Here is a 112015-nt window from a genome sequence, read left to right on the forward strand (position 1 = left end):
AGGTCCGGATCGATCTTGCGCGCCGCTTCCACCACGGCGATGCCGTTCATGCCCGGCATCATCAGGTCGACCAGCAGCAGGTCGAACGATTCGACGGCCAGCAAGGACAGCGCCGCCTCGCCCGAAGCGAGCCCCGTCGTGTCATACGCCTGGCCGCGCAAGGTGTCGCACAGCGCGCGCACATGCGCCAGTTCGTCATCGACGATCAGTATCCGCGGCGGCATTGATGAGCTGTTCATGCATTCTCCTGGCGGCATGGCATTGCGGGCCGGAAATTTTCCCCGCACCATGCGTTCCGAGCATAGCACTTGAAAATTACCAAAAATACACGCATTGTCACGCGCGCCAGGAAGGTGTCAGCTCATCACGGGCAGCCCCCGCAGCAGCTTGTCGAGGGTCAGCGGATAGTCGCGCACGCGCACCCCCGTCGCGTTGTAGACGGCATTGGCGATGGCGGCCGCCACGCCGCAGATGCCCAGCTCGCCCACGCCCTTGGCTTTCATGGGCGAAGACGTGGGGTCCGTTTCTTCGAGGAAGATGACGTCCTGGTGCGGAATGTCGGCGTGCACGGGCACTTCGTAGCTGGCCAGGTCGTGGTTGACGAAGAAGCCGCGGCGCTGGTCGACCACCAGTTCTTCCATCAGGGCCGCGCCCACGCCCATGGTCATGGCGCCGATCACCTGGCTGCGCGCCGCTTTCGGGTTCAAAATGCGCCCGGCCGCGCACACGGCCAGCATGCGGCGCACGCGCACTTCGCCCGTGTCGCCGTCCACGCCCACTTCGACGAAATGGGCGCCGAACGTCGATTGCTGGAATTTTTTATCGAGGTCGCCGTATTCCATATGGTCTTCCGCGACGACGTCGCCATGGTAGGCGGCGGCAGCGAGCGGCACGCTGCGCTCGCCCTGGCTCACTTGCCCATCGGAAAAGCGCGCCTCTTTCTCATCGAAGCCCAGCTTGACGGCGATGGCCTGGCGCAGGCGCACGCAGGCCGCGTAGACGCCAGCCGTCGAGCTGTTGCCGCCCCATTGCCCGCCCGAACCGGCCGAGACGGGAAAATCCGAGTCGCCCAGGCGCACGACCACCTTGTTCAAGGTCACGCCCAGCATTTCCGCCGCCGTCTGCGCGATGATGGTGTAGCTGCCCGTGCCGATATCCGTCATGTCCGTTTCCACCGTGATCACGCCATTGCCATCGAGGCGCACACGGGCGGCGGACTGCATGACGAGGTTGTTGCGGAAGGCGGCTGCCACGCCCATGCCCACCAGCCAGCGGCCGTCGCGCCGCGTGCCCGGCTGCGCCGCTCTCTCCTTCCAGCCGAATTCCACGGCGCCCGTGCGCAGGCAATCGATCAAACGGCGCTGGGAGAATGGACGGCTCGGTTTTTCCGGGTCCACTTTCGTATCGTTCAGGATGCGAAAGACGATGGGGTCCATTTTCAGCTTGTCCGCCATCTCGTCCATGGCGATTTCCAGCGCCATCATCCCCGGCGCCTCGCCCGGCGCGCGCATGGCATTGCCTTCCGGCAAGTCGAGCACGGCCAGGCGCATGGCCGTAATGCGGTTCGGTCCCGCATACAGCAGCCGCGTCTGCATCACGGCCGTTTCCGGCTGCCCCCCTTTCAAGTCGCCGGACCACGATTCATGGCCGATGGCCGTGATCTTGCCGTCGCGCGTGGCGCCGATGCGCAGGCGCTGGATAGTGGCGGGCCGGTGCGTCGTGTTGTTGATCATCAAGGGCCGCGCCAGGGCGACCTTGACGGGACGCTGGGCCGCGCGCGCGCCCAGGACTGCCAGCAAGGCTTCCGCGCGCACGAACAGCTTGCCGCCGAAGCCGCCGCCGATATACGGCGAAACGATGCGCACTTTATCCTTCGGTATGCCAAGCGTACGGGCCAGGTCGCCGCGGCCCCAGTCCACCATCTGGTTCGCCGTCCAGACCGTCACCCTGTCGCCTTCCCAGGCGGCAATCGAGGCGTGCGGCTCCATCATGGCGTGCGACTGGTCGGGCGTCGTGTAGCTGGCGTCCAGGCGCACGGGAGCATGGGCATAGGCGCCGGCGAAGTTGCCCGTCTTGCTGTCGGGCTTGCCATCTTTCGGCTTGGCGGCGCCGCCCTTGGCCCTGGCCAAGTCGAACACGCCCGTTTGCTCGACATACTTGACGTCAAGCAACTGTGCGGCCGAGCGGGCTTGCTCGAAGGTTTCCGCCACCACCAGCGCGATGGCCTGGTGGTAATGTTCAATGTCCGGCCCGCCCAGCAGCTTTGCCGTGTTCATCTTGCCTTTCCCCAGCTTGCCAGCTGATTCGGCCGTCACCACGGCCAGCACGCCCGGCGCGCGCCGCGCGGCGCTCGTGTCGATCGAGGCAATGCGCCCCTTGGCGATGGCCGCGCCGACGACATGGCCGTAGGCCGCATGCGGCGCGGCCTTGTTCTGTTCATATGCATACGGCGCCGTGCCCGTGGTTTTCAGGGGGCCGTCGATGCGGTCCGTGGGGCGGCCCACGATTTTCAGCTGGTCGATGGGATTGGTGGTCGCAGGTGTCGAAAATTTCATGGCGCTAGCCTTTCTTCGCTTGTGCTTGCGCCAGCACCGAGGCAATCGTGCGCTGCGCCAGGGTCACCTTGAAGCCGTTGTCGTCAGTGGGATGCGCGCCGGCCAGCAGGCGTTCGCTCACGGCGGCGGCCCCCTCGGGCATCGCCTGCTCGGCGGCGGCCACGCGCCACGGCTGCGGCGCGACGCCGCCCAGGGCCAGCCTGCCCGTGCCGTTGGGCAAGATGATGGCTGCCACGGACACGAGCGCGAACGCGTACGAGGCGCGGTCGCGCACCTTGCGGTAGACGTGCGTGCCGCCAACGGGCGGGGGCAAGGTGACGCTGGTGATCAGTTCACCGGGCTGCAGCACGGTTTCCACGTGCGGCGTGTTGCCCGGCAAGCGGTAAAAGTCGGCGATGGGGATGCTGCACGTGCTGCCATCGGCCCGCACCGTATCGATGCCGGCGTCGAGCACGCGCATGGCCACGGCCATGTCGCTCGGGTGCGTGGCGATGCAGGCATCGCTGCCGCCCAGAATCGCCAGCGGCCGGCTGAAACCGACTATGGCCGAGCAGCCGCTGCCCGGCACGCGCTTGTTGCAGGCCTGGTTCGTGTCATAAAAATACGGGCAGCGCGTGCGCTGCAGCAGGTTGCCTGCTGTCGTCGCCTTGTTGCGCAATTGCGCCGAGGCGCCGGCCAGCAAGGCGCGCGACAGCACGCCATAATCGCGCCGCACGGTGGCGTGCGCGGCCAGCGCCGTGTTGCGCACGAGGGCGCCGATGCGCAGGCCGCCATCCTTTGTTGCTTCCACCGTATCCAGCGCGAGTCCATTGACGTCGATCAAGTGTGCCGGCGTCTCGATTTCCAGCTTCATCAGGTCGAGCAGATTCGTGCCGCCCGCGATAAAGCGGGCGCCCGGCGTGTTCGCGGCGGCCGCCGCCGCTTCGGCCGGTGAAGTGGCCTTCTGGTAGCTGAATACCCTCATGCCGGCCTCCCCGCCACCTCGGTGATGGCCTCGATGATGTTGGAGTAGGCGCCGCAGCGGCAGATGTTGCCACTCATGCGCTCGCGCAATTCCTCGGGCGTCACTGAGGGGGCCGCGTTCAAGTCCGCGCTGACGTGACTGGGGATACCCTGGCGTATTTCTCCCAGCGCGGCGACGGCCGAGCATATCTGCCCCGGGGTGCAATAGCCGCACTGGTAGCCGTCGTGCGCGATGAAGGCAGCCTGCATCGGATGCAATTTCTCCGGCGTGCCCAGCCCCTCGATGGTGGTGACCTTGGCGCCATCATGCATCAAGGCAAGCGTCAGACAGGCATTGATGCGCTGGCCGTCGAGCATGACGGTGCAGGCGCCGCACTGGCCGTGGTCGCATCCCTTCTTCGTGCCCGTCAGTTGCAGGTGTTCGCGCAAGGCGTCGAGCAAGGTGGTGCGCGTGTCGAGTTCCAGGCTGTGGCGCCGGCCGTTGACGTCGAGGCTGACTTTCATCAGCACGGGTGGCGGAGAAACACGGGCCTGGGCGGCCGTATTCACCGCCCCCGCCGCGCCTGCCACACTGGGCACGGCGGCGGCCGTGGCCGACAGCGCGCCGGCGATCAGCAAGCCGCGCCTGCCGGCATTGATGTAATGGGATTCCGTCATCTTGCGCTTCCTCCTGGCTGTGGACTGGCTGGGTGGGCGCATGCAGGCCCGAAGCAGCAGTCTGACGGCCCGATTCTTACGCGTCTGTACGCAAACGAACGTTCAGCCTGAGGCCGCGCCGGGTCGTGCCGACGCCGCCCTGCGCCGCGTAGCCCGTGTGGCGGGCGCAATGGTCGAGCGCCTGGCGCAAGGCCGTATCGACATTACGCAAGGACATGCCGTGCCGTTCAGCCACTTCCTGGCGGGTCAGCTCGTCCACGCGCAGCGCTTCGAGCACTTGCCGGTGGCGCCGCGGCAGCAAATCGACAGCCAGCGCCAGCCGGCGCACGTCGGCCTGCAGCTCGGCCAGGCGTTCCGGCCCGGCCGCCGTATCGGCAAGGAAATCGACGAGGCCGGCGCCGCCCCCATCACCGTCGTCCGCATACAGCCAGGCGCGGTTGCGGCGCAGGCTGTCCATGGCCGCATTGCACGCGACGCGGAACACATAGGCGACGGGGCTGTGCGCCAGCGCAGCTCCGTCCGCGTCCCCGGCCGCCAGCGCGCCCAGGCGCAGCCAGGCGTCGTGCAGGCTGTCGCTGGCCAGTTCGGCGCAGCCCAGGTGGCGCGCCAGGCGCCGGTGCAGGGCCGCGTAATTACCCTCCAGCACCGCCTGCAGCTGGCTGCCCTGTCCTGGCGCCACGTCGTTCGCCGCCTGCTGCCGGGGGCGGATGGCCGGGCGGTACCAAGCCATGCCCGTCATGCGCAAGGGCAAGGCAGCCGTCATACTCACCAGGCCGGCCATCATGGCGACAACCTGCTGCGCTCTTGCGCCGTCAGCTGGCGCGTGGCCGATTCCGGCAGCGGGCCCAGGCCCAGCACGCGCACGGCGCTGCGCGGGTTGTAGTCGGCCGCCTCGATGCGCGCGCCATCCTGCGGCGCCGCTTGCGCGCTGTCCGGCGGCGCGTCATTGCCAAAACCCAGCACGCGCACCGTGAACACCGATGGCTGCGCCGAACGGGTGGCGGCGCGCTCGCGCTGCACCACGTCCTGGGCGGCGGCCGTGGCCTGCGTGGCGGCCGCGCTGGCGTTCGTCATGGCGGCCACGTTGACGGACGCCACCGTGGGCATGCCCTTGGACTCCCCCTTGACCTGGATGTTCGCCGCGTTCATCACGGTCAGCGCGGCCAGGTTGACGTTGCCCGACACGCGGATGCCCGCCTCGCCCGCGTCGATGGTGCCCAGCGGGGCCAGCAGGTCCACGTCGCCGGCCGGCACTTCGGCAATCGGCGCCAGGGTGGCGATGCCGGCGCCCGTGCTCGGCACGTCGGACGACAGGGTCACGTTGCCCCAGTTGTCATACACGCGCTTGGGCGGCGTATAGACGATGGTCGACTTCGAGCCGCGCCCCGCGTTGATGTCGCCTTGCGACGACCAGCCGAGGATGTCGCCGCCGAACGTCGTCATGATGCGGCTCTGGCCCAGCAGGATGCTGCCGTGCGAGAACAGGCCGATATTGCCGCCGCCCTTGGTGATGACGCCCGACGTCGACGGCGGCGCCTCGCCTTCGATGCCCAGCACCTGCTTGCCGCCCGGCGTCAGCATCTGGATGTCGCCGCCGAAGTTCGTATGCACGTAGCCGCTGCGGGGGAAGTAATCCCAGCGCTGCTCGCCGTCGTTGCGCTTGGCGTACAGGCCGCGGTACATGATGATGTCGCCCGCATAGGAAATCGCCTTGCCAGTCGCGTCCACGGCTGGCGACAGGCCCGCGATGGCGTTGCGGCTGCGCAGGAAGCTGCCGTAGCGCGCGCTGTCCGCATCGTTGAACTCGCGCCCGCCCGCCTTCAGTTCCGCGAAATACACGTTGCGGGCAAACACGCGCTGCTGCGGCTCGGGCAAAGCGAGGAAGTAGGCCAGCGCTTCGGCGGCCGTGCCCTTGAAGCCGTAGCGCTCACCGAGCCAGGTCGCCAGTTCGCCGTCGTACGCTTTCACCACCTTGCCGGCCTGGTCGGCCAGCGGCACGCCCGTCTTCGCCACGTTCGCCGGGTCAAGATAGGGCTTGACGAAGCGCAGGTAGTCGAGGCCAGCCGCGCCCACGCCAGCCTGCATGGCGATGCCGGCGCCCGGGCGCTTGTCTCCCGCGACGACGGGGCCGAGGCTGACGACGCTGCCCTTGTCCTGCATCAATATATTGCGCCCGGCGCTGATGTCGAGCGTGCCGGGGCCGGCCACGTTGAAGGAACTGCCGAGGATATCGCGTCCGGCCGACACCACCGACACGTCGAACGCGTTGTTGTGCACGAACAGGTTGCTGTAATTGCGGAACATCATGTCGCCACCGCCCGTGCCGTCGATGGCTTCCAGCAGCGCCGTGCCGCTGCCGACGATATCGCGGCCCGCCTTCATCCAGACCGGTTGCGCCCCCTCGTACCAGGTGATGCCCGCGTGCTTGGCGTCGTAGAACGCAACCATGCGGCCGCTATTGACGCCGATCAGATCGCCCTTCACGGCATAGATACGCGCCACTTGCGTGCCGCTGTTGGCCGGACCGGCGGCGGAATCGGGCCCGAAGGCGAACAGCGGAAAGTTCCACTGCGACGATGGCACGCCCGAGCCCGAAACATTGCCGCCCGCCGACGTCAGGCTGCCAGGCCTGAGATTCCAGGCTTCGAAGGCCGGCTTGAACGGCGTGGCCATGCTGTCGGCGGCCGCGCCGGACTGGCTGACGGCATAGCCGCCCGCATAGATGGAATCGCCGGCCAGCCACTCCAGCTGGGCGTAGCCCGACGGCGCCAGCAGCAAAGGATCGGCATACGCGGTCGCACCACCCCAGTCCGAGATGGTCTTGCCATAGTACAAGCTGCCATTCGCGGCCGCGGCCCGCACGATGGACGGGTAGACGACGGCCAGGTCGGTGGCCGTGCCGATCGGCGCCGTCAGCGGCGTCATGTTGCCGCCGGCGGAGAACAGGTCGAGCGCCGTGCGCGGCGTCCACAGGCTGAACCAGCTGTAGCCGGCGCCCGGCTCGCCCGACGCGCTGATGAACGGCGCGGCGTTGAACATCGGCACGCGGCCGGGGTCGGCCACGTCCTGCAGCACCTGGTCGCCCAGGGTTGCCACGCTGACGGTGGCGTCGCCGGGCACCAGAGTCATGCCGCCCTGCGGCGTGGCGCGCGTGGCATGGAAGGCGTCGAAGGCACGCGTTTCCAGCGGCACGTGGTCGGTCGAGCGCGTGCCGTACTGCAGCGCGACCTTGCCCAGCTGGGCAGCGGCCACGTCCACGTGGCCGCGCAAATCGACCAGCGCGCCATTCAAGTGGCCGCCACCGGACTGGCTGGCAGGGTTGAGGGCGCCGCCCACGCGCAGGTCCAGGTCGCCGCCGCCCGTCAGTTGCAGGCTGCCATCGGCCAGCACGCGGCCCGTGCTGCCCACGGCCAGCAGCAAGCCCTGCGAGCGCGGATTGATGTTGATGTCATACACGGTGGCAACCTTGGGCGCCAGCACACCCGCATCGCCCGCCACATCGGCGCGCACGTTGCCGCCACCCAGGGTGCCGAAGCCCGTAAAGCCCAGCATGGTATCGGCCAGGGTATCGCGGCCCACGTAGCTGCCGAAATTGATCCACCACGCCGTCGGCTGGGCCGGACCGCCCGTAGCCACACCGCCGCTGCCCTGGCGCCACAGCCAGTTGCCCACCGCCACCGAATCGCCCGGACCATCCTTGCTGACGGGGCGCCCGTTGGTGGCGGCGGACGCGCCGACCAGCGAGCCGCTCAGGTCGCCCGCCACCCGCAGCAGCAGATTGCCGCCCTGGTCCGGATACCATGCCCGGTAAATACTGTCGGCGCCGCCATCGACCAGGCGTTCATGCGCACCATCGGGATTGGCCAGCACCTTGCCGTCCAGATTGCGCGCGCGCGCCAGGTTGTACGGGTCGCCGGCCGTGGTCGCCATGGACGACATGCCGGCCGTGTACACGCCGTACAGGCTATCCACGCGCAAGTCGCCGCCGCTGACGAGGTCCAGGTCGCCCGTGCCCGTGCGCAGCACGCTGTGGCGCAGGCTGGACGCCTTGTTGTCGAAGGTAGGGTTGGAGGTGCCGCACCAGGTGGGGTTTTCCTCGCACATGGTGGGCCAGCCCAGGCCGGCCAGGTCGACCACGTCGCCCGCCTTCACGCTCGGGTCGGCGAATTCTTCGGCGCCGGCCTTGGTCCACACATAGGCCAGCTTCAGCACGCACATGCTGGCGTCGCCAGCGCAGAACTCCGCCACGGTCTGGCCGAACTGGCTGATGAATTCCTCGGTGATCGGTTCGCCCGCCACGATGCCGACGATGCCCTCGCGCTCGCCCAGCTCCTGCGCCGCCTGCGTCCAGTGCTGCACGCCCTTCGGCGGGATCATGACGCCATACATGCCGTAATGGCTGTCCGCCAGGCGCAAGGTGCCGTGCGACGGATGCGCCTGCACGCTGCGCGTGTCGGCCGCGTCCAGGTCGGCGCCGGCCACCAGGCGCATGCCCCATGATTGCGAACCTTCGGCCAGCATGGGCGCGATGGCCCACAACTTGCCCTGGCTGCCCGCCACTTCCGGGCGCAGCTCGATGGCAGCCACGCCGGGCAACAGCTTGACGTCGGTGCCGTTCGGGATCAGCGCGCCGACGGGCAGCGCCACCTTGCCACTGAGCGTGACCACGTTGAGCTCACCCAGCAAGCCCGGCAAGGCAACGCCTTTCGGCCACGTCATGGCGCGCACCTTGACCATTTGCGCGATCACGCTGCCCGCGTCAAGCCGCATGCCGGCAGTAAAGGTCTGTTCCGTGGCCAGCAAGGTACCCGCCGCGTGGACGATATTGCCGGCGCTGTCGCGCACGGCAGCGGCCAGTACCGTACCGGCCGGCACGGTGAGCTTCTGGTTCAGGACCACATCCACGGGCAGGCGCGTGTTGGCGCGGAAACTCAGGGCCTTGACGGGCACGTCGTAATTGAGCGTGACGCCGCCCGGGAAGATGGTGCCGTCGGCCAGGGTCACGCCCTTGCCCGGCACGATGACGTCGCTGCCGTTGATGTCTCGCCCAGGCAGCAACAGCCAGCCCTTGTCGTCCTGCGTGGACGGCGGCGGCGCGAAGCCGTCATTGATGCTGCCATAGATATTCAAATCGCCGCCAGCGCGCAGCAGCAGGCTGCCCACCTCGCCCGAGCCGCGCGCATTCGTCACTTGAAAACGCGGATTGAGGCTGGCGTAGCGCATGCCGGACAAATCCAGGTCGCCCTGCACCACGAGGTCGCCGTCTGGCGTCTTGCTGACGATATCGACGCCGGGACGCAAGTGCAGCGCCTCGGCATACGCGGCCGTGTTCAAGCCCGCCAGCTTGCCATTGCGCAAGTTCGTGTTGGCCAGCGCCGCATCGATAAAGGCCGTGCTGTCCGCATGCTTGCTGTCGAGGTATGCCTGGTTGACCACCTGGTATGGGCGGCCGGTGGCCGACAGGTCTTGCACGGGCTGCCCGTTGGCGCCAGGCACCGTGGCGTAGGCCGCATCGTCGTAGCGCTGCATGGCGTTGACGGCGATCGATTTCGCGCCGCGCACGGTAAAACCGCCACCGGCACGGACGCCGATGTCGCCAAAGGTGGCGGCGTCGACATCCTTGCTTGTACCGCCGCTGCCCAGGCGCGGCGCCGTCAATTCCACCGTGCCGCGCGCGGCGCCGTCGTGTTCTCCCTTGCCCTTCCCAAGCACGGCCGCCGTGCCGTGGCGCACGTCGATCTGCGCGCCGCCGGCCAGGTCCAGCAAGCCTTCGCCGCCGTTCAGTTCCACCATGGCCCGGTTCGGGCTGTCGATGATCTTGCCATAGCTGTCGACGCGCAGAACGGTGCCATGCGCGTCGAGCACGGCGTTGTTGGCCAGGGTGACGCCATGTTTGCCGGCCAGGCGGATGCTGCCCACGCGCTCGCCGCTGGCATCGATCACGCCGGCCACCGTCAGGCGGCCATTGTCGACGGCCACCTGCACGTCGCCCGCCTTGAGCTCATTGCCGATGGTCAAGTCGCCCTGTTTCAGCTGGAAGCTGCGCGCGCCCGTCACGCCGCCCTCGTTCAGGCGCGTGTTGAGCGCGGCGAACTGGCCGTCCAGGGTGCCGCCTACGCCCAGGGTGCGCGCGCGCACATCCACGCTGCCCAACTTGTACGGCACCACGGTGCCGCCCGCGTCGTAGCTGCCGCTGGCGCCGCCCAATATCTTGCCTTGCAGCTCCACCATGCCGGCCGCGCCGTCGAGGGCCACGGCCTTCAGGCTGCCGGCGCGGTTGTTCTCGGCCGACAGGTCGATCACGCTGCCGTTCGCTGCGCGGATATCGCCGGCGCGGCTGTCCAGGACCACGTCACCGCCCCAGCTGTATTTATCCACGTCGAAGAAGGTGCTCTTGCGGCCCGCCATGTCGATGCGCGCAGCGTCGGCCACGGTGATGTCGTGCTGCGCGCTGATCGTGAGCTTGCCGCTGGGCAGCACCACGGCCGTGGCCACGTTCACGCTGTCGCCGTTCAAGGCCAGCTGGGCGCCCAGCGCAGCGTTAGTTTTGGCGAAAGGGGCTGGCGCGCCCGCCGGCGCCGTCACGGCCAGCGCGCCGCCGGCCGTATAGCTGTGCGACGAACCGGCGTCGCCCGTCAGCAGCGGCGTGACGATGTTCAGATTGCCGCCGCTGTACTGGAAACCCTTGCCCGCCTCATACGCGCCCTGCGCCTGGTGGACGGACAGGCTGCCCTTGTGGTTGGCCGTGACCTGGCCCGACGCTTTCAGGTTGACGGTGCCAAAACCCAGCGCCAGGCGGTCGAAGGTGGCGACGCCGGCCGGCTGCGTGAACGGGCCGAAACCGAAATCGATGCGTTCCGCTTCCAGATTCAAGGTGCCGCTGCCCGTGCCGGCGCCATGCGCGATCACATTGCCGGGCGCCGACAGGGCGCCGCCCCAGATCAGGTTGGCCGTGCGGATGGTGGCCACCGTGCCGGCATCGCCCTGGCCGTACATGGCCGGCGTGGTCAGCACCAGGCGCTCCAGGTTCGATTTTCCGCTCGTCTTGTCGTAGGTGTCGAGCACCACGTCGCCATAGAAATTGACGCTGTCGGCCGCGTTCAGCATCAGCGCCTGCAGCGCTGGCGCGCCCGTGCTGGTGTCGCCGCGCAGCAGGCGGTCCAGCAGGCCCTGGTTCAGGGTCAGTCCAGCGGGACGCGTGCCGCCGGACTGGGCCGCCGCCAGCGCCTCGTTCGAACCGATATTGATGGCGCCCACGGCCAGGCTCAGGTTGCGCGTGCCGTAGCGGGCCGTGTCGTCGAGCTGGAAGCTGCCGCTGGTCGCCAGCAGCAAGGTGCCTTCCGAATACAGGCTGGCCGTGCCGGCGCAAGCGGCGGCGCACATGCCGATGCGGATGCCGCCGCGCGTCGTGCCGCTGACGGGCGCCACATTGAGCAAGCCGTTCGACGCGGCCAGCATGTGCACGTCCGGGCGGCTCTGGTAGATGAAGCCATCATTGGCGTCGTACGCGGCCTTGCCGCGGCCCAGGGTGTTGATGCCGGCGCCGGCCGCGATATCGATCACGCCATTGCCCAATTGCACGTTGCTCGGATCCTGGGCGACCAGGAACACTTCGGGCGCCGACAGGACGGCGCCGGCGCGCAGATAGATGGCGCGCGCCGACTGGACGCCGAAGTTCACGTAATTGCCGCCCTGGCCATATTCCACCGTGGGCGAATTGCCCACCACGATGCGGGCCGCGCCGATATTGTTCAGGCTTGAAGCCCGTATGCTGACCTGTTTTGCGCCGCCGCTGGCTGGCGCGCCGTCGGCGAGAATTTCAATTTCGCCAGTCGAGCTATCGTTCGACATCAGCACCACGGTGCCGCCATAGCCGCCCTCGGCCGCCGCGAATTTGCCGGCACCCTGGAACTGGAACGTCTCGAGGCCGCCGCCGGGCGCCATGGTCAGCTTGAGCGTTTTCGCATCGGACGGCAGCATCGCGCGGGGAATGCCGCGCGTTTGCGCATCGGCCAGGGCAAACGCGGCATAGCCCATTTCGTTGTACTGGGAATACGTGCGCAAGACTTTGGCCGGCGTGAGTATCAGCTGGCTGGCCAGCGGCGCGCGGATGTCCGTGCCGGCGATCGACAGGGTACCGGGCGCGGCCCAGGAACCGTTGCGCAGCTGCTGCGCCAGCGAGCCGGCGCCGCCCTGGCCCGCCAGGCCGTTCAGCTCCACGCGGAAGGCGCCCGGCAGCAAGGCGTAGGTCGACGGCATCAGGGTATAGGTGCCGGCCGCCAGGCCCGGCACGCCGCTGCCTATCGTCACCTGCCGGCCAATGACGGCATCGGCGGCGCCCGAAGGCCCTTGCGGCGCCTGCACACCAGGCACGATGGCGTACACGGGATTCGTCGCCAGGCCAGGCAAGACAAAACCGCCGTTCGCCCCCACCTGCACCAGCGGGTGAGTGCGCGCATCGGTGGAACCGCCGCGGCCCGCGATGAAGCCGGCGCCCGTCAGTTCGCCGCCGCCGGACAGGTCGAGCAGCGCGCCCGGCTGCACGTTCACGGCCACGCCGGCCATTTCCACGCCGACGCGCAAGCCACCCTGCGCATTGAAGCCGCCCACGCCCATGAAGGCGGCCAGCTTGCCATCCACGTTCCAGCTCTGGCCATCGACCGTGCCGCCATACGGCATGACCAGGCCGGCGCCACTGACGGAGCTGATGCTGTTGGCCAGCAGATTGACGCTCAGGCTCTTGTCATTGTCATAGCGGGCCGCGCCGATCGCTAAGCGGCCCAGCGGTGCGCGCACCACGCCGCCCTGCTCGATATGCGCAGCCTCCAGTTCCAGCGAGCCGAAGGCGGAATACGGCATGGCCGGCACGCCATCGGTCGTGCGAGCGATGCGCAGGCTGCGCGCCGGGTCGTAGCCGAACTTTCCATCGGTGCGGCCATAACCGACGCGTACGGCGGCGCCGGCGCCCGTGTCCGGGTACAGCTGGGCCGCGCTGAGGGTCATGTCGCCCGGCGAGGACAGCACCGTCGTCGCCTCCGCGCCACCCCAGCCCAGCGGGGACAGCAGGAAGCGCAAGTCGCCGCGGCTGCTCAGGCGCACGTCGTCGGCAACGATATTGACCAGGCCGCGCACGTCGATCAGGTCGCCCGTCATGCTGACCTGGCCGACGACCGGCGACTCGCCCGCCGTGCCTGGCGTGACATAGAAATCGCGTCCGACCGGCTTGACGCTGGCCAGGCGCACGTACGGCGCCGCGATGCCGACCTTCGCGCCGGGCTTGCTGCCTGGTGTCAGCACGGGCGCGCCGTACAGCTGGAAGCTTTGCTGCAGATGCAGCGACACGTCGCCATCGAAGGAGGCGGCACCCAGCAGGGCCAGGCTGCCGAAGCCGCCCGCTTCCACCTGCTCCACGGAAAAACGGCCGTGGCCGTACTGCAGCGTTGCCGCCGCGTCCCGTGCGCGCACGTTTTCGGCCAGGTCGCTGGCGCCCTGGCGCTGCGTCACGGCCAGTTGCCGCCCCTGCAGCACCTTGTCCGTGGCCAGCACTTTCAGGTATTCGGGCGAACCCGTGGCCACGGACAGGCTGCCGCCTGCCGCGCCCGCGCCACCGGCCCTGGCCAGCAGCTGGCCATCGAGATACAAGCCGTTGTTCGACGCCAGCGCGATGCTGCCGCCCGCGCTGACGACGTCGACGGCCGCGCCGTTCACGTCGAGCACGGCATGCGCGCCCGAAGCGTCGAGCACGGCGCCATCGCGCACGACAACAAACAGGCTGGCCGCCGACGTGCTGCCCTGCGCATTGTCGATCTCGCCGCCGACGACGATGCTGCCGCCATCGACCACCTTGCCGTAGCGCCGGCTCTGCGCATCCACAGCCGTGACGGCGCGCGAGGCGACGTCGAGCACGGCATTCTCGCCTATCCACAGGGAACGGCCATGGCCGGCCGCTTCCACGGCTTCGGACACACTCACGCCGACGCCCACGCCGCCGAGGCTGATCTTGCCGCCCCAGGCGTTCAAGCGGCCGTCCACCGTCAGCTGGCCCACGCTGGACAGCTTGATGGACTGGCCCGCATCGACGCTCACCACGGCACCCTTGCCCACCAGCAGTTCGGCGCTGGCCATGCCGGCCGCATCGGACTCGATATCGCCCACCTGCAAGGCCAGGCTGGCGCCCTTGCGCTGCGTCAAGATGCCCTTGAGCGCGTTTTCCGTGTACTGCTCCGGCGTCCATACGGCCATTTTCTCATTGTCCACCACGCGCAGCACGGGCATGCGCACGTCGACCTGCGTGCCGTCCGCCACCGTCACGCCCTGCTTGCCGACCAGGCTGTAGCTGGAAAAACCCTTGTCGAAGAAATCGCCGCCCAGCTGCAGGGCGCCTTTCTGTTCCGTCTCGGCCTGGCCGATCACGATCTTGTTCGCCTGCAATTCCAGCTTGCCGCCGCCCGCCACGCCATGGCCGCGCACTTGCGCGCCCTCGCCCAGCACCAGGTCGGCCTTCGGCCCATAGCTGGCCAGGCTCACGTTGCCGCCCTTGCCGCCCTGCTGTTTCGCCTGCGACAGGATGGCCGCGCCCGAGCTCACGTCGATCAGGCTGCCATTGCCGATGCGCACGTCGCCATTCGCCCGCAACGAGACATTGCCGCCATTCATGTACGGCAAGCCGGCGGCGGCCAGCGGGTCGCGCAGCACATTGCTGAGCAAGCCGCCGGTGTCCAGACTCACGCCATCGGCCAGCACCAGCTTGCCCACGGACCCGCCCGGGATGACGACGGTGTCGCTCATGCCCAACGCGCCAATCTGGTTCAGCACATTGCCGGCCGCGATGCTGCCGCCATGGCTGCGCAGGCCCGCATTGATGGCCACGTCATTGCCGAACAAGGTGATGTTGCCGCCATCGGCCACCTGCAGCGCACTGTCGACGGTGACCGCGCCCTTGGCCGCGATGCGGATGGCGCCCAGTGGCTGGCTGTTCAGCAAGCCGGTGTCGAGCAGCAGCTTGCCCTGGCGCTCAGCGTCCAGCATGCCTGTCACGTCGAGGCCGGCGGCGATGCCATCCTGCACACGCGTCAGGCGCACCTCGTCCATGACGGCCGACAGCGCATGCTGCAGCACGCCCGTGCGCTTGTCGAACATGGCTTGATACTGGCCGACGATCAATTGTCCCCGCTGCGCGGCGGCGAACTGCGACTGCTGGTAGCCGTCGAGCAGCGATTGCGGCGCCTGTACCTGGCGCTCGCCCTGGAAGACGTCGCCCGCGATGCCGCCTTCCAGCACGGCAGAACCCGTGGCGACCACCAGCTTGCCCGCGTCGCGCCCTGCCGTGTAGCCGTTTTCCAGACGCAGTTGCGCGGCGATCAGGGGATTGGCGTAAAAGGCGCTGGCATCCTTGCCCCAGCGCGCGTGTTCTTCCTCGTAGCCCTTGTAGACGCCCAGATACTGCAAGTCGCCGGGCGCGCTGCCCGCCTCGTGCAGCTTGCCGTCCGCGCCTTTGAGCCAGGTCTGGCGCACGGCGCCCGTCTGCACGTCCAAAGTGCCGCCGGATAGATTGATGCTGGAGCCAAGCTGCGTGATGACATCCTTGCCGCCGAAGCTCACCGTGCCGCCCTGCGCCATCCATTCGCTGACGGAATGGCCTTGCGTGCCCAAATAACCGGCCACTTCCAGCAAGCCGCCGGCCGTGTACCAGCGGTCACTGTCGTAGCCGTTCGTGCCTTTCGGTACGAACACGAGCTTGCGGCGGTCCACCCAGATGCTGCTGTTGATCAGGGCCTTGCCATCGCGGTTGACGGGCGCATCGCGCTGCTCGTTGCCCTGCACGTTGATCTCGATATTGTTCGCCGCCATCGCCACTTTCACGCCCACGGCGCCGGAAACGTCGAGCTGGGCCCCATCGCGCACGAGGCTGCGGCTGCCGGCGTTGACGGCGAGCTGCCCGCCGGTGGCCAGGGTCAGCGAGTCGCCGAGGAATTCCACCGTGCCGGCGCTGCCGATCTCGATGCGCGACTGGTCGCGGCGGTCGTTGACGGCGAGGATATTTTCCGTGGACGTCACGGCCGGCCCGCGCATGGCGTCGCGCTGGCTGTCGAGCGCCATCGTCTTGCCGTCGTCCTCGACGACGATGGCCGTGGTGGCGCCGCGTCCCAGGGTCACGGCAGCATCGCCGCCCAGGGCGTTGAGGTGGATGGTGCCTCGCGTGGCCGCCGTGGTGGACGCGAGCAGCACGCCATCCTGCCGCACGTCGCGCCCGGCCAGGGTGATGTCGCCTTCGCGCGCCTGGATCAGACCCGTGTTGACGACCTTACCCGCAGTGCTGGCGGCCGCGAATTGCGGCGTGACTTCGCTGCCGCGCGTGGTCGACAGCGGGTTGCCATCCGTGCCCACGCCCTTCTTGATGGTAAAACTGTCGCCGGCGGCCAGCAGGGCCTGGCCTTTCGGCGTATTGATCTCGCCCGCATTGTGGACCTCTTTGCCCAGCAGCATCACGTAACCGCCGCCTTCCGTGCTGCCCTTGGGCGCATTGCTGGCCAGGCGCGCGCCCGCCTGCACCTGCACCTTGCCGTCCGCATCGGTAAACGTCGCGGCGCCGGCCGTGCCGGGACTGTAGATGCCATTCTTCTGGAATTGCGTATCGCTGATGCGGGCCGCGGCCGCCACCAGGCTGCGCGTGTCGACCTGGCTCGTGCCGGTAAACACGATGCCGTTGCGGTTAGCAATCAGCACCGTGCCGTCGGCCTTGATCTGGCCCTGGATCTGGCTGGGCCGCGCTTGCGGATCGTTGACCCGGTTCAGCACGGCCCAGTCCTTCTGCTGCTGGAAGGTCAGAGTCGTGTCCTTGCCCACATTAAACGTTTCCCAGTTCAGGATGGCCTTGTCCGCCGTCTGCTGCACCACCACGGCCGTCTTGCCCGCCGCCACCGTCTGCACGGGCGCCTGGGCGTTGAGCCAGCCGGCCGTCAGGCTGTTGGTGTCGACCTGCAAGCCGCCCTGCGCCAGGCCGTTCGGCATGCTGAGACCGCCACCAGCTGCCTGGCGCGCCTGCGCCTGGGCCGCTTGCTGCGCGGCGATGGCGCGCGCGGCCAGGTTCAGGTTGTTGAGCGAACGCTGCAACTGCTGGTTCGCCTGCTGTTGCTGGCCCTCTGGGCGGCTGCCCAGCGGCAGCGGCTGGCCATTCGGCAGGCGGCCGGAGCTGGCCGCCGTATTTTGCGCCGCACCCTTGGCCGCGAACCAGCCGCCGCTGAACGCCTGCTGCGCGCGGGCCGGCGTGCTGAAGGCGCCCGCCATCAGCATGGTGGTCAATGCGTAAGCGAGCGGCGTGAGCCGCAAGCGGCTGCCCAGCGTGGACGTGAGGACTGGGCGCTGGGCAGTGTGAAGCTTGGTCATGGCAATGGTTTCCTGGCTAGAGAGAAGGGAACGGAGCCTGGCGTTAGCGCAAGCGTCCATGCCTCCATGACGTAGCTGGGCGGCGGAAGGGATAATACTTTTGTAAAATATTTTTTGCGGCGCACCCTGGCACGCGCCGCACTTCAGCTGAGCAGCACGATGCCGCCTGGCAGGCTGGTCATTTGCGCCCCAGTCAAGTCGCGTATCATCGCCAGCGCGCCATCCATCTGGGTGATGGAAAAGCGCATGCGCACGAGGCGCCGGCCCAGTTCCGCATTGCGCAGTACGACCCTGCCCGGACGGTAGCGGTTGATTTCATCGACCACGCGGGACAGCGGCTGGCCGGCAAACGACAGCGCGCCCGTGCGCCATGCGCTGGCCTCCCCGGCCGGCGCGGCCGTGGCCGCCTGCACGCCTTGCTCGTCGTAGACCAGTTGCTGCCCCGCGTCGAGGGTCTGGCGGCGCTGCTGCCAGACTACGTCCACGGCACCCGCCAGGCAGGTGACGCACACGGCGTCGTCCGTGTGGCGCACATTGAAGCGGGCCGACTGCGCCAATAAACGCCCCGCGCCCGCCACCACCGATACGGGCTGGCGCGCGCCGCTGGCAAGAATTTCCGCTTCGCCGCCCAGCAGTTCGATCGCTTCCGGCGCCCGCACGTCGATGCGCGTCTGCGTATTCATCTGCACCGTCATCTGCTGCGACAGCGCCAGTTGCCGCTGCTCGCCCGTGCCCGTGCGGTAATCGGCGCGCAATTCCTGCAGCGACGGCCAGGCGCCCAAGGGCGGACGCAAGGCCAGCACGGCCACGCCGGCCGCCAGCGCGCCACCGAGAAACGCCCGCCGGCCGGGGCGCGCCGGGAACGCCAGCACGGCCGCCCCCTGCGGTGCGGCGGCGCGGGTCAAGGCGAGGTCGAGCGCCTGCCACACTTGCTTGAGCTCGCGCCAGGCGCGCGCATGGTCGGGGCTAAGCGCGCACCAGGCGCGCAAGGCGTCGGCGTCGGCTTGCGTAAAATCGTCGGCACGCAGCCGCGCCCACCAGGCAGCGGCTTCCCGGCCAATGGCCGTGTCGGCATGATCTAAAGGGGCGCGTGGATCGCGGTCGGGAGCAGTCATGGGATTCATCAATATTTACGCCGGCCCGACACATCGCTGCGCTGGGCCGCATCGGCGTCGGCCATGCACGTTTTACAGTGTTGCAGGGCGGCCTGCAATTCTTTCTTCACCATCGCCACAGAAATGCCGAAGCGTTCGGCAATGTCCGCATTGAGCATGCCGTCGATGCGCGCCGCCGTCAGGATGGCGCGGCGGCGCGGCGACAGGGCCGCCAGGGCCGCGTCGAGCGCCTGCACGTCGAGCCGCGCCGAGACGATGCGCGCGGGGTCGCTGATGTCGTCGCCGGGTTCGTCAGCCATGCCCATCAGCTCTTCGCGTTCGCGCTCGGTGACGATGATGCGGTCGCGGCGGTAGGCATCGGTGGCGATATTGGCCGCCATGCGCAGCAGATAGGCGTCGGGATTGTGGACGGGCGCGGCGGCCGGTCCCGGCGCCACCATCGCTTCGAGGCGCAGCCAGGTTTCCTGCAGCGCATCGGCCGCATGGTGCTTGCAGCCGACGACGCGCTCAAGACGCCAGCGCAGCACGGCGTAGCGCGAACTGAGGTGGCGTTTGAGCTTGGTGCGCAGGTCGGGCATGCTCATGGCGCGGACATGGTCTTGGGGGCGCAATCGACTTCGCTGCCCGGCCCTTGCGGCAGCAGCAGGATGGAAACGGGCTGCGGCATCGAGGGCAGCGGCGCGGCGCCCACGCGCATGCCCAGCACGACGCGCGCGATGGCCGTGTCGCGCGCGCGCAAACCCGTGCTGTCGAGCAGGTGCACGCGGTCCACCACGCCGGCACGGTTCAGATACAGTTGCAGCGCCAGGCGATAACCGCCGGGACGCGTCTGCGCCGCGCGGCACAGCAGTCCCAGCAGCGCGTGCTGCAAGCGGCTGACATAGGCCGCATGGTCGCCGCCGCCCTGCGTGGCGCCCGGGATGTCGGCGGCGGCCACGACGGCGGCCTGCGGCAAGTCCGCTGCCGTTGCTGAAGCGCCGGCCGGGGCATACACAATGACAGCTTGCGCGTCGGACAGGCGCGATAGCAGGCCCGTGCCTTCCAGCAAAGCTTGCAGGGCCGCACCCGCCGCATACGGGCCGCGCACGGCGGCCGACTGGCGCTGCGCGTAGCGCTGGTCCATCAGCACGGCGACGCCCGTGCGGCGGCTGTACATATCGAGCGCGTCGCCCAGGTTTTGCGCGGCGATATCGAACTGCAACACGGCGCCATCGGCCGGCTGCGCCCGCACGGGCCCCACCGTGGCCAAGAAACCCAGCAGTACCAGGTATCCCGCCAGCGCAAGCACATGGACGGATGCCGGGCTGCCTGTCATATCGCTATCGAGTCGCTATCGTGTGAGGGGAAAACTGCGTGGCAACAAGGCATTGCCAAGTAACAATTCTTGTATCAACTGCAATAGCCTACACACAAAAAATGACGGCTTCGTGACATGCTTGCCATCAATAAATTTCGCCATGCGGGACGTCGGACGCGGCTGTGATTTCGGCTACACTGGCTGCTACTTTCCCTTTCAGACGCCTGATGATCGAAAAGAATCTGCCCGAGCTGGTCATGCTGAAGCGCCTCATCGACGAGGGCGGCAGCCACCTGGAAGTGGCCGCGCCCTGCAGCATCGCCATGGATGGGCGCGAATTTCCCGTGTACTCGATCGCCATGGGCAATCCCAGCCCCGACGTGCCCGTGCTGGGCTTTTTCGGCGGCATCCACGGCCTCGAACGCATCGGCACGCAAGTGCTGCTGTCGTTCCTCGAAAGCCTGGTCGCGCGCCTGCGCTGGGACGCCACCTTGCACCAGCAGCTGGAAACCATGCGCCTCGTGTTCATGCCGCTGGTCAATCCGGGCGGCATGTGGCAAGCGACGCGCAGCAATCCGCGCGGCGTGGACCTGATGCGCAATGCGCCCTTGAGCGCGCGCGAAAAAGTGCCGTTCATGCTCGGTGGACAGCGCTACAGTGCCCGCCTGCCCTGGTACCGGGGCGCGGCGGATGGCCCGATGGAGGTGGAAAGCCAGGCCGTGTGCAACCTCGTCGAGCGCGAACTGCTGTCGCGCCAGTTCAGCATCGCCCTCGATTGCCATTCCGGTTTCGGCTTGCGCGACCGCATCTGGTTTCCCCATGCGCATACCAAGGTGCCCATCGAGCACCTGGCCGAGATCGGCGCGCTGGAAGAATTGTTCAGCCAGAGCTATCCCAACCACAACTATGTGTTCGAGCCGCAAAGCCGGCAATACCGCACGCATGGCGACCTGTGGGACTATCTGTACCTGAACGGCACCAGCTACAGCGGGCGCGTGTTCCTGCCGCTGACCCTGGAAATGGGCTCGTGGCGCTGGGTCAAGAAAAACCCGCGCCAGCTGTTCAACCGGGTCAGCATCTTCAACCCCACGGCCGCGCACCGCCTGCAGCGCGTGCTGCGCCGGCACTTGGTGTGGTTCGATTTCCTCATGCGCGCCGCCAGCAGCCACGGCCGCTGGATGCCGGAAGGCTTGCTGCGCAAGGCCCAGCGCCGGCGCGCCTTGGCGCAATGGTACGAGTCATGAGCGGATCGCCCACCTGGATCCTGCTGCGCGGCCTGATGCGCGAACAGCGCCACTGGGGCAGCTTTCCCGCCACCCTGGCGCGCGCCCTGCCCGGCGCCCACATCGTCACGCCCGACCTGCCCGGCAACGGCACGCGCCACGCGCAGGACAGCGCCATCCGCGTGGCCGACATGGTGGAAGACTGCCGCCAGGAGCTGCTGGCGCGCGGCATCCCCGCGCCCTACCACTTGCTGGCCCTGTCGCTGGGCGGCATGGTGGCCGTCGAATGGGGTCACCGCTACCCGCAGGAAATCGCCCGCTGCGTATTGATCAACACCAGCATGCGGCCCTATAGCCCGTTTTACCGGCGCCTGCGCTGGCAGAACTATGGCGCCCTGCTGCGCCAGCTGCTGCTGGGCGACGGGCGCAGCCAGGAAAGTCTGATCCTGCGCCTGACCAGCCGCAGGCATGCCCATGGCAACCCCGCCCTGCTGGCCGACTGGCTCAGTTACCAGCAGCAATACCCGGTCAGCCGCCGCAACGCGCTGCGCCAGCTGCTGTCGGCCGCCCGCTACCGCGCCCCGGCAAGCCGCCCCCCCATGCCCGTGCTGGTGATGGCCGGCGCGCTGGACCGATTGGTCGACCACCGCTGCTCGCAACGCCTGGCGCGCGCCTGGCAAGCCGATTGTTTGATCCACGGCGACGCGGGTCACGACCTGCCGCTCGACGAAGGGCAATGGGTGGCGCAATCGGTGGCAAGGTGGCTGGGCGTGGCAGCGGCAGAGCATGACAAGATAAACACGGCACAATCATCATGCAGATAAGCAACCTTACAGAGCAACTGACAGCGCTGGTGGAAGCCGGCGTACGCAAACAGATTTTCCCAGGCGCGGCCTGGTCCGTGGGCACCGTCGACCACCACGCAATGGGCGCGGCCGGGCGGCTCACGCCCGAACCTTCCAGCGCCGCGATGCAGGTCGACACCCTGTTCGACATCGCGTCGCTGACCAAGATCATCAGCGTCTGGTCGCTGGTCGGCCAGCTGGTGAAGCAGAATCGCCTGCGCCTGGACAGCCGGCTGGCCGATCTGCTGCCCGGCACGGCAGGCTACGCGCTGGCGCCGATCACGATTTTCCAGCTGCTCACCCACACGGCCGGCTTGCCGCTGCGCGCCCGCCTGCGCGCCAGCTATGGCGACGTGTACGACGATATCGTGCGCGGCGTGCTGCGCGAACCCCTGGAAGGCGTACCAGATCAAGCCGTCGAATACACGGACCGCGCGGCCCTGATCCTCGGCCTGGTCATCGAGCGGCTGCTGGGCATGCCGCTGGATGTGGCCCTTGCCGAGCATGTGCTGCAGCCGCTGGGCATGGCCGCCACGGGATATGGTCCTGTGGCGCCACGGCACGGCCAGCAGGTCGCGCCGACCGAATACTGCGACGAGGCAGGCGCCCATCTTGCCGGCACGGTGCATGACTTTTCAACCCGGCTGCTGGGCGGCGTGTGCGGCATTGCCGGGCTGTTTTCCAACGTGCCGGACCTGCAGCGCTTCCTGCGGGCGATGCTGAATCCGCATGGCGCGGTGTTCGATGCCGATTGGGTGAGGGAATCGCTGACGGTGCGGACGGGCGATCTGCAGCCCTCGCGCGGCCTGTTCTGGCATCCGGCGGCAGGCACAGGGGTGCAAGACGACGTCTGGTGCCACCTGGGCTTCACGGGCACGGCCATGTGGATCAGCCCCCGGCGCGGCCGCTATGCGGTGCTGCTGACGAACAAGCTGTATTACACGCGCGAGTTCGACAGGATCAACGACATCCGGCGCGACTTCATGCGCTGCGCATTCGCTCTCTGATTTTCATAGCCGCAGGCTGACGAGAATCGCCAGCAGCAACGCGCCAGCCGCCGCCAATAGCGCGCTGTTGAAACTGTGCGACTGCGCATACAGGCTGCCGGCCAGCACAGGGCCGATGATCTGGCCGATGCCATACACCATCGTCATGATGGCCATCATGTTCGAGCCAAACTTAGCTGCCTTGACGGCGGCCCGCTGCGCGGCCGGCATGGCGATGGTCACCGTGCCGACAAACGTGCCGCCGACGAGGACGGCGCTGAACAGGTAGCCGGCGGCCGTGGGCGCCAGCACGGGAAGCGCCACGCCCAGCGCCTGCAGCAGCAAATTGAGCCTCAGCGCCTGGCGCGTGCCAAGTCGCTCGTGCAGCCGGTGCCACAGGAAACACGACGGCGCCGCCCCCAGGCCGAACACGGCCCACACGTGGGCGGAGTTCAGTCCGGGCAACGCAGCGCCGACCAGCACGGGCAAATACGTGGCCGTGACGATATAACCAAATCCTGCCAATCCGTAGATCAGCACCAGCGGCCACGGCGCCACGGGCGCCAGGGCCGATACGGCGGCTTGCGCCGGTGCAGCCAGGGTTTCCTGACTGCTGGCGGCAATGGCGGGCGCCGCCGCCAGCCCCGCCAGCGCGGTAACGCCGGCCAGCAGCAGCCACATGCCGGCGCTGTGCCAGCCCAGTTGCGAAGCCAGCACCAGCAATTCGGCCGACACGGCGATGCCCGCTCCCACGCCCGCATACAGCAGCGGCGCACCGCGACCATGTCCGCGCTGCACCAGCAGCCACAGCGAGGCGGCCACCATGGCCAGGGCGCTGAAAACGCCGGCCACGCCGCGCACCGCCACGATGAGCCAGACGGGCATAGTCAAGGCCAGCACGCCCAGGCACAGCGCCGTACCGGCCACCGACCACAGGCACAGCCGGTGCGCGCTGTGGGCCCGCGCGCGCATGGCCAGGATGGCGCCCAGCAAATAGCCGGCATAGTTGGCCGAGGCGGCCAGGCTGCCGTCGCGCAAGCTCAAGACGCCTTCCCTGACCATATGCGGATAGATGGCCGTGAAGGCAAAGCGGCCAAAGCCCATGCCGATGGCGAGGATGACGGCCGCCGCGATGGCGGCGCGCAGCCTGGCCGGCGCGCTCACAGCGCCGCCTCGCCTACTTGCGCCAGCAAATGCCGGAAGGCGGGCACGTCGAACCCGGCGCGCCACACCAGCACGGTGTCGATCTCCCCTGCGGGCAGGGTTGTCAAGGTGGCCGGCGCGTCCGACAGCGCCAGCACGCTGGCCGGCAGCAAGGTCACGCAGGCGCCGGCCGCCACGCAGGCGATCATGGTGTGATACGAATTCATTTCCTGCACCTGCCACTGCGTGCTGCCGGCCACGTCCAGCACCTTTTCCGCGATGCCGCGGTAAGTGCAGCCCTGCGGGAAGGCAGCCAGCGAACGCGTGCGCACGTCCATGGCGCTGCGCGCCTGCCCTTCGCTGGCTGGCAGCAGCAGACACAGTTCCTCGCGCCACACGGCCATCGATGCCAGGCCCAGCTCTTCCAATGCGGCGGCGCCGCCGAACGAGGGCGGCAAGGCGACAAAAGCGCAGTCGAGCAAGCCCGTGCGCACTTGCTCGATCAGGGGGCGCGACGGCCCCGTGCTCAGCGCCAGGCGCGTCGCCGGATGGCGGGCGTGATACGCGGCCAACAATGCTGGCAAGCGGCTGGCCGCCGTGCTTTCCATGCTGCCGACGCGCAAGGTGCCGCCGTCGCGCCCGCCCGTGACGACGTGCCGCGCTTCTTCCGCCAGCGCCAGCAAACGCTGCGCATACTCGAGAAAGCGCTCGCCGGCAGCCGTCAGCGCCATGCGTTTATTCGTGCGCACGAACAGTTCCGCGCCGATATCGGCTTCCAGCTGCTGGATGCGCGTGGTGACGCTGGACGGCGCGCGCCCCAGTCTGGCTGCTGCCTGGGTGACGCTCAGTTCACTGGCCACGGCGCAAAAAATCGTCAGGGATTCCATGTCCATCGTATTCTCTATTTAAAAATGATTGTGCTATTATATTCTTCAAATACGAACATTGCACAATGTCTTCTACTTCGTGAAGGAAACACCATGAGCTCGTTCCAGCCCTTCCTCGACCGCCTCGGCTTGCAGTTGCCCATCATCCAGGCGCCGATGGCCGGTATCTCCACGCCGCGCATGGCCGCCGCCGTCTCGAACGCGGGCGGCCTCGGTTCGCTGGCTATCGGCTCTGGCACCGTGGCGCAGGCGCGCCAGATGATCATGGACACGCGCGCGCTGACGGACCGTCCCTTCAATGTGAATGTGTTTTGCCATGCGCCGGCGATCAGGGATGCGCAGCGCGAAGCGACCTGGCTGGCCCACCTGGCGCCCCTGTTTGCGGAGTTGGGCGCGGCCGCCCCCGTGGCGCTCGACGAAATCTACGAAACGTTCATCGGCAATGACGCGGCATTCGAGCTGTTGCTGGAACTGCGCCCCGCCGTCGTGAGCTTCCATTTCGGCTTGCCAACGCCGCAGCAGATTGCTGCCCTGCGCCAGGCCGGCATCTACACGATGGCGACGGCCACGAATCTGCACGAGGCGGCGCTGATCGAACAGGCGGGAGTCGACGCCATCGTGGCGCAAGGCGTGGAAGCGGGCGGCCATCGCGGCGTCTTCGACCCGCAAGCGCCGGACGAGCGCCACAGCACCAGCGTCCTGCTGCGCCTGCTGGCAGGCAGCACCGCCCTGCCCCTGATCGCCGCCGGCGGCATCATGGATGGACAAGGCATCCGCGCCGCGCTGGACCTGGGCGCCGCAGCCGCCCAGCTGGGCACGGCGTTCGTGCTATGTCCGGAATCGTCGGCCAACGCGGGCTACCGCGCCAACCTGAAAAGCGAACGTGCCGCAAGCACGCGCCTGACCAGCGTGCTATCGGGCCGCCTGGCACGCGGCATGGTGAACCGTCTGATCGAACACGGCGAAGGTCCGGGCAGCCCGCCGCCAGCCGACTACCCGGTCGCCTACGATGCCGCCAAACAATTAAACGCGCTGGCCAGCCAGCACGGCAACAGCGAATTCGCCGCGCAGTGGGCTGGTCAAGGCGCGCCGCTGGCGCGGGAAATGGGGGCGGAGGAACTGGTGTTGACCCTGGCCAGGGAAATGGCGCGCTGATTTCAGGATGCCGCTAACATGCGTGCGGCCAGGACAATGAAAGCCTTCTTGGCCGCATGCCACCTCGACGCTGCGACCGCATAGTAGTGTCCGCTTTCGCCCCGAAGCGGCCTTTGGAATTTCTCAACGCTTGAGATGGAAGTGCCTTCGATCCAGGACTTACCCAACCGTCGAAGCCGCGTTTGCAGGACAATGACAAAAATGCGAATCTCAACCTGCAAACCTATTTAGCTTCCTGCTCCGCAGTTGGAAACTTTAGACGTGAAGCGTCAACGATGAGCTCGTACTGGACGGGACACACTGGTTTGGGCTCTGCTTGCACCAACATCATCGGTGGAAAGTCAGGCAAGGTCGCATCAATACAGCCGACTAACATCGTTTCCGCGAATTCAACTAAGGCCATCACGATAATCGGCATCTCCTCAGCAATGGAAGTGGGCCTTTGTCCGTCCAAATACCACAAAGGCACATGCACTTCATTGGTCGGTAGTAGCTCAAAATTCTTAATTACGAGCTTTGCGCCCTTAGTTGTGGCCCCATGTTCTTGCCCGTTTCGAAACGCGATAATCCTTCTGATTATATCGGCTCTCTCTTTGAACCAGACGACCATTCGGTGTTCGTTGCCAAGACGGGGTATCAATTCCTTGTCGAGAAGATAGTCTAGTGAACTATGAGTTTGCTTCGTATCCCAAAAGTGAACAGGAATTTGGCAAACCTCAGTAATTATTCGCCGAGCGGAGATAAGGAAATTCGTTACCGTTGATTCGATGTCGGGAACGACAGGGAAGTTTGCGTACACTCGAGTGCCGCCTCCTTGAACTGTATTCGCAAACACCTCAGCTTGCTCTTTCTCAGCTTCAATGTAAGTGGCCGAGGAGTGGCTGCATTGCAGAAGATTGTTCTTGATCTTATCCAGTAGCAGAAGTACGTTTTTTATCTTCTCATCATCGCTTAACGGAATACGGCTTCTCAGCATGTCATATGCCATGATAAGTGTCCGTGCTACTATGGGAGAAGACGATCCAACATCTGCAATCTTTTCCGTAACCCACATTGCATGCGGATTTGCCCTTGCGGGATCTACTGATTCGGGACTCTGAACTTTAAACGTCTCTTCCTCAGTGAACATCTCAGCAAACTCCCCAAGTGAAATCATTCGCTGAATCGTCCCTTCTTTTTTAGAGGGCAATTTAAATGAGGCGGCGCCATCCCGTGGATACATTGGAACTCGGTTCTTGGTCATATAGACAATTCGAAATTAACGCAAAGTTATCTTGACATAATCGCTAGCGATTATGCCATGCTGGCACGCTTATCAATTGGTATCGAATACCCGATGAAGAAGAGTACGGTGAACGACCGCTTTTGGTTGCCGTCATCGGCAGCTTCCGCCCCTTTTCGGACGGCCGCAGTTCTACAATGTGCTCGTTCGATATGGAACTAACCGGCACTGCACCGTTTTATCGCGCACCGTCCAGTGACCGTAACGAACGAGGTTAAGCGCCATGTTAGATTGCTACCGGACTAATGGTGCGCAGCCTACCATTTCCATCAAGAATTACATTTTCGGCCTCGTATATTTTTTCTGATTCGAGCATTGTCGGTAAGAAAAATATCACTCCGTCGCTGATTCCAGATGAAAGCATCAATTGTTCTACTTGGTTGAGAAGGTGTTTGTAAGTCAGGATGTTTAACCTGTTTTTTATTTCAACTATCACTCTTTCATTGCCGCACTCAATCAACAGATCGGCAGTTATATGAAGGCTCTCTCTTCCCAGCGGTGCATCGATCGTAATTGCTACGTCTGGAATGATCGCAGCCAAAAAGCCACTAACAGACCCGAGCCATTGAGCAGCTGTACCACTCTTGATATGCTCATAAGTGCGTCGCAAGAAATAGACTTTTAGGGCCTCTACAGTTCTCGTAAGGAGATCACCATTGCTAACGTTAACTTCTTGCCTTACTTTGCCTGCAATTTCTTGTACTGCAACCACCTCCCTATCGTACGCAAGCTGTCGGGCTATTTCATCTAGAAGGAGACAAGAAAATGCAGTAACAGAGACTATCGCCAGAAATGCTTCGCTCTCGTTAAAATCCAACTTGTAGTCATGTGTTGATGGATTTCTCCATTCCTTCCTGTAGTTAGTGAATTGATCCAGAACGCGCTGCCTGAATGTTCCAGATTTTGAGAAATGCAACTCAATCTCATACGGGCGGACATTCTCAGGGTTTTTCTTTGTAAGAACACGATATGCTTCCTTTATGCCCCCTTCGAACGCTTGATTCGTTCTGTAAACAGCATCGGTAAATGCAGTTTGATCTTCATCTTTTTGACCGCGCATTAGGTGACGGAATGCAATCTCAATGTGGGAAAGCGTCGCCTTAAGCCCAGCCGAGTGTCCCCCAGAATCAAGTAAGGAAATCTTCTTTTGTAAGATGGCGATAATGTCCATGCTGGATCAATCAACGTTGTGTTAACTGGCGGCGGAGGCGCATAGCGCTATCGCCGTCCGGTTGAGCGAATAGTTTTACATTGTTGACTCTTCGCAGATAGTCGAGGTACTCAACGGCCGCTATTGGCCGGTTGGAGTCACTCTGCTGATGTCATTGGGGCTTCGCGGAGTATGAACCTGCTCGCCATCTGGTTCCAGCTAGCAGCCCGCCCTTGAAGAAATAACAGCTGTCCATACTCATCCATATTTGAATCTCGGTGAGTTAAGCGTAGCCATTTCTCATAAAATACGTCAAAGTCTTCCTGATTCATTTGAGGTAAAAACTTATCGGAATAATCAAAGAGCGCAAGGAACTCAGTGTTAGGCCGCAACGATATTGAGCGCAATGGTTCAATGCCGAGCAAACCCATCAGCAACTCCAATTCTTCGTCACTGGCGAGCGTAACCGAGAAAAGCTCGGCACAGGCCGCCGCCATTAAGGCTTCAATCGACAAAGACGCTGTTGCACTTGGTTCGTTTGACGATGCGAATAGATAGCTTTGAATTCTCGCCTCCACTACAGTTGAGATGATATCGACGTCCAGTATTCCGTCTGCTTCTGGCCGGTTGCCGTCCTTGCCAGGTTCCGCCCCAAAGCGGAAGTTCGAAATTATTCCTCATCACGCAATCGCGCCCGAGCTTCTGACAGCGTTTGAGCATATTCCATATTAAATGGAGCTACTGATTTTTTCTCAAGAATGCAGCATAGATTCCAGAGCGCCCTTTGTTCTGATTGGTCTATTATATTCAACTGGCCTGAATCAGAGTAGCGGCTCAAAAGCTCAAATAACACAAGGGCTTCGTCAGCGGTAAGTGTTATGTGAACTTCAGAATTTATATGTTTGTTCCACGCTTGGCCGTTTCGCAGCGGGGAATCAGTACAATTGCATAATTGCAATTATTGAAATGCCTGCCCCCCCCTTCTACGGTGTCAAGAGCTGCGCAGAAGCGCTGCCTTCGGGGATAATCAGGGCAAAATCGTAGCCGTTGATCAGGTTGAACATTTCAATGTCGCCCTCCGCCAGTTTGCGCGAGCCTGGCCGCAGTGACCGCAGATCAAATAGAGACCAACTGCCGTCGGTGGCGCCTGCACTGGCCAGCAGTTTGAAGGCCGAGCTGTCAAGTTTGATTTGTGCCGGCTGATATGGCTTGCCCGCTCCCGCAAATCTCAGTTGCGTCCCCTTCGCCGCCATCACGATCAGGTGCAGCGTGGTATGGCCCTGGCCTTCGGCGCGTTCAGCCAGAAAGTTGCCAATGTCACGATTGTTGAGTGGATTAATGCCCTTGTATGCGTGATTTGCGCCGACCTTGACCACCAGCTTTTGCTCTTGCATGCCGAGCCGGGTTTCCAGGGTCCGCTTTAACAGCGTCAAACGTAAGCGGTTGGATAGGTCGCGATCGCCGGGCACTTGAGAGGCACTTTTCTGATAGATGGCGCGTGTGGCCAGCAATGCATCGAGCAGGCCTAGCGCGGTTTGCTCTTTGGGGCCGGCAAGTAGCGGGCGCAACGAGGTCAGTTCCTCGGTTGAGGCCGACAGCATAAAGTACTCTAAGGGATTGCCGGTGGCTACCGCCTTTTGAGACGCGACAGCTTCCATTTGACGCAAGGCCTCCAGCTTCGTGCGGGCGGCCGGATTAACCGGCTGGGCCAGCATCAGGGTGATCAGGTATTTGGCCGCACCAACGAATTCCTGATCGATGCCCCAGTGCTGGAAGCGCGGTCCTGCGGCCATAGCAAAGCCGGCGAGCATCTCTGCTTCCTGGCGCATGGTGTAGAAAGCAACGGAGTCCGGATAGATGGCGTCGAATCTGGCGATAGCAGCAACCGCGTCGTCGCCCTTGAGTATCCCTTCGAGCGCACTCGTCACGGCTGGACCATTTTCGGTTACCAAGGTCGTGAAGCCGGCAGGGGGCAAGGCGTTGAAGTAGGCGGATGAGAACTGGGCGATCTCGGCGACACCATGATCCTCGCCGAGGAGGACGTACTGCGCCTGGCGCGAAGCCTGCAGCAGCAGTGCCGCACCGGGTCCCGATAACGTGCCTTTGTCAACAGTGATAGCGAGCCGGCTAGCTGTGAGTTTTTCAAGGACGGCGGTATCGGCGACAGCCGAATCGGCGAAGCCGAGCGTCAGGGTGGCGGCAAGGAAGGCGAGACGGAAGAACATGGTAGTGTGGGCCGATCAGGGCGGTCAGTGAATGAGTCAACAGTTTAAACTGTCGCCAGGAAGGCCGGCTTCTGGCCAATCTCAGCCATACAGTGTACGGCAACTGTCGCCCCCAGAGTAGCAGAGAGCGCTACATGTTTAATCGTGCAAAACAATCTTGACTTCGATGCTTCGCGTTGTCGCAAGCGCGCGGAGAAAGGTGCGGAGCATTCGAATCTCATCTCCAACCGCGCCACTGGCACTTGGCAGGCCACAGACGAACACCCGCGCAGCTAATGCAAACTCGCTGGAATGACCGCTTGCCGTCGTTGCCAGGTATCGCCCCGAAGCGGACATGCGAGGATCAAGTGATCGGCGATTCTGTCGACCGCCGTCACTTTGCCCACGGGGCGAAATATCGTGAAGGTCTCCGAATGCTGGTTCGCTGACCGCATTCGCGCTGCTGAGCTCGGAAGTTATCGGCCGGCACGACAGAGAGCGCCGGTGCAGTGCATGGAATTGTAGTCAAGCATCCTGGAATGACCCAGTTTACCCGTCGGAACTGGCACTCCCTTCGGCACAATAAAAGTCGCCGAGTGTGCACCGTATAAGCCGGCTGGTAGCTCAAACCCTTTCAACACAACGTAACCGTTATGAATTTCGCGCGTTGCGAGCAAGTTTCCGCCCGCGACTGGTGGAGTGTCGGCAGATGCCGCCTTCCTGGTGGCCGCGTCCCAGGCACGGACATCGGCTGCTGTCGCCACCCGCAGGATGCCTTTGCGGACTGCATCCGCCAGTCCGGCAGGTCCAGCCAAAACTGCCTTTTGATCGCGAAACGAATCCGGTGTCACATCGGCCGATGTAAGGAGCTCAGTTTGATCATCAAAGGACTCGCCGATCACGACTTTGCCCTTTCTCGACAAATATACCTTGTCGACAGCCCGCCCGAACACGCGTCGGGCCAGTGGATTGAGTCCGTCCAATTGATCGGCTTTTATATAAAAATGACCGCATGGACCCCGGTTGTCGTAGGTGCTGTTGATGATTGGTGTGCCCTTGGGCAGACCAGCCACCGCTTGCCGGTGATAGCCGCTCACGAGAACGCCGGCAATTTCGGTCCCGCGGGTCCACCCGATGTTCCATACGGTAGGCTCGTATGCCCCCAACATCAGAATGACGGGCTTGTTGCTCGAGTTGACCAAGGCATCAATTCGTGTGGCTTCGTGCCCGGACTGATCGATCTGGAAATCGGTAGGGCGACCGCCGTATTCGCCAGCAGCGAGAACAGCAAAGTCGGCCGGGAGTGGCGACGTGAACGCGCACGTCGCCGATGCCATGTCGCTTGTCGAAAACTCGAACCGTTTGAGGTTTTCGGCCGTTGCTCCTGCCACGGCACTCGCCAACGCGATCGCCATCCCGAACCTTGCCAGTGTGACCATATTTGGCTTCAACACAGAAAACTCCTCATCTTGCATCTACAAATGGACTATGCTCGGTTTTTTCGATTGGCCCAAGGTCAAGTCTTGGCCGAACTCAACCGTCCGGCACAGTATAGTAGGTTGCTAGGCGGCAAAATTTACGAACGGTCGCAAAGGGCCGATCCCGCCCCAAAGCGAACCTTTCAGTGGGGGTACGCAGTTGCCACGAAGTAGCCTTAGAGACAGCCCCAAAGATAAATGGACTGCCCTGTGGAGATGGCTTGCCGTGCGAGCGATTGCAAATCCTTCAAGAGCGGCCGCAAATCTGCTGCATTACAGTCGATCTCTTCAGTTTTTGCCCATTGCTCCGATGCGCTCTCCAACCCGTCCGCACTTGAATTTGCGAGAAGGCTCGTCAGCTCGTCCGGAAAACGGTGAAGCCAGGACTCGCCATCCTCCTCAACGTAGATGTCTTCAGGCATGTGTTTTTCGATATCCCACTCGCTGCGTTCCAAAATGGCCCAAAGAGTACCGATTTCCAGGTCTGTGATGCCATTGAATTGGACCGGATTCAACAAAAGCGCAATTTCCTCGCCCTCGTCAGGCTCTTCAATCCGATTTGCATATCGGATGGCCTCGGCTGGATCAGCGATAAAGAAGTCTGCAATTACTCCCAATGTGGTTCTCCCTGTTTTTTGCGCAAGATTGATTGGATATTCAACGACTGCTGCTGGGCAGTTGCCGTCGTTTCACTAACGGACTGGACACCGATCCGGTGGGATTCCCTCAGGACGTTTTCTGCACGAGCTGTTCGGCAATCCCGATGAGGATTCCTTCCGGACCACGAATATAGCAGAGCCGATACATGTTTTCGTACTGGACTACTTCGCCGACCAGCTTCGCGCCGCACTTGACGAGCCGGACGAGCGTATCGTCGATATCCTCGACGGTAAACATGACACGCAGGTAACCGAGAGCGTTCACTGGGGCGTTGCGGTGATCGGCGACCACGGGCGGCGCGAGGAAGCGGGATAGCTCGAGACGGCTGTGACCGTCCGGCGTACGCATCATCGCAATCTCCACGCGCATGCCGTGCAGACCGGTGACGCCATCTGCCCAGTCTCCTTCAATTGGGGCGCGTCCTTCGAGTACGAGACCAAGTTCGGTGAAGAACGCAATGGCGGCATCGATGTCTGCTACCACGATGCCAACGTTGTCCATGCGCTTGACTGTCATGTTGCCTCCTGGGTATCTAACGTATCCTTCAATCAGGGAGAAGGAGCGCCCCGTTACGGCAACCGGTGCCGGAACGTCGGCTCGATATTACGCGCATGCAGCCAGCGCACGATGTCTTCCAGGCTGGCGTCCTGCAGCAGCAGGCCTGGCTGCGTCGGTGACTGGGTCACCACCGTTGCCAATGGAGCGGCGACGGGAGCCGGCACGGCATCTGCCAGCCCCGCATGTCCCTGCAACTTGGCCAGCGCCTGCGCGAATTGTCCCGGGTTGATGCTGCGCAAGCTTTCCAGGAAGCCCAGCTGGGCGGCCGGGGGTGGCGGCATGTCCAGGCCCGGCTCGTCGACAAAGGCCGCGCCCATGCTGGGGTGGATGAAGGCGGCCCACTTGCCCGATGGCTGCAGACATGGCGGCAGCGCTACCTGCTCCACGTCGGCCGGCGGCGCGGTGGCGAGGATGTCGGTCGAGGCAGGTAAAAAGGTGGAACGCAGCAGCTGCACGAACTGGCGCGCCTGGGCGACGGGCACGGGCGTGGCCAGGGACAGCCATAACTGGAACGCCGTGCCCGAGATGCTGACGGCGGGCGCCGGCAAGTCCAGCTCGTGCTGCACGGCGTTGGCGATCGTGCACAGCGCGCTCCAGTGCGCTTCGCCGCCGCCCTTGCCGCCAAACTCCAGCACCAGCGCGCGCGTCAGGCCGCTCCCGGTCACGAGTTGCACGGCCACCGTCTGTTCGCCCGACAGATGGCGCGCCAGCACGGCCGGCGTCAGCGGCTGCGCGCTGCCATCCGCATCGACGTATTGCTGTTGCTCGTCGAACAGATACAGGCGGGTGAGTTCGGAAATCAGTTTATGCATGGGCGGCCTCGTAATAACGTTGAGCAAGACTTGTCAACGTGCCCAGATTATAGCCTCCTGGCTATTCCCTCACTGGCAGCCCGGCTGCATGCCGCGTCCGTCCGGCGCCAAACACCAGCCAGCTGGCCACGGCGAACAGGCAGGCGGCCACGCCGCCATACAGCATCACGGCGCCAAATCCCTGCGCCAGCGCCAGCTTCGCCACGCCGGCCGGCAGTGCGCCGGCGCCCTTGCCTACCGACAAGCCTTCCGCCATGGCGCGCAAGGTGGCTGCGTCCAGTCCGCCGGGCAACTGCATCCGCAAGGCGGACTGGATGGCTGCGACGAGAATACAGCCCATCAGCGCGATATTCACCGACAGGCTGATCATGCGCGCGCTGACGTCGATGCTGGAAGCCATGCCGGCCCGTTCGCCCGGTACGGCGCCCGTCGTCGTATTGGTGACGGGCGTGTTGGTCAGGCCCAGGCCCATGCCCGCCAGCAGGCAGCCGGGCAGGATCGTCAGCCAGCTGGCGGCATCCACACGGCTGCCCCACAGCATCAGCAAAAAACCCACGCCGATGACCAGCAAGCCGGCAGGAATGACGGCATCGGCCCGGTAGCGCAGCGCCAGGCGCTCGGCCAGCGGTGGCACGAGCAAGGTGGGCAAGGTGTAGGCCAGCAAGGTCAGGCCCGTGTCCAGGCTGCTGTAGCCGAGGCCATACTGCACGTACAGGGGCAGATAAATCATGAACGGCCAGAAACTGCAGTTCATGCCCGCCGAACCGAGCAGCGCTCCCGAGAAACGGCGGATGCGGAACACCGCAAAGTCGATCATCGGTTCGGCCTGGCGCCGTTCGATCATGACAAACAGCATCAGACTGATCAGCGCCACGGCCAGGCTGGCCACGCTGCGCGGATCACTGAACCCCAGCGCCGGCCCCTGCGTCAGGCACCAGGCCAGGCTGAACACGCCCAGCGACAGGGTGGCGATGCCGGCCACGTCCAGCTTGCGCCGCTGCGGGTCGCGCGATTCGCTCACGCCCAGCGTCACCAGCAGCAACGCCGCCAGCGCCAAAGGTCCGTGTACGAGAAATACCCACTGCCAGTTTGACAGCGCGACGATGGCCGCGCCGACGATGGGACCGAAGCCCAGGCCCAGGCCAAACACGATGCCCCAGGCGCCAAACGCCCGGCCCCGCGCGGCGCCGTCCGGAAACTGCTGCGACAGCACGGCCACCTGGCAAATCAGCATGGCGCCGCCAGCCATGCCCTGCAGCGCGCGCGCGGCGATCAGCACGCCCGTGCTGCCGGCCCAGCCGCATGCCAGCGAACTGAGGCCGAACAGGATCAGGCTGGCGAGCAGCAAGCGCTTGCGGCCATAGCGGTCGGCCAGGGTGCCCGTGGCCATCAGCACGGTGGTGCAGGCTAGGGTGTAGGCGTTCATGATCCATTGCAAGTCCTTGAAGTCGCCATGCAGCACGGTTTCCAGGGTGGGCAGGATCACGGGCACGCTGGAAATTTCCAAGCCAAACATGAGCGAGGCCAGGCAGACGGCGGCCAGGGTGAGTACGTTTTGTTGCGATGTAGTCAGGTGCATCGAAGCTTTGCTTTCGGTAGTCATGGAGGGATGCGTGGTGCCGGGGCACTGCAAGCGGCCATTCTAGAAAAGCTCGACTCATGAGGGAAATGATAAAATTTTGTACAATTCATTCATTTTCATCATGAATCGCAGGAGCGTCACCCATGGACTTCGATACCGCCCTGCTGCGCGCCTTTGTCGCCGTAGCGGACACGGGCGGCTTTACGCGCGCCGCCGAACGGCTGCACCTGAGCCAGTCCGCCATCAGCCACCAGATCCGCCGCCTGGAAGAGCAAGCGGGCAGCGCGCTGCTGTTGCGCACGACGCGCAGCCTGCGCCTGACGGAAGATGGCGAAGATTTCCTGCGCCACGCGCGGCAGATCCTGGCCGCGCAGGATGCGCTGTCGCGGCGCTTCCTGCGCTCCTCGATTGCGGGTGCCGTGCGCTTTGGCGTGCCGGAAAATTTCATGGGCGCTCGCCTGCCCGCCCTGCTGGCGCAGTTCGCGCATTTGTTTCCCGCCGTGCGACTGGATGTGACGGTGGGCACCTATCTTGACTTGCAGAAACTAGTAGCGGCCGATGCGCTGGACCTGGCCGTCGTCATGGCCCTGGCCGGCGGCCAGGATGAGGCGGCCGTGCTGCGCCGCACGCGCTTCGTCTGGGCGGCGGCGCAGGATTTCCGGCACGACAGCGCGCTGCCGCTGCCGCTGGCGTTTTCGCCCGCGCCGTGCATGCACCGGCAAGTCGGCGTCGACGCCCTCGATGCCGCCGGTCTGGACTGGCGCGTGGCGTTCACCTCGCCCAGCCAGCAGGGCTTGCGCGCCGCCGTGCTGGCGGGATTGGCCATCACGGCCATGCCGCAAGGCGACTTGGAGCCGGGCATGGTGATCATCGATGGTCAGCATGGCTTGCCTGCCCTGCCCGCCGCCCAGTTCCAGCTCGTCTGGCGCGCCACCAGCACCACGGCGGCGGCTGAAGCGTTCGGACAATTGCTGCGCGAATGGTCAGCCGCCGCAGCGGCATGACAGCAACGCCAGGCCACGATACATGCGATCGTACGCGCCGCCATCCAGGTGACCCAGCAGTTCATGGAGGTGATGAAGCGGCACCGATAGGGCCGGATCGTGAATATTTGCAGCCGCACCATCCACGGCACCGTGAACCGCACCGCCTAGTCAGGGTGTAGGCGCTTTGCACCCAGGCCATACCTTTATCCGTAAAGCCCAGTTCCTGGTGGACTTTAGGAAAGCTGCACCATGGACATGTCGAGCACGATCATCCCCTAGCTGACGAAGATGATGGCAAGAAATGCCAAAATCCGCATGAACTTATTAGCCAAACTAATGATTGAGTGGAGCCAGTATCAACGGGCCAGCCGAACCACCAGCACTGCCGCCCCGGTAGCAAAGCATAGCCAGCAGGCCAGGAAAATATCGGCCGCATACGGCGTGCGGTCCCAATAGCTGTCGCCGGGTGGCAGCTGCAAGACCAGACCGCCCCACAGCAACATGGCACCCCATGCGATGACGCTGGCAATGACAAAACCCAGTAGTGAATAAAGAAAAGTTTTCATCACGCGATAGTCCGACAAGATTGCTTGCAGAATAACAGCAAAACGCAGCGCGATGACCTGCGCCTGCAAGTGCACAGCACGCGCAGCGTCTCGCTGACGCAAGCGGGCGAACAGCGGCTGCGCACGGCGGCCCCTCCTACCGCGTTTACCTTGCTGCCCGACACCTTGCGCAATCGTGGGGTTTGAGCCAGCGCAAGGCGACACCGGGCGCCAATGATCACCACACGAACACGCGTTTACCGCGCGGCGGCGCAGGTCTATAGTGGCATCTCCCCACCTTTTCAAGGACAGGACCGCCATGAAACTCTTTTACTCGCCGGGCGCCTGCTCGCTGGCGCCGCACATCATCCTGCGCGAAACGGGCACGCCGTTCACACTCGTCAAGGTCGACCTGGGCCAGCACAAGACGCCGGAAGGCGGCAGTTACTATGAGCTCAACCCGAAAGGCCAGGTACCGCTGCTGGCGCTCGACGATGGCAGGACCTTGAGCGAAGGCCCCATCATCGCCCAGTACATCGCCGAGCATGCCGGCAAGCACGACCTGCTGCCGCCCGTGGGCAACTTTGTCCGCTACAAGGTGATGGAATGGCAGAATTACATCACGTCCGAGCTGCACAAATCGTACAGTCCCCTGTTCGATTCCCGCATCGACGCCGCCACCAAGGCCCTGTTCATCGAGGAACTGGGCAAGAAATATGCGTGGATCAACAGCCGCCTGGAAGGCCAGGCCTACCTGACCGGCGACACCATGACCGTGGCCGATCCCTACCTGTTCGCTGTGACAGGCTGGGCGCCGCAGCTGGGCGTGGATCTGTCGCAGCTGGCCAATGTGCAGGCATTCCTGGGCCGTATGACCGAGCGCGACAGCGTCAAGGCGGCGCTGGAAGCGGAAGGACTGGCCAAGGCCGCCTGAACGCCGTTGCATGGAGTTTCCCCGGGCTGGCGGCGCGCGACAGTCCCGTGCTAAGATCGTGGCGTCGAAAAAGGTGGACCGGCGTGGTGAGCCCCGGTCAGCCGTCCGCCTGCGGACGGTCATATTCCAGCCCTGGGGGCCGCGGACCACGACGAAAAGCGGACGTGCGCCGTTTTTTCGTCGGCGTGCGTTCCGTCACCCTGCTGCCTGAACGGCGTTCCGCCTGCCGCGAAAAATCACCACGTCCTTGACCGAGTGTGCTCTGCACAACATCCAGGACGACATCATGAACCCTGCTTCAATCCACACCCCTGTACTCATCATCGGCGGCAGTCTCGTCGGACTTTCAGCCTCGCTCTTCCTTGCATGGCGGGGCGTGCCGCATATCCTCGTTGAAAAACACCACGGCAGCGCCGCGCACCCCCGCGCCACGGGCTTTACGGAACACACGCTGGAATTTTTCCGCGCCGCCGGCATCGCCGAGCGCATTCCCCAGGTGCCGCCCGGCGCCACCGTGCGCCGCGCCCGCGTAGAAAGCCTGGCGGGACAGCACTACGAGGAATTGCCGTGGACGCCAGGCCAGCCGGAAGAGCGCGACGGCAAGGCCTCGCCCATGGCCGGCGCTGCCATCGCGCAGGATTTGCTGGAACCGATACTGCGCGAGGCCGCCCGCGCACGGGGCGCGGACCTGCGCACGGGCGTGGAACTGTTGTCCGTGCAGCAGGATGCGCAGCGCGTCACGGCCCAGCTGCGCCAGCGCGACACGGGCGCATGCTATGCCGTCACGGCCGATTACCTGATCGCCGCCGATGGCGCGGCCAGCCCCATCCGCGAACAGCTGGGCATCGCGCGCCAGGGCGCCGGTCCCCTGCGCGTGCTGCGCAGCGTGCTGTTCCGCTGCGCGGAGGCGGACGCCTTTCTGGAACGGGGCATCCGCCAGTTCGACATCGACCAGCCAGGCTTCAAGGGTTTCCTGGGCACGTATTCCGATGGACGCTGGTTCCTCATGTTTGAAGAACAAAGCGAGAGCACCGACGCGCAATTGCGGGCGCTGGTCCGCCAGGCCCTGGGCAAGGACATGGCGTTCGAGCTGATCACCACGGGGCGCTGGGAGCTGGCCGGGCTGATCGCGGACAGGTTCAGCGAGGGGCGCATTTTCCTGGCCGGCGATTCTGCCCATCAATTGCCGCCCACGCGCGGCGGCTACGGCGCCAACACGGGCATCGACGACGCCTACAACCTGGCATGGAAGCTGCAAAGGGTGGTGCGGCGGCAATCGCGCCCCGCCCTGCTCGACACCTATACGGATGAGCGCCGGCCCATCGCCTGGCTGCGGCACCAGCAAACCTTCGCCCGGCCGGACTACGCAAAATGGGTCGGCGACGGCTACCAGGACGCGCCACTGTATGGCAACCTGGCAATGGAACTGGGCCAGCTGACGCGCTCCGGCGCCATCCTCGGCGCGGACGCGGCACTGCCGCCTGCCGCCCATCCGCGCGACTGGGCCGGCCAGCCAGGCACGCGCGCGCCCCACGTATGGGTACGGCATCGTGGCAACAGCATCTCCAGCATCGACCTGTTGACCGAGGATTTCGTGCTGCTGACAGCCGATCCGCGCTGGTCCGCCGCCGCCGCGCACCTATCGTTGAAGACCTTGCTGGCCGGCGCCGACGTGGTTTTCCCCGCCGACCAGGCCTTCGTCGACACTTTCGGCACAGGCGATGACGGCGCCGTGATTGTCCGGCCGGACGGCATCATCGCCTGGCGCTCGGCCCCGGCGGCAATACCGGATGCCATGCTGCTGCGCGCGGTGATGGAAAAAATCGCCATGCCGCACAGCTGACGGCAACGGCGCCGCCGCGCTGTGCGAAAATGCCCGCCTTCACCATTGCCGGACATTGCCCATGCCGCACGCTGCCATTGCCACCCTTTCCGAACGCGACGCGCACCGCATCGCCCGCCACGCCCAGGCGGCCGATGCGGGCCGCTTTTTGCATCCGGTGCAGCAAGCCTTGCTGCACCGGCGCGGCTGGCTGACGATGCTGGCGCCGCGCAGCGCGGGCGGCGCCGAATTGCCCTTGCCGCAAGTGGTGCGCCTGGAAGAAGCCGTGGCCGCCGTCGATGGCAGCATGGGCTGGGTACTGACCCTGTGCGCAGGCGCGGGCTGGTTTGCGGGCTTTCTGGCGCCCGGCATGGCGCAGTCCATCATCGGCACGCCGCGCGTCTGCCTGGGCGGCAGCGGCGCGGCCACCGGCTACGCGGAGGAAGAAGGCGACGGCTACCGCATCACCGGCAGCTGGGACTACGCCAGCGGCGCACCCATGGCGACCCACTTCACCCTGAACGCCCTGCTGCGGCGCGATGGCCAGCCACTGCTCGATGCGGATGGCAAGCCGCGCATCCGCGCCTTCCTCGTGCCCGCCGCGCTGGTGCAGCTGGTGCCTTCGTGGAACAGCATCGGCATGCGCGCCAGCGCCTCGCACAGCTACCGGATCGACGGCCAGTGGCTCGGCAAGGATCATGGCTTCACGATCAGTCCCGACACCGCGACGGCCGGCGGCCCCCTGTACCGCTATCCGTTCTACTCGCTGGCCTACGTGACCCTGGCCGCCAACGTGACCGGCATGGCCGCGCATTTCATGCAGTTGGCCGAGGAATGCATGCGCCACCGCCGCCATGCGCGCGCCGGCTTGCCCCTGCTGGACGTACCGGAAGTGGCCGCCATGCTGCAAGCCAAGAAAGATGCTAGCACGACCGCCCGCGCCCGCTTTTACGCCGTGCTGGACGACAGCTGGGCAACGGTTGCCGCCGGCACGGCCCTCGACGCGGAAGGCATGCAAGCCGTGCAGGAACGTTCGCTGGAGCTGGTCGCCGTGTGCCGCGCCGCCGTCGATGGCCTGTATCCATACTGCGGCCTGTACGCGGCCCGCGAAGACAGCACCATCAACCGGGTCTGGCGCGATTTCCACACGGCCAGCCAGCATTCACTGCTGCTGCCCTGACATTGCCAACCGCGGCTTCGCCGCGCGACAACTTGCCCTCCCCTGGCAGCCGCATGACTGAAAAGGCTGGCGGACGCCATGCGGCCCGGATTGCCTGATACTATAAGGCATTGCTACTTTTCGCTCCCCTATCCATGCACGTCAACACGCTCAGCAGCCTTGCCCAACTTTTGGCCAGCGCCGAAACGGAAACCCTGGCCTTTCCCACCAGTATCAATACGGCCCTGCTCCTGCAAAAGGAACTGGCCAACCCCGATTGCCACTCGGCCGACATCAGCCGGCTACTGCTGTGCGAACCGACCTTGTCGGCGCGCGCCGTGGCGCTGGCCAATTCGGCCCTGTTTGCGCCCGGCCAGGCGCCCGCCATCACCAGCGTGCGCGGCGCCGTCGAGCGGCTGGGCCACCGCAACCTGTATGCGCTGGCGACGGCGGCCGTCATCCGCCAGTTGAACGCGGGCATCCGCGACGAAGCCTTGCGCGCCCGCGCCACCCAACTGTGGGCGCACACCGTGCATGTGGCGGCGCTGGCGCATGGATTGGCGGGCGCCGTCACGCAGACGGATGCCGATACGGCGCTGTTCGCCGGCATCGTGCATGAAGTGGCCGGCTTTTATCTGCTGGCCCAGGCCGACAAGACCCCTGGCCTGTACGCCCACCTGGAAACGCAGATGGCGTCCGCCCTGGAAGTGATCGGCCGCGCGCTGATGCGCCAGCTGGGCGTGCCGCAGGCGGTGGCCGATGCCGTCAATACCTTGCCTGGTTCAACCATCATGCTGCCGCCCGAAGGCTTGCGCGACACCCTGCTGCTGGCCAAGGCGCTGGCGCCCGTGCCCTCGCCGCTGCCGCAGGCCGGCATCACCGTCAGCGCGCCGCTGCAAGCCTACCTGGACAATGATCCCGTGCTGCAGGCGCTGCGCACGCAGCCGTCGGCCGAAGCGAAGGCCCTGATCGAGGTGCTGCTCAGCTGATGGCCGATCTGCTATGATGGCGCAGGCCGGGATGGACCCGGTCCGCTTTCATTCATGTCCACTGGAAAACTGCCTTGACTACCTCCTTACGCATGCTCGGCCTGGCCGCAGCTCTGACCATGGCGTGCAACGCCAACGCCGACAGCTTCGTTTCCTCGGCATCCAGCGCCGGCTCGCAGTCGAGCGGCAGCATTTCCGATTCGCTCAACGGCTCGAGCAACAGCTCCTCGCGCGACAACAAGGTGGCCAATGGCCCCTACCGCATCATCGACGTGGCAGCCTTGCCGGGACGCAACGGCATGACGCGCCTGACCATGCAGGCCGACGCCACGGCAACGCCGCTGGTGCTGGACTTGCCGCAAGCGGCGCTCGACAAGCAGCAACTGGCGCAGGGCGACGTGGTGCATGCGCAAAACCGCGCCTACGGCATCGAATTCTCGCGCAACGACACGCGCGCCGCCTTCTTCCTCGTGCTGGCCGACGACTGGTACGGCGAAATGGCCACGCGTCCCGTCAGCCTTTGATTCGTTTTCTCCCGCGCCGCCCGGCACTGCTGCTGGGCGTTTGCGCCATCTTCAGCGCCGGCGCCGCGCAGGCGGGCACTTCGCTCGCCTCGTCGCGCTTTTGCGACCGCGCGCAGGAACTCACGGCCACGGAACAGGACCGGCTGCTGCGCTTTGCCGCCGTCGTGCGCGAAGAACTGGCCGCCAGCGAAGGCAGCGTGGCCCTGATCAGCCGCTCGGGCCTGGACCTGGCCCGCTTCGGCATCCGCTATTCGCACGCGGCACTGGCCTGGCGCCACGACAACGACAGCGGCTGGTCCGCGCGCCAGCTGTACTACGCTTGCGACGAAGGCCGCCCGCGCATCTTCGACCAGGGCACGGCCGGTTTCGCCATGGGCACGGAAAACCCTGCGCTCGGCTACATCTCGCTCGTGAAACTGCCAGCCGAAACCGTGCCGCCCCTGCGCCGCGCCCTGCTCGATCCCGTGCGCGTGCAGCAGTTGCTGGCGGGCCGCTACAGCGCCAACGCCTATGCCTACAGCCTGAAATACCAGAATTGCAATCAGTGGGTGGTGGAAATGCTGGCCGCCGCCTGGGGAGAACTGGCCGCGGGCAGCGACTTGCGCGCCCGCTCCCAGGACTGGCTGCGCGCCGCGCCGTATGCGCCCGCCCCCGTCGACGTGGGTGCGCGCTGGCTGATGCTCGGTTCCATCTTCGTGCCCCTCGTGCACATGGACGACCACCCGCCGGAAGCCATCGGCACGATGCGGCTGGCAGTGAGCTTGCCGGCCAGCCTGGAAGCGTTCACGCGCCAGCGCCTGCCCGCCAGCGAGCGCGTGGAAATCTGCCACGACGGCAAGCAGGTGGTGGTGCACCGGGGCTGGGATGCGATCGCCGACGGCTGTATTCCAGGCGCAAACGACAGGGTCATCGCCCTCGACGATACGCCGCACGACAGTCCCTGACGGCAGTCCCTAAGCAGCGGCCAGTGCCGCTTCGACCTGGTCAAGCAGGCGCGATGGTTCCAGCCCCTGCCCCATCCGGCGGGCCACCTCGCCGCACGCCAGCTGGACCCCGGGCGCGGCGAGCAGGCGCGCCAGCTGCCGCTGCATGCGCCCCGCCGACAGGCGCCTGGCCAGCAAGACATCCCCCACGCCGAGCCGTTTGACCCTCCAGCCATTATCGAACTGGTCGTATGCGAACGGCACGATCAGTTGCGGAATGCCCGCACGGAAAGCATCCGCGCTGGTGCCGATGCCGCCATGGTGCACGACGGCCGCCACGCGCGGCAACAGGGCCGCAAACGGCACGTGCGCCTGCCACATGACGCTGACCGGCAAATCCTGCGGCACTTGCGCCGCATGCGGCGTGAGGAACAGGCCGCGCCGTCCCAGCCGCCGCAAGACGTCCAGGGCGATGCTGAAATAGCGCTGCGCGTGCTGGTGGCCGGTACCCGGTGTGAACACGATGGGCGCTTCGCCCTCATCCAGAAAACGCTCGAGCGCGGGCGGCAGCGCCGCAGCGCCATGCATGGCGGCGCCCATGAAACCAGTTTGCACGAAATGCGGCGGCCAGTCCGCCTGCGGGGCGGCGAACCACGCTGGAAAGAGTCCCAGCGAGGCATCCGGCGCGGCCAGCATGTGCGCAAAAAAATGCGCTTCGGGCGGCAAGCCGTGCTGCGCGCGCGCCCCGTTCAGGCCAGGCAGCAGCACCGGATCGACCATGCTGCGGTTGATCAGCCGCCACAGGGCCTGCCGCCAGGCCAGCGGCACCCAGGCGGGAACGCGCAGCGAGCCGGCCGCCAGGAAATCATGGCTGCTGCACAAATTCGATGGCGCCAGATACGCCGCGACGATGCGCAGGTCCGGGCGTGCCGAGCGTGCCAGGGCGGCCATCGGCACGAGGAAGGGGTGGCACAGCACCACGCAATCTTCAGCATCCGGCAAGCCTTGCACGACGTCGCGCACGGCGCCCAGGTGCGGCACGAGGCCGCGCCACACCAAGCCCCAGCCCTTGCGTTCATCCCACAGGCCCGGGTCGCCCAGCATGGCCTGGCCCTCTGCCGCACTGCCAAAGGTGTGATACGGCAGCCTTGACGCCTGCGCTGCCGCTTCCTGCCAGCCCGGCACCAGCAGCAGCACGCGCCGGCCCCGCTGCTGCAAACCCTGCGCCAGCGCGATAAACGGTTGGATGTCGCCGCCCGTGCCGCTGCTGGCGACGATGACGAGCGGCGTGGCGGCGGCCTGGCCGGCCAGCGCTTCAGCCCGGGGCAGCATCGAGCGCCTCGCCGATCGCATAGAAGCGCCCGCCGGCGATGTAGTGCAGGCTGCGCCAGGATGGATCCGCGTCTTCGAAATGCCAGTGCCCGTCGCGGAACACGCGCGTGTCGGCCCAGGCGCCCACCACTTCGCCGATGAACAGGTCGTATGCGGTCTGGTTGTGCGGCTCGGGGACCAAACGGCAGGCCAGCCAGGCGGAACATCCGGCCACGAACGGCAAATCAAAGCCGTCCATGTGAAACAGCCGCACGCCGGCGCGCGCCAGTTTGTCGGGCTGCGCATCGAGGCTGTGCGTGCCGACGGCGTGAGTCAGTTGCAGCTGCGCCGCCGTCGGCACCTGGATGACGAACGTGCCGCTGCCTTCGACCAGCGCGCGCGTGCGCGTTGCCTTGTCCAGCACCACGGTCAGTTTCGGCGGCGCGAAATCGAGGGCGCAGGCCCAGGCGGCGGCCATCACGTTATCGATGCCGCCATGGCGGGCCGAGACGAGGATGGACGGGCCGTGATTGAGCAAACGATAGGCTTTTTCCAGCGGCACGGCGGCGATATGGTCTCGTTCATTTAGCGACAGCAGCATGTCCCACTGGTCGATGCCGGGCCCGAAGCCGTCCGGCGTCACCTTGACTGTCTCAAAGCCGAAGCGCGCATAAAAAGCCTGCGTGTGCTGGCTGGTGTTCATGCTCACCCTGGCCACGCCCGGCACGGCGCGGATGGCGTCCAGGCGTGCCTGCGTCAGCGCGCGGCCCAGTCCTTGGCCGTGCAGATCCTGCGCCACCATGCCCCAGCACAGGCTGGCCACCGTGCCGCCCGCATCGAGCGCATGGCCGCCGCAGGCGACGATGCGTCCGTCGCGTTCGATGACCAGATACGGATGTGTCGAATTTTCCAGCCAGGCGGCAAAGTCCGCGCGCTCGGACGGGTCGAAAAAGCGCGGCGTATTGCCGTCGAAAAGAGCCAGGCAGGCATCGCGGTCGCCGGCCCGGTAAGGACGCACTGTTTGCATTTTTTGTACTTAAAAAAACATGAATGGCAATTATAAGGGGCGCGCGGTCAAGCCAGCTGTTCCGGGCCGACGACGTGCACGCCCGGCGCGCTAGCCAGCGCCGCTTCCAGCAAGGCGCTGGCGATGCGCGGCGCGGGATTGATGCGCCAACGGCGCGGCAGCACGGGACCGAGCACGCGCAAGATGCGCAGGGCAGCGCCCTCGCCCGGCCGCGCCTCCTCGCGTTCGCCGCCGATCAGTCCCGGCCGCACGTGGGTGAGCGACGCAAAACCCAGCGTTTCGAGGTCGCGTTCCAAGTCTCCCTTGACGCGGTTGTAGAAAAAGCGCGAAGCCGCGTTGGCGCCGGCGGCGGAATTGAGCGCATACGTGCGCGTGCCAGCCGCCAGCGCCAGGCGCGCCGCAGCCAGCGGATAGTCATGGTCGACTCTGCGAAACGCCTGCCGCGTGCCCGCCACCTTCATGGTCGTGCCCAGGGTGCAGATGACGGCGTCCGCCTGCCACCAGGGCGCGTCCGCCGGCAAGCTGTCGAAGTCGACGAGCGGCGCGTCCAATTTGGGATGCGCCGGCAAGGGCTTGCGCACGGGCGCGACGATGGCCGTGACGCGCGTGTCACTCAGCGCCAGGCGCAGCACTTCGCGGCCCACCAGGCCCGTGGCGCCTATCAGTATCAGTTTCATTCATTCTCCCCGCATGCTGGACGCCACACGATACAGCATCGGGCGCCCAGGCAGTGCATCAGGCGCCCGCGTGCGTGTGATAGATCTTGCTCACGATGGTCCACTCGCCCTGCACTTTGAGCAGATTGAAAAAGTCGGTGAAGCGGAAGCCCGAGATATCGTCCGTGTCGACGCGCGCGCTGGCCGCCGTGCCCACGATATCGATCCGCGCGATGGCCGCCTTTGCCTGCGGCGATGGCCGGAAGGCGCTGTCGATGATTTCGAACAGGCCTTCGATGGGCCCGCCCGTCAGCTTGTCTTCGCTGTCGACGCCGAAAATGGTGGCCTCGCCGCTGAAGGCCGGGCGCATGATGCTGCTGTCGGCCTGCGCGCCGCCCGCATTGTATTGATTCAGCACGGCGACAATCGCCTGGTAATCCTGCACATAAGTGGTGTTGTTCATGTTGCGCTCCTTGAGTGGGTAAAAAGAAAAATCAGGACTGGCTGGCCGGCCAGTCGGTGTAGCCGACGGCGCCGCCCCCGTAATACGCCGCGCGCGGCGCCACGGCCAGCGCCACGCCATGGCGCAGGCGCGCCACGAGGTCCGGGTTGGCGATGAAGGGACGGCCGAAGGCCACCGCATCGACCTTGCCTTCGGCGCGGCGCGCCAGCGCCAGCGGCAAGTCGTAATGGTTGTTGCCGATGTAGGGGCCATCGAACAGCGCCCGCAACGCGTCGAGGTCGACGCCGTCCGGTACGTCGCGCGAGGTGGCCGTGGCGCCCTCGACGAAGTGCAGATAGGCCAGCCCGTGGCGGTTCAACTGTCCGATCAAATAGCCATAGGTGGCCATCACGTCGCTGTCGACGGGCGTGTTGCCCGCGTCGGGCGTGACGGGCGACAAACGGATGCCTACCCTCGATGCGCCCCAGATATTCACCACGGCATCCGTCACTTCCAGGGTCAGGCGCGCGCGGTTGTCGATGCTGCCGCCATAAGCGTCCGTGCGCCGGTTGGTCGAATCGCGCAGGAACTGGTCGAGCAGGTAGCTATTGGCCGAATGCACCTCGACGCCGTCGAAACCGGCGCGCAGCGCGCATGCGGCCGCATGCGCATACTGGGCAACGATGCCGGCGATTTCCTGCGTCTCCAGCGCGCGCGGCATGGACACGGGCTGCATGCCGCTGGCCGTGTAGGTGCTGCCCTCGGCCCGGATGGCGGACGGCGCGACGGGCGCGGCGCCATCGGGCTGCAGGCTCGTATGCGAAAACCGCCCCACATGCCACAGTTGGCAAACGATCTTGCCGCCGGCCGCATGCACGGCATCCGTGACCAGCTTCCAACCAGCCACCTGCTCGTCCGACCAGATGCCCGGTGTCAGGGCGTAGCCGCGCGCCTGGGGCGAGATATTCGTCGCTTCGCTGATGATCAGGCCGGCGCTGGCGCGCTGGGCGTAGTACTCGGCGTGCAAGGCGTTCGGCACGCCATCGTCGCCCATGCGGCTGCGCGTAAGCGGCGCCATGACGATGCGGTTGGCCAGCGCCAGCGCGCCCAGGTCGACTGGGGAAAATAAATCGTTTTCATGCTGCTCGGTCATCATATTGCTTTCATATTGTGCAAGAGGTCGAAAATAACTGACCGGTCGTCTAGTTAATAGTTAAAAAAAACGGCTAGGACAGCAGCCGTTGCGTGGTTAACGTGGCCGCGTCGAACGGCCCGCCGCTCCTGGCCACCTTGACCATCAGGGAAGCGCCCAGCCACAGCTGGTACAGGGATTCGGCCAGCACGCGCGCCGGCGTTGCCGCCGCCACGGAACCGTCGAGGTGGCCCGCCTCCACGCACTGCGTCAGGCGGTCCAGGATGGCGCCCGTGCCCTGCTGCAGCACGGCGCCCATGTCCACGGACAGGTCGCACACTTCAGCGCCCAGCTTGACCACCAGGCATTTGCCTTCCGGCGCGTTGCCGGCCTGGGTCGCGCTCCAGTAGTCAAAATACGCGAGCAGGCGCTCGCGGGCGGTGCCCGGGCCGTACAGCAAGGCGTCGACCATCTGCAGATAGGTGGTGAAATAGTCGTCGAGCAAGGCTTGGCCAAACTCTTCCTTTGACTTGAAGTAATAGTAGAACGAGCCTTTCGGCACGCCGGCGGCCGCCACCAGTTCGGCCAGGCCCACGGCCGTATAGCCCTTCTCGGCCATCAGGGCCTTGGCGATGTCGATCAGGTGCTGGCGCATGTCAGCGGAGGATTTTTTGCTCATGCGGCCAGTATAGCAAAAAATATGACCGGTCGTCTAGTAAACTATCCCCTGCTCCGCCATCACCCCAGGCGCAGCGCCAGCGCGGCCAAGGTCACAAGCAGCACGGGCACGGTCAGCACGATGCCGACGCGGAAATAGTAGCCCCAGGAAATGTGGATATTTTTGCTGTCGAGCACGTGCAGCCACAGCAAGGTAGCCAGGCTGCCGATGGGCGTGATCTTCGGTCCCAGGTCGCTGCCGATGACGTTCGCGTAAATCATCGCTTCGCGCACGGCCCCCTGCGCCGTCGTCGGGTCGATGGCCAGCGCGCCCACAAGCACCGTCGGCAAGTTGTTCATCACGGACGACAGCAAGGCCGTCAGCACGCCGGTACCCATGGCCGCGCCCCACACTCCGTACTGGGCAAAGTGGTTCAGCATGCCCGTCAGGTAAGCCGTCAAGCCCGCATTGCGCAAACCGTACACGACCAGATACATGCCCAGCGAAAAGACGACGATCTGCCACGGCGCATGGCGCAGCACGTGGCGCGTGGAAATCACGTGGCCCCTGCCGGCCACCACCAGCAGCAGCGCGGCGCCCACGGCCGCGATCAGGCTGATGGGCACGCCCAAGTGCTCTTGCGAGAAAAAGCCCACCAGCAGCAGCGCCAGCACCAGCCAGCCGGCGCGGAAGGTAGCAAGGTCGCGGATGGCGGCGTCCGGGCGTTTCAGCTGCGCGACTTCGTAGTCGCGGGGGATATCCTTGCGGAAAAAGAGCAGCAAGGCGGCCAAGGTCGCCAGTACGGCGACGACATTGACTGGCGCCATCACGGACGCGTACTCGGCAAAGCCGATCTTGAAGAAATCGGCCGAGACGATATTGACCAGGTTCGACACCACGAGCGGCAGGCTGGCCGTGTCGGCGATGAAGCCGGCCGCCATCACGTAGGCCAGGGTAGTCCTGGCGGAAAATTTCAGCGCGCGCAGCATGGCGATGACGATGGGCGTCAGGATCAGCGCGGCGCCGTCGTTGGCGAACACGGCCGAGACAAGCGCGCCCAGCAAGACCAGCAGCACGAACAGTTTTCTGCCGCTGCCCCCACCCCAGCGCGCCACGTGCAGCGCTGCCCACTCGAAGAAGCCGGCAGCGTCCAGCAGCAGGCTGATGATGATCACGGCCACGAAGGTGCCGGTGGCGTTCCACACGATATGCCAGACGACGGGGATGTCGCCCCAGTGGATCACGCCGGCCAGCAAGGCGACACAGGCGCCGATGACGGCGCTCCAGCCAATACCCAGGCCACGCGGCTGCCAGATGACGAGGATTAAGGTGGCGAGAAAGATGAGGAAAGCGGTGAGCATGGGGCGAGGTTCCGTTCGATGCGGCATCGCGGGCACCATGCGCCGCAGCCATTGAATATCATCAACAATTCTATATTACTGGAATTATTGAATCAAAGCAAAGCTGCGGCGTACTTCCTTACTTCAGCGCGATGGCGATATCGACCAGCCCCACCGCCCCATTGCCGATGGCGGAAGCGGCCGTCGTGGCCGCACCGCCGCTCAGCACGGCCCCACCCGTCGCCAGGTCGATGCGGTACAGCGAGCTCGGTCCCGTGGCCGAGGTGCGCAAGGCCGCCAGGGCCAGGCCGTTGGCGCCGCCCGCGATATCGAAGCCCACGTCGCCCGCCGCCGCCACGCCAAGCGCGCCGACATTCACCAAAGTGCCGTCGTTTGGCGGATTTTGCAGGGCGAGCGCCGCGCTGGCCGTGTCGATATCGAACAGCATGGTCGCCGTCGTGCCGGCAAAGCTGTTGGTATAGGCGGCGGCCGTCACGCTAGGCGCCGCGCCCGCGCGGTTGACGGTACCGTCGGTGGTGGTGGCGCCCGTGTCGACATTGATGCGCAGGCTTTGCCCCGTGCTGCCGATCACGCGCAGGCGATCGGCGACGGGATTGAAATCAACGCCAAAGGCCGTGCCCGCGATGGCCGTGTACGGCGCGCTGACGTCCGCCGCATCGGCGGCCAGCGTCGCCTTGACGGTGGCGGCCCCCGTCGCCGGGTCGATGGTGACGATGCGCCCCGTCGACGATATCCCGTACAGCAATCCATCCTTGGGACGGATGTCAAAGCCCAGCAGGCGCTCGCCCGCCGCCAGGCCCGTCACGGCCACGTTGGCATCCAGGGTGTTCGGCGTGGCCGTCTTGAAGGTGACGATGCGGGCGTCGTCCGTCAAGCCGTAGGCGATAGGCGCGGCCGGCGCTTTCAAGGCGATGCCGCGCAGCTCTTCCGTCACGCCGATGGCCGCCACCAGGGTCGCCGGCGCCGTGGTGGCCGCCAGGTTCAAGGTGTACAGGTTGCGCGCGCCGGCCACCGTCATGACGGCGTAGCCCGTATTCGTGCGCGCATCGATGTCGAAGCCGGTCACGCCGGTGGCCGCCACGCCCAGCGGCACGGCGCCGGCCAGGGTGCCGTTGTTCGGCGGATTTTGCGTGTACAGGGTGGCGTTGGCCCCATCGATGACAAATAAGGTGGTGCTGGCCGTGCCGGCAAAGCTGTTGGTATAGGCGGCCGCCGTGATGGCCGTATTCGCTGCACCACCGTTGATATTGCCATCTGTCGTGGTGGCGCCCGTATCGACATTGATGCGCAGACTCTGCCCCGTGTTGCTGACGACGCGCAGGCGGTCGGCGACCGGATTGAAGTCGACGCCGAACTCCGTACCGGCCAGCGCCGTGTACGGGGCCGTCGCATCACCTGCATCGGCGGCCAGGGTCGCTTTCACGGTGGCGGCGCCCGTCACGCCATTCAGGGTGTAGATGCGGCCCGTGCTGCCGACGCCATACAGCTGGCCATCGGCGGGACGGAAATCGATGCCCAGCAGGTTTTCGCCGGCCTGCAGGCCCGTCACTGTCGCCGTGGTGCGTATGGTGGCCGGCGTGGCGCGGTCGAACGACAGCAGCTTGTTGCTGGCGGTGAGCACGAAGACGTCGCCAGCCACCACCACGGGCGGCGGTGGCGTGACGACAACATCGTCGTGGTCGCTGCCGCCGCCGCAAGCGGACAAGGTCATGGCGACGGCGGAAACAAGCAGCAGCTTGGCGTATGGCAAGGTTGGCAGTGGTGACATGGTCGTGGTCCCGATAGAGTGAGTGGAGGTGTCGCTCATGCCGCCGTTGCGGCGAGCGCACCCCTGTACTACTCGCCGTACCCGCGTTTGGATGCAGTGATGCAAAAAAATTTATTTCGGTGCAATTTATGCTTGTGTTTAGGCAACTTAATCGGTGTATAGTCGCAGGCACGATTGAAACTGGGGTCAGGAAAGTGGCGCGCATCTATCAGACCAACAACATGGGCGAAGCCGACCTGCGGGTGGCCATCGTGCAGCGTGGCAATGCCGACTTGCTGGTACACCGCGTGGCCAGCTGGGGTCTGGCGCATGGCGACGCACAGTGGTTCATCACCCGTGAGCGCCTGGATGCAACGGCCAGCGTGTATTTCACCTCGCAAGGCTTCGCGCAGCTGACCATCAGTTTTGTCGACCACGCCAGCGAAGCGGGTTGGACCCGGCCACATCGGCTCAAGGGCTGCCTGTCGCACGGTGGCAGCTGACATCAAGCGGAGGAGCTCATCATGGATTTGATTTTGCTGGAACCCGGCAACGGGGAACTCGTGTTCGGCAAGACGCCGGATGGTGACAATGCCGGCATCGACGCCATCTGGCGCGACGCCGCTGCGCTGCAGGGCACGGGACCATGCATCGAGCTGGTCTCACTGCACCAGGGCATGAAGCAGCAAATAACGACGGACGTCAGCAATTCTGCGCGCACGTCGGGGCGGCCCGTGATCACGGAATTTACCTGTGTCAAATATGTCGACCGGACCTCGGTCAACTTGTACGACCTGTGCCTGCGCGCCAAGCCGCTGGGCACCGGCGCGGACCAGCCAACCAAACTGTACATCGCCCGCAACTCGGGCGACAAGACGGCCAACATCATGACCATTTGGCTGCGCGACGCCATCATCAGCGAAATCCAGCTGCAAACCCATCCCGATGACATGCCGACCGAGCAGTTCAAGCTGAATTTCACGGAAATCCTCTGGAGCCACAGCGTGCAGCAGGCCGATGGCAAGCCCGGCCCACAACACACGACGGGCTGGAGCCTGGCCCGCAATCGGCCCATCGGCGCTTTCACGGGCTAAGCAAAGCGCCTACTCTTCCAGCCCTCCCCCCAGCGCCTTGTACAAGGCCACGGCCGACTTGAACTGGTCGCGCCGTGCGTCAAGCAAGGCTTGCTGGGCCGCATACGACTGGCGCTGCGCATCGAGCAACTCCAGGCGGCTGTCCTGGCCCGCGTCGTAGCGCAGCTGCGACAGGCGCTGGCGCTGCTGCGCCGCCACCACCACGCGCTGCTGGGCATCGATCTGCTGCGCATATGTGGCGCTGCCGGCCAGGCCGTCGCGCACCTCACGAAACGCCACCTGGATCGCCTGCTCGTACTGCAGCACGGCCACGTCCTTGCGCAGGCGCGACAGCTGCAGTTCCGCGCGCAGCTGGCCGCCCTGGAACAGCGGCTGCGTCACTTGCGGTGCGAACGACCAGCTGCGCGCGCTGCCGCGGAACAGGTCACCGAGCTCCGGGCTGGCAAAACCCAGCGACGCCGTCAGCGACAGGCGCGGGAAGAAGGCGGCGCGAGCGGCGCCGATTTCCGCATTCGCCGCCACCAGCGCATATTCCGCCTGCAGGATGTCGGGTCGGCGCGCCAGCAAGTCCGACGGCAGGCCGGGCGGCAGCTGCGTCAGCACGGGCTGGCCATCAAGTGCGCGGCCAGCCGGCAAATCGGCGGGCAGCGGCGCGCCGAGCAGCAATTCCAGGTTGTTGCGCGCCAGGGCACTGGCCCGTTCGCGCGCCTGCACGTCCGCTTCCGCTGTCGCGGCCTGCCCTTCCGCCTGCGCCACGTCCAGGCCGCTGCCCTGCTGCGCGCCGTGCAGGCGCTGCGTCAGCACCAGCGCCTGGCGCCAGTCGAGCAGGGTTTGCCGCGCCAGCGCCAGCTGTTCCTCGGCCAGCCGCTGCTCCAGATAGGCGTCGGCCACGCCGCCGATCAGGGCCATGTGCGCGGCGCGCTGCCCCTGCTGCGTGGCCAGGTAGCGGGCAAACGCGGCGTCCGACAGGGAACGCAAGCGGCCGAACAGGTCGATCTCGAACGCGCTCATGGCGATGCCGGCCGTGAACTGGTTTTGCGTTACCGCGTCGGCGCCGCGCTGGCGCACGCCGCCCGCATTCGCGCCGATGGCCGGATAGCGGCCCGCATCCTGGATCTGGTACTGGGCTCGCACGGCTTCCACGTTGAGGGCCGCCACGCGCAAATCGCGGTTGTTTTCCAGGGCGATGTCGACTAGGCGCTGCAGGCGCGCATCGAGCAGCATCTGGCGCCAGCCCAGGTCCGCTGAGGTGTCGCCCATGCCTGGCGCTGAAACCTCGGCATACGCTGCAGGGATCGGCGCCGCCGGCTTGACCAGCGGCGGCGTCAAGGAACACGCCGACAAGGCCAGCGCGGCCAGGGGCGCAATAAAGAATAAACGCATTACGACTCTCCTTCCACCGCCTTGACGGCGATGCAGTTACCGCGTTTGTTGAAGTACGTGCCCATCTTGTCGACGGCGCCCAGCACCACGACAAAGAACACGGGCACGAAAAATACGGCCAGCACGGTGGCGGTGATCATGCCGCCGAACACGCCCGTGCCGATCGCGTGCTGCGTCTCGGCGCTGGCACCCGTGGCCAGCATCAGCGGCACGACGCCCAGCGCGAACGCCAGCGACGTCATCAAAATCGGACGCAAGCGCAAGCGGGCCGCTTCCACCGTCGCCTCGACCAAGCCCTTGCCTTGCGCCTGCAGCTGGCGCGCATATTCGACGATCAGGATCGCGTTCTTCGCCGACAGGCCGATGATCGTGATCATGCCCACCTTGAAGAACACGTCGTTCGGCATGCCGCGCAACATCACGGCCAGCACGGCGCCCAGCAATCCCAACGGCACGACCAGCATCACGGAGACGGGAATGCTCCAGCTTTCATACAGGGCCGCCAGCACGAGGAAGACCACCAGCATCGACAGCGCCATCAGCATGGGCGCCTGCGACGCCGATTCCTTCTCTTGCAGCGACTGGCCCGTCCACGCCAGCGCGAAGCCCGGTGGCAGCTGTTTCACGAGCCGTTCCATTTCCAGCATGGCGTCGCCGCTCGATACGCCCGGCGCCGCGCTGCCCGAAATGCGCGCCGCAGGATAACCCTGGTAGCGCACCAGCTGCAGCGGCGACTCGCTCCACACGGGGCGCACCAGTTCACCCAGCGCCACCATGCCGCCCGCGTTATTGCGGATGCGCAGGGCCAGCACGTCGTTCAGCTGCATGCGCGACGGCGCATCGGCCTGGATGATCACCTGCTGCATGCGGCCGGCATTCGGGAAATCATTGACATAGGTCGAGCCCATGGCCGCCGTCAGCATGTCGGCAATGGCCGTAAACGACACGCCCAGCGCTTCGGCCTTGGTGCGGTCGATGTCGAGGCGCACGCTGGCGCCGGGCGGCAAGCCGTCCGGATACACGCCGGCCACCTTGCCGCTTTGCGCGGCCAGGCCCAGCAACTGGTTCTGCGCCGCCTGCAAGGCAGCGACACCCTGGTTGGCGCGGTCTTGCAGGCGCATGGAAAAGCCCGACGAGTTGCCCAGTTCATCGATGGCGGGCGGCATCAGGCTCATGATCATGCCCTCCTTCGCCTGCGACATGGCCGCCTGCGCCAGCGCCACTTCTTCCTGCGCCGTGGCGCCGTTGCGCTCTTTCCAGTCCTTCAGCATGGTGAACGCCAGGCCCGCATTCGGCCCCGCGCCGGAAAAGCTGAAACCGAGAATAGACTGGTTCACTTCGATGCCGGGCCGCGTGGCCACGTGCTGCTCGTACATCTTGACGACGTCGAGCGTGCGCTCCATCGTCGCGTCGGACGGCAGCTGGATCGAGGTGATGAAGTATCCCTGGTCTTCCTCCGGCAAGAAGGCCGACGGCAGCTGCATGAAGGCCACGCCCAGCGCCGCGACGATGGCGCCATACAGCACCATCGAGCGGCCCGCGCGTTTCACCATCGCCACCACGCCCTTTTCATAGCGCGCCGTCATGCGCTCAAAACCGCGGTCGAACCACAGGAAGAAGCCTTTCTTGTCATGGTCGTGCGGGCCTATCGGTTTCAACATGGTGGCGCACAGGGCCGGCGTCAGGGTCAAGGCCAGGAATGCCGAGAACAGGATGGACACGGCCATGGCCAGGGTGAACTGGCGATAGATCGCACCGACGGAGCCGCTGGCCAGCGCCATCGGAATGAACACGGCCGTCAGCACCAGGGTGATGCCCACTACCGCCCCGGTGATTTCACGCATCGCTTTCGACGTCGCTTCCTTCGGCGACAAGCCCTCGGTGGCCATCAGGCGCTCGACGGCTTCCACCACGACGATGGCGTCATCGACGATGATACCGATGGCCAGCACCATGCCGAACATGGTCAGCACGTTGACGGAATAGCCGGCCATCAGCATGACCGTGAAGGTGCCCATCAGGGCGATCGGCGCGACGATGGCGGGAATCAGCGTGTAGCGTATCTTTTGCAGGAACAGATACATGACGAGGAAGACCAGCACCATCGCTTCCAGCAGGGTCACGACGACCTTTTCAATCGAGATCTTCACGAACGGCGCCGTATCGAACGGTACCGAGTATTTGATCCCGGCCGGCATGGTGTGCGCCAGTTCGGCCATGCGCGCGCGCACGGCGCTGGCCGTCTGCACGGCGTTGGCGCCGGGCGACAGCATGATGGCAGCACCCGACGCAGCTTGCCCGTTTTCGCGGATGCTGAAGTTGAAGCTTTGCGCGCCCAGCGACACTTTCGCCACGTCGCCGATCGTCACTTTCGAGCCGTCCGCATTCGCGCGCAGCACGATGGCGGCAAATTCGGCCGGCGTCTGCAGCTGGCCCTGCACCGTCAGCGGGATGGTCACGCGCTGGCCGTGCACGGCGGGCGAATCACCGAGGCGGCCCGGGGCGATCTGCGCATTTTGCTGCGCGATGGCGGCCGTCAGCTCGCCCATGGCGATGTTGTACGACACCAGCTTGGCAGGATCGACCCAGATGCGCATGGCACGCTCGGAGCCGAACAGCTGCACCTTGCCCACGCCGGGAATGCGGCGCAGTTCTTCCGTCACGTTGCGCGCCAGGTAGTCGCCCAGCGCCACTTCATCGTGCTGGCCATTGTCGGAAATCAGGCTGACGATCATCAGGAAGCCGGACGACGCCGACTCCACCGTCAAGCCATTTTGCCGCACGGCTTGCGGCAGGCGCGGTTCGATGGCTTTCAGGCGGTTCTGCACGTCCACCTGCGCCATTTCCGGGTTCGTTCCCGGCTGGAAGGTGACGGTGATCGAGGCCGAGCCCGACGTATCGGTGGACGACTCGAAATACAGCAGATGCTTGACGCCCGACAGTTCGCGTTCGATCAGGCCCACCACGGAATCGTTCATGGTTTGCGGCGTGGCGCCGGGGTAGTTGGCGCTGATGCTGACGCTGGGCGGCGCCACCGAGGGGAAGCGCGCAATCGGCAATTGCGGTATGGCGATCAGTCCGAACAGGACGATGAAGACCGCCACCACCCACGCAAAGACGGGGCGGTTGATGAAAAATTGAGGCATGTCGTTAAACTTTCAATATGTACGAGTCAGCGCACTGCACTGACGACAGGTGCGGTGGCAACGGCGGCGGCGCGCTTCCATGGCTGCGGTGCGGCCGTGGCGCCCGGCTGCAAGCGTTCCTGGCCTTCGATGACGACGGTTTCTCCCGCTTTCAGGCCGCCGTTGACCACGTACTGGTGGTCGATCACGTCGCCCACGGCGATCGTTTTCAGGCTCGCTTTGTTCGTGCCATCGAGCACCCAGGCCTGCGCCTGGCCGCCGCTGCTGTGCAAGACGGCTTGCTGCGGCAGCAGCACGCCATTTGCCTGCACGGCACGGGCGATGCGGGCGCGCACGAACATGCCTGGCAAGAGCTGGCGCTGCGGATTGTCGACCAGCACGCGGACGACGGCGTCGCCCGTGCCCGCATCGACGCTGATGCCGGAGAACAGGATGCGCCCCGTGACGGGATGCGGCTGGCCATCGGCGCCTAAAATGGTCACGGGTAGCTTGTCCGCGCCGCCGTTGCCCGAGGCTTGCAAGGCGGCCAGCGCGGCAGCCGGCTGGCGCACGTCGACGTACACTTTGTCGATCTGCTGGATGCGCGCCATCGGCGTGGCGTCGGCCAGCCCTACGAGCGCGCCTTCCGTCACCAGTTCGGAGCCGATGCGCCCGGCAATCGGTGCTTCGATGCTGGCAAAGGCCAGGTCCAGGCGGCGGCGCGCCAGGCTGGCCCGCGCCTGCGCCACGGTGGCCACGGCTTGCTCGCGCTGGGCCACGGCGTCGTCATACGCCTGGCGGCTGATGGCGTCCGCCTCGACCAGCGGTTTTAACCTGTCGGCCTGGCTGCTGGCGCGGTTCGCCGTGGCCACCGCATGCTGCAGGGCGGCGGCGGCCGAATCGACTTCCGCCTGGAATGGCGCCGGGTTCAGCTGGAACAACTTCTGTCCCGCTTTCACTTCGGCGCCCTGCTCGAACTGGCGGCGCAGCACGATGCCGCCCACCTGCGGGCGGATGTCGGCCGTGCGGAAAGCCGCCACCCTGCCCGGTAATTCATCGCTGAGGACGACGGGCGCCGCTTGCAGCTTGAGCACAGTGACGGCGGCGGGTGGCGCGGCGCCTTCTTCCGGCGCGGGTTTGGAACAGGCGGCAAGGCTGAGCAGTGCCGCGGCGATCAACATGTTTTTCTTGGTGAGGTGGCTCGGATGCATGGTCTTTCTCTATGGCAGATCCCAACCGGCGGTCCGGTCGACAGATAGGCCGCAGCATAAAAGCCTTGCATGGATGTTCCGTCAAAGAAATGTGGAGATTCGATGGAGACAGCGAAGAATGCTAGACTAATTGCATGAACTATCATCACAGCGCCAGCCAGCCCTCCTTCCTTGCCACCACGCCGCCTTCCGCCCTCGTCCTGATCGCCGAAGATGAGCCGCAAATCGCCCGCATCCTCGCCGGTTACCTCGAGCGCGACGGCTACCGCACGGCCTTCGCGCACGATGGCCAGGAAGCGCTGAACCAGCACCTGGCATTGGCGCCGGACCTGCTGCTGCTCGACGTGCAAATGCCCCGTGTCGATGGCTGGGGCGTGCTGGCGGAAGTACGGCGGCGCGGCGAAACGCCCGTCATCATGCTGACGGCCCGCGACCAGGATGCGGACAAGTTGGCCGCCCTGCGCGTGGGCGCCGACGACTACATCATCAAGCCATTCAATCCGGCCGAAGTGGTGGCGCGCGTGGCGGCCGTGCTGCGCCGCTCGCGCGTGCGCCACCACCCGGTGGGCGGCCAGCGCCTGCGCTGCGGCCCCATCGAAATCGACCAGGAAACGTATGTGGCCAGCGTGCTGCACGATGGCATGGCCCAGCCTCTCATGCTCAGCCTGACGTTGACGGAGTTCCGCTTGCTGGCCCACCTGGCGCGCACGCCGCGGCGCGTCTGCAGCCGCCTGGAATTGCTCGAGTCGTGCATGCCCGAGAGCAATTCGATGGAACGCACGGTGGACAGCCACGTCAGCAAGCTGCGCAAGAAACTGGAAGAAGCGGGCGTGATGAATATGCCGGCCAGCCTGCGCGGTGTGGGCTACCGCCTGGAAAGCGAGCTCTGATGCGCTTCACAGGCTTGAACCGGCAGATCATCCTGTCGATGTCCGTGCTGATGGTGTGCAGCATCCTGATCATCTGGATCGGTTCCTGGACCTTCTTCGCCATCGCCTTCAAGATCGATCCCGGCATGCTGTCCGAGCCGGACGACTGGTCGCCCAGCACGGTCGAGTGGCTGTGGATCTTCGCCATCACCATCTTCGGCCTGGGCCTGGCCGCGTTTTTCGCCCTCAAGCTGGCCGCGCGCATCCTCAAACCGATCAATTCCGTGATGGACAGCGTGCGCCGCGTGGCCCATGGCGACCTGTCCGCGCGCGCGTTCGCCGGCGACCGCAGCCTGGGCGAGACAGCCATGCTGGTCGACAACTTCAACAGCATGGCCGAGCGCCTGCAGCGGGGCGCGCAGGAAAGCGAAACGTGGAATGCGGCCATCGCGCACGAACTGCGCACGCCCGTGACCATCCTGCGCGGCACCTTGCAAGGCGTCGTCGATGGCGTCTTCAAGCCCGAGGAAGTGCCGTTTTCCAGCCTGCTGGCGCAAGTGGAAGACCTGGGGCGCCTGATCGAGGACTTGCGCACCCTGAGCCTGGCCGACAGCGGCCACATGCAACTGCGCATGGCGTGGACGGACCTGACCCTGGAAATCGAGGAAGTGGGTCGGTTGCTGGCGCAGGAAATGGAAGCGGCCGGTTTTACCTTGCAGCTGCACCTGTCCGACCATCCCGTCTGCTGCGACGCGGCGCGCATCCGGCAAATCGTGCTGGCCTTGCTCGACAATGCGCGCCGCTATGCGCATCCGGGCCTGCTGCGCGTGCGCACCCGCGTGCTAGCAGGCCAGTACTACCTGAGCGTCGAGGACGCGGGTCCCGGCATTGCCGACGAATTGGCGCCGCACGTGTTCGAAGCGTTCCGCCGCGGCGACAGCGCCAGGGTCGACCTGAACGCGGGCAGCGGCCTGGGCCTGGCCGTGGTCGAAGCCATCGCGCGCGCGCACGGCGGCAGCGCCGTCTGCACGCGTGGCAAGGCGGGCGGCAGTCTGTTCACCATCAAGTGGCCGGTCGAGCATGCCGCGCCGCCGCCCGCCGGCTAACTACGCCGGCGCGCGCAGCATGTCGACAAAGGCGCGCAGGACGGCCGGCATCTGCCGCCGGCTCGGGTAATACAGGAAGTAACGGGGCGGCGGCGGCAGGCAACTCTCCAGCACGCACGCCAGGCGCCCCGCCGCGATATCGGCGCGCGCATCGGCCTCGTACACATAGGCCAGTCCCGCGCCATCGCGGGCCGCGCGCAGCATCAGTTCATCGTCGTCGAACACCAGCGGGCCGCCGACGGCGATGCTGAAGCCCTCGCCTGCCTGCTCGAACTCCCACGCATACTGGCGCCCGCTGGGAAAACGCCGGCCTATGCAGGCGTGGTTCAGCAACGCGCGTGGCGTGCTTGGTGCGCCATGCGCGGCAAGGTAGGCGGGCGACGCCACCACCACGAACGGTTGCGGCGCGCCGACAGGCACGGCGATCATGTCGGCCGCCACCTGCTCGCCGAAGCGGATGCCCGCGTCAAAACCATCGCGCACGATATCGATCATGCCGTCGTCGGTCACCACTTCCACCTGCACGCGCGGATTACGGGCGACAAAACTGGCCAGCATGGGCGCGAGCAGCAGCCGGGCGGCCGGACGGGGCACGTTCAGGCGCAGCTTGCCTGCCGGCACATCCTGCAAGGTGCTCAGGTCCAGCAAGGCATCGTCGATTTCGCGCATGGCCGGCGCCAGCCGCGCCAGCAGCAGCTGCCCCGCCTCGGTCGGCGTGACGCTGCGCGTGGTGCGGTTCAGCAGGCGCACGCCCAGCCGCTCTTCCAGCGCGCGCAGCGCATGGCTGAGGGCGGAGGCGGATACGCCCCGTTCCAGGGCCGCCTTGCGGAAGCTGCGCAGGCGGGCGACGGCGGCAAAGGCCGTCAATTCATTGAGGTCAGCCATTATTCATGAGTTTCATTCAGCAATACATGCAGGATAAGCTATCTTATCGCATGCTGTGCGCCCGCCCATACTCTGTGTTCCAACTATTAACGAGGAATGACAATGGAACACAGAACACTGGGCAACTCCGGCTTGCGCGTCGCCCCCATCGGCCTGGGCTGCATGGGCATGAGCTTTGCCTACGGCGGCGCGGACGAGGCCACCTCGCTGCGCGTGCTGCACCGCGCCGTGGAACTGGGCGTGACCCTGATCGACACGGCGGAAGTCTATGGCCCCTATGCCAACGAGGACTTGGTAGGCCGCGCCCTGAAGGAACTGCGCGGCAAGGTCAGCATCGCCACCAAGTTCGGCTTCAAGATCTTGCCCCATGGCCAGGGCGTGGAACGCATGGCGGGTGTCGACAGCCGCCCCGAGCACATCGTCCAGGCCGTGGAAGCGTCGCTGTCCAGGCTCGGCATCGAGTGCATCGACTTGCTGTACCAGCACCGCGTGGACCCCGCCGTGCCCATCGAAGACGTGGTCGGCGCCATGGCCGGTCTGGTGCGGGCGGGCAAGGTACGCCACCTGGGCCTGTCGGAAGTGTCGGCAGCCACCCTGCGTCGCGCCCACGCCGTGCACGCGATTGCGGCCGTCCAATCCGAATATTCGCTGTGGAGCCGCGACGTGGAAGCCGAGGTGCTGCCTGCCTGCCGGGAGCTGGGCATCGGCTTCGTACCCTACAGCCCGCTGGGCCGGGGTTTCCTGACGGGCCAGCTGAACTCCAGCGCCGCGCTGGCGCCAGACGACTACCGCCACAGCCTGCCACGCTTCCAGCCGTCCGCGATGGCGGCCAACGCCCACCACGTTGCCGAGCTGCAGCGCCTGGCAGCCGCACGCGGCGCCACGGCGGCGCAACTGGCGCTGGCCTGGCTGCTGGCGCAAGGTACTGACATCGTACCGATACCGGGCGCCCGCAGCCTGGTGCACCTGGAAGAGAATGTGGCCGCCGGCCAAATCACATTGAGCGAAAGCGAGCTGGCCGCCATCGGCGCCGCCATCGCGCCCGCCAGCGTGCAGGGTGCGCGCTACCCGGACGTGGAGCTTGCCATGGTTGGCCTGTAGACAACCATGCTGGAGTGCGCTAACTTGAGTACGGTAAGCAATTCTTTGCCCCTTTACACTTGAAATGCCCGAATCCGCTATCATTTCCAGTCTGAACTATTCATTATGAAAGGGATTTACATGTCCGATTTGCTCGAAACACTGCAATGGCGCTACGCCACCAAGAAAATGGACCCGACGAAAACGGTGCCGCAAGACAAGGTCGAGCGCATTCTGGAAGCCGTGCGCCTGACGGCCAGTTCCAGCGGACTGCATCCTTACGAAGTCTTCGTCGTGACGAATCCGGCCCTGCGCGAGCAGATCAAGCCGCATGCGTGGAACCAGTCGCAAGTGACGGACGCCTCGCATCTGCTGGTGTTTGCTGCCTGGGACAATTACACGGTCGAACGCATCAACAAGATGTTTGACCTGGTCAACACCGTGCGCGGCTTCAAGAATGAAGGCTGGGAAGCGTACCGCCAGCAAATCCTCGCCACCTACCCGCAGCGCGATGCGGAAACCAACTACCAGCACGCGGCGCGCCAGGCCTACATCGGCGTGGGCACGGCCCTGATCGCCGCAGCGCAGGAAAAAGTCGATTCGACGCCGATGGAAGGTTTTGATCCGGCCAAGGTCGACGAGATCCTGGGCTTGCGCGAAAAAGGCCTGCGTTCCGTCGTCATGCTGCCGCTCGGCTACCGCGCCGACGAAGGCGACTGGCTGGTGGACCTGAAAAAAGTGCGCCCTGCACGCGAGCAATTCATCACCGAGCTGGCCTAAGCGCTTCGCCCGTAATTGAAAAGCGGATGCCTTCACCGGCATCCGCTTTTTTCATTCAGGCCGCCTGCGGAAAACGTACCGTCACCTGCAGTCCCCGCCCCGCCTCGCCTTCAGCCAGCGCGATGTCGGCCTGGTGGTGCTCCGCGATGTGGCGCACGATGGACAGGCCCAGGCCGCAGCCCCAGGCGTCATTGCCGTCGGGACGGAAGAAGCGGTCGAACAGGCGCGCATGGTGCTGTTGCGGCACGCCGGGGCCGTTGTCGGACACGCGCAGCAGCGGCCTGCCCTCCTCCAGCGCCGCCTGCAAGTCGACCCTGCCACCCTGCTGCGTGTAGCGCAAGGCGTTGTCGATCAGGTTATTCAGCAACACTTGCAAGCCGTCGGGATCGGCTTGCACCAGTACTCTGGCCGGCGGCGCTTCCACCACGCCCAGGTCGATGTCGCGGCTGTCGGCCAGCGCGCTGTGGTCGGCCACGGCCGCTTCCAGCAATTGCCCCAGGTCCACCGTGTGCAGCTGGCTGGCCGTGAGCGCCGTTTCATGCCGCGCCAGGCTGAGCAATTGGCGCACGAGGTGCGTGCTGCGGTCCAGCCGTTCGTGCAGGCGCGCCAGCGCCACGCGGCGTTCTTCCTCGCTGCCGGCCCGCTCGGCCACCTGGAGCTGCAGTTTCAACGCCGTCAGCGGCGAGCGCAATTCATGCGCGGCATCGGCAACAAAGGTGCGCTGCGCCGTCAGCGCCGCCTCGAACTGCCCCATCAAACTATTCAACGCCAGCGCCACGGGCCGCAGTTCGGGCGGCATGTCGTCGGCCGCCAGCGGCGTCAAGGTATCCGGCGAGCGACCCGCCACGGATTCGGCCAGCCGGTGCAGCGGCGCCAGCGCGCGCCCCACGACGACGACGATCAGCAGCGCCAGGATCAGCGCGAACACCAGCAGCGGTGCGCCGGCGCGCATGGTCATCTGCCAGGCCAACTGGTCGCGCACGGCCTGCGCCTGCGCCACCTGCACGTAGCGGCCGCGCCGCGTTTCGCCGTACAGGCGCCAGTCCTCGCCGTGCAGCACGACATCGGCAAAGCCGGCCAGCGCATAGCGCGGCAATGCCGGCTGGCCCTGCAGGACGGGCAAGGGCTGGCCGTCCTCGTCCCACGCCTGCAGCACGAACGCTTCTTCCGGGTCTTGCGCGGCGGCCAGGCCCGCCTGCGGCTCGAACTCGTCGGGCAAGGCCACGGCCAGCTGGCGCAATTGCAGGTCGGCCAGTTCATTGGTTTCTTCCAGCAGCGAGCGGAACAGCGAAATGCCGGCGCCGAGCACGCACAGCAAGGTGGCGGCCAGCAAGCCGAGCAGCAACTGGCGGCGGATGGTCAGCATGCCGCCACCCGCATCTTGTAGCCCACGCCGCGCACGGTCTGGATGCAGTCCGCGCCGAATTTCTTGCGCAGCTGGTACACGTACACGTCGACGGTATTGCTTTCCACTTCGCAATCCCAGCCATACAGTTTTTCGCTCAGCTGGCGCTTCGACACCACCTTGCCCGGATGGTCGAGCAAGGCACGCAGCACGGAAAATTCGCGCGGCGGCAATTTGATCAGTTCGCCCTCGAACGTGACGTCGTGGCTGGCCAGGTCGAGTATCAGCGCGCCATGTTCGATGACGGAGCGCGAACGGCTGACCCGGCGCCGCAGCAAGGCGCGGATGCGCGCCAGCAGCTCGTCGAGGTCGAAGGGCTTGACCAGGTAATCGTCGGCGCCGCTGTCGAGCCCGTCGACGCGGGCCGGCGTGCCGTCGCGCGCCGTGATGATCAGCACGGGCAACTCGGCGCCCCGTGCACGCATGCTGCGCAGCACGTCCATGCCCTGCTTGCCGGGCAAGCCCAGGTCCAGCAGCATCAAATCGTAGGCGAAACCGGCCAGCGCCAGCTCCGCATCGTGGCCGTCGCGCACCCAGTCCACGGCATAGCACTCGCCGCGCAAGCCCTCAACCAAGCTTTCCCCGATCATCGGATCGTCTTCCACCAGCAACACGCGCACCTGGACCTCTCGCAGTCTTGAAAATACCGCTATCTTAACGTGGCTGGAAAAAGCGGGCCTGGCCGCCGCCGCAGCATGTGTCCGGCGCCCGTCGCAGGAATTCACGATGCGGTGACTATGTGCGCATTTGGCGCGTTTTTTATGCGGTATATTTTCCTTCCCTCCACGCATCTGGAAAGGCACGCCATGTCCAGTTCCACCCAAGATACCGTCATCGTCAAGGCCGCGATTTATCCGCCCATCGGCATTGCCCGCGTGGGCAACAGCCCCAGCGAATACTTTCTGGGACCGGAAGTGCCGGAACCGGCGGCGCGGCCGGCCGGCTACTACCGCGATGCGTCCGGGGCCATCAAGCGCCAGGCGGCAAGCTTTCGCATCTATGGCCTGAATGCCGCCGGCGTGGCGGTGGCCGAATTGAACGCCGGCAATGCCGACATCGAATGGTCCGTCACCCTGGCCAACACCAAGGCGGCGTGGTACCAGTTCCAGATCGCGCTCGATATTCCGGAAGCGCATGTCACCCAGCCCTCGTTCCTGCGCAACATGGCCGTCACCGACCGCGCGCAATTGTCCATCACGCCGGGCGAGCGCAAGATCAGCGGCAAGGAACAGCCGGCCGTCGCCTTCGACAGCGGCAGCTTCCTGGGCACGCCCGTCTACCTGGGCGAATTGCGCACGGATGCCATGGGACGGCTGATCGTGCTGGGCGGCCATGGCAAGTCGGCCTCGTGGAATGGCGCGCGCGCCATCACCTTCGCCAACAATGAAGGCTGGCATGACGACACGTCCGACGGCCCCGTCTGCGCCACCGTCCACTACCAGGGCCAGGCCTTGCCCGTCGACATGGCCTGGGTGGTCGTCGCGCCGCCCGACTACGCGCCGCAGCAAAAGTCGGTGCGCACGATGTGGGACTTGATGCGCGACTTGTTTGTTTCCGAAGGCAAAATTACCGCACCGGCCGTTCCCTCGTTCCAGGACGATATCCGTCCCATTTTCGAGCGCCTGTCCAATCTGCAGTGGGTCAACGCGGGCTTCGCGGCCGCCTTCGGCTGGGACGGCAGCACGCCGTTCAGCCGCGACGAGTGGATGGCGCGCCTGGCCAGCCCGTCCGAAAACCGCAGGGAGTGGCGCAACGTCATCTATAACCAGTTCCGCCAGTTCGAGCGCGACGCCTGGGCGCCATCGCCGTGGCCGTGGCTGTATGGCGATGCGATGGCCATCCCGCCGGCAGACACGCCGCGCCAGAACTGCGCGCTGAGCAACCTGCAATTGCGCTTCCTCAAGCAATGGGCCGACGGCAAGTTCACGGACGACTACGCTCCCGGCAAGGTGCCGCCGCAAAGCCTGGCCGAGGTGGATGTGGCCCAGCAACCGGACACCCTGCTGCGCGCGGCCATGGAATTCTGCCTGGCCGACGCCTTCCACCCCGGCTGCGAAATGACCTGGCCCATGCGCCAGGCCAGCATGTACAGCGCGCCGTTCCGCCTGGCGCACCGGCCGCCCGGCTGGGTCGAGCCCGATTACGGCGCCGTCCTGACGCCGGACAATATCGGCAGCCCCTGCTCGGCGCAGATCGCCGGCGGCGTGACGCGCTGGATGGCCGTGCCATGGCAGACGGACACGGCCAGCTGCCGCTCCGGCTACCAGTCCGATTACGATCCCTATGTACCCACGTTCTGGCCCGCGCGCGTGCCGAACCAGGTGATGAGCAAGCTGGCCTACGACACGGTGATGAACCGCGAAGTGCCCGTCGACGACCGCCTGGCCGCGTTCGCCCGGCGCGCCGCGTGGATACGCCCGCTGGGCAACATCAGCTATGAAGAGCAGATCAACAACATGATCGCCGACCTGGCGCAAGTGGGCGTGGTCGAGGTGCGCCCCGGTCCCACGGACGTGACCGGCTTCCCCTCATTCTTGCAGGTGGAAAACCTGCCGCCGCCGGTAGCCGGCCAGCACCAGTTGCGCGCGGCAGCGGCAATACCGGACGAGTTCGTCGACGTCGACCTGGAAGGCACGGAAAAAGCCCGCCATCTGCAGCGACACCGCTTGTGACCGTGCTGCAGGCCGACGTGCTCATCGTCGGCGCCGGTCCTGCCGGCGCCACGGCCGCCCTGAACCTGGCGGGGCGGCACCGGGTCTTGCTGGTCGACCGGCTGGCCGCCCCGCAGGCGCGCATCGGCGAATCGCTGCCGCCGGCCGCCGCGCGCCTGCTGCAGGACATGGGCTTGCTTGACGCCTTCCTGCGGCAGGGCCATGCGCCCTACCACGGCAACCGCGCCTGGTGGAACGGCGCCTGGACGGAACACCATTTCCTCAGCGATCCCGATGGCCACGGCTGGCACCTGGCGCGCGGCACCTTCGATCTGTGGCTGCGCGACGAGGCACGCCGGCGTAGCGCCGCCCTGCTGGCCGCGGCCACAGTCGCGGGCATCACGCCGGAAAATAGCGGCTGGAGAGTACGGCTGCAAACGCAGCGCGGCCCCTGCGACGCGGCCGCGCGCATCGTCATCGACGCCACGGGACGCAGCGCCCGGCTGGCCCGCAAAGTCGGGGCGCGGCGCCAGCGCGGCGACCGGTTAGTTTCAGTATGGCAATACGGACATGACAGGACGCCATCGACGCGTGGCTTTGCCCACATCGAGGCTTGCGAATACGGCTGGTGGTACAGCGCGCCCCTGCCCTGCCAGCGCCGCGTGCTGGCCCTGCATACGGATGCGGACTTGCTCGCCAACAACGCCTTGCGCGACGCCGGCTGGCTGGAAGCGGCGGCGCGCAAGCTGCCCGCTACGGGGGAATTGCTGGCGCAGCAAGGCTATGCGGCCGATACGCTCGCCATGGCCACGCCCGCGCATACGGCCAGCCTGGACGCCGGTGCCGGCCCAGGCTGGTTCGCCGTCGGCGACGCGGCCCTGAGCTTCGACCCGCTGTCGTCGCAAGGCATCTTTAACGCCCTGTACACGGGCCTGGCCGCCGCCGAGGCAGCCGACCGTACGCTGCAGGGAGAGCTGCAAGCCTACCGGTACTACAATGGGGAACTGGCCGCCATCGGCGCGGCGTACGAACGCCACCTGGCGTACTGCTACGGCCAGGAAACGCGCTGGCCCACGGCACCGTTCTGGAGCCGGCGCGTCCCGGCGCTCTAGCTGGCGCGAAAGGCGAATCTCCACAAGCAATGATAGAAAAATCGCATTGCCTCCCGCCATGTCCAGGCACGTCCCTGCTTGACTTCCCAGGCACGATTCGCTAACTTGGCAGTAAAAAAGCGTGTCGTCAGCGCCCTATGCCACTGTCCCGCACAGACCTTGCCCGCCGGCCTGCCCCGGCGCCAACTCCACGCTTTTCATATAGACGGGTATCCTGGACATGCCGACACACGATCATTCCCCGTCCCATCCGCTGGCCACGGCGCTGGCCCTGTCGCTGGGCGCCGCCGTGGCCCTGGGCCTGTCGCGCTTTTCCTATGGCTTGCTGCTGCCGCCCATGCGCGACGACCTGGGCTGGTCCTACCTGCTGGCCGGGGCCATGAACACGTTTAATGCGCTCGGCTATTTTCTCGGCGCCCTGGCCACGCCGGCGCTGATGCGCCGCCTGGGCGTGTGGCGCTTGCTCATCATTGGTTCCGTGCTGGCCAGCATCTTCATGCTGATGTCGGGCCTCGTCAGCGATACGACCACCCTGTTCCTGCAGCGCGTGTGCGCGGGCGTGGCAAGCGCCTTCATTTTCATCGCTGGCGGCGTGCTGGCGGCGCGGCTCGGCTCCATGCACAGCCAGCGCGCCGGCTTCTACATCGGCCTGTATTACGGCGGCACGGGTTTTGGTATTGCGCTGTCGGCCCTGCTGGTGCCGGCCGCATTGGCCGCCGCGCAAGACCACGGCGCCGCGCATGCCTGGCAATGGCCATGGCTGGCCCTGGGCATCGCCTGCCTGGCCGCCACCGCCATCATGGCCATGCCGGCGAAAGCGATCGGCGAAGCGCCGCGCGCCCTCGACACGCCGCGGCGCTTCGCCTGGCGCGACTTTGCCCCCAGCCTGGCCGGCTACTTCATGTTTGGCGTCGGCTACATCGGCTACATGACCTTCGTCATCGCCCTGCTCAAGCAGCAAGGCATGAGCGCCACCCTGATCACCGTGTTCTACACCTTGTTGGGGCTGGCGGTGGTGGCGTCATCGCGCATCTGGGCGCGCATGCTCGACCGCTACAAGGGCGGCGAATCGCTGGCGATATTGAACGGCGTGCTGGGCGCAGTTACGATCCTGCCCGCACTGACGAGCTTTGCGCCCTTCGTGTTCATTTCAGGCCTCGTCTTCGGCGCCGTGTTCCTGTCGGTGGTGGCCTCAACCACGGCCCTCGTGCGGCATAACCTGCCACCGCAATCCTGGACGGCCGGCATCAGTGCCTACACGACGGTATTTGCGCTGGGCCAGATCGTTGGCCCCATCGTCGTCGGCTGGATCGCCGACGGCCCCGCCGGACTGGAGCGGGGCTTGATCGCCTCGGCCATCGCCCTCTTCATCGGCGCCGTATTGGCATCACGGCAAAAGGCGCTGGCGGCGGGCGCGTGAGCGGCTGTCTTCAACTGCCGCCCTTATTGCGGTTTGGCGTACCTTGCGACGCCAGTGACATCGAACAGGACACAACGCTGGTCTCCAACCACCCAGGCATCATGTCCCGGCGGCATATAGAAGACGTCACCCGGTCCATATTCCATCTCGGCGCCATCATTCATCCGTACCACCATCCGCCCCTCGAGAACCATGCCGGTATGCGCTGCCTGGCACGAATCGGTTCCCGCAATCGGTTTGACATGCAGGCTCCAGCGCCAGCCAGGCTCAAATTCGCCGCGCCCCATGGTCTGTTCGCCTAGCGTAAAGACAGCCATCCGGCCGGCTCCGTCCTTGAATGGACGCACTTCGTCCGGCGTATCCACGGATTTCTTTTCTAACATTGCACTCATGACTCGTCCCCCCTTTGGATTTTCTGGAAGTATTCAATTTCCGAATCGAAATAACTGACATGATATAAAAATCACATCATTTTCTAATATAGTTTAATAATGGAAATTTACAAGCAGAGCAACTTGTTGCATTTACCTCAAGTGAGAAGCCGGACTCGTACAATTGACACTTCCCGGCCACTACTTCAATATCCATTTAAACCTTCGCAGAAAGAACATGATGAACACCGATGCACGAAAACTCCCGCCAACGATGGATGCCGAAACCCTGGAATTCATCCAGGGCCTGTTTGCCCTCGTGCGCGAAGGCGACACCCAGCAACTGGGCGCCATGCTTGCCCAAGGCGTGCCGGTCAACTTCCGCAACGAAAAAGGCGACAGCCTGATCATGCTGGCCAGCTACCATGGCCACCTGGAAACATCGCGCCTGCTGCTCGAAGCGGGCGCCGACGCCAACGTGCCCAACGACCAGGGCCAGACACCGCTGGCCGGCGTGGCTTACAAAGGCTACCTGGACATCGCCGGGCTGCTGCTCAAGCACGGCGCGAATGTGGAAGGCGCCAGCCCGGACGGCAAGACACCATTGATGATGGCCGCCATGTTCAACCGCGTCGCCATCCTCGACCTGCTGCTGCAACACGGCGCCCGCATCGATGCCGTGGATAGCCGCGGCATGAACGCCGTCTCGCTGGCCAAGAGCATGAATGCGCAGGAGACTTTGGCCCGGCTGATCAGCTTGGGGCAGATGGCATAGCCGATGCAGATATCGCCAGTAGTTTGCGACAGCCACTAGGCAAAAAAACCTAATAGCCAGAGCTTAGCTGTTTCATTGACCCGGCATTAGCCTACGGTTCTGGACGGGAGATTATTCCCACTCTATGGTCAGCGAGGTGGCTAAGCGCTTGATTTTTTTGTGTTTTCCAAACTATTCAGTTACCGATACCCTCACCGGATTTATCTATGGTTGCCGCTTGGTTGCGGCCGGGATGAGCGAAACTAGTCCGCTCGCCCATACCCGTCACCAGATGCTTCTAGGCAATGACGCCTTCGTTTCGGCACATCAACAATCGCAGCGGTAAAATGCATTCAAAGATACGCCAAGGCAGCAGCGCCGCGCTGTCACGCCGTCATTAGCACAATATCAAGCCCGCTATAGCGACAGAGACGAGGCCATGGCACGCGCTTATCTGTCAACCGCTTTTACCATGTCCCACATCGCCGCCGCTTTTCACGTGTCGAGCAAGACAGTCAGTCGGGCCGTATTGGCATTTAATAAAGCGCAACTTGCTGTCGATCAAGACGGCAAAGGTTGAGACCGTGTACAAAAGTCGGACCTGACCCCGCCCCCTAGCGCCCCCTAGGGCGATTTGTCGGTTTGCCGGAACCCCGCGCCCTGTCGTCAGGTCTGACGCCGGCCTAACCCGCGCCATGCCAAACCGCGTTTGAATTTCACCCTGGACGGAAACTTATTTTTCTGACTTGGGCAGAGTTGGTTTGTAATTGTGGTTAGGTACAAATTCTCCTGTCAATTTTCCACCCTCATCAACTTTCCACGCCCCAACAACGGCTTCCGGAGGAACATATTCCGTCGGCCCAAATGAGCCTTCAATCTTGTAGACCCAGCCGTTAGGATTTTCAAGTGCGGCCTTCACTACGTCCGCTGTAATTTCATGCTCTAGTTCGCTATTTTTCATTTCAAACTCCTAAGCCAATTCTCGTAACCAATGCGCTGCTCTTCCACAGTGCCTACCTGATCAATAGTTGCCATATCAAGAACATTTACCAGACCTTCGTCGCTGGCTTGAAGCCCAAAGCTTAATATGTAGATCTTCCGCCCTCCGCCCATTTGCAGCATCATCCGGGATGGGTACGCGTCCTTTCGAGCAGCGTTGCAAAGCAAAAGATAACCTTCCGGCTCAATTCGCAGGCGAAATTTTAATAAAGCGCCAAACCAATTATCATCTACAAATGACATTATCCCGAATCGCTGGCTCTTAACCATAAGGGTAATTGACGCATCTCGCGTAAACTCAATTTCGCAGCGCTCCTCAGCAACTCCCGGCGATGCAATTGTTATGTAATAGATACTCATCGAACCTCTCTTAAGGCATATATTCTGGATTCTTTATGAATGGCCCAACAAATTTTCCACTCGGACTTAACCCCCGCGCGCCCATAATATCCGATGATTTTATGCCCCCTGGAACAGCAATTTCAAGCTCATTACGGAATGGACTACGGGTTCCCAACGTCGCATTTACATCTACCCCATTAGGCTGACCTCTCATAGTATAAACAAACCCACCTTCTTCCACCCCGGGAGCAGCGCGTGCAACGTTCGGTGATATTGAAGTTGAAACATATGCGCTGTTTCTGTTGGAAGTGGCATGGTTTAAGATATCCATGTTAGTGCCCTGCGGTTGGAATCCTTCATTAAAAACTAAGGCAGGTGCACGATCATCACCACGGAAAATAAATCCTGATTTTCTCGTCGCAGCCGCATTCTCGATTGCCGCAGTGCTATTTGCCCCAGCAACCTCACCCACCTGCGCCGTCGCACCTGCCTTCGTCGCCAAATTGCTCACATTAGTAGTTTGTAGCAAACGGGGGGCAGAAAATCCAGCGCCAATTTGAGTGCCAGCATATATTAGCTCGGACGTCTCCGGCGAGAGTCCTGTCATCTGGATAAGCGACCCGCCGACGGTCGGGTGCACCTTCTTATCATAGACGCTTATACCACCAGAAACGGCAGTATCAACACCGGAAAGTCCCAAATAAAGACCGACTGCGGCCACTCCACATCCTACGCCCAAACTAGGAATACAGGTAGACAGCCCACCATAAACCATAGTGCCACCAACTCCCGCTTGCAGTGTCCCTCCAGTTGCCTGCAACGCCCCTGCTAATTGAGTATCGCGTCCAGCGTTGGGTTTCGACGGCAAGACGCCAGCCGCACATTCGGCAGTCACACACCGTGCAGTAGAGACAGGCGATGGAGTATTGGTATAGGTCGGCGCCTTGGTAAACAAGTAAGCACTGGTACTTCCTCCCGTGTTCTCTTGAGTAAAAGTCATCAAATCGTTACTTGGCCGGGTAGGCGCTTTCTCGAGTAAAGTGATTTGGTCGCCAGGAATAGACACCACAGGCATTGTATTGTCAGCTTTTAAGATCTCTTGTATCGTCTTGCCCGTTTTGATATCGACGTTCCTAACGAAGGTTTCCTGTGTATTTTCAGCAACAACAATATTGCCTGCCTCGTCACGCAACCCCGAATAGCGCATAGCGTCCAATATTTGCTTTTCGGTATATTTACCCTTGCTTAACTCAGCTAAGGCCTTTGCTTTCTGGCGATCACCCGGATGCAGCATCCGGTTATTGACATCGGTATTAAATGCTGTCGCCGCACCGGCCCCTCCTCCCGCAGCAACGCCAATCGACGTGGCTGCTGCTGCGCCCAAGGCCTGCTTGACGGGCTCAGGCAGATCCATACCGTCGATCATCTCACCGATCTTGGGCATGGCAGCGGCGCTGGCCCCGGAGCCAAGCGCGCCACCGACACCTCCGGCAAGTGCACCGGCCGCCGTATGCGCAGCAACACGATACACCCCGCCTTCCTCCCATTTCGCGGCCTCCGCCAGATCGCCCACATCCCTGGCATCTTTCATTTTCTTGTCTGCGTAATCCCCGATCTCCTTCGCAGCCATTGAACCGAACGCCGCCGTGATCGCCATCTGCGCCTGCGTTTCCTTCTCCAGCTTCTTGCCGTCCCATGCCTTGCTCAAGGCACCGCTGCTATCTTTCTCGCTGCTGACATCGCGGTTCAGTTCAGCCAGCATTTTCGTCGCCGTCTTGCCCGTCAGCGCCTGTTGTTTCTCTGCATCCGTGATAAGAATAGTGCCGCCGCTGATGCCCGAACCCGTCGTGCTGCTCTGGCTGCCCGATACGCTACCGATACCGGCCGAGCCTCCCGGATTGGACTTCATCTTCGCTGCGTCCTTGCTTTCGGTCGTTTTGGCTGTGCTCTGATCGCCCATCTTGCCGCTGACGGATCCGCTCAAGCTGAACCCGCTAGCCGAATGCTCATCCTTGTTTTGCAGTTCGCTCGTCGTCAAGGTGCCCGTGATCAGCGAGTTCTTGCCATCTGTGACCGCTTTGCCGCTGCTGGCAATCACGCCAGCCTGCAGATCGGTGTTGCCAGTAACGTTGATCTGGAAGCCACCGTCGCCCGCCTTGATGCCGCTTTGTTCCGTAACGCTGGCAAAGTCACCTTTGGCCTTGCTCTTCGAGACACTGCCGCCGACACTGCTGGCGCCATAGCAGAACGGAGGAATACACAAGCTCATGTTGAAGCCCGCGCTGCTGCTCTTGCTGGCGTAGGTGCTTGTATCCTGCAAGCTGACAATGTTCAGGTTGCCGCCGATGGCGCCCTTGACCGTGTCTGCCGCCAAAATCGCGCCTTGCAAGGTCGTGTCGCCACCACTGATGATGGTCGCCGTCTTGCCTGCCGTCACATAGGTGTTGGTGTAGTAACTGTCCGTGCCATCGGCCTTGCCGCGTGCCTTGTTTGCGGCAATATCGAGGCTGAAACCGTTTTGCGTGCCGCCAAAGGTATAGCCGACGCCGATGCTGGAACCGCTGCTGCTGTTCTTGCTCGTTTGCGTCGCCGTGTTTTGCGCCGCAAGCAAGTTGATCTTGTCGTCGGCAAACAAAGTGAGATTGCCGCCAGCCCCGATCTTGCTGCCAGCCACTGTCAAATCACTGCCCGCCCCTGCCCCAGTCGCAACGATGCTGACATTACCGGTTGCATTGACCGCGCTGCCAACCACCGTGCTGCTACTCTGGTGCATCTCGCTTTCGCTCTTGCTGCTGCCCAGGCTGACGCTGATCTTGATGCCATTGCTGGTCAATCCCTTCGAAGCCAAGCCAGCCAGATCTGTGGCCTTCGATGCCAAAGTCACCGCAGCCAGGGCCTGCATGCGCGAGTCCTTCGTCTGTTCGGCTGCCTTCGCCAGACTGCCAATGCTTTTCACGGCGTCGACAATCGGCACGTTGACCGTACCGCCAAGGGCCACCTTGCTGAAGGTCGTGTGCTGCTCGCTGGCATTGCTGTTGTACGCCTCCTTGATCAACACATTCTTGCCGACGATGCTGATATCGCCAGGCAGGCCGCCATTTGTACCCGCGCCGGTCGCCAGCACTTCGCTGGCCGTCTGCGTATACGTCTCGCCCGCGCGCAGCGACACATTGCCGCCCAGGCTGGCAATCTGGCTGCCCACTTGCGCCACGCCCGTGTACTTGCCATCGCTGGTGGTCTTTACCGTACCAAAAGCTGGCTGGTTGATGCTGCCGATAAAGCCAGATTTCTTGCTAAAGCTGCTCGACGTCGTGTCTTTGTCATTCTCGGCACTGACAATGCTCAGGTTGCGCAAGGCGGTCAAGTCAATATTGCCATCGGCCACCACCGTACTGCCCTTGATGGCGACATCGCGTCCACCCACCATCGTCACACTGCCGCCACTGACGGCACTTCCCGCTTGGGTAACGGTGCGGCCATCGTCGGCCTGGCTGGTCAGCGACTTGCTCAGGCCAAAGGTGCCGCTCTTCTTGACTTGCTTGGAGTGAATCTCCTTGCCGTCCAGTCCGACGGACTCGATGCTGATATCGTTTTTCGCCATTAAATTGGCGGCCTCGTGCGCAAGTACCGATGAACCCGCTACCTTCAGGTCATGCCCGGCGACGATATCGACTGTATTGCCCGTCAATGAAGTCCCCAGCGCCGTGCTGGTCTGTACGAGATCGCGCGTGGTCGTCGTTTTGCTGGAGAATGCGCCTCTCGACTTGACCTTACTGGCAGAATCATAAATGTCTGTGGAGAGGCCATTAATCAAACTAATATTATTGCTCGCAGCCAGTGACAAGCCTTTTCCTGCTTGTATATCGGAAGCTGTAGCCGTCAGATTATTCCCCGCCTGCAGTGTGATATTCCCCATTCCCAATACTTGGCTGCCAATATCAGTAATATTGCTTGTCTTTACATAATTCTCGGCATTGTAATAAGTATGCTTGCTACTACCCACCTCAACGACGCCGAGCTGGATGTCGCGCTCAGCAGACAAATATGTGTCGCCGCTGCTACTCGTATTTGCAACAACGCCCCCGATTACGTTCACGTCACGTCCAGCCGCAACAATCAACGTGCCGTTACCGCTTTCTCCTCCCGTCACATACAAACCAGCCACTCGCTCCAGAACTGTCGATGTAGATGTCGTATAGGCATACTTGGATGAAAAGTCAGTCGTAGTACTGACTATATTGATATCTCGGCCAGCAGAGACCAACAGTTCGCTATTGGCAGAAATTGTAGCGCCAACATTATTCAGATCTTTTTTTGCGGCGACTGCAACCGCATCACCCTGAATACGGCCCTGCATGTTTTCCACATTTTCAGCATTCAGCTTGACAACTTCGCGGCCAGCAATGGTGCCTCCATTTACCAAGTCGCCAGATAGACTGATATCAATATCTTTGCCTGAAAGTAGGCTGCCAGAGCCATCAAGATCGTCTGCGCGTAGGCGTACATATACTTGCGGCACTAGCACTTTTTGCGTGGAACCGTCGGCCAAAGCGACTTCCCGCTCTACCAGCCAAACGATATCACTGGTCAATGCAGCCATCTGCGCTGGAGTCAAGGCTACGCCAGGGCGCAGATCCCACGTCTTGGCATAGGCAGCCCCGGCATCCATCAAACCGCGATACTGCTGATCATCACTACTGTAGTCACCCACAAATCGCTGTCCCGTCAGTTCAGCTATTTGCTCGCGCACAAGACGCTGCTCATAAAAGCCATCGCCAAGGCGCTTTTGCGTCACACCAGGATCAAGCTGAACCAGGTTGGTCAGGTAGTCCGATCCAGTCCATTCACGGTAATTGGCAAAGCGTGGATCGGTTTCGACAAGATAACGTGCTAAAGGCCCAGTACTAGTCTTGAACAGACTGGCGCTTGGCAATTGCATTGGCGGAGATAAGGTACGCACTACCTGCGCTCTGCCGGATGGATTGCTCAGCGCGATTTGCGCAATCTCGCGTACACGCGCCTGCAAAGGCCCGTTCGCCGCACTCGCTCTTGCTGCAGTACCTGAATTGTTCGACACGGAAGCAGCAGTTGCCGCTGCCATGCTGGCTTGTGTCATTGCTTCCGGGCCACTGGCACCGGTAACGAGCACTTCTGCTACGGCACCAAGATTGGCAAGCTGGCCAGCGTTACCAGTGCGGTCACTCGCTTGCAGGCCACCGCGCCCCCCCACCACGGCAGACTCGCCTTTCGAATTGATGGCCAAAGAGCTTGCATCAACTACAGCGCCGACAGGGGTTCCTCTCACGATGACACTTTCACCATGCACACCATCGTGTACCGCCGCTTGCCCCACATTGCCAAGGCGCTCGCTGCGCGCCAAACCTTCGGCCCCGTCCACCATTGACTGACCACCATGCGCACTCGTCAACAATAAAGCAGGATCGACCGTTCCGTCACTGGTTCCAGCATTGACAGCTGTCGCGGCAGCATTTTGCACTTTGCCATAGGCGGAGGCCCGGCCAGCTGGCCCGAGGAGGCCGCTCCCTTGCAATCCTTGGTCGCCACCCACCATTGCGGGACCATCTTGGGCGTTGCTGGCCAGCAAGGCTGGGTCAACAGTACTAGCAGCACCTGTGCCGCTGATGTGTCCAGCAGCACCGTGGACTACATCACCATGAGTTGCTGTTTTTCCGGCATTCCCGATACGGCCACTACCATCCTGCACTGCCGCCCCAGCAACTGCCATAGCACTCTTGCTGTCCACTCCCAAGGAAACCTTGCCTGCATCAACACTGGAAGCCGATGCTTTGCCTCCTACGGCAGCGGCACCAGCTACTGCTGTGCCACTGGCGGTGCCGGCACTGGCTGCTTGACCGGCATTTCCAATACCTGTGGCACCGGTCAGCGCGCCGCTTCCGCTGGCAGTGGCAACACCCTTTCCAGCAGCGGAATCTACTCCGGAAACAGCACCTGCCGTCTTGTTCACGGCGGTCTGCGCCACATTTGCATAGGCGCCCCCTGGTGCGCTGGTCGCACCAGTTACAGCATTGGCAGGCTGTCCAGATGGCAACGCGTATGTTACGCGTTGGTATTCTTCGTTGACGCGTATTTTATTGCTGGTCTCAACCGGAGCATAGGCTTGACTTTTTCCATAAATTCCTCCGGAATGAACTACCGGATCCGAAGGTGCGCGCAAACGTGGAGCGACAGCTGTTACCGTTCCAGTTTCCTTGCTGTAGCTGTGTAATTCAATCACCGGGTTGACTAAGGTTGTGCCAAGAACGGTCAACGTGCGGCCAGCTATCACGTGGCTTTGCTGATTGAGCGCATCACTCGAATGTATGGTCAGATTTCCACCTGAAACCAACTTACCCGGATCAGAATCGACAACGGACTCCTTGCGTGAGCTACGGGTAATCTGATAGACCAAATATCTTTCAACAGCTCTTTTAGGGTATTTCCCACTTGCAGGTATCCCTAAATGATATAGGTCAGCACCACCACCTATCGATACCGCCTCTGCCACTCCAGGACTACCTTTTAAATACCTCTGGCCGTCTACCTCATATTCGGTGACGGTTTCAGTGCCACTATCGACTGTCTCAATTCTGAAATGCGTATTTAAATTTCGGAACTGACTCGCTGCCAGATCCAGATTCCCCAGCGCCTCGATCGTCGCGCTGGCATTCGTCACCGATCCCGCCCAGCCTGTGGCGATGCGGTTGCCGTCCAGATAGCCGCCGATGGCCATGTCGCCTCCGCTGAAAATCAGGCCATGTTCGCGGTTGTTGAGTGTCGTCACGCCAATGTCGAGGCGGGTGCGCGCCGCGATGGTGGCTGCAATCCCGCCCTCCACGTCGTTGTTGACGGTGCCGCCGGCTATGCTCAGATGATCACCGTAGATGCGGCCCGTGCCCATGTTGTTCAATGTGCCGACGTTCAGTTCCGTGTTGATGCCGTCGATCACGCCACGGTTGTTCAGCAGACCGCCGACGTTGACGCGCGTCGTGCCCGCGTTGATGTCGCCCGTGCTCGTATTATCGAAATTGGCCACGCCCAGGGTCAGGGTGCTGCGCGCCTGGATTTTCCCTGCATTGGTCAGCAATCCGCCGATGGCGATATCCGCATTGCCGTTGGCCATGATTTCGGCGCCCGCGTTCAGCGTAAAGTTGCCGGCCAGGTCCAGCGCCATGTCTTTCTGCGACAGTACCTTGCCGTCGCCGCTCAGGCTGCCTGCGCGGATGTCGGTACGCTGGCCGCCGATGATGGTGCCGCCCGTATTGGTCACGGCCAGTCCACGGCCGGAGCCGGTGTCCTGCAACGCCAGCGCGCCACCGGCGCTGAGCATGCCCAGGGTATTGTTGATGCTGCCAGCGCTATTGATCGCCAGGTTGCCATCGGCGCGCACCGCGCCCTGCACATTGCTGACGTTGACACTGTTCAGGGTCACATGGATGCCTTCGATGCCTTGGCCGATAGCCAATGTATTGCCATTGTCGATCGTGGCGCCCGTCAGCGTGACGGCCGCGCCGGAACGGATCAAGCCTTGCTGGTTGTTAACGCTGCCGCCACCGGCGTTCAGGCCGATATTGCCCAGCACCTGGATTTGTCCGCCCTGGTTCTGTAAGCCACTCAAGGTCAAATCCAGCGCCGACTTGCCGACGATCTGGCCGCCACGGTTATCCAGCGGGCCCACGCTGCCCGTGATGTTGCCAGCGGCACCCAGGTAGCCGCTCGTATTGTTCCAGCTGCCCGTTTGCAGGTTGAGGCCGGCGCCACTGCTGATGCCGCCGGCACTGCCAGGATGGCGTACGGCATACGCACCCGCATTGGTGTTGAGTAAGGCATTGCCGTGCGTGTCGATGGCCATAGCGCCGCCCGACTGCAGCAGGCCGCCATCGTTGTCCAGGATACCCGTCTGCAAGTTGACGGTTCCCGTGCCCGCCAAGGTGCCTTGCGTGTTGTTGAAGACTTGGCCACGCGTGTCGAGCGTGACGTTCGCGCCGGCAATGGTGCCCTGCCCGTTCCACAGGCCGCTATTGCCCAGGATGATGTCGCCACCCGCTTGCATGGTGCCGCCACTGTTGACGGTGGCGCCCGTAGAGGTAACCTGCAACTGGCCTTGCACCGAGGCCAGCTTGCCGCCCGCGCTGTTGTCGACGCTGGCCGCGTTCACGGTCATATTGCCCGTGGCGGCCAGCAAGCCGCCCGCATTGTTCAAGGCCTGCGCCACATTTGCCGTCAGCTGCCCACCCGCCGTGGCGCTGCCGCCCTGGTTCAGCAGGCTGCCAGCACCCAGCACGACATTGCCGCCGCCAGCGATGGCGCCGCCATGACTATTGTCCAGCACGTTGTTCGCCGTCACCGTCAGATTGGCCGTGCCGGCCGCCTGCAGCTTGCCGCCCTGGTTGTTCAGGCTCGGGGCAACGATATTGGTGTTGCCATTGCTGGCGATCGTGCCACCACGATTGTCCAGGCTGGTCGTCAATTGAATGCTGGTATCACCTTTACCCAGCTGCGTCAGGTTGCCACCCGCATTGTCCAGGGTACTACCCGTCACGCTCACTTGCTGCGCGATGGTGCTGGCGTTGCGGTGGTCGATGGTGCCGGCTGTGACGACCAGGGCGCCATTGCCCGTGATCTGTCCGCGCAGGTCGTTCAACTGCGTGGCCTGTAAGTTCAAGGTACCGCTGCCCGCGTGCTCGATCTTGCCATCCGTATTCGTCAGGATGCCTGCTTTCAGGCCCAGGTTGGCGCTGTTGACGGCGATGCGCCCGCCCGTGTTGTCCAGCACGCCCGCTGGCGATGTCAGCTCGATGACCGTATTGCCGGTACCCGTCTGCACGATGCTGCCTTGCTGGTTGTTCAGGTTGCCCACGCCAACGGCCAGCTGGCCAGCGCTGATATCGCCGCGCTGGTTGTTCCAGGCCTGGCTATTCGCACCGGCCGTGATCGTCAAGGCGCCCGGCGTGGTGACCACGGCACCGCTGGTGCTGACGTCGCCTATTGTCGCCGTTAGATTGATATTGCCGGCACTGCTGCGGCTGCCGCCAAGGTCGACGCTGCCACCGCCCAGGACGGCATTGCCTGCCGCCAGCACCTGGCCATGGGCACCCAGCGCCTGTTGCGTCGTGATCTGCAAGTTGCCGCTCGTCTGCAAGCTGCCGTCGGCTTTCACGCCCGCGCCGATCAGGCTGGACGCGCCGCTGTTGACGGTATTGGCGCTGATGGTGTTGTTGCCCTGTGCCAGGATCACGCCGGTGTTCTCCAGCGCGCCGCTCACCTTCAGCACTTGCTCGCCGCCGGCAAACAGACTGCCGCTGTTGCGCACGCTGCCCGCCGTCGTCGTCAGATTGCCGCTGGCAACGATGCTGCCCTGCGCATTGAGCAGCTCGTCCATGCTCAATTGCGCATTGCCGCCCGCTGCCTGCAATTGTCCCAGCGTATTGTCCACCTTGCCGCCAGCCAGCGTCAGGTCGCGCCCGGCAATGATCACGCCGCTGGTATTGTCCAGCTTGCCCGTCGCCGCAACATTGACGTCCTGCGCGGACGCAATACGGCCGTGATCGTTGAGCAACTCGCCCGTTTCCACGCGCACATTGCCATTCGCCTCGATCTTGCCCCCGCTATTGTCCAGGCGCGTGCTGGCCAGTACAGTTGCCGCACTCGTGCCCAGCTGCGTGATCTGTCCCTGGCGGTTGTCGAGGATGCCGGCGGTGACGCCCACTTGCTGCGCCAACAGGCTGGCGTTGCGGTGATCGATGTAATTGGCCGCCACACCCAATGCACCATTGCCCGTGAGCTGGCCCCGTTGGCCGTACAGATTCGTGGCGCGAATGTCCAGCACACCCTTGCCCGCGTGTTCGATCTTGCCATCCACATTCGTCAGGTCGCCCGCCTGCAGACGCAGATTGGCGCTGTTGACGGCGATGCGCCCGCCCGTATTATCCAGCTTGCCCGTCTCGATGACCGTGTCGCCAGCGCCCGTCTGGATCAAGGTCCCCTTGGTGTTGTCCAGGTTGGCCACCCGCAAGGCCAGCTGCCCAGCGCTCAGGCTGCCGCCCTGGTTGACCAGTGCCTGGCCATTGGCGGCATTCGCCGTGATGCTCAATAGGCCATTGGCAGACACCACCGCCTTGCTGGTCGTCACATTGCCCGTCAAGGCCGTCAAGCCGATATTGGCCGCGCTGCTCTGGCTGCCGCCCATGTCGACCGACGCGCCCGTCAGCTGCAACTGGCCGGCCGCCATGTTCTGGCCACCGGCTTGCAAGACGCCACGGGCCGTCACCGCCAGGTCACCAGCCGAGGCAAAGCTGCCATCGGCGCGCATGCCTGCCGCCAGCAAACCGTTACCGCTCAGGCTACCCGCCGTGATCGCCGTATTGCCCAGGGCGGCCAGGGAGCCTGTATTGCTCAGCAAGCCACCGATGTCCAAGGTCTGGTTGCGTCCTGCGTACAGCACGCCTGCGTTGAGCACGTCACCGCTGACCTTGGCCGTGATATCCATGCCCGCGCTGACCGTACCTTGCGCATTGCGCAGACTGGCCGCATCCAGGCTGAGAGCGCCAGTACCCGCCTGCAGCAAGCCGCGCGTATTGTCGATGGCGCCGCCCAGGTGCAAATCGGTTGCCGACGCGATCACGCCGTCGGTATTGACGAGTGCGCCAGTGCTGACGATGTTGGCGGACATGGCCGAGGTAATCTTGCCCTTGGTGTTGTCCAGGTTGCCGGTCTGTACCGACAGCACGCCATTGCCGGCGATTTCTCCATTCGTATTGTCCAGCAGACCCGTGACGGCGACCGTCACGCCGCCCGCGCCCGTCTGCAGCAAATGGCCGCCCCGGTTGCTCAGGCTTTCTGCCTGCACGCTCAAGGTGCGCCCCGTAGTGGTAGCGTTGGCGTGATCCAGCAAGCCAGCCTTGAGATTGACGGCGCCATTGCCGATGATGCTGCCGCTGGCGCCCTGCAAGGTGGCTGCCGTGATGGCCAAGGTGCCGGTACCGGCATGCTCGATCTTGCCGCCTGCATTCGTCAAGGTGGCCGCGTCCAGAGTCAAATTATTACTATTGACAGCGATACGCCCGGCGCTGTTGTCCAGCTTGCCCGTTTGGATGACAGTGTCGCCCGTGCCCGTCTGGATAACGGTGCCTTTGGTGTTGTCCAGGTTACCTACGTGCAGATCGAGCTGGCCGGCGCTGAGTTGTCCTTCCGTATTGCGCAAGGTGGCTTGCGCATGGATCGTCAAGGCGCCAGGCGTGCTGACTACGGCTTTATTGGTACTCACATCGCCCTGTGTTGCCGTCAGGCCGATGTTGGCGGCGCCGGTCTGGCTACCGCTGATATCAACGCTGGCGCCAGTCAAATTGGCGCCGCCTGCCGCCAGAGTCTGGCCATGTGCGACCAGCGTTTGCGCGGTAGTGATCGTCAAGTCACCAGCCGTGCCTAGCTTGCCATCGGCCTGAACACCCGCGCCGATCAAGCTGCTTGCGCTGCTGTCGAGGGTCTTTGCCGTGATGCTGATATTGCCCTGCGCCGCGATGACGCCCGTGTTCGTGATGGCACCTGTTGCGGTCAAGGATTGATTCCCTGCCGCATACAGGCTGCCCGTATTGTCCAGACTGGACAGTGTCGCGTTCAGGTTGGCACCGGCAAACACGTTGCCTGCGGTGTTGTTCAAGTTCGCCACATTTAGGGTGGCATTACCGGCCACGGCCTGCAATTGGCCCTTGGTATTATCGATATCGCCACCGGACAGTTGCAGATGACGCCCTGCCGCTACCGTGCCTTCCGTGTTGTCCAGGCTGCCCACGTTCAATACCGCATCCTGCGCCGCCACGACGCGGCCCGTGTTGTTCAGCAAGGAGTTAGCTTTTATCAGCGCATCGCCATTGCCTTCGATCTTGCCGCCCGTGTTGTCGAGCTGGCCCGTGGTGCTCACCGTCATGAGGCCCGTGCCCGTCTGTGCCAGGCTACCGGCACGGTTGTCCAGGCTGCCGGCGTTGATGGTCAGCTGATTTGCCACCGTCGTCGCATTGCGGTGATCGAGAGTCGCAGCGGTAATGTCGAGCTTGCCATTGCCCGTGATCTTGCCGAACTGGTTGTTGAACTGGCCCGCATTGATGGCCAACACGCCGGCACCAGCATGTTCCAGCTTGCCATTGATGTTCGTTAACACCGTGGCGTTCAGGGCCAGGTTAGCGCTGTTGGCGGCGATGCGGCCGGCCGTGTTGTCGAGCTTGCCTGTGGTAATGACGGTATCGCCGGCACCCGTCTGCACGATGTCGCCGCTGGCGTTGTTCAGGCTGGCCACGTTCAGTTGCAACTGACCTGCCACCAGTTGACCTTGGTTGTTCACCAGTGACTGGGCGTTGGCCGCATTGGCCGTGATGGCCAGCACGTTGCTGGCCGAGATGACGGCTTTGTTCGTCAGCACATCGCCGCTGCGCGCGGTAATGGCGATGTTGCTTGCCCCCGTCTGGCTGCCCGACAGGTCCACATTGGCACCCGTCAGCGTGGCTGTGCCCGCTGCCAGATTCTGGCCACTGGCCTGCAACACACCATCGGCATTGATGATCAGATCGCCCACCGTCCCAAGGCTGCCATCCGCTTTCACGCCGGCGCCCAGCAGACCGCTGCTGATCACTTTGCCAGCGGTAATCGTCGTGTTATTGACGGAAGCGATAGAACCTGTGTTGTTGAGCAAGCCGCCCACCGTCAGTTGCTGGTTGCGGCCCGCATACAGCAGGCCTGCGTTGTTCAGATCGCCGCTCACTTTCGCCGTCAGGTCCGTGCCGGCGCTGACCGTGCCCTGCTGGTTCAGCAAGCTGGCCGTATCCAGACGCAAGGTGTCCGCCTGCAATATGCCGCGCGTGTTGTCGACATGCACGCCACCGACATGCAAGTCGGCAGTCGCGGCAATCACGCCGTCCGTATTATTCAGCACGCCTTTGCTGACAATATCCGCCGAGGCTGCGGACGTGATGCGGCCCTTGCGGTTATCCAGCACACCTGCTTGCAGATTCAAGATGCCCGTGCCCGCATGCTCAATCTTGCCGTCCTTGTTCGTGACGCTGACGGCATCGATGTTCAAGTTTGCGCTGTTGACGGCGATGCGGCCGGCCGTATTGTCCAGACTGCCGGTCTGGATGACCGTATTACCCGTGCCCGTTTGCAACACGACGCCTTTGGCGTTGTCCAAGTTTGCCACGTGCAGGTCGAGCTGGCCTGCCTGCAATGTCCCTTCCGTATTATGCAAGGTGGCTTTGGTCGCCACACTCAACGTACCCGAGGTCGTCACGACCGCCTTGTTCGTACTGACGTCACCTTGGGTGGCCGTCAGGCCGACGTTGGCACCGCTGGCCTGGCTGCCGGTGATATCGAGCGTGGCGCCGGTCAGATTGGCACTACCTGCGGCGAGAATCTGGCCATGCGCGGCGAGGTTCTGCGCAGTGCTGATCGTCAAGTCACCCGACGTGCCCAGCTTGCCATCGGCCTGGATACCGGCGCCGATCAAGCTGCTCGCGCTGCTGTCGATAGACTTTGCCGTAAGGTTGTTGTTACCCTGTGCCGCAATGACGCCCGTGTTCGTGATGGCACCTGTTGCGGTCAAGGATTGATTCCCTGCCGCATACAGGCTGCCCGTGTTATTCACGGTGTCGAGCGTGGTGTTCAGGTTGGCGCCAGAAAACACGCTGCCTGCCGCATTGTTCAGGCTCGCTACGTTCAAGGTGGCGTTGCCCGCCACGGCCTGCAGCTGGCCCTTGGTATTGTCGATATCGCCACCGGAAAGGTTCAGGTGACGGCCCGCCGCTACCGTACCTTCCGTGTTGTCCAAGGTACCGACGTTCAACTCGGCATCCTGCGCCGCCACGATGCGTCCCGTGTTGTTCAGCAAGGAGTTAGCTTTTATCAGCGCATCGCCGTTGCCTTCGATCTTGCCGCCCGTGTTGTCGAGCTGGCCCGTAGTGCTCACCGTCATGAGGCCCGTACCCGTCTGGGCCAGGCTGCCGCTGCGGTTGTCCAGGCTGCCTGCGTTGATAGTTAGCTGATTCGCCACCGTCGTTGCATTGCGATGATCCAGAGTGGCAGCCATCATATCCAGCTTGCCATTGCCCGTGATCTTGCCGAACTGGTTGTTGAATTGACCCGCGTTGATGGCCAGCACATCGGCACCAGCATGTTCCAGCTTGCCATTGATGTTCGTTAACACCGTGGCGTTCAGGGCAAGATTATTGCTGTTGACGGCGATGCGGCCGGCCGTGTTGTCCAACTCACCTGTAGTGATGACGGTATCGCCCGTGCCCGTCTGCACGATCTCGCCGCTGGCGTTGTTCAGGTTGGCGGCGTTCAGCTGCAGCTGTCCTGCCACCAGCTGGCCCTGGCTGTTCACCAACGACTGGGCGTTAGTCGCATTGGCCGTAATGGCCAGCACATTGCTGGCGGAAATCACGGCCTTGTTCGTCACGACATCATCAGTATTTGCCGTGATGGCGATGTTTGCCGCGCCCGTCTGGCTGCCAGACAGGTCCATACTGGCACCCGTCAACGTGGCCGTACTTGCTGCCAGATTCTGGCCACTGGCCTGCAGCACACCATCGGCGTTGATGGTGAGATCGCCCGCCGTCCCCAGGCTGCCGTCCGCTTTCACGCCGGCGCCCAGCAAGCCGCTGCTGGTCACTTTGCCAGCGGTAATATGGGTGTTGCCAACGGAGGCAATGGAACCTGTGTTGTTCAGCAAGCCGCCCACCGTCAGTTGCTGGTTGCGCCCCGCGTACAGCAGGCCAGCGTTGTTCAGATCGCCGCTCACTTTCGCCGTCAGGTCCGTGCCGGCGCTGACCGTGCCCTGCTGGTTCAGCAATTTAGCGGCATCCAGACGTAAATTGTCCGCCTGCAACACGCCGCGCGTGTTGTCGATATTCACACCACCGACATGCAAGTCGGCAGTCGCGGCAATCACGCCGTCCGTATTATTCAGCACGCCTTTGCTGGCAATATCCGCCGAGGCAGCGGACGTGATGCGGCCCTTGCTGTTATCCAGCACGCCTGCTTGCAGATTCAAGATGCCTGTGCCCGCATGCTCGATCTTGCCATCCTGGTTCGTGACCGTGACGGCATCGATGTTCAGGTCCTTGCTGTTGACGGCGATGCGTCCGGCGGTGTTGTCCAGATTGCCGGTAACGATAGTCGTGTCGCCCGTACCCGTTTGCAACACGACGCCTTTGGCGTTGTCGAGGTTTGCCACGTGCAGGTCGAGTTGACCTGCCTGCAAGGTGCCTTCCGTGTTGTGCAAGGTGGCGTTGCTAGTGATGTTCAATGTGCCGGGCGTCGTGACTGCCGCCTTGCTAGCGTTGACATCGCCCTGTGTCGCCGTCAGCCCGATGTTGGCGGCGCCAGTCTGGCTGCCGCTGATATCGAGCGTGGCGCCGCTCAGGTTGGCATTGCCTGCCGCCAGAATCTGGCCATGCGCGGCGAGGTTTTGCGCAGTGCTGATCGTCAATTCACCCGACGTGCCCAGCTTGCCATCGGCCTGGATGCCGGCGCCGATCAAGCTGCTCGCGCTGCTGTCGATGGACTTCGCCGTGATGTTGTTGTTGCCTTGTGCCGCGATCACGCCCGTGTTCACGATGGCGCCGCTGGCGTTCAGGGTCTGATTGCCAGCCGCATACAGACTGCCGGTATTGCTCAAGGTATCGAGCGTGGTGTTCAGATTCGCACCGGCAAACACGCTGCCTGCCGCATTGTTCAGGTGCGCCACATTCAAGGTGGCGTTGCCCGCCACAGCTTGCAGCTGGCCCTTGGTATTGTCGATATCGCCACCGGAAAGGTTCAGGTGACGGCCCGCCGCCACCGTACCTTCCGTGTTGTCCAGGTTGCCCACGTTCAATACGGCATCCTGCGCCGCCACGATGCGGCCCGTGTTGTTCAGCAAGGTGGTGGCCTTTATCAGGGCATCGCCGTTACCTTCGATCTTGCCGCCCGTGTTGTCGAGCTGGCCAGTGATGCTCACCGTCATCAGTCCGGTACCCGTCTGGGCCAGGCTGCCGCTGCGGTTGTCCAGGCTGGCTGCGTTGATGGTCAGCTGATTTGCCACCGTCGTCGCATTGCGATGATCCAGCGTCGCAGCAGTGATGTCGAGCTTGCCATTGCCCGTGATCTTGCCGAACTGGTTGTTGAACTGGCCCGCGTTGATAGCCAGGATGCCGGCACCAGCATGTTCCAGCTTGCCATTGATGTTCGTTAACACCGTGGCGTTCAGGGCCAGGTTGGCGCTGTTGGCGGCGATGCGGCCCGCCGTGTTGTCCAACTTACCTGTGGTGATGACGGTGTCCCCGGCACCTGTCTGCACGATCTCGCCGCTGGCGTTGTTCAGGTTGGCTACGTTCAGCTGCAGCTGGCCGGCCACCAGTTGCCCCTGGGTATTCACCAACGACTGGGCGTTAGTCGCATTGGCGGTGATGGCCAGCACATTGCTCGCCGAGATGACGGCTTTATTCGTCAGCACATCGCCGCTGCGTGCGGTAATGGCGATGTTGCTTGCCCCCGTCTGGCTGCCCGACAGGTCCACACTGGCACCCGTCAACGTGGCTGTGCCCGCCGCCAGGTTCTGGCCACTGGCCTGCAACACACCATCGGCATTGATGGTCAGATCGCCCACCGTGCCCAGGTTGCCGTCCGCTTTCACGCCAGCGCCCAGCAAGCCGCTGCTGGTCACTTTGCCAGCGGTAATCGTCGTGTTATTGACGGAAGCGATGGAACCTGTGTTGTTGAGCAAGCCGCCCACCGTCAGCTGCTGGTTGCGGCCCGCATACAGCAGGCCAGCATTGTTCAACGTATCACTGATGCGCGCCGTCAGGTCCGTGCCGGCGCTGAGCGTGCCCTGCTGGTTCAGCAAAGTTGCCGCATCAATGCGCAACATGTCCGCCTGCAACACGCCGCGCGTGTTGTCCAGCGCAGTACTACCCACCTGCAGGCCAGTAGTCGCGGCGATCACGCCATCGGTATTATTCAGCCCATCTTTGCTGACGACAGAAGCAGCTGCCGCCGAGGTGATACGGCCCTTGCTGTTGTCCACCACGCCAGCCTGCACCGACAAAATGCCCGTACCCGCATGTTCGATCTTGCCATCGCGGTTCGTCAGCATGGCCGCATCGATGTTCAAGTCTTTGCTGTTGACGGCGATGCGCCCAGCCGTATTGTCCAGATTGCCGGTGACAATGTTCGTGTCACCCGTGCCCGTCTGCAAGATGGTACCTTTTGCGTTGTCCAGATTGGCCACATGCAAGTCGAGCTGGCCTGCCTGCAAGGTACCGTCCGTGTTGTGCAACGCGGCGCTGCTCGTCACATTCAATGTGCCTGGCGTCGTCACCACCGCCTTGTTCGTGCCGACGTCACCCTGGGTTGCCGTCAGGCCAATGTTGGCCGCGCTGGTCTGGCTGCCGCCGATATCGATGCTTGCACCTGTCAGATTGGCGCTGCCCGCCGCCAGATTTTGGCCATGCGCGGCCAACGTTTGTGTTGTGCTGATCGTCAGGTCGCCAATTGTGCCCAGCTTGCCATCAGCTTGCATGCCGGCGCCGATCAGGCTGCTCGCGCTGCTGTCGAACATCTTTGCCGTGATGCTGTTGTTGCCCTGTGCGGCGATCACGCCCGTGTTGACGATGGCGCCACTGGCGGTCAAGGTCTGGTTGCCGGCAGCATACAGGCTGCCCGTGTTGGTCAGGCTGGCCAGTGTCGCGTTCAGGTTAGCACCGGCAAACACGTTGCCTGCGGTGTTGTTCAAGTTCGCCACATTTAGGGTGGCATTACCGGCCACGGCCTGCAATTGGCCCTTGGTATTATCGATATCGCCACCGGAAAGGTTCAGGTGACGTCCCGCCGCTACCGTGCCTTCCGTGTTGTCCAGGCTACCCACGTTCAATACTGCATCCTGCGCCGCCACGATGCGGCCCGTGCTGTTCAGCAAAGTGTCTGCATTCACCAGCGCATCACCGTTGCCTTCGATCTTGCCGCCCATGTTGTCCAGCTGGCCTGTGGCGCTCACCGTCATGAGGCCCGTACCCGTCTGTGCCAGGCTACCGGCACGGTTATCCAGGCTGCCGGCGTTGATGGTCAGCTGATTTGCCACCGTCGTCGCATTGCGGTGATCGAGAGTGGTTGCCGTGATGTCGAGCTTGCCATTGCCCGTGATCTTGCCGAACTGGTTGTTGAACTGGCCCGCGTTGATGGCCAGCAAGCCGGCGCCGGCGTGTTCCAGCTTGCCATTGATGTTCGTTAGCACCGTGGCGTTCAGGGCAAGATTATTGCTGTTGACGGCGATGCGGCCGGCCGTGTTGTCCAGTTTGCCGGTGGTGATGACGGTATCGCCGGCACCCGTCTGCACGATGTCGCCACTGGCGTTGTTCAGGTTGGCGACATTCAGCTGCAGCTGTCCTGCCACCAGTTGCCCCTGGGTATTCACCAGCGACTGGGCGTTGTTTGCATTGGCCGTGATGGCCAGCACGTTGCTGGCCGAGACGACGGCTTTGTTCGTCAGCACATCGCCGCTGCGCGCGGTGATGGCGATGTTGCTTGCCCCCGTCTGGCTGCCCGACAAATCAATGGAATCACCCGCCAGCACCGCACTGCCCGCTGCCAGGTTCTGGCCGCTCGCTTGCAAGACCCCATCGGCGTTGATAGTCAGATCGCCCGCCGTACCCAGACTGCCATCGGCTTTCACGCCGGCGCCCAGCAGGCCGCTGCTGGTCACTTTGCCAGCGGTAATATGGGTGTTGCCAACGGAGGCGATGGAACCGCTGTTGTTCAACACTCCGCCCACTGTCAGCTGCTGGTCACGGCCCGCATACAGCAGGCCAGCATTATTCAAGTCTGTGCTGATGCGCGCCGTCAGGTCCGTGCCGGCGCTGAGCGTGCCCTGCTGGTTCAGCAAGCTGGCCGCATGCAGACTCAAGGTGTCTGCCTGCAATACGCCACGCGTGTTGTCGAGTCCAATACCTGTCAACTGCAGCGCCTGCGTGGCAGCAATCACGCCGTCCGTATTGTTCAGCGCCCCCTTGCTGGCGATATCCGCCGAAGCAGCCGAGGTGATACGCCCCTTGCTGTTGTCCAGTACGCCTGCTTGCACTTGCAGGCCGCCATTGCCGGCGATGGTGCCGCGCGTATTGTCCAGGGTCTGCGCCACGTCCACACGCATCTGTCCCGGTCCCGTCTGCTGCAGGGTACCGTCGCTATTGTCCAGCTGGCCGGCCTGCACTGTTACTTTCTGCCCGGAGGTGATGGCATGGCGGTGATCGATCGTGTCCGCCTGGATATCAACTAAACCATTGCCCGTCACCTTGCCGCGTTCGTCATCGAAGCGCGCCGCCTCAATACTCAGGCTGCCCGTGCCCGCATGTTCGATGCTGCCGTCGCGGTTAAGCACCTTGTCGGCATGCAGCGCCAGCTTGGCGCTGTTGACGGCGATGCGTCCGCCCGTGTTGTCCAGGGTGCTGCCTTGCAAGGTGGTGTCGCCATTGCCCGTCTGAATCAGGGTGCCGCTGCGGTTGTCGAGCGATCCCGTATTCAGGTCCAGCTGGCCCGCGCTCAAGGTACCGCGCACGTTCGACAGGGCTTGTCCGCTGCCGGCCGCCGTCACGGACAGCAGGCCGGTGGTCGTCACCAGCGCGTTATCGGTGACGACATTGCCTGCAGTAGCGTTCAAGGTAATCGCCGCGCCGCCCGTCTGGCTGCCGCTCAGGTCGATGGCGGCAGCATGCATGCTGGTCTTGCCGGCGGCCAAGTTCTGGCCATGGGCCGCGATCGCTTGCGTGGCCGTCAGCTGCAACTGGCCGCCGCCGGCCAGGCTGCCGTCGGCGCGGACCCCGGCGCCCAGCAAGCTGCCGGCCACGCTGTCGATGCGGCTGGCGTCGATGCTGTTGTCGCCCTGCGCAGCGATCACGCCGCTGTTGCTGACGGCGCCGTTCACCTGCAGCGTCTGGCTGCCGGCCGCATACAGGTTGCCGCTGTTCAGTACCTCGCCAGCCTTGGTGACAAGATTGCCACCAGCAAACACGCTGCCGGCCGTATTGTTCAGTTTTGCGACCGTCAAGGCCGCATCGCCCGCCAGCGCCTGTATTTGGCCGCGCGTATTGTCGATGTCGCCACTGTCGAGGCGCAGCTTGCCGCCCGCCGCCAGGGTCGCCTCCGTATTGTCCAGCGCGCCTGTCGACAGTGCCAGGTCGCCGCTGGCCACGATGCGGCCCTTCTGGTTCTGCACGCCGGCCGCCTGTACCGTCATCGTGCCATTGCTTTCCAGTGCACCGCCGCGGTTGTCCAGCACGCCGCGCACCTGCACGCCGGTCGCCCCCTGGCCGCTCTGCGCCAGGCTGCCGCCCCGGTTGTCCAGGGTGCCGGCGTTGATACTGAGCTGCCCCGCCACCGTACGCGCATCGCGGTGGTCAATCTGCTCTCCCGTCAGCGCCAATGCGCCGTTGCTGATGATGCTGCCGCGCTGCAAGTTGATTTGTCCCGCGCCGATCTCCAGCGCACCCGTGCCCGCATGCTGGATCTGTCCGTCCTGGTTGCTCAGGCTGGCGGCCTGCAGGCGCAAGGCCTGGCTATTCGTGGCGATGACGCCGCGTGTGTTGTCCAGGCTACCCGGCAATTGAAGTGAAAGATCGCCCGTGCCCAGTTGCGTGATCTGGCCGCCCACGTTCGACAAGTCGTGCGCATTCAGCCCCAACTGCTGGCCCGTCAGCTGCGCTGCATCGCTGCGCACGGTGCGTGCCGCGTCCAGCTGCAGGCGTTCGCGGGCACTGACCTGGGCGCGGCTGGCGTCGAGGTCGCCGGCGCTGGCGCCCAGGCTGACGTTCGCGCCCGAAACCTGCGCCCCAGCAAGGTCCAGCTGGCGCGCCGCCAGGCTGCTGTCGCCGCCCGCCACGGCCGTGCCGTGCACGGCAATGGTGTCGCCAGCGGAAACGTTCAGCTTGCCGCTGACGGTCAATGTATTGTCCAGATTCAAGCCGGCCGCCAGCACCGAGCCAGCCGTGGCATCGATGCGCGATCCGGCGCCCGTGGCTTGCACGCCGACATTGTTCTGCGCGCCGATCACGCCGCTGTTCGCAATATTGCCCTGCGCCTGCACCTGGCTGTCGCCGCCCGCATACACGGTACCGCTGTTGGCCACGTCGCCCGTGACGGCGATGCTGGTCTGGCTGCCGCTGCCGGCGGACTGGATGTTGCCGCTGTTGCTCAGCCAGCCGTTCGATTGCAGCACCAGGTTGCCCGCCGTCGCCGCCAGCACGCCCGCGTTGCGTACGCCCAGGCCCGCTTCCGTGCCGATCAAGGTAATCTTGCCCGCATACATGCCGCCCAGCTGCGCCACGTCCAGCGCGTAGGCTGGTGCAGGACCTACGCCAGACGCTGCGCCCGCCACGCCATGCGCCGCATCGATCTGATTCGTTCCTGTCACCACTTTCAGTTCCTGCGCCCAGATACCGCCATTGATTTGCGCGGCGCGCGCCAGGATGGCCGTATAGTCGCTCAGCGACGTATCGAGGCCGCGACCATTGATCGTGACCACGCCGCGCTGCACCATGTAGCCGTCCAGGCTGCCATCGTTGAGCATCGGCGTACCCGTCGTCAGCACGACCCGGCTGGCATTGATAAAACCGCCGCCATCGATGGCCACGCCAGCCGGATTGGCGATGACGACTTCGGCGCGCTGGCCCGCCACTTCCACATAGCCGCGCAACTGGCTCGGATTTGCCGAGTTGACCTCGTTGAGGATGACGCGCGCGCTGCCGCCCGCCAGCCACGGGTTGCCCTGCACCCAGCCGCCCGTCTGCGTCTGCACATTGCCGCGGCTGTTGTTGAGGATGGCGCCATTCGCCGTCACGTCGAACTGGCTGTAGGTATTGCGCGAGACACCCGCCGCGCTCGGCGTCTGGATATTCACCTGGGTCACGCCATTGGCGCTTTGCACCACCGTCGGACGCTGGCGGCCCGGCGCGTTCGGGTCGGCCACGATCTGCCCCATGGCCGGACCGGCTACAAAGGCCACCATGCCCAGCGCGCCAAATATCGCCAAGGCCAGCGGCCGCAAGCGGCCATTCACACTTAAACTTAGCCCGCCACCGCCATCACCCTCAAATACGCCGCTATCCAGGCCGCCTTCGCCCTTGGCCGCCTTGCCTTGCGACGAGGCATTTTCGGCGACGACCATCAGTTGGCCACGGCGTTTATTGAAGATGATGCGGTACAGGTTCTTGTTCATGAAATGTCCTAATGACAATTAAATGATGCGATAAAGGGAGATGACAACTGATCGATGGCGGCGTCTTAGTAACTGGCGTTCAGGCTGAAGCCGGCCGTATGGCTGGCCGTACGGAACAGCTCGGGTTTGCGCACGGGCCAGCCGACAAAGGCGTCGTACTGCACGCCCAGCCACTGGCCGCGCAAACCGACGAAGCCGCCCGTCAGGCGCCGCGCAATCAGCCATTCGGCGGATGGCCCCGACACTTCGCCGTGGTCCAGCCCGGCATACGCTTCCTGGCCGCTGCTGCCCAGCGGCACGCCGAGCTCATTGCGCAGCAGCCAGCCGCGCTCGGCGGACAAGCTGCTTTCGCCGTCGTAGCCACGTACCGTGTAGCGCCCGCCGATGGCAAAGCGGTCTTGCGGCACCAGCGGCGTGCGGTTGTGCTGCATGCGCCAGCTGGCCGCGTAGCGCAGCGGCTGGCCAGCCAGCTTGAACGGCGCCGACAGGGCCGCGTCGGCCAGGATGAGTTTGAAACGCGACGTGCCCTCGCCAAATGCTTCCTCGGGCGCCGCCATCGCATGCATCGCGCCCGTGCCGCGCCGGTATTGCAGGTTCAAGTCCAAGGTGGCCTGTCCCATGAATTCGCGATGACCGATACCCAGTTCCCAGCCCGCCATGCGGCGGCGCTGCACTTCCACTTCCGTATCGTCGATGAAATTCTGCGCGGCGCGTTGCCAGCCACGCAAGGACACCGTCGTCTTGCGCGACGCATCGCGGTACACCAGGCGCGAGAGTTTCACTTCCTTGTTCTGGCTGGCGCCGCTGTAGTTGTAGTCTTGATTGATGCCAGCCACGGACTGGTGGTAATGGCTGTCGCTGGCCGTGAAGGCCAACAGCCAGTAGGCGTAGGGAATCGAATAGTGGGCCACCATGCCGCCCGTGCCGCGCGGGCCGTTGCGGTCGCCGTCGACGTTCTGGTTCAGGCTCAGGTAAAACAGGTCGTTCAGGGTCAACCAGTGGTCGTACGACAGGGTCACGCTGCCCTGCAGCTTGCCTGTCGAGCGCGAACCGCCATCATCGAGGCCCAGCGCCAGCCGAAACGGCAAGCCCTGCTTCCACTGGATCTGCAGGTCGCTCTCGCCCGGCTTGGCGTTGCCGCCCTCGGCCGGCATGATCTGGATATCGGCCTCAGCCGTCGGCACGCGCTTGAAGTTCTCCAGCGCCTGCTCCGTATCGCGCACGTTGAGCAAGTCGCCGGGCCGCGCCGGCACGGCATTCCACCAAGTGGCCCGGGGATTCGTGCCGGGCGCAAAACCGATCTGGCGGATACGCCCCGGTATCACGCTCAAGGCCAAACTACCCTTGCTCAAGTCCTGCGGCTCGGCCAGCACGCGCGTGGTGACGTAGCCGCGCGCGATGATGGCGTTCTGCATGCGGCCCATCAGTACATTGATGGCCTGCGTGCCCAGGCAACGGCCCAGCGGAGAATCCACCGCGCCCAGGTCGTCGCGGTTGGTGGCGTTCAATGCCCACTTGAACTGCGCCGCATCCTCGCCCCGCAACACAAGATGGTCAATCGTAAAACACGGCGATTCGCCCGTCGGCAAGCGGTTTGCGGACACCGCGGCAGGCGCCTCGAGCAGGCGCACGTCGGGATTGCGTTCCTGCTGCTGGCGCAGGACGCGCTCGCGCTCTTGCTGGCGTATCAATTCTTGGCTGGCATCGTCGCGCTGGCTGCTGCCAGGCGTGGTGGGAAGGGGCGGCGCGATTTCGGGACGGGTCTGCGCGGACACGGCGGCACACAGGGTGCCGCTAAACAAAAATACACCGCACCATGGCGTCAAGCGCAGGTGCATATGTTGCCTTAAATAATTATTTACGTAAGGAAATTATAAATTAATTATTTCTACCGGGCAACTTTATTTATTTCTTGAGAACTTTACCTCTTTGGTAACTACTTTTCATCTATCCAATTACCACTAGTAATCAAAGATATCGTCTTGAGCACCCAAGATCATGCTGAAGCCTGCGACAAGATCTCCGTCACTTGTCGCTGCCTGTACGCTGGAACAGCACCTAGCGTGCCTGCAGCAGCCTGGACGATCACTGCCAAGCCAGATATTTTCTGAACGGGAAATTTATTTTTGAAATTATCAAGCAGACTGAATTTTGTATTTCGACCTATGCTTCTTCAATGCCAATTCACAACTATACCCAATAAAACCATAGCTGTGATCCTTGAATAAAGTAACGCCTTCGCGCATATCAAAGTCATTTGGCCTTGGAAAACCATGGACAGCGAAAATTTCTGTCGCATAGACCGCATAGTCACGCATGGTTCTAAAGCTCCAATACTCAAAAGGAAAACAAAAAATTAGCGGCATCAGAAATATGATGCCAAACATCGTAATTAAATGCTCTTTTTTTTCTAACGATACATCGATAGAAAAAAGAAGCATAAGTGAAAGAATTATCCAAACAGCGAATGTCATGTTCCTTGCAAATTTCATGCAACTCCAGAAAAAAGCACGCTCTCCGCAATAAGCATTCAATGGCATCATAAAAAAGCTATCGTCGATGCGCAGCAAACTGTGTACGTACAGCACATCCTCTTTCTGTGTCACCACTAATTTGACGATATCGCCATCCTTGATCTTGTCAGCGTCTCTAAAAACGCCACACACTACTTTTCCATTGACCATTCCGGCAAAATTGTACATATCTTCGCCATCGTAAAAACTCAGCATGGCGGCATTTGTCAAGGCTCCTGGCATGCCGTTGATCACGGCTGCAACGCCACCAGCCAGATTTTTTTCCACAAAGCTGCTTTCGATTTCATCAAGTAAATTCACATTTGTTGCAGCCATATGGAATTCCGTGAGCTTTCCCTCCACTGTAAAAAAATCCCCTTCGGAAGATGTATTTTCAATATTCTCTTCGGCCATGATTCGCTTCCTAACAATTATGCTTGAACCGCCTTTAATGCCTTATGCAGCTCCATCAATTTTTTCACCAGAATCAAACAGCTATTCGCTAGCTCCCACTTCTTTTCCTCAAGTCGCATATTTATCAGGCAGATGGAATCTTGTGCTTCAACCTGTGTTTTTTCAGAGCCAGCTCACAATTCGTTGCAAAAAATACATTTCCATTATTTTCGAAAAAAGTAATCCCTTTGCGAGCATCAAATACATCTGACTTTGGGAAACCATAAGCGAGGAAAATTTTCTCAGCGCATACAGAATAATCACGTATGCTCTTATATGTCCAGCATTAGAAAGGAAAACAAAACAGCGGAGGCATCAACAATATCGCGCCAAATGCTGTAATTAAATTTTCTTTTTTCCATTGATACCAATAATATATTTCCAATAACCCATCAATTCCGCGCAGGGAGTAACTGAGATCGAACTTCAAAATTAAAAAAATTATCAGGAAGATTGAATATTATATTTCAACCGGTGTTTCTTCAAAGCCAACTCACAACTATATCCAATAAAGCCATGGCTTTGATTTTTAAATAAAGTAGCACCCATTCGCATATCAAAGTCACTAGGTCTTGGAAAACCATGGGCAGCGAAAATTTCTGTCGCACATATCGAATAATCACGCATGGTTCTGAAGCTCCAATATTCGAAAGGAAACCAAAAAACCAAAGGAGCCAGGAATATAATTCCACATGCCACAATTAAATATTCTTTTTTTTCAACTGATATATCAACATATGAAAAAAAGGCAGCAAAAGCCATAATCCACATAAACAGTATCATATTCCGCGCAAACTTCATGCAACTCCAGAAAAAAGCTCGCTTTCCGCAATAGGTATTCAATGGCATCAGCAACAAACTATCGTCAATACGGAGCAAACTGTGCACGTACAGCACGTCATTTCTCTGTGTCACCACCAATTTTACGATATCGCCATCCTTGATTTTATCAGCGTCTCTAAAAACACCACACACTACTTTTCCGTTGACCATTCCGGCAAAATTGTACATATCTTCGCCATCGTAAAAACTCAGCATGGCGGCATTTGCCAATGCCCCTGGCATGCCGTTGATGAGGGCGGCAACGCCACCTGCCAAATTTTTTTCCACAAAGCTGCTTTCGATTTCATCAAGTAAATTCACATTTGTTGCAGCCATATGGAATTCCGTGAGCTTTCCTTCCACTGTAAAAAAATCCCCTTCGGAAGATGTTTTTTCAATATTCTCTTCGGCCATGATGCGCTTCCTAACAGTTCTGCTTGAGCCACCTTTAATGCTTTATGTAACTCCATCGTTTTTTTCACCAGAATCAAACAACTATTCGCTAGCCCCCTCTTCTTTTCATAAAGTTACATATTTATCAAGCAGGTGGAATCTTGTGCTTCAACCTGTGTTTTTTCAGAGCAAGCTCACAATTCGTCGCAAAAAATCCATTTCCATTATTTTCGAAAAAAGTAATCCCTCTGCGAGCATCAAATACATCTGGCTTTGGGAAACCATAAGCGAGGAAAATTTTCTCAGCGTAGACTGAATAACCACGCATACTCTTATATGTCCAGTATTCGAAAGGAAAACAAAACAACGGAGGTATCAACAATATTGCGCCAAATGCTGTAATTAAATTTTCTTTCTTTTCCATTGATACATCGATCAATAAAAAAAATCCAGAAAATAAAACAACCCAAACAAATAACGTCATGTTTCTTGCAAATCTCATGCAATTCCATAAAAAAGCGCGTTCTCCGCAATAAGCATTCAGAGGCATCAATAAGAGGCTATCCTCTATACGAAGAAGGCTGTGTACGTGCAGGACATCACCCCTTCTTGCCACGACCAATTTGACGACATCGCCATCCCTGATCTTGTCCGCATCATCAAAAACACCACAGACTACTTCGCCATTGACCAGCCCGGCAAAAGTATGCATATCTTCGCCATCGTAAAAACTTAGCATGGCTGACGTTGCCAATGTTCCAGGCATGCCATTGATGGCCGCTGCGACGCCACCTGCAAGGTTTTTCTCCTCAATATTTTTTTCTATTTTCCTGAGTAAGTTTATAGTTGTTGCAGCAGTCTGAAAATCTGTGATTTTTCCTTCCAGTGTAAAGAAAACCTCATTTGAAAACATGTCTTCATTTTTCTCTTCTGTCACACTAACCTCAAAATTTATGATTGTATTGCCTTCAAAGCTTTCTGCAACTCCATTAGCTCCTGTTCAACAGTAGCAAATGGTTTCTCAGAAAACCATCCTCTTTCCTTTCTAAAGCTACACGCTTGAAACCAATTTTCCAATTCATCGTCCATGATCCATACTCGATATCCGACTTCGACAACAGTTATCCCTAAACCAATCAGATTAAACCGAGCCAACCTTATCAATAAAATAGTTCTGCCACCTACCAGGCTTTGTGCCAATCCACCAAAATAATTTATTGTCTTCAAAGAAAAACTGAAATTTTTCGCCAATTGGGATCCTGCCAATCGCGCCAATAAAGGAGCGCCGTAGGATAATGCAGCGGCCAAGCCCAAACCCATGTTTATTGCACCAAAAACAGCTCGGGTAGTGTAAATTCCCACCAAAACCCCATTAGATCGTTCCTTCTTTATTTCATCATAAGCCGAAAGAATATCCAAACAAACCACAATGAAACCCGAAATAGCCCCCAGTACCCCCGCAGCCATTTTGAATCCGCCGCGAATAATATCTGCCGCCTTATTTATCCCGTTAATTTTACTATAAGGTAAAATTTCCCGTATAGATTTTGTCACAGCATAGATCAGATCAAAAGTTATACTACTCAGTGAAAATATTGAGGCTGCCACCTCAGCCTTTAGTCTGGGAGAATCCTGAAAATGAGGCAATTTTGTTGCCAGGGAAAGGCTTTCAATTGACATTAAAAGGACACCCATGCGGGCATGGCGAAAGTTATTGGTCTCGGGCCTTTTACCCACATCTAATTCGTCCAGTGCAATCTTGACCTTGTTTTTTACCTTTGCCTGTTCATCTTCTATCAGTTTTTCTATGCTCCCTTCCACTTTTGCCGCATCTGCCTGAGCAATTCTGGTGGCCTCTTTTCGCGCTAGACGCTCAGCTTTATTTTCTATGCTTTGCTCTAATTTGTTTTTTTTACTTTCCGTTTTCAGCGTTTCAGCGTATTTCTTGGATTTTTCTCTTAATTCATCAATATTTTTTTGCTTTAGAGGAACCATCAACTCTTCGAAAGTTATCTTTTCAGCAAGATCAGCTAACTTAGAGTACAGCAATACACCGACGACGCCGGAAATTGCCTTGTCCAGCTTCCCGCTTTTAGTGGACAGTGCCTGAGTCCACTCCGATATTTTTGCAAATGCCATCCCCTCCGCAGTTCGATGATATTTTGATAAATTTACTATCGGCTTTTTTGTACTGGCCGATGGGTCCTTGTTGTGAATTTTAAGGACCCCGCTATCGCGCAACCATTCATCCCATGCGGAATCAATTTTCTTAAAGGAATCAATCAGGCCTTTGCAGGCCTTTAACCACGGCGCCGCCTGTACTTTTGAAATATCTCCGGCAGCCTCGACCTGGTCTTTAGCTTCCTTGAAAGCTTTTTCCGCTGCATCGTATAAAGATTTATGATTGTAAAAATTTGAACGCATGTACAAATTTTTTCTTTCAATTGAATTTACATCCATCCAACTTTTAAGAACAGGCGCATTTTCCGTACTCGCGAACATGCCAAACACACACCGGGAATATTCAAAATTAAAGCAAAAACCGCTGCTGATATTTTCTTCATCATAACTATCAAATGCGTCAACCAGTTCCGTGGATATTACCCACCTGGCATGATCGGCGGTTCTCTTCTTCGATTTTGCCTCAGCTTCTCGCGACAGTTTATCCAGGGTTTTCCGAAGCAAATCAATTTCCGAGACAGAGATGAGCGATTCATATTTTTTCTCGAATTTTTCGCGCGCATCCTGTTCACTGCCCTCAAGAATCTGCTCGCGCCTTTTCTCTCTCGCTTCAGAAGTTTTTCTTATTCTCTCTTCGATTATTTCAGCTTCTTTTACCCGATTTAATTTCCTGAGCATTTCAGCGTTATTTTTATTGATGTCCGGAAGTGCCCTCAAATCCATGTCATCAAGATTTTTCTTTCTGATTTCTACGCCATATTTGACGACACAGTCCTTGATATCATCAATACCGACCATGACGTCCATTTTCCGCCGGTTGCTGACTTTTTCCTTGTCAACCTGCCCAAGAAAATCCTCAAGCGGTTGTAGGGCGGCATTACGAAAATCGTTCAATTCCTGTGTGATGCCGATCGGGTCAAACACAGCAAAGGCTGCCGCCTTGGTCGCCACCATTTTCTCTTCCAGCTTCCCGATCCGCCCGCCCGGCGTCGCTAGCGGAAGATTTGCCATGCCTTCATAAGCATCGCAACTTGCCATGTAGAGCTGCTGCATGAGGATTTTCCCCAAGGGGCTCTTGCAGGCATTTTGATATTGCCGGGCGAGTACGGCCTCGGGCACGTATTTGCCCAGCTCTTCTGGCTTCAGGCTGTGCGGCTGTTCGGTACTGCCTGCTGCCCATTCCTTCGGCAGGAATACCTGCATCTGTCCAGTTCCAACCCTGGCGTCGGCATTGGCCGCATAGGCGTCCAGCCGATCTGTCGTCATGGCAGTCGGCGTAAACAGCAGATAAATTTTTTCGACAAACTCGATCTTGTCGATCGCGATCAGGCTGGCATTGATGCCGCAGGTGGTGCGGTCGCAGGAGAAAGTCACGGCCGCCGAGGGCGGTGTATCGACGGGGAACTTCGACAGAAAGGCGTCGTCGTCGGCAAAATAGCCCTCCCAATACAGCAATCCCGACCGCTTGATCAGCACGTACAGGAAGCCGGAGCGCAGCAGGCGCGGCGCATAGCTGGCGTTTTCCAGCTTGATGTGCTTGACCTTGTCGCCCAGCTTGCCTGGCAGCGCGGGCACGCTGCCGGCCGCCCCCTCGCCCACCACTGCCGCATAGCGCAAGGGCAAGATGAACAAGCCGTTTTTATCGCAGAATTTACAGTCTTTCATCGCTCTTCCTGTTAGGTGTGCGGCACGCGGCCATCCTGCTGGGCATCAGTCCAGGGAATGCAGACGGGCTTTCAATACTATGTCCAGCGGCAAGCCTTGCGTCGCTGCCATCCGCATCAGTTCCCCGAGGGCGGGGTGCAAGGTGAAGGCTTGGCCGTATTCAACGGCGCGCCAGGCATAGGCGATCTGATCGTCAGCCTGCTCCAGGCCCGCACTTGCGCTGTGGACAAGATGGTGGTCGATTTGCGCATCGATGCCTGGCCCGATTGCCGTTCGCCTTGCGCGCAGGATGCGCACCACCAGGTTGATCTGCTCGATGCGCTCCATCGCCTGCATGGTCGGCTCATCGATACGCAGGGGAATGTCTTGCAGCGCCGATACCGGCTGCGCATGGCCATGCTGGATCAACTGCCCATCGCGGTCGAGCTGGCACCATTTTTCAACAGGACCGAGCAGATCGGAAAAACTGCTGCGCCCAGGCACGCCTGCTGCGGTAGAAGGCGGCAACACTCTTGCCAGATGCGGCATGACGCGCGGGTCAAAATAGCGCAGATAGACGGCGTCGCCGGACGGATAGCGCACATTCAGGCGCGCCAGCATGGCGCTGCGCAAGCGCTCCAGGGTCGCCTGGCCAAACAGCCAGGCACAGATCCGGGGTACCGCGCCCGCTTCGGCTTGCTGCTCCAGCGCCAGCTTCAGGCTCTGTTCGACCAGCGCGTAGTGCTCTGGCCGGCGGTTTGACAGTTCGAGCAGCATCGGCGCGCGTTGCAAGTCATCCTCGAAGATCGGGTCATCGAGCAGCACGCTGGCCGCAGGCGGCGACAGGGCTTCGATCGCCTCGCGCAAGGGATTGTCGATGAACTGGTCGATCAGGACGATGGTCCTGTCATAGTCGCGGGCCACGTTGTACAGCACTTCATCGGCGCGCACCGCCGATACCGTTGGCGATGGTGAATTATCGTTTGACACTGGCCGCTCCCGCCATCGTGGCATCGAGAAGTTTCAGCGCGCAGCTTTTCAATTGTCCCATCGGCAAGGCCAGGGGTACAGGACTGGCACTGGCCGGCCCCGTGAACTCCTTCATGCCGGCCTTGAATTCCATCTTGCCGGGTCCATGGATTTCGATATTGCCACCCTCGAGCTTGATATAGGCGCCCTGCACTGTCATCAGCACATGCTGCTTGCCGCTGATATTGACGCTTTTGCTGACACTGGCCACGGTCACGGCCTTGTCTGCGGTTAATTTTGTTTCATCGGACTGGCTCTGGCTGCTGACCTTGCCGCTGGCGGCGTGCAGGCGGATGCCGGTTTCCTGGTTGGGTTTATCGGCTTTGCTGGCCTTGCCATAGGTGAACAGGCTGATGCCGGAACTGATCGCATGAAAATGGTTGCCTTGCGCGCCGAAATTGATGTCCTGCCCTGCCGCGATGCTGCTCGTATTGCCGGCGGCGAAAAGCGCATTGAGCGGCGTGGTGGCGGCGATGCCGGCCGGACTGGACAATTGCAACTGGGGCGCCCCGTAGGCCGTTGCCTGGCCGTCGCCCGTGCCCGTCGTGCCCTTGAGCATGTCGATGCTGTTCGCCAATTGTTTCAATGCGGGCAGCGTATCAGGCGCCGTTTCGGCCTGGCCTTGCCCACCGCCCAACACAGCCTTGTGCTTTTGCGCCGTCTCGGCAAGCGAAGTCAGCAAGGCCAGGCTCTGTTCGATCTGGGCAGTGGCTTCCTTCGTATCCATCTGCGTGCCGCTGGCGTTGGTACGCCCGTCGGTCGACAGCAGCAGCCCCTGCCCCGCACGCAGCGCGGCGCTGTGCTCGGTTTTCAGTTCGGCGCCGAAGCCGGCGGCGGCCAGCCGCTGGTTGTCCGTCTGATGGCGCAAGTGCCCGAGATTCAGCTCGGCAGTACCCTGGTGCGCGCCGGCATGGCGCTGCAGGGCCACGCGCGGCTGACCCGGACTGTCGTCGAACACGAGCTGGCTGTACGCCGCGCCGCCCTGCTGGCTGGCCTGCATGGCTTGGCTCTTGATGCCGGACAACGCGGCCGGATGAGCATGCGCGCCCGCCTCACCGGGAAACCAGGCCGGTGCATTGCCGGTGGCGGGCCCGGCGCCATGGGACACGCGATTATTCTGGGCATCGGCCGTGCCCTGGCCGTTGTAGACGGCACCGATCACGAGTGGCCGGTCGATATTGCCTTCCAGGAAATCAATCAATACTTCCTGGCCGATGCGCGGCAAGGCGTGGCCGCCCCAGTTGGCGCCCGCCACCGGCGCCATGGTGGAGGCCACGCGCACCCAGGTGCCGGCACTGTCATCGCCAGGCGCACCAGTATGCTTGCCGCCTTGCGGATGGTCGAGGCGGCTGTGGCTCGTGACGCCGCGCTGCCAGTGAAATTGCACCTTGATGCGGTGGTCGCGGTCGGTGTGAATCGCGGCGCCAGCCGGGCCCACCACGACGGCCGTCTGCTGGCCATGCACGGTCGGGCGCGGATGCAGCAGCCGGCCATGCTGATCCTTGCCGCTGGCGCGATAAGGAATGTTGCTGCGGATGGCATCGATGCGGTTGCGGTACAGGGGCCGCTCGGCAATGGCGCCCAGCAGCGCGGGCATGCGGTGCAGGCTGCCCGCTTGCTCCTTGCGGATGGCGGCATCGAGCAGGCCCGTCTTGAGCGTTTGCACAACGGACGATTGCAGATCCGCGCTCAGGTTGTTGTGCATCAGGTGCACCGTGCGCACGACCAGGAAGTTGCGTGCGTCGTCGCTACCCTGGTCGAACACCGGCTGTCCCTGCAAGCTGAACGTGGTGCCCGGCGACAAGGTACGCACGGTACCGGCCGCCACATGGACTTCCTTGCCCGCTTCAAGCGCCTGCAACTGGTTGCGCGCGATACGCTGGCCCTGCTCACGCGAGGCGTAGGCATAGGCCCCGGGCGCGTCGCGGCTGAGCAGCTCCACCTGCTGCGCCTCACCCGTCGCGCTGGCGACACGCTGGTCGAGCGAGCGGTAATCCCAGCTGCCGATGGCGATGGCATTGGTCTGCTGGCGCAATTCGGTGCGCCAGCGGTCGATGCTGTCGACCTTCATCACGGCACCCGGCTGAGTGAAATCGATGCTGCTCTGGGCATTCGGCTTGAACGCGCCGTTATGGTCCGCGATCACCAGGCAGTGGCTGCCCAGGCTGGGGCTGCCCGGATCGCCGCTATGCTCATAGTAATAAAACAGGCCTTCCTCGTGCATCAGGCGCTGCGCGTAGGCCCAGTCGCTTTCCTGGTATTGGGTGCTCAGGCTGCGTTTCGGGTATGCCGCTCGGTCGAGAATATCGAAACGCCAGGCCGGCGCCAGCTTGCCTTGCGCCTGATAAGCGGCAAACAGCGCGTCGAGGATGTCGAATACCGTCATGTCCTGGAACACGCGGCTGTCGCGGCCGTGGGCAAGAAACGTGCTCCACGGCTCCAGTGTCAACTGATAGCGCGCCATGCCGCCGTTCGCGCCAACCAGCTCGACGGCGGTGATGTGGCCGTGGAACGGGCGCAGCGCGTCGGCGCTGGTCGCGGTCAGCAATTGCAGCAGGGCCGGCTGGCCGATCAAGGTACGCAAGGAAATGGCGGCGTCCGTCGACAGGGCCGCGATCTGGAACACGAAGCCCGTGCTCAAGCCCTCCTCGCCGCGCACGCATTCGGCCAGCAGGCGGTCAGCGCCGAGGGGCGTGGTCAGCTGTAACAATCTGCTGGCTTGCGTGAAACTGGCGGGCAAGGACATGGACATCCGGAACTCCATCACGCGGCTTACCGCATAAAATTAGTAAATAAGCACTTTTATCAAAGCCATTACACCCTAGAAATTTCGTTATAGCAAGAGTGTTTCGATTGAAATCCGGACTGCGGCAATCATTGCGAGCCGTTAAGGCCGCGCAGTTCCGGCATGGCCGGTTCCGTGGGCCGCAAATGTGTACTCTTCAACAAGGTTTCCAGGCGCGTGTAGCTGGTCTTGAACGGCGGCGGATTCTGCTTCAGTTCCGGCGCCTGCTCCATGCTGCGGCTGTTAAGTTCGATCAGGATGTAGGGCAGCACTGCCGTACCCAGCCATCCCGCGTAACCGGTAAATACCGTATAGGTTTCAAACGGCATGCTGCCGGGCCGGCTCACTTTCAGCGCCACGCCGCCCTGCTGCGCCGTCAGTGCGCCGATGCGGGCGCTACGGGGCGCGATGCGTTCGACAATGAAAGGCTGGGCTTCCTGCTCGCCGCGGCTGCCGTACTTGCCGATGCCGCCGGTGGCGGCCGCCTGGACCAGCGGCACTTTCAAGGCGCGCGGATCGACATTGCCGGTGCTGATCGTATACAACACGCCGGGCGCGTCGGGCCAGCGCAAGGACTGCTTGATGGCGCTGACCGTCTTACCATCGTCAGCGATAAAGCCATGCGGAATGCACAGGCCCAAGTCTTTCGGCACTTCATTGGCGGCGCGCGGGCGGAAGCTTTTCAGGAAGCGGATGAACTGCTGGCCATGCGCTGCCTCGCTATCCTTGTCGCGTATTTCTTGCGTGGATTCAAACACGTAGACATAATCGCCGCGCTTCAGGTGGCTGCGATAGATGGAGTAGCGCATGGGGTTGACCGTTCCCGACCCTTCGCTGCTGCGGTAGCCTTCACTGCCGGGCAGGCCGGAATCAAATGCCTGGTAGTTGCTCTGCAGTTCCTTGATCTGCGCCTGCCTGCCGATGACCGACTTCTGCGCCAGATAACTCGCCTGGCGGGTCCTGGCGTTGGCAGGCTGGCCTTTCAATTGGGCCAGTTCCGCCTCATCGTCCTTGAGCAGCGCCTGCAGCCTGTCGATCCTCGCTTGCGGCATGGCTTCCCGCAAGGCGGCCAGGTCTTCCTTGCCTAGCGGCCCCAGCACGCCGATGCGGACATTTCCAACCTGTATCTCATCACCTTGGTGAAATACTTCCTCGCTGAAAGACCGGTAAAAGATACCCGTGTCGGAAGCGTCCTTGTAGCGGGTCGGCCATTGCACCGGCGCATGCACGTCGAACACCAGCCGCCCCAGGCATTCGCGCGCCGTGCCGGCCGGCGTCACGTAACCGGATGCGGTCGCTTGCATCAGTTCCTGCGCCGTCGGCTTGCGCGACGGCGCCGCCGGATCGGCCTGCTCAGCGCCCATGCCGTCGCCATGCGCGCCTGCAAACAGCAGGAGAGCGGCGAGATGGCGTACGGCACTACGCGGAAAACGAACTATCATCATGGGTAGCAATCAAAAAATACACTATTCTTCAGGCCGCGCTTTCGCTCTGGCCGGTTGGCGGGCGTTTGCCTGATTCAACGTGGGCGTAGGTTTCTTGCGGCAATGGATGGTCGACATCGTGCAGCCGTTTCTTCTCCTGATGGGCCAGCAGGGTCAGATTCATGCCAGATATATTGTTTTCGCCTGCCGTCCAGGTGACCGGCAAGGCCACGATAAAACCCTGCACGCCCACGGGAGCCGATTCGGGCGCGCGCGTTTGCGCCTCCCAGGAATGCGATTTGTCGCGCAAGATATCGGCATCGCGCCAGAAGCGCTCGTGGAACGGCATGTGGTGTTCCAGACTGCGCGTCCTGGCATTCCAGGTGGGCCAGATCGAGCTGGGCTTGCCGCTTGGCCGCGCCAGGAAAGCGAAGGCCTTGGCATACGCTTCCGCATTGGCAAGCGCCACTTTTTGAATCGCCTCCCAAGTGTCCGGGGCCGCCGGACGCAACAGGTGCTTGATCAGGTCCTTGGCCGGGGTGGCGCCATCGGTCAGGCCGAACAGTTTTTTCCACAGGCGCACCCGCAAGTCATGCACGTTGACGCTGACCTTGTCGCTATCGACACCATCGAGCTCGACATCGGTCTGGTTGTCATCCCTGACGACGACCGCCAGTTCCGAATCGCGCCCGCCCAGCTGGCTGCGGTCGTTGATATTGGCGCTGCCCAGGATCGCCACCCGGTCGTCGGCGATCAGCAATTTGGAGTGCACATAAATCTGCTCCGTCACGTGACGCTTGTCCAAGGTTTCCCATGAACGCAGGTTGAGCAAGGTCAGGTAGCTGGTCCACTTGTCGCCGGCCAGTTCGGCCAGCCGGTCCGGCGCGTAGCCGGCAACGGTTTTCCTGGCCTCTTCCGCTCCGAGTTTTTTGCTCTTGCGCAGATCCCGCACGAGGATGGCGCGCCTGATCCGGTTAACCAGACTATCCTTGCCAAACACCAGCGACTGCATCGTCAAATGCAGCTGCGTCATGATATTGAGGGTGTCGAGCGTGCCTTCCGGATGTACCGGCAGCACCATGTAGACATGGAAGGGCAAGCCATCGTTGATGGCGCGCTCGATGCGCTGCGACAATGCCAGGCCGATCGGGTTGAGGATGCCCGGCTCTTCCTTGCCCATCATGCGCGTCGAGGTGATATCGGCATAGTTGCTCATCACATTGAACAGATCGGCCATGAAATCGCTGCCACCACCGGTAATGTCGGCCCTGACATCGTCGATCTGCGACCAGATCAGCTTGTCGATCATCTCCGCCGGCGGCACGCCGTACACGCCGAGCTGCCGCGCGTACTTTTCATAGGCCGGCGACTTGCTGATATCGAGCAGCGCCGCCATGGGACCGGACAGCGGCCTGGTCTTGCTCGCATCGTCGCCATATTCCGATTGGAAAAACTGGCCCTCGATATAGATGAATTTCTGCGCCCCATTAATCGCCGTCAACATCGCCTTGAGGCAATTGTTCTGCGGCCACTCCGGACTGGCCGAACGTTTACTACCGCGCGCATGCGCGGCCCGCTCGTCATTGAGCAGCTTCATCGGCGCGCTGCGCAACACTTGCACCCAGGCGTCGCCCGGCTGCGCATGCGTATTCGGCGGCGGCGCGGCGGCGATGCGCTGCAAGATCAATCTGGGCGTGCCGGACATGCCCAGCGCCTGGAACATCTTGATCAGCGCAGGCGGCATGCTGGCCTGGTACGATTTTTCATAGCGCTGGGCAATGCCATTCCAGCGCTCGATGAAGTTGCGGCTCAAGTCGCTCACCGACGGCCCGACGATGGCCGCATGCACGTCGTGCCATGGCATGCGCGGCTGCGTGGCGGCGAAGGTCTTGGCCCCGGTCGGCATGATCTTGCGCAGTTTTTTCAGGTTTTCATAGCGCGTGGGACGCGCGTCGGCCAAGGTCGACAGATAAGTGAGGACGCCGATCACAAAGGTCTCGAGCAGCTTGACCGTGCCGCTGCGCAATTCAGGCGGCAGCTTGTTCAGCGAGCCGGCGTTCAGCCACGACATCAGCGCCGTGCCGCCGTCGATCACATGCGCGCTGCCCGTGGTGCGCACGCCATCGACCTTGTCGCGCAAACCTTTGTCGAGCTGGCCGTAAGCCCAGCGCGATATATCCTGCGCGACATCAATCGGTATGTCCTGCAGCTTGCCGATAAAGTCGGGCATCAGGTCGATCGCCTGCCATTTGGCGGACATATTCTTCGATATCCGCGCGATGCCATCCTTGGCATCCTGCACCACGTCAAGCACGACGGCGACCGGCGTGGCCATGGCCGAGGTGGCGAACGTGGCCGCGTCACCGACTTTTCCGCCGATGCAGCCGGCCAGCAGTTCGGCGCGCGTCAGGTAGGCCGTTTGCGCTTCGTTATTCATCTGGTCGATGGCCGGGATGCAAGTGTTGTACACCTCGTTGCCCTTGCGCGTGCCATGGCTGAGGGCAAACTTGCCATTGTCGCGGCGGCCATAGGCAAGGTCGATGCCGCCGACAAACGCGCGCTCATCGTCGATCACCACCAGTTTCTGGTGATGGGAAAAGCCGATGCCCAGCATGCCTTCCATGTCGCTCTGGGCGATCGCCGGCAAGGCGAACGCCTTGGCGGGGCCGTCGACGCCGGCATTGAGCTGGAAGATCGCCAGCACGGTTTCGAAGTCGCCCGTGTCGACGCCGACCTTGGGCGAAAGCCACGGCATCACGTACACTTTCGGCGCGGCGGGGCTGGCGATGGCCGTTTCCAGGCATTCGAACAAGGTCTTGGTCGCCGTCAGTTCGACATCGAAATTGACTTGCCAACCGGTGATGAAAATCGATTTTTTTGCCCCTTCGATGGCCTTGGCCACGGCCGTGAAATACTCTTCGCCGGTGACATAGAACTCGACGCGGTTACCCTTTTGCTGTTCGGAAAAGATGCTGCCCCACTTCTGCTTGGGGAAATTCGGCAGTTCCTCGCCATCGTGCACGAAACAGCCGGGCGCCGACGTGGCCGGCGCGCTCGGCGTACCGTCCTCGGCCGTCAGTTGGGAGATATTTTTATTTGTCATGACACATGTCGCAGTCTGTTGCCGACGTGGCGTAGTGGGAAAGAAAGCGTCGCCATCAGACTTTCACCTTCGGCAGGATGTTTTTCAGGGTCAGCGAAGCCAGCGCTTCTTTCGCATAGCGCGCCTGCGGTGCCGCCGCCGCCTCGAAGATGGTGCCGTAGCGTCCGGCGCTGAAGTCCGCCGCCTGCATCGCATGGAACAGCTTTTCCTTGTCGCTCCAGTCGGGCGATTCGGTTTCCACGTTCAGCCGCACGCTGTGGCCCGGATACACGATCCATGTATGGTCCGGATTGCTCGCATAGACGGCGGCAAGCTTTTCTTCCTCTGCATCGCTGAGCTTGATATTCCCCGATGCATCGGTCTTGCCCTGCGCCACCAGCTTGTCGTCGTCGATGAAATCCATGCCGTCGGGTTGCGCGCCATGGGCGATCTTCCACGGCGTGTGCGCCAGCGCATGGCCTTTCAGCCCCGGCGTATCGGCCAGACGCAGCAAGAATTTCAAGGGCCGCAGCGCCAGCTCGGAGCGCGGCAGGCGCGGCAGCGGATAGCCGAGTCCTGCCGGCCCCAGAAAACTCTTCTTGCCCGCAAACACGGTGATCTTGCCCGGACACTGGATGGTGATGTTGCCGCCCTCGATCGTGATGTTGGCGCCGCCCGCCGTCGACAGGCGGATGCTTT

At 62.9% G+C, this 112015-nt stretch carries 71 protein-coding genes and 1 pseudogene (1 of these 72 only partly in view); 22 read left to right on the forward strand and 50 right to left on the reverse strand.

Translation table 11 applies throughout. The annotated features are described in order from the left end of the window. From JAB6_RS27430 to JAB6_RS27470, 9 genes are all read right to left on the reverse strand, one after another. On the reverse strand, nt 1–239 hold the beginning of the coding sequence (locus JAB6_RS27430) for a response regulator (protein WP_254671816.1). It extends 1399 nt beyond the left edge of the window; the window shows 239 of its 1638 coding nt (coding positions 1–239); the start codon lies at nt 237–239; its stop codon lies off the left edge, out of view. A gap of 117 nt (nt 240–356) precedes the next feature. Next, the gene (gene paoC, locus JAB6_RS27435; protein WP_070305965.1) at nt 357–2555 is read right to left on the reverse strand and encodes an aldehyde oxidoreductase molybdenum-binding subunit PaoC; all 2199 of its coding nucleotides are present in this window, start codon (nt 2553–2555) and stop codon (nt 357–359) included. Nucleotides 2556–2559: 4 nt separating this feature from the next. Next, nucleotides 2560–3519 carry a xanthine dehydrogenase family protein subunit M gene (locus JAB6_RS27440; RefSeq protein ID WP_070305967.1) on the reverse strand — a complete coding sequence of 320 codons (960 nt, stop codon included), beginning with the start codon at nt 3517–3519 and terminating at the stop codon, nt 2560–2562. After that, nucleotides 3516–4175 carry an aldehyde dehydrogenase iron-sulfur subunit PaoA gene (paoA, locus tag JAB6_RS27445; RefSeq protein ID WP_070305968.1) on the reverse strand — a complete coding sequence of 220 codons (660 nt, stop codon included), beginning with the start codon at nt 4173–4175 and terminating at the stop codon, nt 3516–3518. Before paoA ends, JAB6_RS27440 begins: the two co-directional genes overlap by 4 nt. A 76-nt stretch (nt 4176–4251) precedes the next feature. After that, entirely contained in the window at nt 4252–4959 is a 708-nt protein-coding gene (locus tag JAB6_RS27450; protein WP_070305969.1) for an RNA polymerase sigma factor, read from the reverse strand. Further along, on the reverse strand, nt 4956–17561 hold the full coding sequence (locus JAB6_RS27455; protein ID WP_070305970.1) for a filamentous haemagglutinin family protein: 12606 nt from the start codon (nt 17559–17561) through the stop codon (nt 4956–4958). Before JAB6_RS27455 ends, JAB6_RS27450 begins: the two co-directional genes overlap by 4 nt. A 143-nt stretch (nt 17562–17704) precedes the next feature. After that, nucleotides 17705–18676: a FecR family protein gene (locus JAB6_RS27460; protein ID WP_070305971.1), complete on the reverse strand. Its 972-nt coding sequence runs from the start codon at nt 18674–18676 to the stop codon at nt 17705–17707. Between the two features lie 8 nt (nt 18677–18684). Next, a complete protein-coding gene (locus JAB6_RS27465; protein ID WP_139143524.1) occupies nt 18685–19260 on the reverse strand; it encodes an RNA polymerase sigma factor in 576 nt (191 codons plus the stop codon). Then, on the reverse strand, nt 19257–19991 hold the full coding sequence (locus JAB6_RS27470; RefSeq protein WP_139143525.1) for a hypothetical protein: 735 nt from the start codon (nt 19989–19991) through the stop codon (nt 19257–19259). Before JAB6_RS27470 ends, JAB6_RS27465 begins: the two co-directional genes overlap by 4 nt. Before the next feature lie 209 nt (nt 19992–20200). Here JAB6_RS27470 and JAB6_RS27475 point away from each other — a divergent pair, with 209 nt between their 5' ends. Genes JAB6_RS27475 through JAB6_RS27485 form a run of 3 tightly spaced genes read left to right on the forward strand, consistent with a single transcriptional unit; the run spans nt 20201 to nt 23048 of the window. Continuing rightward, nucleotides 20201–21217 (forward strand): M14 family zinc carboxypeptidase, encoded by a 1017-nt coding sequence (locus JAB6_RS27475; RefSeq protein WP_070305974.1) that lies wholly within the window; start codon nt 20201–20203, stop codon nt 21215–21217. Further along, entirely contained in the window at nt 21214–22020 is an 807-nt protein-coding gene (locus JAB6_RS27480) for an alpha/beta fold hydrolase (RefSeq protein ID WP_070305975.1), read from the forward strand. Before JAB6_RS27475 ends, JAB6_RS27480 begins: the two co-directional genes overlap by 4 nt. Further along, on the forward strand, nt 22011–23048 hold the full coding sequence (locus JAB6_RS27485; protein WP_070305976.1) for a serine hydrolase: 1038 nt from the start codon (nt 22011–22013) through the stop codon (nt 23046–23048). The genes JAB6_RS27480 and JAB6_RS27485 overlap by 10 nt, the downstream gene beginning before the upstream one ends. A 3-nt stretch (nt 23049–23051) precedes the next feature. Here JAB6_RS27485 and JAB6_RS27490 read toward each other — a convergent pair whose 3' ends face one another. Further along, nucleotides 23052–24191: a YbfB/YjiJ family MFS transporter gene (locus JAB6_RS27490; protein WP_070305977.1), complete on the reverse strand. Its 1140-nt coding sequence runs from the start codon at nt 24189–24191 to the stop codon at nt 23052–23054. Further along, complete coding sequence (locus JAB6_RS27495) at nt 24188–25063, reverse strand: LysR family transcriptional regulator (RefSeq protein WP_070305978.1); 876 nt, start codon at nt 25061–25063, stop codon at nt 24188–24190. Before JAB6_RS27495 ends, JAB6_RS27490 begins: the two co-directional genes overlap by 4 nt. A gap of 87 nt (nt 25064–25150) precedes the next feature. On the opposite strand from JAB6_RS27495, the gene JAB6_RS27500 reads away from it, so the two are divergent. Beyond that, nucleotides 25151–26212, forward strand: coding sequence for a nitronate monooxygenase family protein (locus JAB6_RS27500; RefSeq protein ID WP_070305979.1), 1062 nt, complete (start codon nt 25151–25153; stop codon nt 26210–26212). A gap of 223 nt (nt 26213–26435) precedes the next feature. Here JAB6_RS27500 and JAB6_RS27510 read toward each other — a convergent pair whose 3' ends face one another. The 9 genes from JAB6_RS27510 to JAB6_RS27550 all read right to left on the reverse strand — a co-directional run bounded on the left by JAB6_RS27510 (nt 26436) and on the right by JAB6_RS27550 (nt 35935). Next, a complete protein-coding gene (locus JAB6_RS27510) occupies nt 26436–27455 on the reverse strand; it encodes a hypothetical protein (protein ID WP_139143526.1) in 1020 nt (339 codons plus the stop codon). A 265-nt stretch (nt 27456–27720) separates the two neighbouring features. Beyond that, nucleotides 27721–28665: a hypothetical protein gene (locus tag JAB6_RS27515; RefSeq protein ID WP_070305982.1), complete on the reverse strand. Its 945-nt coding sequence runs from the start codon at nt 28663–28665 to the stop codon at nt 27721–27723. A 137-nt stretch (nt 28666–28802) separates the two neighbouring features. Beyond that, a complete protein-coding gene (locus JAB6_RS27520) occupies nt 28803–29159 on the reverse strand; it encodes a hypothetical protein (protein WP_139143527.1) in 357 nt (118 codons plus the stop codon). Nucleotides 29160–29627: 468 nt separating this feature from the next. Next, nucleotides 29628–30869, reverse strand: a complete 1242-nt coding sequence (locus tag JAB6_RS27525) for a hypothetical protein (protein ID WP_070305984.1) — start codon at nt 30867–30869, stop codon at nt 29628–29630. Between the two features lie 455 nt (nt 30870–31324). Next, nucleotides 31325–32287 carry a hypothetical protein gene (locus JAB6_RS27530; RefSeq protein ID WP_070305985.1) on the reverse strand — a complete coding sequence of 321 codons (963 nt, stop codon included), beginning with the start codon at nt 32285–32287 and terminating at the stop codon, nt 31325–31327. A 215-nt stretch (nt 32288–32502) separates the two neighbouring features. Continuing rightward, on the reverse strand, nt 32503–32943 hold the full coding sequence (locus JAB6_RS27535) for a hypothetical protein (protein ID WP_070305986.1): 441 nt from the start codon (nt 32941–32943) through the stop codon (nt 32503–32505). A gap of 109 nt (nt 32944–33052) precedes the next feature. Continuing rightward, a complete protein-coding gene (locus JAB6_RS27540) occupies nt 33053–33502 on the reverse strand; it encodes a VOC family protein (RefSeq protein WP_070305987.1) in 450 nt (149 codons plus the stop codon). Between the two features lie 53 nt (nt 33503–33555). Further along, entirely contained in the window at nt 33556–34356 is an 801-nt protein-coding gene (locus JAB6_RS27545; protein WP_070305988.1) for a hypothetical protein, read from the reverse strand. A 61-nt stretch (nt 34357–34417) separates the two neighbouring features. Then, nucleotides 34418–35935, reverse strand: a complete 1518-nt coding sequence (locus JAB6_RS27550; RefSeq protein ID WP_070305989.1) for an MFS transporter — start codon at nt 35933–35935, stop codon at nt 34418–34420. Nucleotides 35936–36081: 146 nt separating this feature from the next. On the opposite strand from JAB6_RS27550, the gene JAB6_RS27555 reads away from it, so the two are divergent. Next, nucleotides 36082–36942 (forward strand): LysR substrate-binding domain-containing protein, encoded by an 861-nt coding sequence (locus JAB6_RS27555; protein WP_034754753.1) that lies wholly within the window; start codon nt 36082–36084, stop codon nt 36940–36942. Between the two features lie 338 nt (nt 36943–37280). Here the strand turns inward: JAB6_RS27555 and JAB6_RS27560 are convergent, their stop codons facing one another. Next, nucleotides 37281–37493, reverse strand: a complete 213-nt coding sequence (locus JAB6_RS27560; RefSeq protein ID WP_139143528.1) for a hypothetical protein — start codon at nt 37491–37493, stop codon at nt 37281–37283. Between the two features lie 21 nt (nt 37494–37514). Between JAB6_RS27560 and JAB6_RS29500 the strand changes: the two genes are divergently transcribed. The 7 genes from JAB6_RS29500 to JAB6_RS27590 all read left to right on the forward strand — a co-directional run bounded on the left by JAB6_RS29500 (nt 37515) and on the right by JAB6_RS27590 (nt 43841). Beyond that, entirely contained in the window at nt 37515–37676 is a 162-nt protein-coding gene (locus JAB6_RS29500; RefSeq protein WP_161781510.1) for a hypothetical protein, read from the forward strand. A 112-nt stretch (nt 37677–37788) separates the two neighbouring features. Next, nucleotides 37789–38403 (forward strand): glutathione transferase GstA, encoded by a 615-nt coding sequence (gstA, locus tag JAB6_RS27565; protein ID WP_070305990.1) that lies wholly within the window; start codon nt 37789–37791, stop codon nt 38401–38403. A gap of 286 nt (nt 38404–38689) precedes the next feature. After that, entirely contained in the window at nt 38690–40246 is a 1557-nt protein-coding gene (locus JAB6_RS27570; RefSeq protein WP_070305991.1) for an FAD-dependent monooxygenase, read from the forward strand. 61 nt (nt 40247–40307) lie between these two features. Next, nucleotides 40308–41405, forward strand: a complete 1098-nt coding sequence (locus JAB6_RS27575; RefSeq protein WP_070305992.1) for an acyl-CoA dehydrogenase — start codon at nt 40308–40310, stop codon at nt 41403–41405. 134 nt (nt 41406–41539) lie between these two features. Then, on the forward strand, nt 41540–42373 hold the full coding sequence (locus JAB6_RS27580) for an HDOD domain-containing protein (RefSeq protein ID WP_070305993.1): 834 nt from the start codon (nt 41540–41542) through the stop codon (nt 42371–42373). A 92-nt stretch (nt 42374–42465) separates the two neighbouring features. Further along, on the forward strand, nt 42466–42897 hold the full coding sequence (locus tag JAB6_RS27585) for a hypothetical protein (protein WP_034754765.1): 432 nt from the start codon (nt 42466–42468) through the stop codon (nt 42895–42897). After that, complete coding sequence (locus JAB6_RS27590) at nt 42894–43841, forward strand: DUF2145 domain-containing protein (protein ID WP_254671817.1); 948 nt, start codon at nt 42894–42896, stop codon at nt 43839–43841. The genes JAB6_RS27585 and JAB6_RS27590 overlap by 4 nt, the downstream gene beginning before the upstream one ends. Nucleotides 43842–43850: 9 nt before the next feature. Here JAB6_RS27590 and JAB6_RS27595 read toward each other — a convergent pair whose 3' ends face one another. The 9 genes and pseudogenes from JAB6_RS27595 to JAB6_RS27630 all read right to left on the reverse strand — a co-directional run bounded on the left by JAB6_RS27595 (nt 43851) and on the right by JAB6_RS27630 (nt 52175). Continuing rightward, entirely contained in the window at nt 43851–45152 is a 1302-nt protein-coding gene (locus JAB6_RS27595) for a nucleotide disphospho-sugar-binding domain-containing protein (RefSeq protein WP_070305994.1), read from the reverse strand. After that, nucleotides 45136–45732, reverse strand: a complete 597-nt coding sequence (locus JAB6_RS29825; protein ID WP_034754897.1) for a flavin reductase family protein — start codon at nt 45730–45732, stop codon at nt 45136–45138. The genes JAB6_RS27595 and JAB6_RS29825 overlap by 17 nt, the downstream gene beginning before the upstream one ends. A gap of 9 nt (nt 45733–45741) precedes the next feature. Continuing rightward, nucleotides 45742–46158 (reverse strand): annotated as a pseudogene (locus JAB6_RS29830) (GNAT family N-acetyltransferase); the annotation flags it as partial. Between the two features lie 47 nt (nt 46159–46205). Beyond that, entirely contained in the window at nt 46206–46835 is a 630-nt protein-coding gene (locus JAB6_RS27605) for an NAD(P)H-binding protein (RefSeq protein ID WP_070305995.1), read from the reverse strand. A 58-nt stretch (nt 46836–46893) separates the two neighbouring features. Continuing rightward, on the reverse strand, nt 46894–47277 hold the full coding sequence (locus tag JAB6_RS27610) for a nuclear transport factor 2 family protein (protein WP_070305996.1): 384 nt from the start codon (nt 47275–47277) through the stop codon (nt 46894–46896). A 31-nt stretch (nt 47278–47308) separates the two neighbouring features. Beyond that, entirely contained in the window at nt 47309–48409 is a 1101-nt protein-coding gene (locus tag JAB6_RS27615) for an alkene reductase (RefSeq protein ID WP_139143534.1), read from the reverse strand. 73 nt (nt 48410–48482) lie between these two features. Further along, a complete protein-coding gene (locus JAB6_RS27620) occupies nt 48483–49067 on the reverse strand; it encodes a TetR/AcrR family transcriptional regulator (protein ID WP_217494664.1) in 585 nt (194 codons plus the stop codon). Between the two features lie 59 nt (nt 49068–49126). Further along, nucleotides 49127–50407 (reverse strand): arsenic transporter, encoded by a 1281-nt coding sequence (locus JAB6_RS27625; RefSeq protein ID WP_070305998.1) that lies wholly within the window; start codon nt 50405–50407, stop codon nt 49127–49129. Nucleotides 50408–50525: 118 nt separating this feature from the next. Next, on the reverse strand, nt 50526–52175 hold the full coding sequence (locus tag JAB6_RS27630; RefSeq protein WP_070305999.1) for a DUF4394 domain-containing protein: 1650 nt from the start codon (nt 52173–52175) through the stop codon (nt 50526–50528). Between the two features lie 194 nt (nt 52176–52369). Between JAB6_RS27630 and JAB6_RS27635 the strand changes: the two genes are divergently transcribed. Both JAB6_RS27635 and JAB6_RS27640 read left to right on the forward strand, forming a co-directional pair. Beyond that, nucleotides 52370–52657, forward strand: coding sequence for a DUF6150 family protein (locus JAB6_RS27635; RefSeq protein WP_070306000.1), 288 nt, complete (start codon nt 52370–52372; stop codon nt 52655–52657). A 21-nt stretch (nt 52658–52678) separates the two neighbouring features. Next, the gene (locus tag JAB6_RS27640) at nt 52679–53248 is read left to right on the forward strand and encodes a type VI secretion system tube protein Hcp (RefSeq protein ID WP_070306001.1); all 570 of its coding nucleotides are present in this window, start codon (nt 52679–52681) and stop codon (nt 53246–53248) included. Between the two features lie 9 nt (nt 53249–53257). Here JAB6_RS27640 and JAB6_RS27645 read toward each other — a convergent pair whose 3' ends face one another. The 3 genes from JAB6_RS27645 to JAB6_RS27655 are packed head-to-tail and all read right to left on the reverse strand — an operon-like array spanning nt 53258 to nt 58967. Next, on the reverse strand, nt 53258–54631 hold the full coding sequence (locus tag JAB6_RS27645) for an efflux transporter outer membrane subunit (protein ID WP_070306002.1): 1374 nt from the start codon (nt 54629–54631) through the stop codon (nt 53258–53260). Further along, on the reverse strand, nt 54631–57777 hold the full coding sequence (locus JAB6_RS27650) for an efflux RND transporter permease subunit (RefSeq protein ID WP_070306003.1): 3147 nt from the start codon (nt 57775–57777) through the stop codon (nt 54631–54633). The genes JAB6_RS27645 and JAB6_RS27650 overlap by 1 nt, the downstream gene beginning before the upstream one ends. A gap of 26 nt (nt 57778–57803) precedes the next feature. Further along, complete coding sequence (locus JAB6_RS27655; protein WP_070306004.1) at nt 57804–58967, reverse strand: efflux RND transporter periplasmic adaptor subunit; 1164 nt, start codon at nt 58965–58967, stop codon at nt 57804–57806. 134 nt (nt 58968–59101) lie between these two features. On the opposite strand from JAB6_RS27655, the gene JAB6_RS27660 reads away from it, so the two are divergent. Beyond that, complete coding sequence (locus JAB6_RS27660; RefSeq protein WP_070306005.1) at nt 59102–59857, forward strand: response regulator; 756 nt, start codon at nt 59102–59104, stop codon at nt 59855–59857. After that, nucleotides 59857–60942: an ATP-binding protein gene (locus tag JAB6_RS27665; protein ID WP_070306006.1), complete on the forward strand. Its 1086-nt coding sequence runs from the start codon at nt 59857–59859 to the stop codon at nt 60940–60942. Before JAB6_RS27660 ends, JAB6_RS27665 begins: the two co-directional genes overlap by 1 nt. Here the strand turns inward: JAB6_RS27665 and JAB6_RS27670 are convergent, their stop codons facing one another. Next, complete coding sequence (locus JAB6_RS27670; RefSeq protein ID WP_070306007.1) at nt 60943–61827, reverse strand: LysR family transcriptional regulator; 885 nt, start codon at nt 61825–61827, stop codon at nt 60943–60945. A gap of 102 nt (nt 61828–61929) precedes the next feature. On the opposite strand from JAB6_RS27670, the gene JAB6_RS27675 reads away from it, so the two are divergent. Both JAB6_RS27675 and JAB6_RS27680 read left to right on the forward strand, forming a co-directional pair. After that, nucleotides 61930–62928: an aldo/keto reductase gene (locus tag JAB6_RS27675; protein WP_070306008.1), complete on the forward strand. Its 999-nt coding sequence runs from the start codon at nt 61930–61932 to the stop codon at nt 62926–62928. Between the two features lie 120 nt (nt 62929–63048). Then, nucleotides 63049–63687, forward strand: a complete 639-nt coding sequence (locus JAB6_RS27680; protein WP_070306009.1) for an NAD(P)H-dependent oxidoreductase — start codon at nt 63049–63051, stop codon at nt 63685–63687. Between the two features lie 55 nt (nt 63688–63742). On the opposite strand, the gene JAB6_RS27685 is transcribed toward JAB6_RS27680, so the two are convergent. Further along, nucleotides 63743–65053, reverse strand: coding sequence for an ATP-binding protein (locus JAB6_RS27685; protein WP_070306011.1), 1311 nt, complete (start codon nt 65051–65053; stop codon nt 63743–63745). Continuing rightward, nucleotides 65047–65712 carry a response regulator transcription factor gene (locus JAB6_RS27690; RefSeq protein ID WP_034754799.1) on the reverse strand — a complete coding sequence of 222 codons (666 nt, stop codon included), beginning with the start codon at nt 65710–65712 and terminating at the stop codon, nt 65047–65049. Before JAB6_RS27690 ends, JAB6_RS27685 begins: the two co-directional genes overlap by 7 nt. Nucleotides 65713–65898: 186 nt before the next feature. On the opposite strand from JAB6_RS27690, the gene JAB6_RS27695 reads away from it, so the two are divergent. The 3 genes from JAB6_RS27695 to JAB6_RS27705 all read left to right on the forward strand — a co-directional run bounded on the left by JAB6_RS27695 (nt 65899) and on the right by JAB6_RS27705 (nt 70275). Next, nucleotides 65899–67764, forward strand: coding sequence for a LodA/GoxA family CTQ-dependent oxidase (locus JAB6_RS27695; protein WP_139143529.1), 1866 nt, complete (start codon nt 65899–65901; stop codon nt 67762–67764). Next, nucleotides 67761–68855 (forward strand): tryptophan 7-halogenase, encoded by a 1095-nt coding sequence (locus JAB6_RS27700; protein WP_070306013.1) that lies wholly within the window; start codon nt 67761–67763, stop codon nt 68853–68855. The genes JAB6_RS27695 and JAB6_RS27700 overlap by 4 nt, the downstream gene beginning before the upstream one ends. Nucleotides 68856–69075: 220 nt before the next feature. Continuing rightward, a complete protein-coding gene (locus tag JAB6_RS27705; RefSeq protein ID WP_070306015.1) occupies nt 69076–70275 on the forward strand; it encodes a YbfB/YjiJ family MFS transporter in 1200 nt (399 codons plus the stop codon). A 23-nt stretch (nt 70276–70298) separates the two neighbouring features. Here the strand turns inward: JAB6_RS27705 and JAB6_RS27710 are convergent, their stop codons facing one another. Further along, entirely contained in the window at nt 70299–70658 is a 360-nt protein-coding gene (locus JAB6_RS27710) for a cupin domain-containing protein (protein WP_254671818.1), read from the reverse strand. 226 nt (nt 70659–70884) lie between these two features. Between JAB6_RS27710 and JAB6_RS27715 the strand changes: the two genes are divergently transcribed. Further along, nucleotides 70885–71421, forward strand: coding sequence for an ankyrin repeat domain-containing protein (locus JAB6_RS27715; protein ID WP_254671819.1), 537 nt, complete (start codon nt 70885–70887; stop codon nt 71419–71421). Between the two features lie 712 nt (nt 71422–72133). On the opposite strand, the gene JAB6_RS28700 is transcribed toward JAB6_RS27715, so the two are convergent. The 13 genes from JAB6_RS28700 to JAB6_RS27770 all read right to left on the reverse strand — a co-directional run. Further along, on the reverse strand, nt 72134–72361 hold the full coding sequence (locus JAB6_RS28700; protein ID WP_083293074.1) for a hypothetical protein: 228 nt from the start codon (nt 72359–72361) through the stop codon (nt 72134–72136). Beyond that, entirely contained in the window at nt 72358–72759 is a 402-nt protein-coding gene (locus JAB6_RS27720; protein WP_070306019.1) for a hypothetical protein, read from the reverse strand. Before JAB6_RS27720 ends, JAB6_RS28700 begins: the two co-directional genes overlap by 4 nt. A 10-nt stretch (nt 72760–72769) precedes the next feature. After that, nucleotides 72770–94990 carry a filamentous hemagglutinin N-terminal domain-containing protein gene (locus tag JAB6_RS29180; protein ID WP_070306021.1) on the reverse strand — a complete coding sequence of 7407 codons (22221 nt, stop codon included), beginning with the start codon at nt 94988–94990 and terminating at the stop codon, nt 72770–72772. Between the two features lie 65 nt (nt 94991–95055). Next, on the reverse strand, nt 95056–96828 hold the full coding sequence (locus JAB6_RS27730; protein ID WP_070306023.1) for a ShlB/FhaC/HecB family hemolysin secretion/activation protein: 1773 nt from the start codon (nt 96826–96828) through the stop codon (nt 95056–95058). Between the two features lie 297 nt (nt 96829–97125). Next, on the reverse strand, nt 97126–97917 hold the full coding sequence (locus tag JAB6_RS27735) for a hypothetical protein (RefSeq protein WP_070306025.1): 792 nt from the start codon (nt 97915–97917) through the stop codon (nt 97126–97128). Between the two features lie 483 nt (nt 97918–98400). Continuing rightward, complete coding sequence (locus JAB6_RS27740) at nt 98401–99192, reverse strand: hypothetical protein (RefSeq protein ID WP_070306027.1); 792 nt, start codon at nt 99190–99192, stop codon at nt 98401–98403. A gap of 124 nt (nt 99193–99316) precedes the next feature. Continuing rightward, nucleotides 99317–100108: a hypothetical protein gene (locus JAB6_RS29185; RefSeq protein WP_139143530.1), complete on the reverse strand. Its 792-nt coding sequence runs from the start codon at nt 100106–100108 to the stop codon at nt 99317–99319. A 14-nt stretch (nt 100109–100122) separates the two neighbouring features. Beyond that, nucleotides 100123–103017: a T6SS effector BTH_I2691 family protein gene (locus tag JAB6_RS27745; protein ID WP_070306029.1), complete on the reverse strand. Its 2895-nt coding sequence runs from the start codon at nt 103015–103017 to the stop codon at nt 100123–100125. Nucleotides 103018–103062: 45 nt separating this feature from the next. Continuing rightward, nucleotides 103063–103986, reverse strand: a complete 924-nt coding sequence (locus tag JAB6_RS27750) for a DUF4123 domain-containing protein (protein ID WP_175444628.1) — start codon at nt 103984–103986, stop codon at nt 103063–103065. Then, nucleotides 103973–106777: a type VI secretion system Vgr family protein gene (locus tag JAB6_RS27755; RefSeq protein ID WP_070306033.1), complete on the reverse strand. Its 2805-nt coding sequence runs from the start codon at nt 106775–106777 to the stop codon at nt 103973–103975. Before JAB6_RS27755 ends, JAB6_RS27750 begins: the two co-directional genes overlap by 14 nt. Before the next feature lie 122 nt (nt 106778–106899). Further along, entirely contained in the window at nt 106900–108255 is a 1356-nt protein-coding gene (locus JAB6_RS27760) for a T6SS immunity protein Tli4 family protein (protein ID WP_139143531.1), read from the reverse strand. Between the two features lie 28 nt (nt 108256–108283). After that, entirely contained in the window at nt 108284–111337 is a 3054-nt protein-coding gene (locus JAB6_RS27765; protein WP_070306037.1) for a phospholipase, read from the reverse strand. 55 nt (nt 111338–111392) lie between these two features. Next, the coding region (locus tag JAB6_RS27770; RefSeq protein ID WP_139143532.1) for a DUF2345 domain-containing protein at nt 111393–112015 on the reverse strand (623 nt) is incomplete at its 5' end.

The organism is Janthinobacterium sp. HH104, assembly GCF_001758715.1.
GTDB lineage: Bacteria > Pseudomonadota > Gammaproteobacteria > Burkholderiales > Burkholderiaceae_D > Janthinobacterium > Janthinobacterium aestuarii.

Coding starts and splice junctions, on each gene's coding strand:
- JAB6_RS27595 (WP_070305994.1), bottom strand. CDS start 45,152: ATGCTGCCCCGGGCTGAAGCGCTGGCCGGCCAGGCCGCCGCCACGCCG.
- JAB6_RS27760 (WP_139143531.1), bottom strand. CDS start 108,255: ATGATGATAGTTCGTTTTCCGCGTAGTGCCGTACGCCATCTCGCCGCT.
- JAB6_RS27465 (WP_139143524.1), bottom strand. CDS start 19,260: ATGAGCATGCCCGACCTGCGCACCAAGCTCAAACGCCACCTCAGTTCG.
- JAB6_RS27625 (WP_070305998.1), bottom strand. CDS start 50,407: ATGCTCACCGCTTTCCTCATCTTTCTCGCCACCTTAATCCTCGTCATC.
- JAB6_RS27455 (WP_070305970.1), bottom strand. CDS start 17,561: ATGACCAAGCTTCACACTGCCCAGCGCCCAGTCCTCACGTCCACGCTG.
- paoA (WP_070305968.1), bottom strand. CDS start 4,175: ATGACGGAATCCCATTACATCAATGCCGGCAGGCGCGGCTTGCTGATC.
- JAB6_RS27620 (WP_217494664.1), bottom strand. CDS start 49,067: ATGAGCAAAAAATCCTCCGCTGACATGCGCCAGCACCTGATCGACATC.
- JAB6_RS27495 (WP_070305978.1), bottom strand. CDS start 25,063: ATGGACATGGAATCCCTGACGATTTTTTGCGCCGTGGCCAGTGAACTG.
- JAB6_RS27675 (WP_070306008.1), top strand. CDS start 61,930: ATGGAACACAGAACACTGGGCAACTCCGGCTTGCGCGTCGCCCCCATC.
- JAB6_RS28700 (WP_083293074.1), bottom strand. CDS start 72,361: ATGAAAAATAGCGAACTAGAGCATGAAATTACAGCGGACGTAGTGAAG.
- JAB6_RS27605 (WP_070305995.1), bottom strand. CDS start 46,835: ATGAAACTGATACTGATAGGCGCCACGGGCCTGGTGGGCCGCGAAGTG.
- JAB6_RS27475 (WP_070305974.1), top strand. CDS start 20,201: ATGATCGAAAAGAATCTGCCCGAGCTGGTCATGCTGAAGCGCCTCATC.
- JAB6_RS27570 (WP_070305991.1), top strand. CDS start 38,690: ATGAACCCTGCTTCAATCCACACCCCTGTACTCATCATCGGCGGCAGT.
- JAB6_RS27660 (WP_070306005.1), top strand. CDS start 59,102: ATGAACTATCATCACAGCGCCAGCCAGCCCTCCTTCCTTGCCACCACG.
- JAB6_RS27500 (WP_070305979.1), top strand. CDS start 25,151: ATGAGCTCGTTCCAGCCCTTCCTCGACCGCCTCGGCTTGCAGTTGCCC.
- JAB6_RS27650 (WP_070306003.1), bottom strand. CDS start 57,777: ATGCCTCAATTTTTCATCAACCGCCCCGTCTTTGCGTGGGTGGTGGCG.
- JAB6_RS27680 (WP_070306009.1), top strand. CDS start 63,049: ATGTCCGATTTGCTCGAAACACTGCAATGGCGCTACGCCACCAAGAAA.
- JAB6_RS27755 (WP_070306033.1), bottom strand. CDS start 106,777: ATGTCCATGTCCTTGCCCGCCAGTTTCACGCAAGCCAGCAGATTGTTA.
- JAB6_RS27450 (WP_070305969.1), bottom strand. CDS start 4,959: ATGATGGCCGGCCTGGTGAGTATGACGGCTGCCTTGCCCTTGCGCATG.
- JAB6_RS27715 (WP_254671819.1), top strand. CDS start 70,885: ATGATGAACACCGATGCACGAAAACTCCCGCCAACGATGGATGCCGAA.
- JAB6_RS27645 (WP_070306002.1), bottom strand. CDS start 54,631: ATGCGTTTATTCTTTATTGCGCCCCTGGCCGCGCTGGCCTTGTCGGCG.
- JAB6_RS27545 (WP_070305988.1), bottom strand. CDS start 34,356: ATGCATAAACTGATTTCCGAACTCACCCGCCTGTATCTGTTCGACGAG.
- JAB6_RS27705 (WP_070306015.1), top strand. CDS start 69,076: ATGCCGACACACGATCATTCCCCGTCCCATCCGCTGGCCACGGCGCTG.
- JAB6_RS27480 (WP_070305975.1), top strand. CDS start 21,214: ATGAGCGGATCGCCCACCTGGATCCTGCTGCGCGGCCTGATGCGCGAA.
- JAB6_RS27720 (WP_070306019.1), bottom strand. CDS start 72,759: ATGAGTATCTATTACATAACAATTGCATCGCCGGGAGTTGCTGAGGAG.
- JAB6_RS27550 (WP_070305989.1), bottom strand. CDS start 35,935: ATGCACCTGACTACATCGCAACAAAACGTACTCACCCTGGCCGCCGTC.
- JAB6_RS27510 (WP_139143526.1), bottom strand. CDS start 27,455: ATGACCAAGAACCGAGTTCCAATGTATCCACGGGATGGCGCCGCCTCA.
- JAB6_RS27525 (WP_070305984.1), bottom strand. CDS start 30,869: ATGTTCTTCCGTCTCGCCTTCCTTGCCGCCACCCTGACGCTCGGCTTC.
- JAB6_RS27740 (WP_070306027.1), bottom strand. CDS start 99,192: ATGGCCGAAGAGAATATTGAAAAAACATCTTCCGAAGGGGATTTTTTT.
- JAB6_RS27765 (WP_070306037.1), bottom strand. CDS start 111,337: ATGACAAATAAAAATATCTCCCAACTGACGGCCGAGGACGGTACGCCG.
- JAB6_RS27670 (WP_070306007.1), bottom strand. CDS start 61,827: ATGGCTGACCTCAATGAATTGACGGCCTTTGCCGCCGTCGCCCGCCTG.
- gstA (WP_070305990.1), top strand. CDS start 37,789: ATGAAACTCTTTTACTCGCCGGGCGCCTGCTCGCTGGCGCCGCACATC.
- JAB6_RS29180 (WP_070306021.1), bottom strand. CDS start 94,990: ATGAACAAGAACCTGTACCGCATCATCTTCAATAAACGCCGTGGCCAA.
- JAB6_RS27610 (WP_070305996.1), bottom strand. CDS start 47,277: ATGAACAACACCACTTATGTGCAGGATTACCAGGCGATTGTCGCCGTG.
- JAB6_RS27440 (WP_070305967.1), bottom strand. CDS start 3,519: ATGAGGGTATTCAGCTACCAGAAGGCCACTTCACCGGCCGAAGCGGCG.
- JAB6_RS27695 (WP_139143529.1), top strand. CDS start 65,899: ATGTCCAGTTCCACCCAAGATACCGTCATCGTCAAGGCCGCGATTTAT.
- JAB6_RS27730 (WP_070306023.1), bottom strand. CDS start 96,828: ATGCACCTGCGCTTGACGCCATGGTGCGGTGTATTTTTGTTTAGCGGC.
- JAB6_RS27745 (WP_070306029.1), bottom strand. CDS start 103,017: ATGAAAGACTGTAAATTCTGCGATAAAAACGGCTTGTTCATCTTGCCC.
- JAB6_RS27685 (WP_070306011.1), bottom strand. CDS start 65,053: ATGCTGACCATCCGCCGCCAGTTGCTGCTCGGCTTGCTGGCCGCCACC.
- JAB6_RS27735 (WP_070306025.1), bottom strand. CDS start 97,917: ATGGCCGAAGAGAATATTGAAAATACATCTTCCGAAGGGGATTTTTTT.
- JAB6_RS27540 (WP_070305987.1), bottom strand. CDS start 33,502: ATGACAGTCAAGCGCATGGACAACGTTGGCATCGTGGTAGCAGACATC.
- JAB6_RS27710 (WP_254671818.1), bottom strand. CDS start 70,658: ATGTTAGAAAAGAAATCCGTGGATACGCCGGACGAAGTGCGTCCATTC.
- JAB6_RS27575 (WP_070305992.1), top strand. CDS start 40,308: ATGCCGCACGCTGCCATTGCCACCCTTTCCGAACGCGACGCGCACCGC.
- JAB6_RS29825 (WP_034754897.1), bottom strand. CDS start 45,732: ATGCTGCTGTCGCTAAATGAACGAGACCATATCGCCGCCGTGCCGCTG.
- JAB6_RS27655 (WP_070306004.1), bottom strand. CDS start 58,967: ATGCATCCGAGCCACCTCACCAAGAAAAACATGTTGATCGCCGCGGCA.
- JAB6_RS27485 (WP_070305976.1), top strand. CDS start 22,011: ATGCAGATAAGCAACCTTACAGAGCAACTGACAGCGCTGGTGGAAGCC.
- JAB6_RS27470 (WP_139143525.1), bottom strand. CDS start 19,991: ATGACAGGCAGCCCGGCATCCGTCCATGTGCTTGCGCTGGCGGGATAC.
- JAB6_RS27630 (WP_070305999.1), bottom strand. CDS start 52,175: ATGTCACCACTGCCAACCTTGCCATACGCCAAGCTGCTGCTTGTTTCC.
- paoC (WP_070305965.1), bottom strand. CDS start 2,555: ATGAAATTTTCGACACCTGCGACCACCAATCCCATCGACCAGCTGAAA.
- JAB6_RS27555 (WP_034754753.1), top strand. CDS start 36,082: ATGGACTTCGATACCGCCCTGCTGCGCGCCTTTGTCGCCGTAGCGGAC.
- JAB6_RS27460 (WP_070305971.1), bottom strand. CDS start 18,676: ATGACTGCTCCCGACCGCGATCCACGCGCCCCTTTAGATCATGCCGAC.
- JAB6_RS27530 (WP_070305985.1), bottom strand. CDS start 32,287: ATGGTCACACTGGCAAGGTTCGGGATGGCGATCGCGTTGGCGAGTGCC.
- JAB6_RS27515 (WP_070305982.1), bottom strand. CDS start 28,665: ATGGACATTATCGCCATCTTACAAAAGAAGATTTCCTTACTTGATTCT.
- JAB6_RS27580 (WP_070305993.1), top strand. CDS start 41,540: ATGCACGTCAACACGCTCAGCAGCCTTGCCCAACTTTTGGCCAGCGCC.
- JAB6_RS27640 (WP_070306001.1), top strand. CDS start 52,679: ATGGATTTGATTTTGCTGGAACCCGGCAACGGGGAACTCGTGTTCGGC.
- JAB6_RS27665 (WP_070306006.1), top strand. CDS start 59,857: ATGCGCTTCACAGGCTTGAACCGGCAGATCATCCTGTCGATGTCCGTG.
- JAB6_RS27615 (WP_139143534.1), bottom strand. CDS start 48,409: ATGACCGAGCAGCATGAAAACGATTTATTTTCCCCAGTCGACCTGGGC.
- JAB6_RS27585 (WP_034754765.1), top strand. CDS start 42,466: ATGCTCGGCCTGGCCGCAGCTCTGACCATGGCGTGCAACGCCAACGCC.